General features: G+C 60.1%; 111 protein-coding genes and 1 pseudogene (2 of these 112 cut by a window edge). 50 read left to right on the top strand and 62 right to left on the bottom strand.

Translation table 11 applies throughout. From position 1 onward, the window contains the following. The 3 genes in view from ftsX to ftsY are tightly spaced (each overlapping or abutting the next) and all read right to left on the bottom strand, a layout consistent with a single transcriptional unit that may run on beyond the window. Nucleotides 1–696 carry the 5' portion of a permease-like cell division protein FtsX gene (gene ftsX, locus J3P95_RS01905; protein ID WP_434578949.1) on the bottom strand. Its footprint begins 327 nt before the window's first position, so the window shows 696 of its 1023 coding nt (coding positions 1–696); its start codon is at nt 694–696; its stop codon lies off the left edge, out of view. After that, on the bottom strand, nt 693–1364 hold the full coding sequence (gene ftsE, locus J3P95_RS01900; RefSeq protein WP_024778908.1) for a cell division ATP-binding protein FtsE: 672 nt from the start codon (nt 1362–1364) through the stop codon (nt 693–695). The genes ftsX and ftsE overlap by 4 nt, the downstream gene beginning before the upstream one ends. Next, nucleotides 1361–2773: a signal recognition particle-docking protein FtsY gene (gene ftsY, locus J3P95_RS01895; protein ID WP_434578951.1), complete on the bottom strand. Its 1413-nt coding sequence runs from the start codon at nt 2771–2773 to the stop codon at nt 1361–1363. Before ftsY ends, ftsE begins: the two co-directional genes overlap by 4 nt. 343 nt (nt 2774–3116) lie before the next feature. Here ftsY and J3P95_RS01890 point away from each other — a divergent pair, with 343 nt between their 5' ends. The 6 genes from J3P95_RS01890 to J3P95_RS01865 all read left to right on the top strand — a co-directional run bounded on the left by J3P95_RS01890 (nt 3117) and on the right by J3P95_RS01865 (nt 10590). Then, nucleotides 3117–4472, top strand: coding sequence for a M16 family metallopeptidase (locus J3P95_RS01890; RefSeq protein WP_434578953.1), 1356 nt, complete (start codon nt 3117–3119; stop codon nt 4470–4472). After that, nucleotides 4465–5958, top strand: coding sequence for a M16 family metallopeptidase (locus J3P95_RS01885; protein ID WP_434578954.1), 1494 nt, complete (start codon nt 4465–4467; stop codon nt 5956–5958). Before J3P95_RS01890 ends, J3P95_RS01885 begins: the two co-directional genes overlap by 8 nt. Continuing rightward, nucleotides 5958–6575, top strand: coding sequence for a 16S rRNA (guanine(966)-N(2))-methyltransferase RsmD (gene rsmD, locus J3P95_RS01880; protein WP_434560252.1), 618 nt, complete (start codon nt 5958–5960; stop codon nt 6573–6575). The genes J3P95_RS01885 and rsmD overlap by 1 nt, the downstream gene beginning before the upstream one ends. Before the next feature lie 107 nt (nt 6576–6682). Next, nucleotides 6683–8020 (top strand): M16 family metallopeptidase, encoded by a 1338-nt coding sequence (locus tag J3P95_RS01875; RefSeq protein ID WP_434578955.1) that lies wholly within the window; start codon nt 6683–6685, stop codon nt 8018–8020. Continuing rightward, nucleotides 8013–9479, top strand: a complete 1467-nt coding sequence (locus J3P95_RS01870; RefSeq protein ID WP_434578957.1) for a M16 family metallopeptidase — start codon at nt 8013–8015, stop codon at nt 9477–9479. Before J3P95_RS01875 ends, J3P95_RS01870 begins: the two co-directional genes overlap by 8 nt. A gap of 79 nt (nt 9480–9558) precedes the next feature. After that, entirely contained in the window at nt 9559–10590 is a 1032-nt protein-coding gene (locus tag J3P95_RS01865) for a hydrolase (RefSeq protein WP_434560246.1), read from the top strand. On the opposite strand, the gene J3P95_RS01860 is transcribed toward J3P95_RS01865, so the two are convergent. After that, nucleotides 10553–11407, bottom strand: a complete 855-nt coding sequence (locus J3P95_RS01860; RefSeq protein ID WP_434578959.1) for a sulfurtransferase — start codon at nt 11405–11407, stop codon at nt 10553–10555. The genes J3P95_RS01865 and J3P95_RS01860 overlap by 38 nt on opposite strands. Nucleotides 11408–11443: 36 nt before the next feature. Next, complete coding sequence (locus J3P95_RS01855; protein WP_186634454.1) at nt 11444–12115, bottom strand: TetR/AcrR family transcriptional regulator; 672 nt, start codon at nt 12113–12115, stop codon at nt 11444–11446. 148 nt (nt 12116–12263) lie between these two features. On the opposite strand from J3P95_RS01855, the gene J3P95_RS01850 reads away from it, so the two are divergent. The 4 genes and pseudogenes from J3P95_RS01850 (at nt 12264) to J3P95_RS01835 (ending at nt 14921) form a co-directional block, all read left to right on the top strand. Then, nucleotides 12264–13694 (top strand): coniferyl aldehyde dehydrogenase, encoded by a 1431-nt coding sequence (locus tag J3P95_RS01850; RefSeq protein ID WP_434578961.1) that lies wholly within the window; start codon nt 12264–12266, stop codon nt 13692–13694. Nucleotides 13695–13839: 145 nt separating this feature from the next. After that, nucleotides 13840–13929 (top strand): annotated as a pseudogene (locus J3P95_RS01845) (hypothetical protein); the annotation flags it as partial. Nucleotides 13930–14044: 115 nt separating this feature from the next. After that, on the top strand, nt 14045–14524 hold the full coding sequence (gene coaD, locus J3P95_RS01840; protein ID WP_007897855.1) for a pantetheine-phosphate adenylyltransferase: 480 nt from the start codon (nt 14045–14047) through the stop codon (nt 14522–14524). A 145-nt stretch (nt 14525–14669) separates the two neighbouring features. Beyond that, nucleotides 14670–14921, top strand: a complete 252-nt coding sequence (locus tag J3P95_RS01835) for a YfhL family 4Fe-4S dicluster ferredoxin (protein WP_003206534.1) — start codon at nt 14670–14672, stop codon at nt 14919–14921. Nucleotides 14922–14944: 23 nt separating this feature from the next. Here the strand turns inward: J3P95_RS01835 and J3P95_RS01830 are convergent, their stop codons facing one another. The 3 genes from J3P95_RS01830 to J3P95_RS01820 are packed head-to-tail and all read right to left on the bottom strand — an operon-like array spanning nt 14945 to nt 16980. Next, on the bottom strand, nt 14945–15265 hold the full coding sequence (locus tag J3P95_RS01830) for a multidrug transporter (RefSeq protein ID WP_434560240.1): 321 nt from the start codon (nt 15263–15265) through the stop codon (nt 14945–14947). Nucleotides 15266–15321: 56 nt separating this feature from the next. Then, complete coding sequence (mutM, locus tag J3P95_RS01825) at nt 15322–16134, bottom strand: bifunctional DNA-formamidopyrimidine glycosylase/DNA-(apurinic or apyrimidinic site) lyase (RefSeq protein ID WP_434560238.1); 813 nt, start codon at nt 16132–16134, stop codon at nt 15322–15324. Nucleotides 16135–16164: 30 nt separating this feature from the next. Next, nucleotides 16165–16980: an HDOD domain-containing protein gene (locus tag J3P95_RS01820; RefSeq protein ID WP_434626623.1), complete on the bottom strand. Its 816-nt coding sequence runs from the start codon at nt 16978–16980 to the stop codon at nt 16165–16167. Nucleotides 16981–17171: 191 nt separating this feature from the next. Here J3P95_RS01820 and J3P95_RS01815 point away from each other — a divergent pair, with 191 nt between their 5' ends. From J3P95_RS01815 to ilvD, 3 genes are all read left to right on the top strand, one after another. Next, nucleotides 17172–18368, top strand: a complete 1197-nt coding sequence (locus J3P95_RS01815) for a class I SAM-dependent rRNA methyltransferase (protein ID WP_003206543.1) — start codon at nt 17172–17174, stop codon at nt 18366–18368. A 207-nt stretch (nt 18369–18575) separates the two neighbouring features. Beyond that, nucleotides 18576–19781: an MFS transporter gene (locus J3P95_RS01810; protein ID WP_434578963.1), complete on the top strand. Its 1206-nt coding sequence runs from the start codon at nt 18576–18578 to the stop codon at nt 19779–19781. Nucleotides 19782–20049: 268 nt separating this feature from the next. Then, nucleotides 20050–21885 (top strand): dihydroxy-acid dehydratase, encoded by a 1836-nt coding sequence (ilvD, locus tag J3P95_RS01805; protein ID WP_434560234.1) that lies wholly within the window; start codon nt 20050–20052, stop codon nt 21883–21885. 109 nt (nt 21886–21994) lie between these two features. Here the strand turns inward: ilvD and J3P95_RS01800 are convergent, their stop codons facing one another. Continuing rightward, the gene (locus J3P95_RS01800) at nt 21995–23050 is read right to left on the bottom strand and encodes a haloacid dehalogenase-like hydrolase (protein WP_434560232.1); all 1056 of its coding nucleotides are present in this window, start codon (nt 23048–23050) and stop codon (nt 21995–21997) included. 242 nt (nt 23051–23292) lie between these two features. On the opposite strand from J3P95_RS01800, the gene J3P95_RS01795 reads away from it, so the two are divergent. Next, nucleotides 23293–24684, top strand: coding sequence for an L-cystine transporter (locus J3P95_RS01795; RefSeq protein WP_434578965.1), 1392 nt, complete (start codon nt 23293–23295; stop codon nt 24682–24684). Between the two features lie 66 nt (nt 24685–24750). Here J3P95_RS01795 and J3P95_RS01790 read toward each other — a convergent pair whose 3' ends face one another. Next, complete coding sequence (locus J3P95_RS01790) at nt 24751–25263, bottom strand: dihydrofolate reductase (RefSeq protein WP_434578967.1); 513 nt, start codon at nt 25261–25263, stop codon at nt 24751–24753. A 77-nt stretch (nt 25264–25340) separates the two neighbouring features. Between J3P95_RS01790 and J3P95_RS01785 the strand changes: the two genes are divergently transcribed. Together J3P95_RS01785 and J3P95_RS01780 are read left to right on the top strand one after the other, a co-directional pair. After that, complete coding sequence (locus J3P95_RS01785; RefSeq protein WP_434578969.1) at nt 25341–26708, top strand: DUF2868 domain-containing protein; 1368 nt, start codon at nt 25341–25343, stop codon at nt 26706–26708. Beyond that, entirely contained in the window at nt 26701–28074 is a 1374-nt protein-coding gene (locus J3P95_RS01780) for a GTPase/DUF3482 domain-containing protein (protein WP_434578971.1), read from the top strand. The genes J3P95_RS01785 and J3P95_RS01780 overlap by 8 nt, the downstream gene beginning before the upstream one ends. A gap of 155 nt (nt 28075–28229) precedes the next feature. Here J3P95_RS01780 and J3P95_RS01775 read toward each other — a convergent pair whose 3' ends face one another. Then, a complete protein-coding gene (locus J3P95_RS01775; RefSeq protein WP_434578973.1) occupies nt 28230–28721 on the bottom strand; it encodes a DUF523 domain-containing protein in 492 nt (163 codons plus the stop codon). A 2-nt stretch (nt 28722–28723) separates the two neighbouring features. Continuing rightward, entirely contained in the window at nt 28724–29356 is a 633-nt protein-coding gene (locus J3P95_RS01770; RefSeq protein ID WP_434560220.1) for a 2OG-Fe(II) oxygenase, read from the bottom strand. A 140-nt stretch (nt 29357–29496) separates the two neighbouring features. Here J3P95_RS01770 and J3P95_RS01765 point away from each other — a divergent pair, with 140 nt between their 5' ends. After that, nucleotides 29497–30240, top strand: a complete 744-nt coding sequence (locus J3P95_RS01765; protein WP_434560218.1) for a DUF2059 domain-containing protein — start codon at nt 29497–29499, stop codon at nt 30238–30240. A 4-nt stretch (nt 30241–30244) separates the two neighbouring features. Here the strand turns inward: J3P95_RS01765 and J3P95_RS01760 are convergent, their stop codons facing one another. Further along, nucleotides 30245–31195, bottom strand: a complete 951-nt coding sequence (locus tag J3P95_RS01760; protein ID WP_434578975.1) for an alpha/beta hydrolase — start codon at nt 31193–31195, stop codon at nt 30245–30247. A gap of 107 nt (nt 31196–31302) precedes the next feature. Here J3P95_RS01760 and J3P95_RS01755 point away from each other — a divergent pair, with 107 nt between their 5' ends. The 14 genes from J3P95_RS01755 (at nt 31303) to J3P95_RS01690 (ending at nt 40897) form a co-directional block, all read left to right on the top strand. Beyond that, entirely contained in the window at nt 31303–31878 is a 576-nt protein-coding gene (locus J3P95_RS01755) for a DUF6436 domain-containing protein (protein WP_434578977.1), read from the top strand. A gap of 410 nt (nt 31879–32288) precedes the next feature. Continuing rightward, nucleotides 32289–33212: a sigma 54-interacting transcriptional regulator gene (locus J3P95_RS01750; protein WP_434560212.1), complete on the top strand. Its 924-nt coding sequence runs from the start codon at nt 32289–32291 to the stop codon at nt 33210–33212. Further along, nucleotides 33188–33514 (top strand): hypothetical protein, encoded by a 327-nt coding sequence (locus J3P95_RS01745; protein ID WP_434626284.1) that lies wholly within the window; start codon nt 33188–33190, stop codon nt 33512–33514. Before J3P95_RS01750 ends, J3P95_RS01745 begins: the two co-directional genes overlap by 25 nt. Nucleotides 33515–33572: 58 nt before the next feature. After that, nucleotides 33573–34502, top strand: coding sequence for a type III secretion protein (locus J3P95_RS01740; RefSeq protein ID WP_434560210.1), 930 nt, complete (start codon nt 33573–33575; stop codon nt 34500–34502). A 28-nt stretch (nt 34503–34530) separates the two neighbouring features. Then, on the top strand, nt 34531–34905 hold the full coding sequence (gene sctI / locus J3P95_RS01735; protein ID WP_434560208.1) for a type III secretion system inner rod subunit SctI: 375 nt from the start codon (nt 34531–34533) through the stop codon (nt 34903–34905). A gap of 13 nt (nt 34906–34918) precedes the next feature. Further along, nucleotides 34919–35794 carry a type III secretion system inner membrane ring lipoprotein SctJ gene (gene sctJ, locus J3P95_RS01730; protein WP_434560206.1) on the top strand — a complete coding sequence of 292 codons (876 nt, stop codon included), beginning with the start codon at nt 34919–34921 and terminating at the stop codon, nt 35792–35794. Continuing rightward, the gene (locus tag J3P95_RS01725; protein WP_434560204.1) at nt 35791–36381 is read left to right on the top strand and encodes a hypothetical protein; all 591 of its coding nucleotides are present in this window, start codon (nt 35791–35793) and stop codon (nt 36379–36381) included. The genes sctJ and J3P95_RS01725 overlap by 4 nt, the downstream gene beginning before the upstream one ends. Next, nucleotides 36359–36940, top strand: a complete 582-nt coding sequence (gene sctL / locus J3P95_RS01720) for a type III secretion system stator protein SctL (RefSeq protein ID WP_434560202.1) — start codon at nt 36359–36361, stop codon at nt 36938–36940. The genes J3P95_RS01725 and sctL overlap by 23 nt, the downstream gene beginning before the upstream one ends. Nucleotides 36941–37078: 138 nt before the next feature. Further along, complete coding sequence (locus J3P95_RS01715) at nt 37079–37303, top strand: serine kinase (RefSeq protein ID WP_434560200.1); 225 nt, start codon at nt 37079–37081, stop codon at nt 37301–37303. Further along, nucleotides 37290–37715: a type III secretion system chaperone gene (locus J3P95_RS01710; protein ID WP_434560198.1), complete on the top strand. Its 426-nt coding sequence runs from the start codon at nt 37290–37292 to the stop codon at nt 37713–37715. Before J3P95_RS01715 ends, J3P95_RS01710 begins: the two co-directional genes overlap by 14 nt. Beyond that, a complete protein-coding gene (gene sctC / locus J3P95_RS01705; RefSeq protein ID WP_434578980.1) occupies nt 37708–39846 on the top strand; it encodes a type III secretion system outer membrane ring subunit SctC in 2139 nt (712 codons plus the stop codon). The genes J3P95_RS01710 and sctC overlap by 8 nt, the downstream gene beginning before the upstream one ends. Before the next feature lie 11 nt (nt 39847–39857). Further along, nucleotides 39858–40052, top strand: a complete 195-nt coding sequence (gene hrpT, locus J3P95_RS01700; RefSeq protein ID WP_434560194.1) for an HrpT family type III secretion system protein — start codon at nt 39858–39860, stop codon at nt 40050–40052. A gap of 5 nt (nt 40053–40057) precedes the next feature. After that, nucleotides 40058–40435 carry a hypothetical protein gene (locus J3P95_RS01695; protein ID WP_434560192.1) on the top strand — a complete coding sequence of 126 codons (378 nt, stop codon included), beginning with the start codon at nt 40058–40060 and terminating at the stop codon, nt 40433–40435. Nucleotides 40436–40447: 12 nt separating this feature from the next. After that, nucleotides 40448–40897: a type III secretion system chaperone gene (locus J3P95_RS01690; protein WP_434560190.1), complete on the top strand. Its 450-nt coding sequence runs from the start codon at nt 40448–40450 to the stop codon at nt 40895–40897. Nucleotides 40898–41030: 133 nt separating this feature from the next. Here the strand turns inward: J3P95_RS01690 and J3P95_RS01685 are convergent, their stop codons facing one another. The 12 genes from J3P95_RS01685 to J3P95_RS01630 form a co-directional block, all read right to left on the bottom strand. After that, nucleotides 41031–41246 carry a hypothetical protein gene (locus J3P95_RS01685; RefSeq protein ID WP_434560188.1) on the bottom strand — a complete coding sequence of 72 codons (216 nt, stop codon included), beginning with the start codon at nt 41244–41246 and terminating at the stop codon, nt 41031–41033. Nucleotides 41247–41663: 417 nt separating this feature from the next. Continuing rightward, complete coding sequence (sctU, locus tag J3P95_RS01680) at nt 41664–42764, bottom strand: type III secretion system export apparatus subunit SctU (RefSeq protein ID WP_434560186.1); 1101 nt, start codon at nt 42762–42764, stop codon at nt 41664–41666. 15 nt (nt 42765–42779) lie between these two features. Further along, entirely contained in the window at nt 42780–43577 is a 798-nt protein-coding gene (gene sctT / locus J3P95_RS01675) for a type III secretion system export apparatus subunit SctT (RefSeq protein ID WP_434560184.1), read from the bottom strand. Further along, complete coding sequence (gene sctS / locus J3P95_RS01670; RefSeq protein ID WP_434560182.1) at nt 43577–43831, bottom strand: type III secretion system export apparatus subunit SctS; 255 nt, start codon at nt 43829–43831, stop codon at nt 43577–43579. Before sctS ends, sctT begins: the two co-directional genes overlap by 1 nt. A 10-nt stretch (nt 43832–43841) precedes the next feature. Beyond that, on the bottom strand, nt 43842–44495 hold the full coding sequence (gene sctR, locus J3P95_RS01665; protein ID WP_039590376.1) for a type III secretion system export apparatus subunit SctR: 654 nt from the start codon (nt 44493–44495) through the stop codon (nt 43842–43844). Next, nucleotides 44492–45589, bottom strand: coding sequence for a FliM/FliN family flagellar motor switch protein (locus J3P95_RS01660; RefSeq protein WP_434578984.1), 1098 nt, complete (start codon nt 45587–45589; stop codon nt 44492–44494). Before J3P95_RS01660 ends, sctR begins: the two co-directional genes overlap by 4 nt. Next, on the bottom strand, nt 45586–46149 hold the full coding sequence (locus tag J3P95_RS01655; protein WP_434578985.1) for a type III secretion protein: 564 nt from the start codon (nt 46147–46149) through the stop codon (nt 45586–45588). The genes J3P95_RS01660 and J3P95_RS01655 overlap by 4 nt, the downstream gene beginning before the upstream one ends. Next, the gene (locus tag J3P95_RS01650; RefSeq protein WP_434578986.1) at nt 46142–46561 is read right to left on the bottom strand and encodes a hypothetical protein; all 420 of its coding nucleotides are present in this window, start codon (nt 46559–46561) and stop codon (nt 46142–46144) included. Before J3P95_RS01650 ends, J3P95_RS01655 begins: the two co-directional genes overlap by 8 nt. Beyond that, on the bottom strand, nt 46548–47906 hold the full coding sequence (locus tag J3P95_RS01645; RefSeq protein WP_434578988.1) for a FliI/YscN family ATPase: 1359 nt from the start codon (nt 47904–47906) through the stop codon (nt 46548–46550). The genes J3P95_RS01650 and J3P95_RS01645 overlap by 14 nt, the downstream gene beginning before the upstream one ends. Next, entirely contained in the window at nt 47903–48796 is an 894-nt protein-coding gene (locus J3P95_RS01640) for an FHA domain-containing protein (protein WP_434578990.1), read from the bottom strand. The genes J3P95_RS01645 and J3P95_RS01640 overlap by 4 nt, the downstream gene beginning before the upstream one ends. Nucleotides 48797–48955: 159 nt before the next feature. Beyond that, nucleotides 48956–51043, bottom strand: coding sequence for a type III secretion system export apparatus subunit SctV (gene sctV, locus J3P95_RS01635; RefSeq protein ID WP_434560170.1), 2088 nt, complete (start codon nt 51041–51043; stop codon nt 48956–48958). Beyond that, a complete protein-coding gene (locus J3P95_RS01630; RefSeq protein ID WP_434560168.1) occupies nt 51040–52035 on the bottom strand; it encodes a TyeA family type III secretion system gatekeeper subunit in 996 nt (331 codons plus the stop codon). Before J3P95_RS01630 ends, sctV begins: the two co-directional genes overlap by 4 nt. Between J3P95_RS01630 and J3P95_RS01625 the strand changes: the two genes are divergently transcribed. The 3 genes from J3P95_RS01625 to J3P95_RS01615 all read left to right on the top strand — a co-directional run bounded on the left by J3P95_RS01625 (nt 52021) and on the right by J3P95_RS01615 (nt 53629). Next, entirely contained in the window at nt 52021–52401 is a 381-nt protein-coding gene (locus J3P95_RS01625; protein WP_434560166.1) for a hypothetical protein, read from the top strand. The genes J3P95_RS01630 and J3P95_RS01625 overlap by 15 nt on opposite strands. 83 nt (nt 52402–52484) lie before the next feature. Then, nucleotides 52485–53036, top strand: coding sequence for an RNA polymerase sigma factor (locus J3P95_RS01620; protein ID WP_434560164.1), 552 nt, complete (start codon nt 52485–52487; stop codon nt 53034–53036). Further along, nucleotides 53033–53629: a GNAT family N-acetyltransferase gene (locus tag J3P95_RS01615; protein WP_434560162.1), complete on the top strand. Its 597-nt coding sequence runs from the start codon at nt 53033–53035 to the stop codon at nt 53627–53629. Before J3P95_RS01620 ends, J3P95_RS01615 begins: the two co-directional genes overlap by 4 nt. A 90-nt stretch (nt 53630–53719) precedes the next feature. Here J3P95_RS01615 and J3P95_RS01610 read toward each other — a convergent pair whose 3' ends face one another. After that, nucleotides 53720–54934: a cytochrome P450 family protein gene (locus J3P95_RS01610; protein WP_434560160.1), complete on the bottom strand. Its 1215-nt coding sequence runs from the start codon at nt 54932–54934 to the stop codon at nt 53720–53722. Between the two features lie 141 nt (nt 54935–55075). Here J3P95_RS01610 and J3P95_RS01605 point away from each other — a divergent pair, with 141 nt between their 5' ends. Continuing rightward, nucleotides 55076–56233 (top strand): serine hydrolase domain-containing protein, encoded by a 1158-nt coding sequence (locus J3P95_RS01605; protein ID WP_434578994.1) that lies wholly within the window; start codon nt 55076–55078, stop codon nt 56231–56233. Nucleotides 56234–56391: 158 nt separating this feature from the next. Here the strand turns inward: J3P95_RS01605 and J3P95_RS01600 are convergent, their stop codons facing one another. Beyond that, nucleotides 56392–57459: a transglycosylase SLT domain-containing protein gene (locus tag J3P95_RS01600; RefSeq protein ID WP_434578996.1), complete on the bottom strand. Its 1068-nt coding sequence runs from the start codon at nt 57457–57459 to the stop codon at nt 56392–56394. Nucleotides 57460–57667: 208 nt separating this feature from the next. Between J3P95_RS01600 and J3P95_RS01595 the strand changes: the two genes are divergently transcribed. Further along, nucleotides 57668–58156 (top strand): CesT family type III secretion system chaperone, encoded by a 489-nt coding sequence (locus J3P95_RS01595; RefSeq protein WP_434560154.1) that lies wholly within the window; start codon nt 57668–57670, stop codon nt 58154–58156. Between the two features lie 15 nt (nt 58157–58171). Continuing rightward, nucleotides 58172–60295, top strand: a complete 2124-nt coding sequence (locus tag J3P95_RS01590) for a type III effector (RefSeq protein ID WP_434578998.1) — start codon at nt 58172–58174, stop codon at nt 60293–60295. 323 nt (nt 60296–60618) lie between these two features. Here the strand turns inward: J3P95_RS01590 and serS are convergent, their stop codons facing one another. From serS to J3P95_RS01550, 8 genes are all read right to left on the bottom strand, one after another. Then, nucleotides 60619–61923 (bottom strand): serine--tRNA ligase, encoded by a 1305-nt coding sequence (serS, locus tag J3P95_RS01585; RefSeq protein ID WP_434579000.1) that lies wholly within the window; start codon nt 61921–61923, stop codon nt 60619–60621. 55 nt (nt 61924–61978) lie between these two features. After that, complete coding sequence (locus J3P95_RS01580) at nt 61979–63235, bottom strand: M20 family metallopeptidase (protein ID WP_434579002.1); 1257 nt, start codon at nt 63233–63235, stop codon at nt 61979–61981. Nucleotides 63236–63262: 27 nt separating this feature from the next. Next, the gene (locus J3P95_RS01575; protein WP_434626620.1) at nt 63263–64159 is read right to left on the bottom strand and encodes an NAD(P)-dependent oxidoreductase; all 897 of its coding nucleotides are present in this window, start codon (nt 64157–64159) and stop codon (nt 63263–63265) included. Beyond that, entirely contained in the window at nt 64146–65312 is a 1167-nt protein-coding gene (locus J3P95_RS01570) for a Gfo/Idh/MocA family protein (protein WP_434626279.1), read from the bottom strand. The genes J3P95_RS01575 and J3P95_RS01570 overlap by 14 nt, the downstream gene beginning before the upstream one ends. 92 nt (nt 65313–65404) lie before the next feature. Then, nucleotides 65405–66433: an NAD-dependent epimerase/dehydratase family protein gene (locus J3P95_RS01565; RefSeq protein WP_434579008.1), complete on the bottom strand. Its 1029-nt coding sequence runs from the start codon at nt 66431–66433 to the stop codon at nt 65405–65407. 11 nt (nt 66434–66444) lie between these two features. Next, a complete protein-coding gene (locus J3P95_RS01560; protein ID WP_434579009.1) occupies nt 66445–67716 on the bottom strand; it encodes a nucleotide sugar dehydrogenase in 1272 nt (423 codons plus the stop codon). Nucleotides 67717–67800: 84 nt separating this feature from the next. Beyond that, nucleotides 67801–69351, bottom strand: a complete 1551-nt coding sequence (locus J3P95_RS01555) for a phenylalanine aminomutase (D-beta-phenylalanine forming) (protein ID WP_434579011.1) — start codon at nt 69349–69351, stop codon at nt 67801–67803. Nucleotides 69352–69355: 4 nt separating this feature from the next. Beyond that, nucleotides 69356–70582: an ATP-grasp domain-containing protein gene (locus J3P95_RS01550; protein ID WP_434579013.1), complete on the bottom strand. Its 1227-nt coding sequence runs from the start codon at nt 70580–70582 to the stop codon at nt 69356–69358. 311 nt (nt 70583–70893) lie between these two features. Between J3P95_RS01550 and J3P95_RS01545 the strand changes: the two genes are divergently transcribed. After that, nucleotides 70894–73299: a penicillin acylase family protein gene (locus J3P95_RS01545; RefSeq protein WP_434579014.1), complete on the top strand. Its 2406-nt coding sequence runs from the start codon at nt 70894–70896 to the stop codon at nt 73297–73299. Between the two features lie 96 nt (nt 73300–73395). On the opposite strand, the gene J3P95_RS01540 is transcribed toward J3P95_RS01545, so the two are convergent. The 8 genes from J3P95_RS01540 to J3P95_RS01505 form a co-directional block, all read right to left on the bottom strand. Then, nucleotides 73396–74283, bottom strand: a complete 888-nt coding sequence (locus J3P95_RS01540) for an ABC transporter permease subunit (protein ID WP_434560148.1) — start codon at nt 74281–74283, stop codon at nt 73396–73398. Beyond that, a complete protein-coding gene (locus J3P95_RS01535; protein ID WP_434560146.1) occupies nt 74280–75200 on the bottom strand; it encodes an ABC transporter permease subunit in 921 nt (306 codons plus the stop codon). Before J3P95_RS01535 ends, J3P95_RS01540 begins: the two co-directional genes overlap by 4 nt. Next, nucleotides 75197–76339: an ABC transporter ATP-binding protein gene (locus J3P95_RS01530; protein WP_434560144.1), complete on the bottom strand. Its 1143-nt coding sequence runs from the start codon at nt 76337–76339 to the stop codon at nt 75197–75199. Before J3P95_RS01530 ends, J3P95_RS01535 begins: the two co-directional genes overlap by 4 nt. Nucleotides 76340–76398: 59 nt before the next feature. Then, on the bottom strand, nt 76399–77496 hold the full coding sequence (locus J3P95_RS01525) for a polyamine ABC transporter substrate-binding protein (protein ID WP_434560142.1): 1098 nt from the start codon (nt 77494–77496) through the stop codon (nt 76399–76401). A 184-nt stretch (nt 77497–77680) separates the two neighbouring features. Next, nucleotides 77681–78778 carry a polyamine ABC transporter substrate-binding protein gene (locus J3P95_RS01520; RefSeq protein ID WP_434581311.1) on the bottom strand — a complete coding sequence of 366 codons (1098 nt, stop codon included), beginning with the start codon at nt 78776–78778 and terminating at the stop codon, nt 77681–77683. A 178-nt stretch (nt 78779–78956) separates the two neighbouring features. Next, a complete protein-coding gene (locus J3P95_RS01515) occupies nt 78957–80321 on the bottom strand; it encodes an aspartate aminotransferase family protein (protein ID WP_434560140.1) in 1365 nt (454 codons plus the stop codon). 57 nt (nt 80322–80378) lie between these two features. Continuing rightward, nucleotides 80379–81737 (bottom strand): glutamine synthetase family protein, encoded by a 1359-nt coding sequence (locus J3P95_RS01510; protein WP_434560138.1) that lies wholly within the window; start codon nt 81735–81737, stop codon nt 80379–80381. A gap of 40 nt (nt 81738–81777) precedes the next feature. Next, on the bottom strand, nt 81778–82554 hold the full coding sequence (locus tag J3P95_RS01505; RefSeq protein WP_434579017.1) for a gamma-glutamyl-gamma-aminobutyrate hydrolase family protein: 777 nt from the start codon (nt 82552–82554) through the stop codon (nt 81778–81780). A 278-nt stretch (nt 82555–82832) separates the two neighbouring features. Between J3P95_RS01505 and J3P95_RS01500 the strand changes: the two genes are divergently transcribed. Together J3P95_RS01500 and J3P95_RS01495 are read left to right on the top strand one after the other, a co-directional pair. Further along, on the top strand, nt 82833–84209 hold the full coding sequence (locus tag J3P95_RS01500; protein WP_434560134.1) for a glutamine synthetase family protein: 1377 nt from the start codon (nt 82833–82835) through the stop codon (nt 84207–84209). A gap of 242 nt (nt 84210–84451) precedes the next feature. Then, nucleotides 84452–85084 (top strand): TetR/AcrR family transcriptional regulator, encoded by a 633-nt coding sequence (locus tag J3P95_RS01495; RefSeq protein WP_434560132.1) that lies wholly within the window; start codon nt 84452–84454, stop codon nt 85082–85084. Between the two features lie 75 nt (nt 85085–85159). Here J3P95_RS01495 and J3P95_RS01490 read toward each other — a convergent pair whose 3' ends face one another. The 7 genes from J3P95_RS01490 to J3P95_RS01460 all read right to left on the bottom strand — a co-directional run bounded on the left by J3P95_RS01490 (nt 85160) and on the right by J3P95_RS01460 (nt 90775). Beyond that, complete coding sequence (locus J3P95_RS01490) at nt 85160–85375, bottom strand: TOBE domain-containing protein (protein ID WP_003177394.1); 216 nt, start codon at nt 85373–85375, stop codon at nt 85160–85162. A gap of 106 nt (nt 85376–85481) precedes the next feature. Next, nucleotides 85482–86288 carry an aliphatic sulfonates ABC transporter ATP-binding protein gene (ssuB, locus tag J3P95_RS01485; protein WP_434579020.1) on the bottom strand — a complete coding sequence of 269 codons (807 nt, stop codon included), beginning with the start codon at nt 86286–86288 and terminating at the stop codon, nt 85482–85484. Continuing rightward, nucleotides 86285–87067: an aliphatic sulfonate ABC transporter permease SsuC gene (ssuC, locus tag J3P95_RS01480; protein WP_434579021.1), complete on the bottom strand. Its 783-nt coding sequence runs from the start codon at nt 87065–87067 to the stop codon at nt 86285–86287. Before ssuC ends, ssuB begins: the two co-directional genes overlap by 4 nt. Nucleotides 87068–87074: 7 nt before the next feature. Next, complete coding sequence (gene ssuD, locus J3P95_RS01475) at nt 87075–88223, bottom strand: FMNH2-dependent alkanesulfonate monooxygenase (protein ID WP_434579023.1); 1149 nt, start codon at nt 88221–88223, stop codon at nt 87075–87077. Between the two features lie 24 nt (nt 88224–88247). Then, nucleotides 88248–89213 carry a sulfonate ABC transporter substrate-binding protein gene (locus J3P95_RS01470; RefSeq protein ID WP_434579025.1) on the bottom strand — a complete coding sequence of 322 codons (966 nt, stop codon included), beginning with the start codon at nt 89211–89213 and terminating at the stop codon, nt 88248–88250. A gap of 91 nt (nt 89214–89304) precedes the next feature. Continuing rightward, entirely contained in the window at nt 89305–89898 is a 594-nt protein-coding gene (gene ssuE / locus J3P95_RS01465) for an NADPH-dependent FMN reductase (protein WP_434579026.1), read from the bottom strand. A 238-nt stretch (nt 89899–90136) separates the two neighbouring features. After that, entirely contained in the window at nt 90137–90775 is a 639-nt protein-coding gene (locus J3P95_RS01460) for a peroxiredoxin (RefSeq protein ID WP_434579028.1), read from the bottom strand. Nucleotides 90776–91106: 331 nt separating this feature from the next. Between J3P95_RS01460 and mntA the strand changes: the two genes are divergently transcribed. Together mntA and hepT are read left to right on the top strand one after the other, a co-directional pair. After that, entirely contained in the window at nt 91107–91502 is a 396-nt protein-coding gene (mntA, locus tag J3P95_RS01455; RefSeq protein WP_434560118.1) for a type VII toxin-antitoxin system MntA family adenylyltransferase antitoxin, read from the top strand. Further along, nucleotides 91492–91920, top strand: coding sequence for a type VII toxin-antitoxin system HepT family RNase toxin (hepT, locus tag J3P95_RS01450; protein WP_434579030.1), 429 nt, complete (start codon nt 91492–91494; stop codon nt 91918–91920). Before mntA ends, hepT begins: the two co-directional genes overlap by 11 nt. Before the next feature lie 83 nt (nt 91921–92003). Here hepT and J3P95_RS01445 read toward each other — a convergent pair whose 3' ends face one another. From J3P95_RS01445 to argE, 3 genes are all read right to left on the bottom strand, one after another. Further along, nucleotides 92004–93338 carry an OprD family outer membrane porin gene (locus tag J3P95_RS01445; RefSeq protein ID WP_434579032.1) on the bottom strand — a complete coding sequence of 445 codons (1335 nt, stop codon included), beginning with the start codon at nt 93336–93338 and terminating at the stop codon, nt 92004–92006. Between the two features lie 471 nt (nt 93339–93809). Further along, nucleotides 93810–95108, bottom strand: a complete 1299-nt coding sequence (gene argA, locus J3P95_RS01440; RefSeq protein WP_420765091.1) for an amino-acid N-acetyltransferase — start codon at nt 95106–95108, stop codon at nt 93810–93812. A gap of 138 nt (nt 95109–95246) precedes the next feature. Next, a complete protein-coding gene (gene argE / locus J3P95_RS01435; protein ID WP_434579034.1) occupies nt 95247–96404 on the bottom strand; it encodes an acetylornithine deacetylase in 1158 nt (385 codons plus the stop codon). A 160-nt stretch (nt 96405–96564) separates the two neighbouring features. On the opposite strand from argE, the gene J3P95_RS01430 reads away from it, so the two are divergent. After that, nucleotides 96565–97932, top strand: a complete 1368-nt coding sequence (locus tag J3P95_RS01430) for an inorganic triphosphatase (RefSeq protein ID WP_434579035.1) — start codon at nt 96565–96567, stop codon at nt 97930–97932. 53 nt (nt 97933–97985) lie between these two features. Here the strand turns inward: J3P95_RS01430 and J3P95_RS01425 are convergent, their stop codons facing one another. Further along, nucleotides 97986–98456: an Lrp/AsnC family transcriptional regulator gene (locus tag J3P95_RS01425; protein WP_186612129.1), complete on the bottom strand. Its 471-nt coding sequence runs from the start codon at nt 98454–98456 to the stop codon at nt 97986–97988. 125 nt (nt 98457–98581) lie between these two features. Here J3P95_RS01425 and J3P95_RS01420 point away from each other — a divergent pair, with 125 nt between their 5' ends. The 5 genes from J3P95_RS01420 to J3P95_RS01400 all read left to right on the top strand — a co-directional run bounded on the left by J3P95_RS01420 (nt 98582) and on the right by J3P95_RS01400 (nt 102744). Further along, complete coding sequence (locus J3P95_RS01420; protein ID WP_434579037.1) at nt 98582–98920, top strand: hypothetical protein; 339 nt, start codon at nt 98582–98584, stop codon at nt 98918–98920. A 149-nt stretch (nt 98921–99069) separates the two neighbouring features. Continuing rightward, entirely contained in the window at nt 99070–100854 is a 1785-nt protein-coding gene (locus J3P95_RS01415) for a GspE/PulE family protein (RefSeq protein ID WP_434560102.1), read from the top strand. 124 nt (nt 100855–100978) lie between these two features. Further along, nucleotides 100979–101899: an SPFH domain-containing protein gene (locus J3P95_RS01410; protein WP_434560100.1), complete on the top strand. Its 921-nt coding sequence runs from the start codon at nt 100979–100981 to the stop codon at nt 101897–101899. A 9-nt stretch (nt 101900–101908) separates the two neighbouring features. Beyond that, nucleotides 101909–102358 carry an NfeD family protein gene (locus J3P95_RS01405; RefSeq protein ID WP_186633892.1) on the top strand — a complete coding sequence of 150 codons (450 nt, stop codon included), beginning with the start codon at nt 101909–101911 and terminating at the stop codon, nt 102356–102358. 68 nt (nt 102359–102426) lie between these two features. Next, the gene (locus tag J3P95_RS01400) at nt 102427–102744 is read left to right on the top strand and encodes a DUF2388 domain-containing protein (protein WP_434560098.1); all 318 of its coding nucleotides are present in this window, start codon (nt 102427–102429) and stop codon (nt 102742–102744) included. A gap of 86 nt (nt 102745–102830) precedes the next feature. Here the strand turns inward: J3P95_RS01400 and gcvH are convergent, their stop codons facing one another. The 8 genes from gcvH to J3P95_RS01360 all read right to left on the bottom strand — a co-directional run bounded on the left by gcvH (nt 102831) and on the right by J3P95_RS01360 (nt 111736). Then, on the bottom strand, nt 102831–103214 hold the full coding sequence (gcvH, locus tag J3P95_RS01395) for a glycine cleavage system protein GcvH (protein ID WP_434579038.1): 384 nt from the start codon (nt 103212–103214) through the stop codon (nt 102831–102833). A 51-nt stretch (nt 103215–103265) separates the two neighbouring features. Next, nucleotides 103266–104348, bottom strand: coding sequence for a glycine cleavage system aminomethyltransferase GcvT (gene gcvT / locus J3P95_RS01390; protein WP_434560094.1), 1083 nt, complete (start codon nt 104346–104348; stop codon nt 103266–103268). 170 nt (nt 104349–104518) lie between these two features. Continuing rightward, entirely contained in the window at nt 104519–106141 is a 1623-nt protein-coding gene (locus J3P95_RS01385) for an ABC transporter permease (RefSeq protein ID WP_434560092.1), read from the bottom strand. 97 nt (nt 106142–106238) lie between these two features. After that, nucleotides 106239–107243, bottom strand: a complete 1005-nt coding sequence (locus J3P95_RS01380; protein WP_434560090.1) for an extracellular solute-binding protein — start codon at nt 107241–107243, stop codon at nt 106239–106241. Between the two features lie 113 nt (nt 107244–107356). Beyond that, entirely contained in the window at nt 107357–108574 is a 1218-nt protein-coding gene (locus J3P95_RS01375) for a 2-octaprenyl-3-methyl-6-methoxy-1,4-benzoquinol hydroxylase (RefSeq protein ID WP_434563662.1), read from the bottom strand. A gap of 61 nt (nt 108575–108635) precedes the next feature. After that, complete coding sequence (ubiH, locus tag J3P95_RS01370) at nt 108636–109823, bottom strand: 2-octaprenyl-6-methoxyphenyl hydroxylase (RefSeq protein WP_434560088.1); 1188 nt, start codon at nt 109821–109823, stop codon at nt 108636–108638. Beyond that, nucleotides 109820–111154 (bottom strand): Xaa-Pro aminopeptidase, encoded by a 1335-nt coding sequence (gene pepP / locus J3P95_RS01365; RefSeq protein ID WP_434560086.1) that lies wholly within the window; start codon nt 111152–111154, stop codon nt 109820–109822. Before pepP ends, ubiH begins: the two co-directional genes overlap by 4 nt. A gap of 27 nt (nt 111155–111181) precedes the next feature. Then, complete coding sequence (locus J3P95_RS01360) at nt 111182–111736, bottom strand: YecA family protein (RefSeq protein ID WP_072342955.1); 555 nt, start codon at nt 111734–111736, stop codon at nt 111182–111184. A gap of 129 nt (nt 111737–111865) precedes the next feature. On the opposite strand from J3P95_RS01360, the gene J3P95_RS01355 reads away from it, so the two are divergent. Together J3P95_RS01355 and J3P95_RS01350 are read left to right on the top strand one after the other, a co-directional pair. Then, on the top strand, nt 111866–112075 hold the full coding sequence (locus tag J3P95_RS01355; RefSeq protein WP_003177365.1) for a TIGR02449 family protein: 210 nt from the start codon (nt 111866–111868) through the stop codon (nt 112073–112075). Then, nucleotides 112072–112260: the 5' portion of a cell division protein ZapA gene (locus tag J3P95_RS01350; RefSeq protein ID WP_039590276.1), read on the top strand. Its footprint extends 129 nt past the window's final position; the window shows 189 of its 318 coding nt (coding positions 1–189); it begins with the start codon at nt 112072–112074; the stop codon falls past the right edge of the window. The genes J3P95_RS01355 and J3P95_RS01350 overlap by 4 nt, the downstream gene beginning before the upstream one ends.

Here is a 112260-nt window from a genome sequence, read left to right as displayed (position 1 = left end):
AATGGTATTGCCTATCACCAAAAGTAATGCAGACACCAGAAGCACCGTCAGGCCGAAGACAAACCGGTCGCCGAGCTTGAGTATCGCCGCCAGACGCTCGACCCAGACTAGATCAAGTTGCGCCTGTTGTACCTTCGGCAACTCGGAAAGTCTTTGTCTTAATGCTTCAAGAGTGGGCTTGTCGACCTCGTTCGGCGTCACCAGCACCACACCCGGCAGAGGGTTTTCCGGCAGTTCCTTGAGGGCTTCGCCCAGGCCGGACTGCTGCTGGAACTCTTCAAGCGCCTGCTCGCGCCCCACATATTCGGCATCGGCGACGCCCGGCATGGCCTTGATCTGCTCGCGCAGCGCCTGGCCTTCGCCCGGTGTCGCGTCCAGTTGCAAATAAAGGGAAATCTGCGCCGCACGCTGCCAGGAACCACCCAGGCGCTCAACGTTGCTCAGCAGAAGTGACAGGCCCATCGGCAAGCTCAATGCCACCGCCATGACCATGCACGTAAAGAAGCTGCCGATGGGCTGCTTGCCCAGGCGCCGCAAGCTGTCGAGCAGGCTGGCGCGATGGCTTTCTATCCATGCGCGCAACAGCGTGGCGAAATCCGGACCGTCGTCATCGTCGCGCTTTTTCTTCTGCGGCTGCGGATCGGTGCCCTTGGGGGCCACGCGTTCGGCCACTTTCGGGCTGCGAGTCGCACTCATACGCCGGCCTCCCCATCACCGATCAATCGACCGCGCTGCAAAGTGAGCATGCGGTGACGCATACGTGCGATCAATGCCAGGTCGTGACTGGCGATCAGCACACTGGTGCCCAAGCGGTTGATGTCTTCGAATACGCCCATGATTTCCGCCGCCAATCGCGGGTCGAGGTTACCGGTGGGTTCATCCGCCAACAGCAAGGCCGGGCGGTGGACAATGGCGCGAGCGATGCCGACGCGTTGTTGCTGGCCGGTGGACAGATCGCCCGGGTACAGGTCGGTCTTGTCCGACAGGGCCACGCGCTCCAGGGCTGAATCCACGCGTTTGTTGATCTCGGCCTTGGACAGGCCAAGGATCTGCAACGGCAACGCCACGTTGTTGAACACCGTGCGATCGAACAGCAACTGGTGATTCTGGAACACCACGCCGATCTGGCGCCGCAGGTAGGGAATCTGCGCATTGCTGATGGTGCTCAGGTCCTGCCCGGCCAGCAGCAGTTTGCCGGTGGTGGGCCGCTCCATCGCCAGCAGCAGGCGCAGCAAGGTACTTTTACCGGCGCCGGAATGGCCGGTGACAAACAGAAACTCGCCCCGACGGACCCGAAAGCTCAGCTCATGCAAGCCGACGTGACCGTTCGGATAGCGCTTACCGACCTGTTCGAAACGAATCATGAATGCTCCCGCTCGGCAAACAGCGCCTGGACAAAGGGCTCGGCTTCGAAGGTGCGCAAGTCATCGATGCCCTCGCCCACGCCAATGTATCGAATAGGCAGGCCAAACTGCTTGGCCAGGGCAAAAATCACCCCGCCCTTGGCGGTGCCGTCGAGCTTGGTGAGGGCCAGCCCGGTCAGTTCGACGGTCTGGTTGAACTGCTTGGCCTGGTTGATGGCGTTCTGGCCAGTACCGGCGTCCAGCACCAGCAGGACTTCGTGAGGCGCGTCGGCGTCAAGCTTGCCGATCACCCGGCGGACCTTCTTCAGTTCTTCCATCAAATTGTCTTTGGTGTGCAAGCGACCGGCCGTGTCGGCGATCAGCACGTCGATGCCGCGAGCCTTGGCCGCCTGCACGGCGTCGAAGATCACCGAAGCGGAATCCGCGCCAGTGTGCTGGGCGATCACCGGGATCTTGTTGCGCTCGCCCCACACTTGCAGCTGTTCGACCGCCGCGGCGCGGAAGGTGTCGCCCGCGGCGAGCATGACTTTCTTGCCATCGAGCTGCAGCTTCTTCGCCAACTTGCCAATGGTGGTGGTCTTGCCGGCGCCGTTGACGCCGACGACCAGAATCACGAACGGTTTGTTCTGGGAGGCAATCACCAGTGGTTTTTCCACCGGCTTGAGCAGACTGGTGAGTTCGCCTTGCAGGGATTTGTACAGCGCGTCAGCGTCAGTCAGCTGTTTACGCGCAACCTTCTGGGTCAGGCTCTGGATGATCACCGAAGTGGCCTCGACGCCAACATCGGCGGTCAGCAGGCGGGTTTCGATGTCTTCCAGCAATTCGTCATCGATGACTTTCTTGCCCAGGAACAGACTGGCCATGCCTTCGCCAATGCTGGCGCTGGTCTTGGACAGGCCCTGCTTGAGACGGGCGAAGAAGCCGACCTTGCTTTCTTCGGCGGTGCGCGGGGACTCGTCCGGTGCGGGGACCTCGGCTGGGACAGGCTCTGGCTCAGGAATCGGTTGGACAGCGGCAGGCGCGATGTCGACAGCCGGCGCCTCGGCAACCAGCGTCTCGACCGGTTGCGTCGGGGCCGGAATCGGTGGAGTGACCTGCGCGGCCTTGGGATCCTCGACCAGCGCGACGGGCTCCTCCGCTACCGGCAAGACCGGCCAGAGTGTCTGTCCGGCGGGCGGGGTCAACGGTTGCTCGGCCACCGGTTCGGATTCAGGCTGGGTCGGTTGCAGCACCGGCTCGGCGATCGGCAGGACAATGGGCGCAGCCTCTTCGACCACCGACTCGTCGGCGGGCTCAGGTTGCGGCTGTTCGACAACGGCTTCCTGCGGTTTCTTGCGCAGCCATCCGAACAGGCTTTTTTTCTCGCCAGCCTCAGCTGGGGTCTTCTTGTCGTCGTTGGAACCAAACATGGAGGACGGCTATCTCACGGTAGCGACGCGCCTGGAGGGCGCCTCGGTGATAAATATTCGATGCTGAACAGACTGCGTTTCATCCAGCTTGTTCACGCGCAACAGATTGTCGAAATGTCGCCAGGACACTTCAGCCTCGATTTTTCGAAGGACTGGCAAGACATCATCGGCGAAAACGCGGGCATCCACGAACAAACCCAACGCTTTTGCACGGAACTCAAACAACCCTGGGCCGATAAAAGACCCGATAGGCGTGGCCGCCAGTAAAACGGACCGTTATCCTAGCACCTCCTCGCCTGCTGAGGCTAAGACCCGGCAGGCAGCCCAACAGGTTTAAACACGAATGAATGCTCTTGCCCGCTGCGCCGCAGGCCTGCTGCTCTGCACGGTTTGTCTGCCCTTTTCAGCCTTGGCTGCCGATCCACAACCCACCCACGAATTTACCCTCGACAACGGCCTCAAGGTCGTGGTGCGTGAAGACCATCGCGCGCCGGTGGTCGTTTCCCAGGTCTGGTACAAGGTCGGATCCAGCTACGAAACGCCGGGCCAGACCGGTTTGTCCCATGCGCTGGAACACATGATGTTCAAGGGCAGCGACAAGATCGGCCCCGGCGAGGCATCGCTGATCCTGCGTGACCTCGGCGCGGAGGAAAACGCCTTCACCAGCGACGACTTCACGGCTTATTACCAAGTGCTGGCCCGGGATCGCCTGGCCGTGGCCTTCGAACTAGAAGCCGACCGCATGGCGAGCCTGCGCCTGCCACCGGAGGAGTTCAGCCGCGAGATCGAAGTGATCAAGGAAGAGCGCCGCATGCGCACCGACGACAAGCCCATGTCCAAGGCCTATGAGCGCTTCAAGGCCATGGCTTATCCGGCCAGCGGCTACCACACGCCCACCATCGGCTGGATGGCCGACCTGGAGCGGATGAAGGTCGAGGAACTGCGCCACTGGTACGAATCCTGGTACGTCCCGAACAACGCCACCCTGGTGGTTGTCGGCGACGTGACGCCGGACGAGGTCAAGACCCTGGCCCAGCGCTACTTCGGCCCGATTGCCCGGCGCGCCGTGCCGTCGGCGAAAATCCCGCTGGAGCTGGCCGAGCCTGGCGAGCGCAAGATCACCCTGCATGTGCAGACCCAACTGCCGAGCGTCATGCTCGCCTTCAATGTGCCAAGCATCGCCACCGCCACGGACAAGGCTTCGGTCAACGCGTTGCGGCTGATCTCGGCCCTGTTGGACGGCGGCTACAGCGGACGGATTCCGGCACAGCTGGAGCGTGGCGAAGAGTTGATCTCCGGCGGCTCGTCGAATTACGACGCCTTCACCCGTGGCGATACGCTGTTCACCTTGTCGGCAACGCCCAACACCCAAAAGAACAAGACCCTGGCCCAGGCCGAAGCCGGTTTGTGGCGCTTGCTCGAACAATTGAAAACCACCGCCCCGACTGCCGCGGAACTGGAGCGCGTGCGCGCCCAGGTCATCGCCGGCCTGGTGTACGAGCGCGATTCAATCACCAGCCAGGCCACTGCCATCGGCCAGCTGGAAACAGTCGGTTTGTCCTGGAAGCTGATGGACACCGAACTCGCCGAACTGCAAAGCGTGACCCCGCAGGATATCCAGAAGGCAGCCCAGCTGTATTTCACCCGCTCGCGCCTGAGCGTCGCGCACGTCCTGCCCGAGGAGAAAGCTCATGAGTGAGCGCATTTTATCGCGCCGGGGGCCACTGATTGCCCTGGCATTCATCGCGGTGGCTGGAGCGCTGGCGTTCTATTTGCTGCCGGCCACTGACGTCACCGCCAGCCAGGCCTTGGACAACGCCAAGTCCGGTAAAAAGCTGCAATCACTGGCCGAGCTGGACGGCAAGGCACCCAGCCGTCGCCAGCTCAACGTACAAACCTGGAAAACCGCTGACGGCGCCAAGGTGCTGTTTGTCGAGGCCCGCGAGTTGCCGATGTTCGACCTGCGCCTGACCTTCGCCGCCGGCAGCAGCCAGGACGGCAACGCTCCCGGGCTGGCGCAGTTGACCAACGCCATGCTCAACGAAGGTGTGGCTGGCAAGGACGTCAGCGCCATCGCCGAAGGGTTCGAAAGCCTTGGCGCGGATTTTGGCAACGGTGCCTTTCGGGACATGGCCGTGGCCTCGCTGCGCAGCCTCAGCGCGGCGGACAAGCGTGAGCCGGCGTTGAAACTGTTTGCCGAAGTGGTCGGCAAGCCGACTTTCCCCGCCGATTCCTTCGCGCGTATCAAGAACCAGATGCTCGCCGGCTTCGAGTACCAGAAGCAGAACCCTGGCAAACTGGCGGGCCTGGAATTGATGAAGCGCTTGTATGGCGGTCATCCTTACGCCCATTCCAGCGACGGCACCGCGCAAAGCGTTCCGCCGATCACCCTGGCCCAGGCCCAGGCTTTCCACGCCAAGGCCTACGCGGCTGGCAATGCCGTGATCGCGCTGGTGGGGGACCTGTCCCGTGCCGAGGCCGAAGCCATTGCCAACCAGGTGTCCGGCGCGCTGCCCAAGGGCCCCGCCCTGGCGAAAACACCGCCACCGGTGGAGCCGAAAGCGAGCGTCCACCACATCGAGTTCCCATCCAAGCAGACCAACCTGATGCTGGCGCAACTGGGCATCGATCGGGACGATCCAGACTATGCAGCCGTGTCCCTGGGCAACCAGATCCTCGGTGGCGGTGGTTTCGGTACGCGGTTGATGACCGAAGTCCGTGAAAAACGCGGCCTGACCTATGGCATCTATTCCGGCTTCACCGCCATGCAGGCCCGCGGCCCGTTCATGATCAATCTGCAAACCCGTGCGCAGATGAGCGAAGGCACGCTCAAGCTGGTGCAGGATGTATTCGCCGATTACCTCAAGAACGGCCCGACCCAAAAGGAACTCGACGATGCCAAGCGCGAGCTGGCCGGGAGCTTTCCGTTATCCACCGCCAGTAACGCCGACATCGTTGGCCAGCTCGGCGCCATGGGTTTCTACGATTTGCCGCTGAGCTACCTGGAAGATTTCATGCGCCAGTCACAGGAGCTGACGGTCGAGCAAGTCAAGGCAGCACTGAACAAACATTTGAGCACGGACAAGATGGTCATCGTCACCGCTGGCCCGACCGTGCCGCAAGAGCCGTTGCCGGCCCCCACTGACAAACCTGCCGAGCAGCCGCTCGGGGTCCCGGAGCACTAATGGCCCGTCCATCCAATTCCAGCAAGAAACCCGTGCACAACGGTGTGAACCAACTGCGCATCATCGGCGGCGAATGGCGCAGCCGACGCTTGAGCTTCCCGGATGCCCCAGGCTTGCGCCCGACCCCGGACCGGGTTCGCGAAACCCTGTTCAACTGGCTCGCACCTTACGTGGCGGGGGCCAAGGTGCTCGACCCTTTCGCCGGCAGCGGTGCGCTGTTTCTCGAGGCGTTGTCCCGGGGCGCCGCCATGGGCCAGGCGCTGGACGCCAGCAGCCTGGCGGTGTCCAGCCTGAAGGAACACCTGGGCACCCTGCGCTGCACCGTCGGCCAAGTACAGACGGCCGATGCGTTGCGCTACCTGGACAGCCAACCGGCGACGCCTTTCGACCTCGTCTTTCTCGATCCACCGTTCAACCAGAATCTGCTGCCCGCCGTCTGTGCATTGCTTGAAGACCGACAATGGCTGGCGGACGATGCATGGGTCTACACCGAAAGCGAAACAGCGCCTTCAACACTCGGTATGCCGAGCAACTGGCGCCTGCATCGCGAGCAGAAATCCGGCCGGGTCTTCTACGCGCTCTGGCAACGCACCGCAGGAGCAGTCGCACCCGCGTGAACCGAAGAACGCTTGGAAGGTGCGGTACTTAGTTACCGCACGCCGCCATCCTAGAAACGCCACAGTGAGTGACACAATTTTGTGAACCACTGAGGACGATTTTACCCATGGACGTTTTTCGCAGCCGGATGCTGCTTTTCTTCTGGTTGGCACCGCTAGTGGCGGTCGCCGATTCTCCCCCCACCCACGAGTTCACCCTGGACAATGGCCTGAAAGTGGTCGTGCGCGAAGATCATCGTGCTCCACTGGTCAGCTCGCAACTCTGGTTCAAAGTTGGTTCGGCCGATGAAGCGCCGGGGCGTTCAGGACTGTCTCACGCGCTAGAACATATGGTTTACAAAGGTAGCCACAAGAGTTGTGCGGGCGAGGCCATGAAGACCCTGGATACCCTGGGCGCCGAATATAACGCCTTTACCGGAGAAGATTTCACCGTACATCATCAAACCCTTGAGCCTCGTCACTTGGGTGTCGCGTTCGAACTGATGGCCGACCTCATGTCGACCGCTCACCTGCGCGCCGACGACTGGTTGCCGGAAATTGCCGTGATCCAGGAAGAACGGCGCGAGAACCAGGACCACCCCGGAGAGCTGGCCCTGGAACGCTTTCTTAGCCTGGCCCATCTTTCAAGTGGCTACCGCACGCCCACCATCGGCTGGATGCACGACCTGCAGCGACTCGACATTGCTGATTTGCGCGACTGGTATCAAACCCGCTATGCGCCCGGCAATGCCGTGTTGGTCGTGGTTGGCGATGTCACGCTTGAGCAGGTCAAGCTGCTGGCACAAACTTACTTTGGGGCGGTAGCCGCCCGTCCTTTCACCGTGTCGCGGGCACCGCTGGAGCTGGACCGACCCGGCGAACGCAGGCTCATCCTTGGCGTACCCCACGCCACTAAGCAATTTCTCATGGCATTCAATGTCCCGGTGCTGGTGACTGCCGAGTCTCCTCGGACCGTGTACGCCTTGCGCTTGCTTCAAACGCTACTGGCAGGCTCAAGCAGCGCCCGACTGCAATCGCAGCTTCAATTCAAGACTCCGCTGTTCTCCGCCCTATCCTCCCGATACGACTGGCTGGGACGTGGCGACGGTCTTCTATTGATCGACGGCCGTATCTCCAATGCCTACACCGGCTCGTTCAATGAGGCCGAGGCGCGCGTGTGGCAAGAACTTGACAAGCTACGAACCGATCCCCCCGCGCCTGATGAACTGGAACGTGCCCGCACGCAACTGATCGCACAAAACATTTACGACCAGGACTCAATAGAGGGCCAGGGCCATTTCCTTGGCTCCTTGGTGAGCAACGGGCTGCCCTGGCGATTGATGAACGACGAAATTGCCGAGCTGAAAAAAGTAACCCCGGATGACATCCGACAAGCCGCCGCGACCTATCTGACCCGTGATCGCCTGACCATAGCGCACATCCAAGGGGAGCAAACCCATGAATAAATCAGCTCACGTTGGCTGTCTTGCGATGCTGGGCATCGCACTGTTGGGTTGCTGCGCGCAAGCCTTGGCCGATACCGTTTCGAATGGCTCCACTGTGCGCCTGCAATCGCTGCTTGAGCCCGACATCGTCGCACCAAAGCCGCGTCCCCTGGCCGTCAAGGGCTGGAAGACAACGGCAGGCAGCAAGGTCTTGTTCATCCGTACGACGGCATCGCCGATGTTCGATGTCCATGTCAGCTTCGAGGCGGGAAGCGCCCGGAGCCCTGTCCCTGGCCTCGCCGGCGTAACCTACAGCATGCTCAACGAAGGCGTGCCAGGCATGGCAAGCTATCAAGCGATCATCGACACCTTTCAGAGCCTGGGGGCAAGGCTCGGCATGGGTATAGATCCGCAACGCAGCGCATTTTCCTTGCGCAGCTTGAGCGAAATGGAAAAGCGCACCCCTGCCCTGCGGTTGTTTTCGCAAATATTGGGCAACCCATCGCTCAGTGACGAAGCATTGGCAAGGGTGAAAAACGAGGCGAAAGACATACTTCTGCGTGACCGACAGAACCCGACGGACATTGCGCTACAACACCTCAAGGAACAACTGGCCCCCGAGCCCCCCTACACCCAACCGATGTTCGGCACGAACGAGGCGCTGGACGCTCTGACACGCCAAGCGGTACAGGACTTCCATCGGCACGCCTACTCGGCTGTGACGGCGCAGATTACCTTGGTCGGCGACCTCACGCTCGAACAGGCCCAACTGATCAGCCAACAGATCAGCAGCGCCTTGCCCGGCACCAGCCAGGCCGCTAGCCCCAACGCCCCCTCATCGGTTGGCACGCCAACGAACAGCCATCTGGAACGGGCGCAGCAACAAACCCAACTTCTGCTCGCGCAGCCCAGCGTGCCGCGCAAGCATGCCGACTATCTTGCGCTGGATGCGGCGAACGTGATTTTCAAGAACCGGTTAATGACGGAGCTGAGGGAAAAGCGCGGCCTGGTGTATGGCACCGAGATCCTGCACTGGGACTGGGCCGATGGCGCCCTGGCGATCATCTCACTTCGGACCAGTCCACACTTCAACCAAGGCACTCAGGCGTTGGTGCGTTCAATGTTCACCGACTATCTGCGCGACGGACCAACGCAACAGGAAGTTGACCAACTGAAAGGCCGGAAGCGCAGTTCGATTGCTCATGACAGCGCCAACAATGCACAAATTCTCGATCAATTGGTCAGAATAAATCGAGATGACCTGCCGCTGGACCTGGACTACACCGTCCAACAGATACAGAAACTGACCCCCAGGCAAATAAAGGACACACTGAACCGCCATTTCGAAGCCGACGCCTGGCACATTGTGACGGTGGGTCCCACCGTCGAGCAGCAACCCTTGCCAGCGCCAGTGCCACCGTCGACCGATCCCCTTCCACAGGACAGATGTCGCGCCGCGCAAGCCTTTATGGCAATTTAGAGCTGCTGCGCCAGGCGCACCTCCACGCCTGGCGCCTATGCTTGAAATGACGAGATCCGACGTGCCTGTAGACTCCTCTATGTCCAGCCAAAGATTTACACCGGCCTTCGGCCTGGCTAATCCACACCTGCAGACGCTATGGGGGCCGCTTTGGCGCAAGACTGTCCACATCGCACGCGAGCGCGAACGGCTCTGGCTTGAAGACGGTGACTTCCTCGACCTCGACTGGCACGGCCCTCACAGCGCCGATGCGCCATTGGTCCTGGTGCTTCATGGGCTGACCGGCTCCTCGAACTCGCCTTATGTGGCGGGGTTGCAGCAAGCACTCGGCAACCGGGGCTGGGCCAGCGTCGCGTTGAATTGGCGTGGGTGCTCGGGGGAGCCGAACCTGTTGCCCCGCAGCTATCACTCGGGCGCCAGCGAAGACCTTGCCGCCACCCTCGCGCACCTGCGTGCCCGGCGGCCATTGGCGCCATTGTTTGCGGTGGGTTATTCGCTCGGCGGTAATGTATTGCTCAAGCATTTGGGAGAAACCGGCAGCGCCAGCCAATTGCAGGGAGCGGTGGCGGTTTCGGTGCCATTCCGCCTGGATCAGTGCGCTGACCGCATCGGACAGGGGTTTTCCAAGTTCTATCAAGCGCACTTCATGCGCGAGATGGTGGCCTACCTGCGCAACAAACAGCGTCAGTTCCAGCATGACGGGCGCCATGAAGGGCTTGCGGCCCTGGCCGCGCTTGGGTCGCTGGACAACATGCGCACCTTCTGGGATTTCGATGGCCGGGTGACCGCGCCGCTGCACGGCTACTCGGATGCGGCTGATTATTATCGCCGAGCTTCCAGCCGCTACTTCCTGGCCGGGATAACAACGCCGACCCTGCTTATCCAGGCCGCAGACGATCCTTTCGTATTTCCCCACAGCTTGCCCGAGCCCGATGAGCTGTCCGGCTCGACCCGGCTCGAACTGCATGCCCAAGGTGGACATGTCGGCTTCGTCGACGGAACGCTGCGGCGTCCGGGCTATTACCTCGAACGACGCATACCCGAATGGCTGGCCGGCTTGGCCTCGCATGGCATTACTCGCCCTTCGCCACCCCGCGCTGCGGATCATTGATCCACTCGCTCCAGGACCCCGCATACAACTTGCCCAACGGATACCCAGCCAGGCACAGGGCAAACAGATTGTGGCAGGCCGTCACGCCGGAGCCGCAATAGGCCACCAGTTCGGTCGGCGAGCGATCGCCCAGCGTTGTAGCGAAGCGCTGCTTGAGCTGATCGACCGGAAGAAATCGTCCATCCGCGCCGAGGTTGTCGGTGAAGGCCGCGCATTGCGCACCTGGAATGTGCCCGGCGACCGGATCGATCGGCTCGACTTCGCCCTTGAAACGGGGCAGTGCCCGGGCGTCCAGCAGCGTCATCTGCGGTCGGCCAAGGCGTTGTTGCAGGGCCTCGACATCAAGCAGCAAATCGGCGTCCGATGATCCATTGAAAGTACCCGGCTGGACGGCAGGCGGGTCGAGACTCAAGGGCAAGCCGGCCGCATGCCAGGCCTTGAGCCCGCCGTCGAGAATGTAGACGCCGTCGCGCTTGCCCAACCATGCCAGCAACCACCAGGCCCGGGCGGCATAGGCACCGGGGCCGTCGTCATACAGCACGACATCGCTGTCATTGTTGACGCCCCAGGCCTGGAGACGCGCGATCAAGGCTTGCGGTTCGGGCAACGGATGGCGCCCGGTCACACCCTTGATCACCGGCCCGCTCAGATCCCGCTCAAGGTCCGCGAACGACGCTCCGGCAATATGGCCTTCAGCGTAGCTGCGTTGGCCGTAGTCCGGATCCTCCAAGGCAAAACGACAATCAAGAATCACCAGCCCGGGATCTGTTCGCCTCTGTTCAAGGCCTTGGGGACTGATGAGTTGAGCGATGGGCATGGTGAGCTCCTGTAACGGGTTCAGGGGGTCCCGATCCTACTGCCCTTCCTCCAGGGTCTGGGCCAGGGGGACATAATATTCTTTGAACAATGCATTCACCGCTTCGCGGGCTTGATCGGTCACAAAACCCGCCTCCAGCACGAGCACCTGGTACACACCACGCTTGATGGCCTGTTCGCTCAGATGGCTGGAGTTTTCCCGGGTAGTGCAGAGAAACCGTACCCAGGAGGTCAGGATGATCCAGGCGTTGAGCGTCAGCGACTCGATCTGCACACGGTCCATCTCCAGGATGCCGGCGGCGACAAAGCCCTCGTAGATAGCGGTGCCATGGATCAGGCAGCGCTGGGAAAACCGTCGGTAGCGAGCCGCAAGTTCCGGGTCACTGTCGAGCAGATGTTCCAGGTCTCGATGCAGGAAACGGTAGCGCCACATTGCCGATAGCAGTTCCTGCAGATAGAAACGCTTGTCGTCCACCGTGGCTGGCCGCCCCTGGGGCGGGCGCAGGAAGCTGTCCACCAGGTTTTCGTATTCACTGAACAGCACGGCGATAATCGCCTGCTTGTTGGGGAAGTGGTAATAGAGATTCCCTGGGGACATGTCCATGTGGGCGGCGATGTGATTGGTGCTGATGCTGCGCTCTCCCTGCCGGTTGAACAACTCCAGGCTGTTCTGCACGATGCGCTCGCTGGTTTTTATTCGTGGGGCCATGGCTTGGGCTTTAATGAAAAAGTAATTGAAGGGCATCTTACGACCTATCGGTCACAGGATAAAACCCAAGCCATTTACCGCCGCTCATTTGACTTTTTAGAGCATAAGCTCTAGAAAGCACCGACGATAACAATTATCCGGTGCCGCCATGCCTGCCGACGTTGCTTATTTGCACGAGTCTCAACAGCACCTGGACCAACTCCAAGCACTCTTTGCCGCCCAGCGCCAAGCCTACGCCGCTCACCCGATGCCGCCGGCCGAACAACGCCGGCAATGGCTCAAGGCATTGCGTGAACTGTTGAGCAACGAACGACAGGCGCTGATCGATGCCGTCAGCGAGGATTTCAGCCACCGCAGCGCAGACGAAACATTGCTGGCCGAGCTGATGCCGAGCCTGCACGGCATTCATTACGCCAGCCGACACCTCAAGGGCTGGATGAAGCCTTCCCGGCGCAAGGTCGGCCTCGCCTTCCAGCCGGCATCGGCCAAAGTGGTCTATCAGCCGCTGGGCGTGGTCGGGGTCATCGTGCCGTGGAACTATCCGCTTTTCCTGGCCATCGGCCCCTTGGTGGGGGCGTTGTCGGCGGGTAACCGGGTGATGCTCAAACTCAGCGAATCGACCCCCGCCACTGGTTTGTTGCTCCAGCAATTGCTGGCGCGGATCTTTCCTCAGGACCTGGTGTGCGTCGTGCTTGGCGAGGCGGATGTCGGCGTCGCGTTCTCCAGGTTGCCGTTCGACCACCTGCTGTTCACCGGCGCCACCAGCATCGGCAAGCACGTGATGCGTGCCGCCGCTGAAAACCTGACCCCCGTCACCCTTGAGCTCGGCGGCAAATCTCCCGCCATCGTTTCCGACGACGTACCCCTCAAGGACGCCGCCGAGCGCATCGCCTTCGGCAAGACCCTCAATGCCGGGCAAACCTGTGTGGCGCCGGATTACGTGTTGGTGCCCCAGCATCGGGTCGGGGCGTTCGTCGAGGCATATCGCGAGGCCGTTCGCGGGTTCTATCCGACGCTGAGCGACAACCCGGACTACACCGCGATTATCAATGAACGACAACTGGCGCGACTCAACGGCTATATCAGCGATGCCACCAGCAAGGGCGCGCTGTTGATCGAGTTGTTCGACCAGGGCCAGGGCCGACGCATGGCCCACAGCCTTTTGCTCAACGTCACCGATGACATGACCGTCATGCAGGACGAAATCTTCGGGCCGCTGCTACCCATCGTGCCTTACCAGCACCTCGACCAGGCGCTTGCCTACATTAACCAGCGGCCACGTCCGCTGGCGCTCTACTACTTTGGCTACAACAAGGCCGAACAGAATCGCGTGCTCGAACAAACCCATTCCGGCGGCGTATGCCTGAACGACACCCTGCTGCACGTGGCCCAGGACGACATGCCGTTCGGCGGCATTGGCGCCTCGGGGATGGGGCACTATCACGGCCACGAAGGTTTCCTGACCTTCAGCAAGGCCAAGAGCGTGTTGACCAAACAACGATTCAACGCCGCGAAGCTGATTTATCCGCCCTATGGCAAGCCGCTGCAGAAGCTGATCCAGAAGCTGTTTATCCGCTAACGATGGTCTCCCGGGTAATAACAATAATGAACCCAAGCCAGCCACGCCCCTCCTGAAAATGCCCCATCGCAACCCATGACAATAAGAGAGCCCGAGCATGCCCGTACTCGACCCGTGCCGCGAAGGCCTCGCCCGTGGCTGGACCACCAGCATCGGCGCCAATCCGCAGTTGTCGGTCTATGGATTGACCGCGCAACTGGCGATTGCCCTGGCCGAACGTCTGGAAAAAACATGAAAATATCGGATATTCGCAACGTCTATAGTGCGTTCTTACCCAACAGCCGACTTGGCCGACCGAGAAGGCTGCGATACCATCCGACTCCCCAACGGACTCCCGCCAGGACGACGCGATGAACCGAGTGTTGTACCCAGGTACCTTCGACCCTATTACCAAGGGCCATGGCGATCTGGTCGAACGCGCCTCGCGCCTGTTCGACCACGTGATCATTGCCGTCGCCGCCAGCCCGAAGAAAAACCCGCTGTTCCCGCTGGAACAACGTGTGGAGCTGGCTCGTGAGGTCACCAAGCATCTGCCCAACGTGGAAGTGGTTGGCTTTTCGACGCTGCTGGCGCATTTCGCCAAGGAAAAGAACGCGAACGTGTTCCTGCGGGGCCTGCGCGCGGTATCGGACTTCGAATATGAATTCCAACTGGCCAACATGAACCGACAGTTGGCGCCGGACGTCGAGAGCCTGTTCCTGACGCCGTCGGAGCGTTACTCCTTCATTTCTTCGACCCTGGTGCGTGAAATCGCGGCCTTGGGCGGCGACATCACCAAGTTCGTGCACCCAGCCGTGGCCGATGCGCTGACCCTGCGCTTCAAGAAATAGCCCTCTCTGGTCGCGACTCACTTCGCGGCCAGACCGCCGAGCAGGCGCAGTCCATCGCGCCAGCGTGCACTGCGCTCTTGATTGCGGCACAATTGCGCCTATTCGTTTTCAACTGCCCGGGCCCAACGCCCCGGCCGGAGTCTGCATGTCCCTGATCATCACCGACGACTGCATCAATTGCGACGTCTGCGAACCCGAGTGCCCGAACGAAGCCATTTCCCAGGGCGAAGAAATCTACGTCATCGACCCGAACCTGTGCACCCAGTGCGTCGGCCATTACGACGAGCCCCAGTGCCAGCAGGTCTGTCCGGTGGATTGCATCCCGCTGGACGAGGCTCATCCGGAGACTGAAGAACAGTTGATGGCGAAATACCGCAAGATCACGGGCAAGGCTTGAGTTTTCGGACGAGCCTACAGGCCTCACTCCTGCCGCTCAAACCCTTCTCCAATACACCCCAGGCAGCGCACGAAGGTGGCTTTCGCCGGGTCAACCACCAACGCCTTCCCCGCGTCGCCAACACCGCCACCCAACGCGGTGAACGGCAACGATACGACGAACGCCCCGGCACCGATCACAGTGGCCGCGAGTAGCAAAGGACGGGCAATCAGCAAGTCGCCGATCATGGCGAAAGCGGGCGGATTCTGGATGGTATAGCGCGGGTCACCGCTCTCGGTGTTTGCCAGGACAGGCAAACCGACACTCAGCGAGAGTGCCAGAACGAAAGGTCGAAGCAGATTCATTGGGGGAAATCCTTCGGCTAGGCAGTATGACTACTGACTATAGACCGTAGGACGACTCAGCTCTGGCAGCGTGGACACCAGACGCTCGCACGCTGGCCCAGGCGGATTTCCCGCAGGCCCGTGCCACAGATCTTGCAAGGCTGCCCGCCCCGCCCGTAGACGAACAATTCCTGCTGGAAATAACCGGGCTGGCCATCGCCGCCAATGAAGTCCCGCAACGTGGTCCCGCCACGTTCGATGGCATGGGCGAGGATGCGTTTGATCTCGATCGCCAGCTTCAGGTAACGCGCCCGGGAGATGCCGCCCGCCTCGCGACGTGGATCGATCCCGGCGGCAAACAGCGCTTCTGTCGCATAGATGTTGCCGACGCCAACCACCACCGCGTTGTCCATGATGAACGGCTTAACCGCCATCGAACGCCCACGGGAGAGTTGGAACAATCGTTCGCCGTCAAAAAGATCGGTCAGCGGCTCCGGCCCCAGGCGAATCAGCAATTGGTGGTTGAGCGGATCGAGGCTCCAGAGCATCGCTCCAAAGCGCCGAGGGTCGGTGTAGCGCAAGGCCAGGCCGGACTCCAACTCTATGTCGACATGCTCATGCTTGGCGGCGGGCATGCCGATTTCAACCAGCCGAAGGTTGCCGGACATGCCCAGATGACTGATCAGCGTGCCGACCTCGGCATTGATCAACAGGTACTTCGCGCGCCGCTCCACCTGAACGATGCGCTGCCCCGAAAGCCGCACGTCGAGATCTTCCGGAATAGGCCAGCGCAAGCGGCCGTCGCGCACCAGCACGCGGCTGACCCGCTGCCCTTCAAGGTGCGGCGCAATTCCGCGACGAGTGGTTTCGACTTCCGGCAGTTCTGGCATGGGGGTCTCGAATCAGGCGACGATTGGCACTCAACGAGTGGCCAGGTCGCGAATTTCCTGTTTCTGGGTCTGGAAGTCGTACTCCGACAACCCTATGTAATCGAGCACCAGCGGACCGACGCACAGCCACTCGCGGTCTTCGGCCTGATTGCCCAATACCCGATGGGACGCGCAGATGTTTTCGGACATCTTCAGGATCGCCAAGAGGTTCTTCAGCGGGCTGTTATTGCGCGAAGAGTCGTCGCTGAAAATCGCCAGCGCATTGTGATGGTTGGCGATGGCCTGGCTGACGTGATCCGGCAGGCGCCAGGACTTGGAGGTGTAATAGCCGACCACTGCATGGTTGGTGTTGAACACGCGGTTTTCGGTATCCACCACGCGGCATTCGGCGCTGGCGTTGGCATAGGCCTCCTCCAGCACGCTCATGTACGTGGGGAACTGCTTGAGCATCAGTGGCACGCCGCAATCATGGAACAACCCCAGCGCGTAGGCTTCGTCACCGTTGTGCAGACCGACGCGCTTGGCGAGGGTCAGGCAGGTCATAGCCACGTCCTGGGCGGTGTCCCAAAAGCGATTCAGGACCACGATCGCATCATCGTGCAACGCGCCCTTGATCGATTGCGCGTTGATCAGGTTGATGATCGAGCGGCTGCCCAGCAGGTTCACGGCGCGCTGGATCGAGGTGATCTTGTTGCTCAAGCCGTAATAGGGCGAATTGACGATCTTGAGCAAGGCACCCGAGAGTCCCGGGTCCTGGGAAATCAGCTTGGCGATGGTCTCCAGGTCCGGATCGGGCATGTACTGCTCCATCTGCAAATCCACCATGATTTGCGGCTGGGGCGGCACACTGATGCCTTGAAGGGACTGTTGGATCTGTTCGGCGGTAAGCTCTTTGGACATGGGTACACACTCTGGGCCAGGCAGGGATTCTAACCCTTAAAGATGGATCCGATACACCGCCAGGCCACCGATCGTCCTCCAAGCCCGCCAATCCCTGCAACACGGTATACTCCCGCTCTTTTTTCCGGAGCGACGTCATGTCCCTGCCTAGCCTGCGCCTCAAAGCCAACGCCGACCGTCGCCTGCGCGCCGGCCACCTGTGGGTCTACAGTAACGAAATCGACGTGGCCGCCACCCCGCTGCACGGCTTCAAGGCCGGCGACCAGGCAATCCTCGAGGCCGCAGGCGGCAAGCCGCTGGGCATCGTTGCGATGAGCCCCAACAACCTGATCTGCGCGCGCCTGCTGTCACGCGACGTGAAGCTGCCACTGGACAAGTCGCTGCTGGTGCATCGTCTCAACGTCGCGTTGTCCCTGCGCGAGCGGCTGTTCGACAAGCCATTCTATCGCCTCGTCTATGGTGATTCCGACCTGCTGCCGGGCCTGGTGGTCGACCGTTTCGGCGACATCCTGGTCGTGCAGATCGCCTCCGCGACCATGGAGGCCCATAAGGACGACGTGATCGCCGCCCTCACCCAGGTACTGAAACCCAGCGGCATCCTGTTCAAGAACGACTCCGCCGCCCGTGACGCCGAAGGCCTGAACCGCTATGTCGAGACCGTCTTCGGCCTCGTGCCGGAGTGGGTGGCGCTGGAAGAGAACGGGGTGAAGTTCGAAGCACCGGTCATGGAAGGCCAGAAAACCGGCTGGTTCTACGATCACCGCATGAACCGCGCACGCCTGGCACCCTATGCCAAGGGCAAGCGCGTATTGGATCTGTTCAGCTACATCGGCGGCTGGGGCGTGCAAGCCGCCGCGTTCGGCGCCAGTGAAGTGTTCTGCGTCGATGCCTCGGCCTTCGCCCTCGACGGTGTAGAGCGCAACGCCGCATTGAACGGCTTCGCCGAGAAGCTGACCTGCATCGAAGGCGACGTGTTCGAAGCCTTGAAAGAGCTCAAGGCCAGCGAAGAGCGCTTCGACGTGATCGTCGCCGACCCTCCGGCCTTCATCAAGCGCAAGAAAGACTTGAAGAACGGCGAAGGCGCCTACCGCCGCCTCAACGAGCAAGCCATGCGCTTGCTCAGCAAGGACGGCATCCTGGTCAGCGCGTCGTGCTCCATGCACCTGCCCGAAGACGATCTGCAGAACATCCTGCTGACCAGCGCCCGTCACCTGGACCGCAACATCCAACTGCTCGAACGCGGCGGCCAGGGGCCCGACCACCCGGTACACCCGGCCATCGCCGAAACCCGCTACATCAAAAGCATCACCTGCCGGTTGTTGCCCAACAGCTGAGGCCGGGAGGGGCCAGTGCCGTAGCGCTGTGCCCCCCGACTGGCAACCAGATCGCAGCCTTGGCTGCGATTTTTTTTGCGCGCCTGAATAAGTCTGTAGGAGCCCACCCACGCAATTACCAGAACCGTCCTACTCAATCTCCCCGTGACTGGCGGCCATGACGCATTAGGATTGAAAGCGACCCTCAGGTAAGCCTTGGAACGCCTCATGACTGATCCGCAAAACCGCCTGGCGGCCCGCAAACCAGCCACCGTCGGCTTGTTGCTGACGCTGACACTGCTTGGTGTCTTTCCAATCGATGTCGTGCTGCCCTCGTTCCCCGCCCTGTCCGGGCATTTTGAACGTCCATCGTCGGACATTGCCCTGTCCGTCAGCCTGTTCGCGGTGGGTATCGCCCTTTCGCAACTGCTGGTCGGTCCGCTTTCCGACGTCATGGGGCGAAAAAACCTGCTGCTGATCGGGATTACCGTTTCAGCCGTTGGCGCAACAGGTTGCGTGCTTGCCGAGGGCTACTGGTCTTTTTTGCTGTCCCGTATCGTCCAGGCCTTGGGGTGTGGCTGTTTCGTGCTGTCCCAAGCGCTGATCCAGGACCTGTTCACCGGCCAGGAACAGCAGCGACTGCGAATCTTTCTGGTCACCTGCGGGGGGATTTTCATTTCCGTTTCGCCACTGGCCGGCACCGGGCTGCAAAGCTGGATGGGCTGGCGTGGCAGTTTCCTGGCCTTCATCGCCCTGGCAATCGGTGCATTCATCGGCACCAGTCGTCTACTTCAACGCTGCGCGGCGGGCAGCCCACCCAGGCGCCTGGATTTCATCGCCGCCTATCGAAAAGTCTGCGGCGACTTCAATTTCATGGCCTATTGGCTGACCTCGGCACTGGCGTTTTCCTGCCATTTTTCGTTTATCGTCATTTCACCGCTGGTGCTGATCGACCAACTGCACTTGTCAGCCGAAGCTTTTTCCCTGGCGCTGCTAGGCTACGGGCTGGCCTATATCGGTGGCGGAGCCGTCGCGACCGTGCTGAGCAACCGAATCGATCCACAGGCGCAAATCATCACGGGCCTGGGCCTGATTCTCGGCGCAGGCCTGCTGATGCTGGGGCTCGCCAATCTCCTGGGCTTGTCAGTCACCACCCTGTTGCTGCCCATGATCGTGTGCACCACCGGAACGACCATCGCCCGCGCCGCCGCCCACACCCAAGCCATGAATAGATTTCCCGGGCAGGCCGGCACATCCGCTTCGGCCGGTAGCGTGCTGATCTTCATCGTCGGCGGGCTGACCAGCGCCTCGATCAGCCTCACCCCACTGGACTTGCAGCTCACCCTGGCCCTCGGCTTGGTCCTGCTCAGCCTGCTGGGGCTGGCCCTCAATGCCCTGGTCCGGCAGCATGGCAGAGGGTTGTTGGCGGGTTGAACCCTGCCAGTCGTCATCCCATGCACGACATTGGCGCCCGATCAGCGCTTTGCGTCATTTCATCCTGGCGCCAGCGGTGTAGAATCGTGGCATTCATCGCCATTCATCCCCGGCGGGTTTATGAGCTCATGCTGAGGCGCGCAGCGATCCTGCACAGTCATCGGCCACTTCCGGACACACCGCCAATCCCGAGTGTTCCGGACGTCAACAGAAGCTCACTTCCCCATTGATACCTGATAAGTACCTGATTAGCCGCCCGGAGTGCTCCATGCCTGATTATCGTTCCAAGACATCCACCCATGGCCGCAACATGGCCGGCGCCCGCGCATTGTGGCGCGCCACGGGGATGAAGGATGACGACTTCAAGAAGCCGATCATTGCCATTGCCAACTCCTTCACCCAGTTTGTACCGGGCCACGTGCATCTCAAGGATCTGGGACAACTGGTCGCCCGTGAAATCGAACGCGCCGGCGGCGTCGCCAAGGAATTCAACACCATCGCCGTGGACGACGGCATCGCCATGGGCCACGACGGCATGCTGTATTCGCTGCCCAGCCGCGAAATCATCGCCGACTCGGTCGAATACATGGTCAACGCCCATTGCGCCGACGCCATTGTCTGCATCTCCAACTGCGACAAGATCACCCCAGGCATGCTCATGGCCGCCCTGCGCCTGAACATCCCGGTCATCTTCGTTTCCGGTGGTCCGATGGAAGCCGGCAAGACCAAGCTCGCCAGCCACGGCTTGGACCTGGTCGACGCCATGGTAATCGCCGCCGACGCCAGCGCCTCTGACGAGAAGGTTGCCGAGTACGAACGCAGCGCCTGCCCGACCTGCGGCTCTTGCTCCGGCATGTTCACCGCCAACTCGATGAACTGCCTGACCGAGGCCCTGGGCCTGGCGTTGCCGGGCAACGGCTCGACGCTGGCCACCCACAGCGATCGCGAACAGTTGTTCCTGCAGGCTGGCCGGACCATCGTCGAACTGTGCAAGCGCTACTACGGCGAGAACGACGAGTCGGTATTGCCGCGCAATGTCGCCAACTTCAAGGCGTTTGAAAACGCCATGACCCTGGACATCGCCATGGGCGGTTCCACCAACACTATCCTGCACCTGCTGGCCGCCGCCCAGGAAGCCGAGATCGATTTCGACCTGCGCGACATCGATCGCTTGTCTCGCAGCGTGCCGCAATTGTGCAAGGTCGCGCCGAACATCCAGAAGTACCACATGGAAGACGTGCACCGCGCCGGCGGGATCTTCAGCATCCTCGGGTCGCTGGCCCGTGGCGGCTTGTTGCATACAGACCTGCCGACGGTACACAGCAAGACCATGGCCGACGCCATCGCCAAGTGGGACATCACCCAGACCACCGACGAAGCCGTGCATCATTTCTTCAAGGCCGGCCCGGCGGGCATTCCGACGCAAACCGCGTTCAGTCAGTCGACTCGCTGGGAAACCTTGGACGACGACCGTGAGAACGGCTGCATCCGCAGTGTCGAACACGCCTACTCCCAGGAAGGCGGCCTCGCCGTGCTGTATGGCAACATCGCCCTGGATGGCTGCGTGGTGAAGACCGCCGGCGTCGACGAATCGATCCATGTGTTCGAAGGCAACGCCAAGATCTTTGAAAGCCAGGACAGCGCCGTGCGCGGCATCCTCGCCGATGAAGTGAAGGCTGGCGATATCGTGATCATTCGCTACGAAGGCCCGAAGGGCGGCCCGGGCATGCAGGAAATGCTCTACCCGACCTCCTACCTGAAATCCAAGGGCCTGGGCAAAGACTGCGCATTGCTCACCGACGGCCGCTTTTCCGGTGGCACCTCGGGCCTGTCCATCGGCCACGCCTCGCCGGAAGCCGCTGCGGGCGGCGCCATTGGCCTGGTGCGCGATGGCGACAAGGTGCTGATCGATATTCCGAACCGTTCGATCAACCTGTTGATCAGCGATGAAGAACTGGCCGAACGCCGGGCCGAACAGGACAAGAAAGGCTGGAAACCGGTGGAAGTGCGTCCGCGCAAAGTCACCACCGCCCTCAAGGCCTACGCCCTGCTCGCCACCAGCGCCGACAAAGGCGCGGTGCGTAACAAGGCGATGTTGGGATAGAAGCAGTTGCAAGCTGCAAGCCACGAGCTGCAAGCACATCGCATCGGCTTGTAGCTTGTAGCTTGTAGCTTGTAGCTTGTAGCTTGCAGCTTGCAGCTTGCAGCTGCTCCTACTGGATATCTTCAGGCTTGACGATCACCCAGTTCTTGTCCGCCGTCACCGGCAACCCTTCCTTGGCCTGGGCCGCCGCGTGCTTGGCCATCATGCCGTTTATCTGCGTCATGTATTTATCCTTGCGATTGACCCACAAGTGGATGCCGCCCTTGGCCACGTCTACATCATGGAACAGCATGTAGCCGTCGCTGCTCGGTGTGTCGCCAGCCACCAGCACGGGCTTTTTCCATTCATCGATGTAGGTCAGGATCGCCGCGTGCTTGCCGGCCATCCACGTTGCCGGGGTCCACAGGTAAGGCGTGTATTCCAGGCCAAGATTGGCCTTCTCATCATATTTGCCCGCGGTGATCTGCTTGCGCGCGGTGGTCAGCTCGCCGGTCTTGCGATCCTTGAGCAGTGTGGTCACGCCGATCACGTTCTGCGGCTTGAGGTTGTAGCCATATTTAGGATCCGAGGCGACCATGCGCACCAGTTCCTCGGAAGCGGCGGTCATGACATAGACCTCGATGCCGTTTTCCATCAGCTTGTTGTACAGCTCGGCCTGGCCGGTGAAGATTTTCGGCGGGTTGACGTTGTACTGGACCACCTTGTCGCCCTCGTAATAGGTGGTCGGCACCGGCTTGCCGGACGCCATCAGCTCATCGACATAGCCCTTGAGTTCCTTGAGCGTGAAGCCCGAGAACACCTGGGCCACCCACGGATAGCAGACCATGTCGTCCACTTCGCACAGGCGGTAGTAGTAACTGAACAGGCTTTCCTTGTGTTCGGCCGTGTCCTTGAACGGCATCAGCTTCAAGGATGGGTCCAAGGTCTCCCGGGTGATGAGGCCCTTGTTCTCCATGAACGGCAGCAACGATTCCTCAAGGTCGTAGCGGTAACTGGTGTTGTCCATGTCGAACACCGCGAAGTTACCCTTGTTGGCGTTGGCCGCGATCATCGCATCCAAGGCCTTGGCCTGCTCCGCCGGCCAGTGCTTGAGTTCGGTGGCGAGCACTTGGCCGGCGAGACCAAGACTCAAGGCGACAGCGAGAAAACGAGGTGCGAGCTTCATCGGCATTTCTCCCGGGTTCAAAGAGCTCGACGCTAACAAATGCGTATGACAGTCCTCGCCCAGCCGCGACCGCTTGCGTCCTGATAACGCCAGTGGCATACCCGCAAACGCCAAGTCCTTATTCCATAAACGACAATCAACATGCCTTTTTAGTATTAATTCATTAGATATCAGACTGTTAGGCTTCCCGGCTCACAGTCGCGGCTTCGGGCGACTGGCACGTCTTATCGGAGTCTGTTTTGATGAATCTGCCGCTGATCCTCAACCTGCTGGTGTTTCTCGCCTTACTGTTCGGCCTGGCACAAACCCGTCACCGCACTTGGAGCCTGGCCAAGAAAGTGTTTCTGGCGCTGGTATTGGGCGTGGTGTTCGGTATCGCTCTACATACGATCTATGGCGCCGGCAACCCGGTGCTCAAGGCTTCAATCGGCTGGTTCGACCTGGTGGGCAACGGGTACGTGCAATTGCTGCAAATGATCGTGATCCCGCTGGTCTTCGCCTCGATCCTCAGCGCCGTGGCCCGCCTGCATAACGCCTCGTCCCTGGGCAAGATCAGCTTCCTGACCATTGGCACGCTGCTGTTCACCACCGCCATCGCCGCGCTGATCGGCATCGGCCTGACCAACCTGTTCGGCCTCACCGCCGAAGGCCTGGTGGCCGGCACCCAGGAATTGGCGCGCCTGCAAGTGATCCAGAGCGACTACGCTGGCAAGGTCGCCGACCTGAATATCCCGCAACTGTTGCTTTCGTTCATCCCCCAGAACCCTTTTGCCGACCTGGCGCGGGCCAAGCCGACGTCGATCATCAGCGTGGTGATTTTCGCAGCGTTTCTCGGTGTCGCGGCGTTGCAACTGCTCAAGGATGACGCCGAGAGAGGCCAGAAAGTGATCAACGCCATCGACACCTTGCAGAGCTGGGTGACGCGCCTGGTGCGTCTGGTGATGAAGCTGACCCCGTACGGCGTGCTGGCACTGATGACTAAAGTGGTGGCCGGTTCCAACCTGCAGGACATCATTAAGCTTGGCAGCTTCGTTGTGGTCTCGTATCTGGGACTGGGGTTGATGTTCGTGGTCCATGGCTTGCTGGTGTCCGCTGCCGGGATCAACCCGTTGCGCTTCTTCCGCAAGATCTGGCCGGTGCTGACCTTCGCCTTCACCAGCCGCTCCAGCGCCGCCACCATCCCGTTGAGCATCGAAGCCCAGACCAGCCGCCTCGGCATCCCCCGGGCGATTGCCAGCTTCAGCGCCTCGTTCGGCGCCACCATCGGCCAGAACGGTTGCGCCGGGCTTTATCCGGCGATGCTGGCGGTGATGGTCGCGCCGACTGTAGGTATCAACCCACTGGACCCGGTGTGGATCGCGACGCTGGTGGCCATCGTGACCTTGAGTTCGGCCGGGGTGGCCGGCGTCGGTGGCGGCGCGACGTTCGCCGCGCTGATCGTGCTGCCGGCCATGGGCCTGCCGGTCGCGCTGGTGGCGCTGCTGATTTCGGTCGAGCCGCTGATCGATATGGGCCGCACGGCGTTGAACGTCAGCGGTTCGATCACCGCCGGGGCGATTACCAGCCAGGTGATGCAGCAGACCGATAAGGCACTGCTGGAAGCTGACGAACATGCAGAGCTGGTGCACGCTTGAGCGGCGGCACCGGAGATTGATCGTTCCCACGCAGAGCGTGGGAACGATCTAAGGTCTACGCCTGACTCAACGCTTCTCCCACACTTCAAAGCTATAGGCCGGCTTGTCCCCTTCAGCCGGGTTCGGCTGGTTCGAGACCAGTCTCCACTGGCTCGGATCGAACTCCGGAAACCATGCGTCCCCTTCCGGGCTCAGCGCCACGCGAGTCAGGTAAAGCCGATCCGCCTGTGCCAATGCCTGCCCGTAGAGTTGGGCACCGCCAATCAGCATCAGCTCATCGGCGCCCTGTTCCCGCGCCCAGGCTTCGGCCCGCGCCACCGCTGCCTCCAGCGTGGAAAACACTTCCGCCCCCTCGAGCATCAGGTCCGGCTGGCGGCTGACTACGATGTTCAAGCGCCCCGGCAACGGTCGGCCGAGGGAATCCCAGGTCTTGCGTCCCATGATGATCGGCTTGCCCAAGGTGGTGGCCTTGAAGTATTTAAAATCCCCCGGCAAGTGCCAGGGCATGCTGTTGTCGATGCCGATCACCCGGTTTTCACCGAGGGCTGCGATCAGGCTTAAGGGAAGAGTTTTTTTCATGATGGCGAGAATACCAGAGGCCCGGACAGGCGCCACAGCGGTTATGCTGATTCCTCATTCGAGCAACGGAAGCCCTCGTGACTGAACTGCAAAACCTCTGGTTGACCGAGACGGTACGCCTGCGTGAAGAACACGCCGGCCCGCTTGAGGACCAGGAAGCCAATCGCCTGGCCCGCGCGGCGGGAGGCGATCTGTCCACCCGTATCCGCCACCGCGCCCGCTCGCTGGCCGAACGCGATGGCCTCACCCAAGCCATGCGCCACTGGCTGCAAGGCGCGCGCCTGGCGCTAGTGGTGCTGGCGGTGCTCGCCACGCTCAGCGGCGTCGGCCTGGGGTTCGCAGCCCTTGGCGATGGACGCGCGCCGGTCAACGTATTCTGGGCCCTCGGCAGTCTGCTGGGGCTGAACCTGCTGCTGCTCATCGGCTGGGTGCTGGGCCTGATCTTCGCCGGCGAGCAAGGCGCCACGCTGGGACGCCTGTGGCTGTGGCTCAGCGAAAAACTCGCCCGCGACGCCAAGGCTGCCCAACTGGCACCGGCCCTCCTGCTGTTGCTGCAACGGCACAAGCTCAATCGCTGGGTCCTCGGTGTATTGGTCAACGGTTTGTGGTTGCTGGCCATGCTCAGCGCAATGGTAATCGTCTTGATGTTGATGGCGACCCGGCGTTATGGCTTCGTCTGGGAAACCACCCTTCTCGGTGGCGAAACCTTCATCGTCCTGACCCAGTCCCTCGGAGCGCTGCCTGCCCTCCTGGGGTTCAGCGTGCCGACCGTCGAGATGATCCGCGCCAGTGGCGACGCCGCGTTGAACATCGAGAGCGCTCGCCAGGCCTGGGCTGCGTGGCTGGTCGGCGCACTGCTGGTCTACGGTGTGCTGCCGCGCCTGTGCCTGGCCCTGCTGTGCCTGTGGCGCTGGCGCCGTGGTCGCGCCGGGCTGCGCCTGGACCTGAACCTGCCGGGCTACGCTCAGTTGCGCGAGCGCCTGATGCCCAGCAGCGAACGCCTGGGGGTCAATGACGCCGCGCCCGCGCAGTTGCATCAGGTCGAGCGCACAGTCGATGCGATGGAGAGTAACGGCGCATTACTGGTGGCCATCGAGCTGGACGAACGCCCCTGGCCGCCGAAGCTGCCCGACTCGGTGAAGAACGCCGGCATTCTCGACAGCCGCGAGTCTCGCCACAAACTCCTCGAACAACTGTCACGCTTTCCACCCGCGCGCCTGGCGATTGCCTGCGATCCCCGGCGCTCGCCAGACCGTGGCAGCCTGGCGTTGATCGCCGAACTGGCGCGCAGCGCCAGCGCCACCCGCGTCTGGCTGTTGCAGGCGCCGACTGGCGAAGCGCTGGATGGCGAGCGCCTGGGTGACTGGCACAACGCGCTGCAACAATTGCAACTGCCGTTCGCCGACTGTGCGCCGTTGAACTGGTTGGAGACCGGCCATGACTGACTCCATCAAGCCATTGAAACTTGCCGTGGTCGGCCACACCAATGTCGGCAAGACTTCCCTGTTGCGCACCTTGACGCGAGACGTCGGCTTCGGCGAGGTCTCTCATCGGCCGAGCACGACCCGGCACGTCGAAGGGGCTCGCTTGTCAGTGGACGGCCAAGCGCTGTTGGAGTTGTACGACACGCCCGGGCTGGAAGACGCCATTGCCCTGCTCGATTATCTCGAACGCCTGGAGCGGCCGGGTGAACGCCTGGACGGTCCGGCACGCCTGGCGCGCTTCCTTGAGGGCAGCGAGGCGCGGCAGCGCTTCGAGCAGGAAGCCAAGGTGCTGCGGCAACTGCTCGCCAGCGATGCCGGGCTCTACGTAATCGATGCACGGGAGCCGGTGCTGGCCAAATACCGAGATGAATTGGAAGTGCTCGCCAGTTGCGGGAAACCGTTGCTGCCAGTGCTCAATTTCGTCAACAGCGCCCACCATCGCGAACCCGACTGGCGCGAAGCCCTGGCACGGTTGGGCCTGCATGCGCTGGTACGCTTCGACAGCGTCGCCCCGCCCGAGGACGGCGAACGCCGGCTCTATGAAAGCCTCGCGCTGCTGCTGGAAAGCGCTCGCGAACCCTTGGAGCGCCTGATCGTCGACCAACAGGCCCAGCGCCTGGCTCGCCAGCAGAGCGCAAAGCGATTGATCGCCGAACTGCTGATCGACTGCGCCGCCTGCCGACGCAGCGTCGCCAGCGAAGCCGACCTGGAGCGCGAGGCCATCGGTCAGTTGCGCAACGCCGTGCGTCAGCGGGAGCAGCGCTGCGTCGAGGCCTTGCTCAAGCTCTATGCCTTCCGCCCGCAAGATGCAGCCGCCAGCGATTTACCGCTGCTGGACGGCCGCTGGGGTGATGATCTATTCAATCCCGACACACTCAAGCAGTTGGGCGTACGGGTCGGTGGCGGGATCGCGGCGGGCGCGGCGGCGGGCGCTGGCGTGGACTTGCTGGTGGGCGGCCTGACCCTTGGCGCCGCCGCCCTGGCCGGGGCCATTGCCGGCGGCGCGCTGCAAACGGCCCGCAGCTATGGCAACCGGTTGATGGGCAAGCTCAAGGGCCAGCGGGAGTTGACGGTGGATGACAACGTACTGCGACTATTAGCCCTGCGTCAGCGGCAACTGCTGCAAGCGATCAATCAACGCGGCCACGCGGCGATGGACAGCATCCGCATCGACGCGCCCCAGGACAAGACCTGGCGCGAAGGCAAGCTGCCCGAAGCGCTGGGCAAGGCGCGGGCGTACCCGCAGTGGTCGTCGCTCAACCCCCAGCCAAAATTGAGCCAGGCTGAACGGCAGGAGCAGATCGAGCTCCTAGTCGAGCAGTTATAGACAACACAACCCCCGTGGCGAGGGAGCTTGCTCCCGCTGGGCTGCGCAGCAGCCCCAAACCAGACACGGCGGTGGGTCAGGCTAAAATGCTGGGGGCCACTGGGTGGCCCAGCGGGAGCAAGCTCCCTCGCCACGAAGAGCGGTCGTGTGCGCCTTTACGCTTTGCTCAACGCATCGAGCGCCAACGCCGCTTCAGCCAGCTCCAACTCGCTGAACACCCGGATGCCATGGCGCTTGAGCAGCGCCGCCGTCACGCCTTCCCCACGCACCTTCACACCGCTGAACGTCCCGTCATAGGTCAGCAGATTTCCGCAGGATGGGCTGTTGGCTTTAAGCACCGCGATTTGTATGTCGTGTTCGCGCACAAGGTCCAACGCCTGATACGCGCCCGACAGGAACTGCTCGCGCACGTCCTCGCCCGCCGTGGTGATCACCGCCGCATCGCCATCAAGCACCTGCGCGCCCTGTCCGCCAGGAATCTCCGCCGCCGCCCGAGGCGTGGGCAAGCCGCCGGCGACTTCCGGGCACAGCGGCACGACCCGGCCTTCGTCGAGCCATTGCTGGAGCCGGTCGAACGGACCACTGGCGCCACCGTCGTAGCGCACGCGGTGGCCGAGCAGGCAGCGGCTGACGAGAATCTTTTCCATGTTCAGAACAACTCGTTGCCGCGGCGTCGGAACCAACCGGTCAAGGACAGCCGATCCCGTGTGGCCGGCAGCACTTCATGGGGAATCTCCCCCGATAGAAACACCACCAGGCATCCGCCCGTGGGCACCACATCGTGGGCCGCGCCTTCGTCCAGGTACATGCGCAACTGGCCGCCATGCTCCGGCAGCCAGGCGTCGTTCAGGTAGAGCACCGCCGAGACCATGCGCCGATCGTCATCACGAAAGCGGTCGACATGCTTGAGATAGAAAGCGCCGGGCGGATACAGGGCGAAGTGGCTTTCAAAATCCTCCAGGCCCAGGAACAGCCCACGGTTCAAGGCCTCGCGCAGGCTGTCCATCAGCGCCAGGTAACGATCGCAGGCTTGCACCTGGCCGGGCTCGATCCATTGGATGCGATCACCCCGAATGCCTTCACGGATCTGCGAAAACGGCCCGCGCCCAACGGCGGCTGGAGCCAGTTCGCCCTCGGCGGCGCGCTGGCGGCACTCGGTCGCCAGGGCGCGCGTCAGCGCATCGGGCAGGAAGATATTCTGCTGCGACCAACCGCGCTCGGCCAGGTCGTCGACGATACGTAACAGCAACGGATGATCAGAAGGTATTTGCATGGTGCGCATAGTATTCCGGCGCCTGAAAAACCGACAGCGCCGCGCAGCAGGTCGGCCGGCCAAAGTAGCACCGCCGTACGAACTTGATACGAATTCTCGACAAGTTCCCGCCCCCCACGGAGAATAGTCGGCTGCTGACAGGAGTCCCTATGCGCCGTTTGCTTTTCTCACTGTTGATGTTCTGCGTGTTGCCCGCCTGGGCAGACAGCTACGACCAGTTGTACAAGGTCGCCGGCTGGCCGGAACAACGGGCGCATTTCAATGACGCCTTGAGTGCCACCCAGCAGCGCTACCAGAGCAGCCTGCCGCCGGCGGTATTCCAGGCGCTGGTCAATAACAGCAACCAGCGTTTTGCGCCCCAGGCCATGGACCAGCGCGCCGAAGCGCAATTGCGCAAGAATCTCGCCGACCCGACACCCGCCTTGACCTTCTTTCAATCGCCGCTGGGCCGTAAAATCATCGCAGCCGAGCTACTGGCCACCCGCCGCGACCAATTGGCGAAGAACGCCAAGGGCCTGCCGAAGATGCAAGCCAGCGACAACCGCCTGTTGATCATCGGTCACCTGGCCCAGGCCCTGCCCGCCCGCGAAGCCGGCGCCGAGGTCAGCCTGGCGATCGCCGGCGTGGCGGCCGACAGCCTGAGTTCGATGATCCCCGGTCTGTTAGGCGGCGGCCAGGCCCAAGGCATGCTGAACGGCCAGCGTCAGCGCCTGATGGATCAGATCGGTACGGACCTGAACAACACGCTGTTGTACGTCTACCGCGACCTGACGGATACCGAGCTGGAAGAGTTCGCCACTTTCGCCGAATCGGCCGAGGGCCAGGCTTATTACAAAGCCGCCCTGGAGGCGATTCGGGCGGGCTTGGCGGTGGGGCAAAGCCTGGGGCAGTAGAACTTCAGCTTCGCCGGATCCCACTCATCCGCTGGGTCAAAAACCCGAACATCTCTTCGCGCATCGCCAGCGTTTCATTTGCCAGGTGATGCCGCCCTTCAGGCAACATCAAGACCTGCGGCCGGTCGAATTTGCCGCGCAGCACTTGCAGGTTATGTCGCCAATCCACCGTCATGTCCGCCTGCCCTTGCACGATCAAGGGCTGACGCGGGCTGCTCGGCGCCACCTCGATACGCTTGATCCATTGCGCCAGCGCCCCGACCCACGCGGTAGGCAGGCGCAGCGGTTGCAGCGGGTCCGCTTGCAGGAACGGCAGGAAATCCGGGTCGGTGGAATTTTCGCTGAAGCGCCGGGCGATGCCGCTCACGAACGGTTTAAGTAGAAAATAACTGAGGCGCGACCATCCCCAGGCTCGAGGCCGAACCAGCGGCGACAGCAGAATGACCTGGCCCTGGGCCGGGCTGTCCGCGCCATGATTGAGCACATGATCCACTACAATCGCGCCGCCGGTGCTTTGTCCGCACAGGTGCCACGGCTGCGGTAACTCCAACGTCCCGGCTTCGGCCAGCAGGCCCTGCATCGTCGCCTGGTAATCGGCAAAGTCACCTATGCTGGCGCGTTCACCGCTGGACAAGCCATGGCCCGGCAGGTCGCAGGCAATAACCGCGAATTGTTGCTCCAGCGCCCATTCGATCAGGTGCCGGTACAGCCCCATGTGATCGTAGTAGCCATGGAAGATGAACATTGTCGCCACGGCTCTTTCCGGCTTCCAGATTTGGCCGACCAGTTCATATCCTGCAATTTCGAAACGGCCCAGGCCCTTGCGCAACGTGCGTGTCGGGAAATCGAGTGCATAGAATTGCTGGTAGGCCTGCGCTTGCGCAGACAGCGGCTGCCACTGCGCCAGTGGTTGCAGGCTGGCGCGCAGGTCATCGGGGTCGAAAGAGGCAGGCATTAATATTCCAGGCAAAGGCGCATCGCGCGAAACAGGCTTTATGAGCCTGCGATATTCATCTGTCGCGCCAGGCATGGCAAGCTACGCCGCTTCAGAGGATCGACTCCATGCGTTCGTCCCACCGCAAGACCTTGCTTGCCTGCCTCCTCGCACTCGGGTGCGCCGTCACGCTGTGGTTCGCCTACGACTGGTTCCAGGGTCGTTTCCTACGCACATTCAGCCAACACACGGCGGTGTTTTCCGGAGACCTCCTGCGCCTGCCCGCCGACCTGGCCGGCCCGGGCGCGATCCGCTTGGTGCACTTCTGGGATCCGGCTTGTCCGTGCAATGTCGGCAACCAGCAGCACCTTTCCGAACTGGTCGATAAATATGCACCGCAAGGTGTCGAGTTCTATGCGGTGCAAAAACCCGGCAGCCAAGGCCAATTGCCCGCCACCCTGAACAATCTCAAAACCCTGACGGCGTTGCCAGGTTCGGCACAGATCCCCGCCAGCCCCGCCGTGGCGATCTGGGACCGCAGCGGCAAGCTGGCGTATTTCGGTCCTTACAGCGAAGGCCTGACTTGCAACTCGAGCAACAGCTTTATCGAACCGATTCTCGAAGCACTAAGTGTTGACCGGGAAGTTAATGCGACCCATACGCTGGCGGTGGGCTGTTATTGTTCATGGCCGACAGTTAATTGATCTAACCAACTACGATACGTATTTTGAAAGCCTGCCCCTCCTCCGCGCAAGAAGTTGGAGTAGATGCTCTCTTCTAGAGTTCTTGCTCAAAGCAGGGGCCCTCGCTGAACCGTTTGTCGGATCCAATTTTTCAAAAGCTGACCGACGCGTCCCGTTTTCGCCGTCAACCCTCAAGCCAGCCGGGTCGCGCAGAGGTTTTCGAGGCGTTCTGGCCCGGGAGCTGAATCGTTTAATAAGCGCCGCCGCAACGTGAACTTTTCTTTAAACGCTTCTCTAAACCTCGTACAGCACATGTTCTTTTCCAATGCGGTTGCGCGGCGGCGCTATATATAGCGAGGAAGTTGTACACGCCTTTTCATCGTTTTACTTGTCGACCCTCCTAAACCAAACAAAAAATGGAATCGTCAGTGATGCAAAAGTTGCTATGCGCTGCACTTTCCACCCCCAATAAAGAGGATGCTCTCAACCTTGAGGCGTTTGCCCAGTGCGTGGCCCCGCTCGGGGTCGATGTGCTGTTGCGCGGCGAGACCGGCACCGGCAAGGATACGCTGGCGGAAAAGATCCACCGCATGTCCGGCCGTCCCGGAAAATTCGTTGCCATCAATTGCGCCGCCATCCCCGAATCCCTGGCGGAGAGCCAGCTATTCGGCGCCAATACCGGGGCGTTTACCGGCGCCAGCCAGAACCGCGCTGGGTTCGTCGAGGCTGCGCACAACGGCACGCTGTACCTGGATGAAATCGACAGCATGCCGTTGGGGCTGCAAGCCAAGCTGCTGCGTGTCCTGGAGTCACGCACCGTCCAGCGGCTGGGTTCGACCCAGAACATTCGGGTCGACATGCGGGTCATCGCCTCGGCCCAAAGCCCGTTGGCGGAAATGGTCGAGCGTGGCGAGTTTCGCCGGGACCTCTATTTTCGCTTGAACATTATCAGCCTCAAATTGCCGCCGTTGCGCAGCCGCAAGGAACGCATCGTGCCGCTGTTCCAGTCCCTGGTGCGCCGTGAGGCCCTGGCACTTGACCGGCCCTATGTCGCACCGTCGCCGGCGCTTTTGCGCCAGCTGCTCGGCTACGCCTGGCCTGGAAACATCCGCGAGCTGCAATCGGCCGCCAAGCGCTACGTGCTCGGCTTGCCGGCGTTGCCCCGTGCCGAGCAACTGGAACACAGCAGCTCGACGCTCAAGCTCAAAGAACATCTGCAGCAGTTCGAAAAGATCCTCATCGAGGACTGCATGCGCCGTCACCATCACTGCATCGATAAAGTCATCGCCGAGCTGGGTATCGCCCGTCGCACGCTGTATTACCGGATGAAGTGCCTGCATATATCGACAAGCTGAGTGGATCGGTGGAACCGTTTTCGCAGCGGTCGCCACTCAATCGGCGAGACGTTCACGATCGTCTCGCCAATCCACAATCCGGAGATACGACTATGAGTTTTGGTGGAGCTTCTCTCGCCGCCTCCATGGCTGCCATGCAGCAGATGGACGCCACGTCGGCGGCGATGACGACCATGAAATCCCAATTCGACCAGAAAAAACTGGTCGCCGACACCATGAATGCAATCTCGGCGGAGTCGATGGACAGCGCGACCAAGGCCATCACCGCCATGGGGGAGGCGTCGAAAAACATACGATTCTGACCCTCTCGCTCCAGCCCCGCTCCGGCGGGGAACCTGAGGTGCGATGAGAGGAGGCCCTATGCAAATCCATTCGCCAGATAATCCTCATATTCCCAGGGACCGGCCCAGCGACGACTCGACGCTGCGCCCCGCCTCGAACTCGGTCGGCCTGGCGAACCTGGTCGCTGAGCACCTGACGCTGCATGGCGCGAGCAACCGGCTGCGCGAGTCGCTCGTGCAATGGGCGAGTGAACAGGGGCCAGCGGGCGGACACTCCAGACCGGGCTTGCCGAGCCCACAGGACAGACTGACGGCAGAGACCGAAGCCCCTCTGCACCTGGTACTCGAAGACATTCTTGAAGAGATCAACGGCGGTACCGGCTCCACGCTCGACGTGGATATCGATGATGCCTATTCCAACGAAGACCTGTTCAACGACCTGGCCCAGATGCTCGCCCATCGCCGACAATCCCTCGGTGATAACGACGTCGATAGCCAGAGCGACTTCGGTAACGCCAACAACCCGTTTTGCGGCGCACTGTTTGGCGCCTGGGAAATTGAAAGCGACCGGGCCAGGCAACGGGGTCGTCAGGACACGAGCCTGCCGCTGTTGCTCAAGATCATCGCGGTCCTGGGGCGCAGGAAGCTACTGACACTGCTGGACATCGACGAAGACGAAGGCCAGGCGCGTTATGAGCAAGACGACCTGGACCTGTTGTTCGAGGTCGCAGGCTTCATGGATCAACACCCGGCGCGATATCCCCCACCGACGAGCCTCGATGCACAAACATGGACATGGACCGAACGTATTGCCTGTGGCGCATGGCTTGACGCTCGCGAGACGCGGCTGTTCCAACTCGCCCTGGAAGAACTGGACCTCGCCCTGGCTCGCCTGGCCGGCCAGCATGCCCCGATGCTGCGTCGTGGTCGACGCAGCCGGGAAGAAATCGAGTTTCACCTGAGCGTCACCGGTAGCGCTCGCAACGTCTTGAAACTGATGTACGCCTGAAGTCCACCCTGAGAATTGGAGAAAATCCATGACCGTCCAAGCCATCGACACCACCAGCGTTGCTTCCACCGCCACCAAGCCCAGCGCGCGGCCGCAAGCGGGCGCAGAGACCAGCGATGTCAGCTGGTTCAACGCGCAAATGCATGAAAAACCCCCAGTCCCCAACAGCGAAAACAACGTCGCGGCGAGGATCATTGATTCGCTGTCCAGCCGCTCCGGCGAGTTGCAGCGCCTGGACGATCGCGCCAACCGCGACATGCTCAAGGCCATCCGCACCGCCGATCCGCAAGACATGTTGCAGTCGAACCGGTCGCTGTCGTCCTTCCACCTGGAGAGCCTGATGACCGCGAAGATCGTCAGCAAGGGCTCCCAGGCCATCGAGAAACTCACCAATCTCCAGTAAAGGGAAGCCGGTCATGTTCATGCGCGCATTCTCACCTTTAGTGTTGTGCCTGCTGCTCGCCGGATGCGACGAGAGAACGGCGTTGCACAGCCATCTTTCCGAACAGGATGCCAATGAAGTGATCGCGGAACTGGCGGACAAGAACGTTGAGGCCAGCAAGCAGGTCGACAAGGACGGACTGACCGTGCTGGTCGAGCCGGCCGACATGAACAGCGCCGTGCAAGTGCTGGAAGCGGCCGGACTGCCGCGGCGATCACGTTCCAGCCTGGGAGAGATTTTCCGCAAGGAAGGGGTGATCTCCACACCCATGGAAGAGCGCGCCCGCTACATCTACGCGCTGTCTCAGGAACTCGAATCGACGCTGTCACAAGTCGATGGCGTGGTGCTCGCCAGGGTTCATGTGGTCCTGCCGGAACGGGTCGCACCCGGTGAGCCGGTCCAACCCGCCTCGGCCTCGGTATTCATCAAGCACACCAGCGCTCTTGATCCCGACAGCATCACGCCACGGGTACGCAACCTGGTCGCCAGCGGGATTCCGGGCATGGCCGACGCGGCGCAGAACGCCGCCAAGTTATCGGTGGTATTCGTTCCCGCCGCCGCGTATCAGGAACGACGCAAGATGGCCTACTTCGGACCCTTCCTCATGCAGGCCGACGAGATCGGCTACTGGCGGGGGGTGACCGTGGCGGCCGGCATCACCTTGCTCGCCCTGCTGATGGGCGTCTTGTATGGCCTGTACAGGTTATGGCGCAACGGCGTGTTGGTGCTGCCGCGATTTCTCGACCGCAAGACTGCAGCCGCCGCTTCACCCCAGGGCACTACCTCGCCGTCACTGTTCGCAGTCAACAGTCCCGGCTCCAAGCCTGACCGCAGCGGGACCGCCGCATGACCGTTGCGCTTGATTGGGTTCGCTGGTGGAGCCATGCCTGGAGAGAAGCCGACCGTGACTGGTATCCACCGGCGCTCGGCCTGCTGACCGCGCAACACATCGACGCCCTGGCCCGCGGGCAGCATGCCGCGCTCGCGCGCGGCTTCGGCATAACGCCTTGCACTGCGCCACAACCCAGGTCGGCGGTGCAATCGCTGCTCTGCGGCACGCCTCGGCCCTTGGCCCTTGCCTGCCAACTGGTGGCAAACACATGCTCACCGGTAACGGCAACGGGTGCGCTTTCGGCGCAGGACCGCGCGTGGTGCGAGCGCACCGCTAAAGCGTTGCGTCCCGGCCACTGGCTCGAGCAAGGCCAGGATCCGCTTGCGCTGTTGCGCGCCTGGCTGGACGAACGAACCTGGGAGCGGGCGCGCCTGGTTTTTCCACGCGAAAGAATCCTTGCCCTCGAATCGCTGCCCGCGCCACAACCACCCGCCGCCAAACTCGACACGCTCTGGCAATCCGCGTGCTGGAAAGCCGAGCAAAGCCTGGCGGCACCGCTGACCACCCAAACGGAGACGCACGATGTTCGCTCGGCGTTCGCTTGAACTGCGCCCCGATGGCCAAGGCCTTCTGCAGCCCTATATCGCTCAAGAAACCCTGGTCGACTGCGGCCGTGCGCAAACCGCTCTCGAACGGGCCCAGGCACAAGCCGCGCAACTGCTTGAGCAGGCCGCCGAAGAAGCGGACGCCGCAGTGCTCCAGGCTCAAGCACAGTTCTGGGAGAAAGCCGAAACCGTGCTCGCGGCCTGGGAAGCCCAGCGCCTGGCCATGTGGGCGCGGATCGAAAGCAGCGCGGCACTGTTGGTCAACGAAGCCCTGGAGATGTTGTTGGAGGATGTGCCGGAGCAGGCGCGCATCGATGCGCTCGTGCGTCAGCTTGCCTCGTGTCAGGATGATGCGGTCGCCGCGACCCTTCGCTGTCATCCCGATGATTTGGCGAAACTGACCCAAAGCCTGGGTTCATCGGGCGAGCGTCCCTGGACGACGGTTGCAGACGCCCGCATGGAGGCGCACCAGCTGAAGTTGGAAACGCCGGGCGGCACGTTCCTGGTCGATTGGGCCACGGCTGTCGAGGCATTGCGCCTGCCTGAACCGCAGCGGTGAGCCAACAACGCAGAACCCGTGGCGTGCCTGAGGATTCAACCGTCACCGCGACTGGCTTTTTTCCTTTCTTTTACGCGGAACCGCCGCCGGCGTAATCACCACTCATCCGGTGAATACGCCCACTCGGAGGAACCGACCATGTCTTCTATCGATGCCTTGCAGCGCCGTCTCGACACTTATTTCCAGCGCGCGACCGATAACGTCAACAACGCGGCGATCAACGCCGCGGAAAGCCAATCGCTCGACGATATGCATTCATTCTTCACCAGCATGAACGGCATGTCGGTCGCGGTGAACGCGACCACTCAACAAACCAGCGCCCACCACAACCTCGCCAAGGCGATCATCGATGCAATGCCATGAGCTGCGCACACAGCTTGCCCGCTGGAGCGCCAGCGCCGACGGCCCGGAGCACTTCGCGGTTGTCGTCGACGATGGCGAAGCAGTTTTCAACAAGCTCGACGGCGGCCTGCTGGTGTCGGTCGAACTGATGGCAGCACAAGCGAAAGAAGCATCCTTGGAAAACGTGCTTCGGCTGGCGCACCCAAGCCTCTCGCGATTTCCTGGAGCACTGGCCCGCTCGGCGCAGGACGGCCGGTTATGGCTGTTGGCGCAATTGGCGCCGGATGCACACGTCGACGACCTGTTCGACGTGCTGGAAGCACTGCTCAATCAGCGCGACACCTGGCAATCGATGTTCAACAAAGACCCACGTGCCGGGGCTCGACGCCCGGCGCATTTTCATCCGCTCGGAACAGGAATCCGTCATGCCTAACAGGTGGCTTGCACCCTACCGCTCGATGCCCGCGGGCAGCTCTTCGGTCGCGCGGCGCTGGACGAAGTCTTCGTTGCTCGCGCTGGTATTGGCCGGCGCACTTGGTGCGGGCATGCCGGTGGAGGCTGCGGTGCCGACCGACTGGAAGAACACGCCTTACGCCTACGACGCCCAGAATACTGCCCTGCCCAAGGTGCTTGGCGACTTTGCCAACACATTCGGCGTGCAACTGGTACTCGACGGGACCGTGAAAGGCACCGTCGACGGTCGGATGCGGGCTGAAAGTCCCCAGGCGTTCCTCGATCGGCTCGGCCTGGAAAATCGCTTCCAGTGGTTCATGTATGGCAACTCCTTGTACGTCAGTCCGTTGCAGAACCAGGACTCCAAGCGCCTGGAAGTGTCCGCCGACGCGGCACCGGACATGAAGCAAGCCTTGATCGACATCGGCCTGCTGGACCCGCGTTTCGGTTGGGGTGAGCTGCCCGACGAAGGCGTCGTACTGGTGTCCGGCCCGGAACGCTACGTGCGCCTGGTGGCGCAGTTTGCCGAAGCACGCAAGACACCTGAAGAGAAGCAGGAAGTGATCAGTTTCCCGCTGCGCTACGCCACCGCCGCCGACCGCAGCGTCAAATACCGGGGCGATACGCTGGTGATTCCCGGGGTCGCGACCATCCTCAAAGGCCTGCTGGAAAGCCGCAGCGCTGTTTCCGGAGGGATGCAGGCGACCTCCCCCCAAGCGGCGTTCCAGAACATGCAGGCCCATCAGTCCATGAGCATGGGCAACATCGAGCAGTTGGCGTTGAACGGCATGGGCCGCCCGAACACCCACCGCGTGCAGCCCGGCGGCAACACAAGTTCCGGCGGCCGCGGCAGGATCCGGGTCGAGGCCGACGTGCGCAATAACGCGGTGCTCATCTACGACTCACCCAAGCGGCGGGAGATCTATACACCGCTGATTCGAGATGTGGACGTGCCGCGCAAACTGGTGGAGATCGATGCAATCATCCTCGACATCGACCGCACCCAACTGGCCGAACTGGCCTCGAACTGGAACGTCGAAAGCGGCGACCTGATCGGCGGCGCCTCGATGATTCGACCCGGCGCCAGCTCGACCGTGTTCATTCAAGACTACGGCGATTTTTCCGCGCAATTGCGCGCCCTGGAAGGTCGCGGCCTGGCCTCGGTGGTGGCGAACCCATCGGTATTGACCCTGGAAAACCAACCGGCAGTCATTGATTTCAGCCGGACCGAGTACATCTCCGCCATTGGCGAGCGTGTGGCCACTGTCGAGCCCATTACGGCGGGCACCAGCTTGCAGGTCGTGCCCCATGCCATCGAGACCGGCGGCCGCAACCAGATCCAGATGTTCCTCGACATCGAAGACGGCCGCATCGAACCCTCGGAGGTTGGCCAACAAACGCCGAGCGTGCGGCGAGGGGTTGTCAGCACGCAGGCGGTGATGGGGGAAAGCCGCTCGTTGGTGGTGGGCGGCTTTCATACCGAGGAAACCGGCGACAATCTTGAGCGGGTGCCATGGTTGGGGCGTATCCCACTGGTCGGGCCGCTGCTGTTTTCCTCGACCACGCGCGAAACCAGCCGCCGTGAACGGGTGTTCATTCTGACGCCCCGCCTGATCGGCGACCAGGTCGACCCGGCCCGCTACATCTCTGCCCTTGACCGAGAGCAAGTGGACGGCGCCATGGCGCGCCTGGAGGAACGTCGCAACGGCACTCGGCCCGTCGGTCGAATCGAAGTCAGCGATGTGCTTGCGCAACTTGCCGACGGCAACATTCCGGCGACGTTCAAACAAGCCGCCTCGATTCCTTACTCGCCCGATACCTTGTGTGCGTTGCAGCCCGGTTTATCGCTGGACGCTTCACGGGCGCAGTGGTTCGCCGGTCCCGACTACGGCATTGCCGTGGGCGTGGTGCGCAACGATGGCCAGGATCGACTGCGCTTCGACGAGGCGAGCTGCAGCAGCCGCTGGACCATGGCGGCCTCCGCCTGGCCAAAAGTGTGGCTTGAGCCCGGCGAGGAAACGGAAGTGTTCGTGGTCATGAAACAACCCAAGCGCACGCCAGGCGGTGGGCGCTCTTCTCTCTTGCAAACCAGTGCGAGGATCACACCATGAGGCGCACGCTGATGCTGCTCGTCTTACTGCTGAGTCTGCCGGTGTTCGCTGGCTGCGCAAGCCGCTGGGGTTGCCAGGGCGATGCCTGTAGCCGCGCCGAACCGGACAACGGCCGACTGGTGATCTGGTGGTCGCCGGGCATGCGCGGCGGCCTGGGCTCCCCCGAACACCCGCTCGACCATTCGGTCGTTCCATTGGAGAACTGAACGGTATGTCTTTTTCGGTACACAGCGTAAGCACGCGCCAGGCTTTTCAGAAAAACATCATCGCCGGCATCGCAACGTATTGGGAAATTGCCCCTGGTATTGAGTTCTGTCTGCGCCGGGAACCTCACAGCGTGGGGCTCGCCTTGCAGATACAAAGCCACGTGATAGGCGTGAATCAGGTCCAACGGGCCCTTGAACGACGCTTCGCCCACCCGAGCGACTACGCGCAGCTGTTCCTGTTTCTGGATCCGCAGCGGGCGCTGGTGGTTTGGCAGGCGTTGCCAGAATCATCGATATCACCGCAACTGCTCGATGAAATCCAGTCCCGGCAGTTGTCGCTGTTGGGCCTGGAAGACCTTGATGAATATTCGGCAACTTATTGAGGGAGGTTTCCCATGTCCGTCACACCGTTCGCCCAGCGTCTGATCCATGCCCTCGCGCAACACCTGAATGCAGACTTGCAACTGGAAGGTGGCGTATGCGCACTGTATGACGCGAGCAACCGGGAAGCCGCGATCATCGAGCTGCCCGATCCCGGCGACGTCGCCATTCTCCATTGTTCGATCGACGTACCTGCCCATGCGCCTGGCCTGCACAAACGCTTGCTGGAGCTCAACTTTCGATTGGATCTGCTCGGCGGCAGCTGGCTGGCCCTGGACGACAAGGGCAGCGTTCGTTTATGCGCCCACTGTCCGTTGTCGCTGCTCGATGAGGCGAAGTTCTGCCATTGGATCGTAGGTTTCATCGCCCAGGTCGGCGAAGTTCGTGGACGCCTGGCGGTGCCTGCCACACCGAGCGCCCCTCGTCCGGCCTCGCTCAACACAAGCCGCACCCGACTGGGCTAGACAGCGAAAAAACGTGGCGAGGGAGCTTGCTCCCGCTTGAGGGCGAAGCCCTCACAAAAAAGGTCTGCTGCGCAGCCCAGCGGGAGCAAGCTCCCTCGCCACGGGTCCATCGTTTTCCAAGTCATTGCGAGCCTTACCGAAGCTTCATCGCTTCACCTCCTTCCTGCATGACTTTCCTTGCGCTGTCCATGAAGCCCTTGGTGACCTCCGTCACCGTATCGCTCATCAGCTTGGTCATGTCGGCGGAGCTTTTGACGAGCACCATGGCGCTCTGGCGCTCTTCCATCTGCATCTGCATATCGAACTGCCTTTGCATAAGGTCTTTTTGACGGCTTTCCATCTCGCTCATGAACGAATCGGGAGTGCGAGGTGCCGGAGCGGAATCGGACCTTTGCCTGTCGTTCAGCGGTCGATCGTCAGGTGGTGCGGCCGTGCGGTTCGTGCCCCTTGTACGAGTCCGGCCGCGTTGGTGCACCGCAGGGGGCGCGGAGGACGAGCGCCCTCGATCATGCAGGCTTTGAGTGCCGGTGCGCTGCTGCGCATCGCGAGGCTGCTGGCTCAACGAGGGTGAACGCGATGGGTGCAAGCCTTCGGTGCCATGCAGGGCACCCGTGCCTCTTATGGCGCTGGATAACGCATTGGGTTCAGGCATGAGAATCTCCACGAGTCTATGTTTGCGGTGGATACTGTCGGCAAGCCGGCATCGCCCAGGCGAGCCCGGCTCACTACCTGAGTGGCATACCCGTGCGCACCGGTTCCATCGGCCTCAGCGCAGGTTCAGTTCCGGAATTTCGATCACGTCATCCTTGGCCTCGTCGTCCAGCTCGCGCAATACCCGGTAGATGTGCGCAACCGCCTGGAGCGTTTCCCGGGGGATATAGCCGCCAACGTCTTCCCGGTAAATCGTCCGCGCCAGCCAGATGCATTGGATGACCGGGACGCGCGCCGCCTTGGCCCGCTCGATCAACGCACGGGCATCGGCATCGACACCTTTGGTAATCAGCTGCGGCAACGGTGTCTCCTCAGGTCGATAGAACAGCGCGACAGCAAAGTGCGTCGGATTGACCACCAGCATGTCGGCCTCCTCCACCGGTTTGGTTTCCTTGCCGGCGGGCTGGTCGATCAACTGTCGGGCCAGGCTGCGGCGATGCATCTTGACGTGAGGGTCGCCCTCCATCTCCTTGAACTCTTTACGCACCTCTTCCTCGCTCATGCGCAGGCGCTTGGCGAAGAAGTATTTCTGCAAGCCGAAATCGAGAATCGCCAGCACCAGCAACACGCCCAGGCAGATGTGCATGATGTGCCGGAACAAGCTCGCCAACCCGCGCCAATACGTGTTCAGGTCGCCATTGACCAGGCTGATCAACGACCCGAGGGCGGGCATGGTCACCAGATACAGCACGCTGGCAATGAACACGGCCTTGACCAGCCCCATGAACAATTGGATCAGCGCCTGGGCGGAGAACATCTGTTGGGCCTGGTTCAATGGGTTCAAGCGGTTCGGATCGGGTTGCAGGGCCTCGGGCGCGAACAGGAAGCCGAACTGCACCCAACCGGCAATCAGGCGCGTGGCGATCGCCAGCCCCACGGTCATCAGGGTGAAATTGAGCAGCACGCCGCCGGCATGGGCGAGGGTTTCTTCGAAGGCTCGCACGAAGTCGACATCCAACCGGTGCAGCGGGAACGCGACCATGTCACCCAGCGCCTGCATGCTGCTGTCGGCCTGGCTCAAGGCCACTTCGGTGATTGCCGTGAGCACCAGCAGGCTGCTCAGGTCCTGGCTTTGGCCGACCTGACCCTTTTTGCGCGCGTCGCGGATTTTCTTCGGTGTCGCCTGCTTGGTCTTTTCGCCACTGTCTTCGCTCATGAACGAGCCCCTCCTTCAGGGCGACGGCACTAACAGATGCAGCAGATGGCGGATTTCTCCGTATCGGCTGAGACGCCCGGTCATCGCGTCCCACAGGGTGGGCAGGTAGAACAGCAGGAAGCCCAGGCCGACCAGGCTCTTGGCCGGCATGGCGAGGACAAAGACCTGCAATTGCGGGCTATACAGGCTGAGCAAGGCCAAGGCGAACTCCACCAGCAACAGCAAGCCGATAAAAGGCGCGGCGTAGAGGATCATGTGCATGAACATTTCGGCGAGCAGCCCGAGGAACACGCCGAAGCCATCCGCGCCGGGCAGCGGAAACCAGACCGTGGGCGACCACACCAGATAGCTGTCCCAGATCACCTGCGTCAGCGTGCCGATGCCCAGGGTGGCGACCAACAGTAAAATGGTCATCTCCTTGAACAAATGGCCCAAGGGCGTCGTGTCCGTGCCAAGGGCAGGGTTCAACTGGCCACCGATGAGCGCACCGCGCTGGTTGTCGAGCAACGCGCCCACCGACTCGTACAACCAGAACGGCATCGCCAGCAACACGCCAAGCAGCAGGCCCAGCACGACCTCCTTGAACATCAAGCCGCCCAACGTCAGCCAGTTGACCTGCGCGTCGATCAAGGCCTGGCGGATGCCCGGCGCCGGCAGCATGCCCAGGGCGAACACCACGGCATGGCGCGGCAAGCCTCGCAGATGCTGGAAACAGAACACCGGAACCAGATAGGCCACAGGATAGATGCGCGCCATGCCGAGGGCGATCGACAGCAGCAGGTCGAAATACGGGACGAACGCCTGGGCCGTCATCAGGTATTGGCCATCATTTCAAAGGCCCGGCGCAACAGCCCCAGCAACTCGCCTCCGATCCACCGGCCGGTGACCAGCAAGGTTAGCCCGACCGCCACCAGCTTGATGCCGAAGGGCAAGGTCTGGTCCTGGATCTGCATCAAGGCCTGCACCAGGGAAGTCAACACGCCAACGACCACCGCCACGATCAAGGGCGGCGCGGAGAGCAATACCACCAGCAGCATGCCTTCCTTGAACAACGTCAGCGCGTCCATCGCATGCCCCTCAGAGATAGGAATAGAAAAGGCTGTCGAGCAATTGCGTCCAACCCTGCACGAGGACGAAGACCAGCAGCTTGAGCGGCAGCGAAATGGTCATGGGCGCGACCATCTGCATGCCAAGCGCGAGTAGCAGGTTGGACACGATCAGGTCGATGACGATGAACGGGATGTAGATCAGGAACCCCATCTGGAAGCCTGCTTCGAGTTCCGACAGCATGAAGGCCGGGATAAGCAGCATCAGGTCGTCGCGACTGGCTTGCTCGGCGCGCTCCTTGGGCCACATCCGCTGGGTGTTTTCCAGCAGATGCGCAAGGATGTCCGGGTTGGTATTGCGCGACATGAAGGCTTGCAGCGGCTTGACCGCGTTCAAGGCGGAACCCTGCAACGCCTCGGTATTGCTGAAATCCAGCGGCCGCTCTTTCAATTCTTCGGCAATGTCGTGGCCGACCGGCGCCATGATGAACAGCGTCGCGGCCAGCGCGATGGCATACAGCGCCATGTTGGGCGGTACCTGCTGGACGCCGATGGCGTTGCGGGTGATCGTCAGCACGATGGCGATCTTGAGGAAGGCGCTGCAAATGATCAGCAGCAAGGGGACCAATGAGATCCCGCCGATGAACAGCGCCAGCAGAAAGGGGTCGACCCCCTGGAAGCTCATCCAGCCACGTCCACGCGAGTGACTTGCAGGCCCAGCCGGCCGTCGATCTCCACCAGCTCGCCATGGGCCAAGGCCCGCTCGCCATGGAACAACGCCGCCACACCCGGCGCCACACCCTGGACCTCTAGCACCGCGCCGGGCGCCAGGTTGCGCAACTCGCCCAAGCTCAGGCTCAAGTGACCGCAGCGAATCGTCAGCGCCAGCGGCAGGTCGCTGAAGCGCTCGTTGCCGACGCCCCGCTCCTGCATCGGTGCCTCCGCGGTTTCAGTGTCCGCATCGTCAGGCACCGGGTAATCGGCCGAGTCGGGAGCCTGGGCATCCGGTTCGTAGCGGCTAGTATCGTCCCAGTCGGGCGTCAGGATATCGGTGTCGGCATGGGTGCTCATAGCGGTCTCCTCCAGAGCGGATACGGTCAGGCGCAACGGTGCGGCGCGACTGTGCACCCGCACCTGCAAACAGTGCCGGCCCAGGCGAACCTGCCCTTGGCCGGATGCGTCGAACAGAGCGGTTTGCGGCACCAGCACGTCACCGGGGCGCAGTACCGCCAGTAGCCCGGTATCCAGCGCCAGGTGCCCCAACAGCACCGGAACGTGCAGCACGAAATCTTCATTCCAAGGCGCTTTGCGTTGCTGCCACGGCGCGGCACCCAGCAGCCCGAGCAGGGTTGCGCCGGTCACTTCCACGTGACTTGCGACACAGGCAGCGCCCACCCTCACGTCGAGCCGACACGCGATGCCCCGGATCATCGGCCCGGCCAGGGGCTTGAGAAAGCCGAACGCCTGGCGCAAGGACTCGCTCAGGGTTTGCTGGAACAGCGCCCAGAACCAGGCGTCATCCGCGCAAGGCTCGGCGGGCAGGACCACCGGGCATTCGCCGAACAAGCTGAGTACCGGGCCGGGCTCGGCCAAGGCCAACCCGCCATGGGCGCACTCCAACAAGCAGGGCGCGCCTGCCGTGCGGCTGCTCGGCGTCAGTTCCAGCAAACCCGTTTCGCCTGCTACCTCGAAGGGCAAGCTGACGCCCGTTCCCAGCAACAAGCGGGCGGCGACGTCATCGCCGCACACCGATGGCAGCGTCAATGCACGTACGGTCATGTCATGTTCGCCTGTTCTTCGCGCATCACGCGCACCGTCACCGGCTGGCCCAGGCTCTGGGCCAGTGCTTCCTCAAGGCGACCGGAGCGACTCGACAGCCGCGCATGTGCTTGTTGGGTTTCGCCAGTCAGGCCGATATCCCAGCCAGACGCCCCGCCCAAACGCTGCGCAGAGACCCTGATCCGTCCCAAGTGCGGAAGGTGCAGCAGCAGGTCCAATTGCTGGTCGAGCGTGGCGCGCAGGCGTGGCGACAACTGATCGACGAAAGCCTCCACTTCGCCTCCCTCCGGGCCCGCCATCCCCGACAGGGAACCGGTACCTGCGGTGTCGTCCTCGCCATGGCCCCGGGTTGCGTCGACCCATTGGCGAAACCAGTAGCCGTCACTGCGCTCGGGCATCACTTCGGGGTCGCGCTCCGATGCAAGCGCGGGCTCGCGTGCTGCCAGACGACTTGCCCGGCTCGCCTGGGCAAGGGGTTGCTCGTAAGCGTGCGGCGCGTGACGGACGGGGACAGCGGGGCGATGCGGCGGCGTACCGCCATGCACGGTGCGTTCATTCATCACTGGAGGCCTCCACCAGGTAGTCCATCATGGCGCTGAGTTTTTCCAGGTCACGCCTGCGCCCTTGCAACCGTTGCTGGGCGGCTTCGGTGTTGCGCGCCTGTTGCGCCTGTTCCTCATCCAATGCCTGCAAGGCTTGGGTTTGCTTGGCCAGCTCACCGATCAAGCGTCGCTCCTCGGTGCTCCACGCGTTCAATTCGCAGACGCTCACCGCACGGCCGCGATGCTCGCCGTACAACGCTTCGCGCCGCGCTGCCTGCTGTTCAGACGCGGCCTGCCAGCGCGCCCGCGCGGCGGCGACCGCCGCTTCGCGTTCGCGCAACAAATCGCGTTGCTGACGCCAGGCCCGTTCGGCTTGCGCCTCGCGATGCCGGCGCACCGGCGCCAGGGCGTCCAGATCAGCCCGGGACATAAGCAGTCAGCTGCTGGAGGTGGGCGAGTGTCGAGGCAAACGCCTCCGGCTCGCGCAGGTCTTGGCGCAGGAAAGCGTCCAGGGCGCCACGAGACTCCACTGCCAGGTCGGTCAAGGGGTCGGCGCCGGCCTGATACTCGCCCAGGCGCAACATCAACTCGATCTGGTCGTAGGCCGATAGCAGGCGGCGCAGATTGATCCCCGCTCGCAGGTGATCGGCCTCGGCCACGTTGACCAAGGTGCGCGACAGGCTGGCCAACACGTCGATGGCCGGGTAGTGACCACGTTCGGCGAGCTTGCGCGACAGGACGATGTGGCCGTCGAGCAGTGAGCGCACTTCGTCCGCCACCGGATCGTTCATGGAGTCCTGTTCAATCAGTACGGTGTAAAGCGCGGTGATCGCGCCTTCGTTGCTCAGCCCGGCCCGCTCGACCAGGCGTGGCAACAGGCTGTAGACCGACGGCGGCAGGCCGCCGCGACCCAGCGGCTCGCCAGCCGCCAGGCCGATTTCCCGTTGGGCTCGGGCGAAGCGGGTCAGCGAATCGATGAGCAGCAGGACCCGCTGGCCCCGGGCACGAAAGCCCTCGGCCAATGCCGTGGCGGTGAATGCCGCGCGGGCACGCTCCATGCTGGAGCGATCGGAGGTGGCACACACCAGGACCGCACGGGACCGCAGCTCATCGTCCAGCTCATGGTCGAGAAATTCGCGCAGCTCACGCCCACGTTCGCCGATCAGGCCGAACACGATGACATCGCAATCGACGTTGCGAGCGATCTCCGCCAACAGCGTGGTCTTGCCGCAACCGGCACCCGCAAACAATCCGACCCGCTGGCCTTCGCCGAGCGTCAGTGGGCCGTCGATGGCACGCACGCCTGTCATCAAGGACCGTTGAATGCGCGGCCGTGCGGTGGGTGCGGGCGCCTCGCCAATCACTTGCGAGGCATGCAACACCCGCGGCCCGGCAAATGCACCCACGCCCCCTTCCAGCAAGGGCCGGCCGAAGCCGTCCAACACCTGGCCCAGCAACTGCGGCCCGACGACCACCCGATGCGGCATGCCCAGCGGCTCCACCGCCGCGCCGACCCGGACACCTTCCAGCCCGCCCAGGGCGCTGAGCAAGGCGTCGTGCTGGTCGAAGCCGACGATCTCGGCGAGCAATGGCTCGCGGGCCTCGCGCTCGACCTGGCAGAGGTCGCCGATCTGCGCCCCCGGCAGCCGGCATTGCAACAGGATCCCGCTAACCCGCTGCACCCGACCACGCACCATGACCGGCGCGAATCGCCGCAGATGCGCGCGCTGCCCGGCCTCCCAGGTTTCCATTCGGGCGATGGCGGCTTGCATCACCAGGTCACCTCGTAGCGTTGCTCGCCCTCGAAAGTGACTTTGCCGCTGTCGATCGCGGTCAGGCGCAGGCCGTCGATCTGGTCGCCGAGGAACAACCGGCGACCGTCGGAAGTGACGACGTGGCCACGTTTGCCGCCGACGATCTGGGCGATCTGGAACGGCAGTTGCGTCAACCGCTCGTTGACGTTGGCCGTGATCCCGACCGACGTATCGTAGCGAGCATGGAAGCGCTCGATCAGGCGCTCGACCACCGCCAGGCGTTGACGCGGCAGCTCCCCCACCAAGGCCAGCCGCTCGCCCTGGACCTCGACCCGTACAGCCGCATCCAAGTCACGCTCTTGAAGCATGCGATCGAGCTCCAGGCGGACCGCCTCGACAGAGCCCAACGCCGCCTTGGACGGTTTGAGCTGTTGTGCCGCGCCGGGCGCCACGGTCGGTGCCGGTTGGCTGGTGAAGGCCCACGCGCTGGAGGCGACGGTGATCACCGCTGCGGCAATCCCCAGGCGCTTGGGCCACGATGGCCGTGTCGCAGACTTGCCGGTCTCGCGCTCCGCCGTCAGCTGCGCCGCCTCATCCAGCGCCGCCTCTTCGGGCCAGGGCTGATCGGCCGGGGCCAGGCACAGCCAGACGCCAGCAATGGAAAACGGCGCGTTGCCTTGCAACGGCTCGGTCGATGCCCAAGGCTGGCCTTGCCCATTGCAAACGGTGCCTTCCAGCGTATCCAGCAGCCATTGGCCCTGGACCTGCTTGAGGACCACGTGACGTGCGCAAACGCCTGGGTCGTACAATGCCAGGTCGGCGTCTTCCGCCGCCCCGACCACCCATTGCTCCCCCACCAGCGGCAATGCCGCACCTCGGTGCAGACCACTCAATACTCGCAGTTCGAACATGGTCGATTCCTCAAGGCGCGACAAACGTGCGCCCACGATCAGGTTGAACGACGGGGCGCGGACGGCCCTCGTCTACTGTCACAGCCAGGCCATCGAACGCACCTGGATTTACGTCACAACGCTTGGCATCGCCGCTGGCGCGCCAAACGAAAAAAACCGTCATGCGGCATCCTCGACCCGAAGTGTTTCCTGCTCGAGATCAAAGCGCCCCAGCACGTTGACCTGGGCATTGCTATGCAACTCGCTGAAGGCGAGCACGGGCACGTGGTTGAACTCGTCACGCAGCAAGTCACGCAGCGGCGCGCGCAGGTCCTGGGCCACCAACAGCACGGCCACGCGTTTGGCCCGCAGCGGAAACCCTTCGCGCAACTGCAAGACCAGGGCGCGGGTGTGCACGCTTTCCAGGGCAAAAAAGGTTTCCGTCTGGGTCTGGCGCAGCGCGTCTCGCAGCAAACCTTCGGTCTCCGGCGTCAACAGCCAGACGTGCAGGCCGTCTTCGTCGCGGTACTGGTGATAGATCTGCGACTTCAGAGCGATGCGCGCGTAATCAGTCAGCGCTCCCACGTCGCGCTCGTGCTGGCCATGCTCGATCAACGACTCGGCGATCAACCGTACCGCCCGCAGCGGCACGCCTTCCCCGGCCAGGCGTTGCAGCACTGCGGCGAAACGGGCCAAAGGCATGGTTCGTTGCAGCTCCTGCACCAGCTCTGGCTGCCCTGCTTCGAGCCAGCTGAGAATCGACTTGCTTTCCTGCAAGCCGAGGAATTGCGGCCCGGTGGCAAACATCGCGCGGCTCATGCGCTCGACCAGCAACTCACCCGCCGGCACCGCCTCCACGCGCTCGTCCGCAAGCAACGGATCGTCCGGCGCCAGCCATAGCCACTGATGCTCGTCACGCACTTCACTGCCGACCTGCGCGTCCCGCGGTTCGAACGGCAGTGGCCCGCGCGCTACCGCCACGCGGTTACCGAAGGTCGCCCTCAGCATCGGCACCTCGTGCACACAAAAGCGGAACTCGTCGTCCTCCAGGAGCGTGCTGTATTCGATTTCAAACGGTGGCAAGGTCAGGCCAAAGCCGGCCACCAACGCGTTGCGCTTTTTGCGGATCGCTTGGATGACTTCTTCGGCGGCTGGCTTGCCTTCCATCAACTTGGAAAACTGCAAGAGATAGGCACGGGTTGGATCAAAGCTGCGCAGGTCTTCGGCGCCATTCTGTTCGGGCGTCACCACCGCTTCAGGCTGGTCACCCTCACGGGCCCGGCGTGCACGGGCATACAACTGGAGAATGCCCGCGGTGCCTGTGATCAGGGCGATGACGATGAACACCAGGGTTGGCATGCCGGGCAACGCGGCGAAGCCAAGCATGCCCACCGAAGCGATCACCCAGGCCTTGGGTTCGGCAGTCAATTGCTGGCCGATTTCCTTGCCGACACTGCTACCCGCCGGCTGCCCTTCCGGTGACACGCGAGTGATGATCATGCCGGCGGTGAGGGAAATCAGCAGTGCAGGAATCTGCGCGATCAGGCCGTCGCCGATGGTCAATACGGCATACAAGTGCATCGAGTCAGACGCGCTCATATCATGCTGGACCATGCCGACCGAGAAGCCGCCGATGAGGTTGATCACCACGATCACCAAGCCTGCGATGGCGTCGCCCTTGACGAACTTCATCGCCCCGTCCATCGCCCCGAACAGCTGGCTTTCCTTGTTCAGTTCCTCACGGCGGCGCCGGGCTTCGCTGACATCGATCAGGTTGGCGCGCAAGTCGCTGTCGATGGACATCTGCTTGCCTGGCAACGCATCCAGCGTGAACCGCGCCGCCACCTCGGCGACCCGCTCGGAGCCCTTGGTGATCACCAGGAAATTGACCACCGTCAGGATCAGGAAAATGACCAACCCGACCGCAAGGTTTCCCCCCACCACGAAATTGCCGAACGCCTGGACGATGTGGCCGGCGTCGCCCTGGAGCAGGATCAGCCGCGTGGTTGCCACCGACAGCGCCAGCCGAAACAAAGTCGTCAGCAGCAGTACTGCCGGAAACGAAGAAAACGCCAACGGCCGTGGCAAGTACAGCGAGAGCACGATCAGCAGGCAGGAAATGCAAATGTTGATCGCGATCAGCGCATCGACTACCGAAGTCGGCAAGGGCAGGATCAGCATGAACACGATGCCGAGCACCACGAACGCCCCGGCCACTTCGATACGGCGCACCGCCGCGTTGGCGACTTTGTTCAGTATCGCGATCATGGCCGCGCTCCAATGACCGGTTCGGCGGTCTGTCCGCGGGTCTCGCCACGGGAGCGCTCATCGAGCAGCACCAACAGGTTTTTCAGGGCGTTCTGGCGGCTTTTGGCATCACGCCAGAGCGCCAGCGGCAACCGCTTGAGCAACGGGTACAAGCCGTTCAGGGAGACGAGTTGATCTCGCTCCTGGTCTCCACCCAGTTCACGGCCGATACGACGGACCTCCGCCGAAGACAGGCCGCTGCTGACAAACCCCAGCATGCGCTGTAGCAGCAGCACGGCCGTGAGCTGGCTGGCTGGGCAGCTGTAGGCCAGTCGCTCGAGCAAACCGCGACAGCTTTGCAGCACGCTGCTCAATTGCGTCGAGGCAGCCAGGCCGATCAACAGCGTGCGCAGCAACGCGGTGGGCCGTGAAGGCGTATGGGCGGCGATGTCATCGGCCAGCGCGCGGCGCATCATGTCCAGCCCCGACACGAACGCCGCTTCGCCGAACAGGCCAAGCAACGCTTGCATCATGGTCGGCAACGACTGCTTGAGCACCACGGTGTCGTAATAGAGCCGCCGTACCGCCTGACGCAGTTCAGGATCGCCGCCCGAAGCGAGCAGTGCCTCAGCGATGTTCATGCCTGCTTGGATCTGCGCGCCATAACGTTCACGCAATAGCTGCAGATAGTCCCGGGCACGCTTGGCTTCGACGAGGCGACCTTGCGCCTCGGCGTCCAGCAACGCTTGTTGCAAGATCAGGTCGGTGCGGGCCGGATCACCGCCAGTGGACTGGACCACCTCTTCGAGTATCGGTTGGCCATTGAGCAGCACACCGGCCTGGGCGGCCATGGCCCCCAGGCTCTGCTTGCCCGGATGGCCGAGTTGGTCGTACCACTCCTCCAACTGCTCCCGGGTTTCAACTCGCGTGCGGCCCACCTCACTGCGGGCGCTGCGGATGCGTCGCTGGCTCAGCGCCTTGGTATTGCGCTCCACGTGATGACTGAAGGTCATGCCGACCTCCTCCATCGAACTGGGCTGCGCGGCCTGCGACGATTCGACAGGCCTGCCAATGCCCGCCACAGCCGAAGCGGCCTGGGCGAGATTGACGGCGGTGTGCGCGTTGGTCGGGGCTTCTACTTTCATGATGGCCGGGAGCGTGGTTTCGGACGCTCAGTGGGTGGCGCCGATCCCGCATTCGGTTCCATCGCCGGACAGGCCTTTTTCGATCCTTTCGGCGGCATCGTTCCCACGCCATTTTCGGGGGACCAGCCGGTGCAATTTCATGCATTGAGTTCCGTGAAAGCCGTGCATGCCCTTGCACAAATAGAGCAAAAGCACCAGCTAAAACCACTTCAATATCAGTTAGTTAAAGGATAGGTCGGGATTGGCACAGGTCCTGCTGAAGGGGTAACGCCGACATACGGGTCGGCGCTATGGAACCTATTCAGAGGGATTTATTGATGAACAGTCTGAATCTCATGCTTGCCCCGCAAGCCTCACCGACACGCCCCAGCGCGCCAAGCGCCTGCTTCGGCGACGAGCGCAAGCTGCGTCTGTTTGTGCAAAAGCGTGTGCTCAACCAAGACGACGCCGACGACATCATCCAACTCACCTATCTGGAAGCCTGGCGCAACCAGGAGAAGTTCAAGGGCCTGGCCAAGCCGGACACCTGGCTGTGCGGCATCGCCCTGAACCTGATCCGCAACCACTTCCGTCGCTTCTATGCACAACCACCGCTGAGTACGTTCGACGAAAGCGATTTCATCCCATCCAGCGAAGACATCGACCTGAGCGAGCTGTGCGACAACCGGCGGCTGTTGGACCGTACGCTGTCAGCCATGGACGCGCTGCCCAAGGACATGCGCGAAACCCTGTGGACTGCCGTGGACACCGAGAGCAGCTACCGCGATGCCGCCGAACGGCTGGGCGTGCCCATTGGCACTGTGCGCTCACGGTTGTTTCGCGCCCGTGAACAACTCAAGCGAAGCGTCTACGGAGAAGCCCGACCATGATCAGTAATCGTTTGAACAGCCGACCCGACCTGCCACGTGGCGTGCGCCGCTATACGCCCGACGACTTGCCGGTGATGACCGATATCTTCAACGAAAGCGCTCTGGGGGGGACCAGCTCTCCGGTGCTCAGAGCGTTTTCCCTGAAGGAAATGACATTCTTCGTCGATTGTTTCGTCAAGGAAGGTGATCCGATCTACGTACTCGAACGCGCCGGCGAAGTGGTCGCCTGGTTGATCGTCAACCGCTTTTGTTGGGGCGCCCAGGCCTGCCGATTGACCGGCGAAGTGTCGATCTACGTGCGCAACGATCACATCGGCAGCGGCGTCGGCATTCGCCTGGGCCAGGCCGCGGTGGTATTGGCCAGGCAGTATGGTTTCGAGACGCTGGTGGCCTGGATCATCGAGCACAACGAGGCGAGCAAACGTGGCGTGCAGGGACTGGGCGCAGCGCAATGGGGACGTTTCCCGGGTATCGCCCGATTCGCTGACAAACGTGCGGACGTCGTGCTCTACGGGCTGGACCTGATGCCAATCGACACGCCATCCGCCACTGTTTCAGCGCCTGTGCAGACACTGGAGGCCAGCCTGGCGTAAGTTCACGGCTCGTCCGGCCGGCGTGTCGGACGAGCCGTATCGTTCATCTGGCATGGGCATTCGGCCCATGCCAATTTTTGCACAACCCAATCAATCGACCGACCAGCACACCGGCAACGCATCCGGTCCCCTGAAGTTGGGCACATAGCGCCAGCGCACAGCGCCGGGGTCAACCGCCAATTGCAGACCCGGACAACGTCGCAGCAAGGTGTCCAAGGCAATTTCCAGTTCATGCCGGGCCAACGATGCGCCCAGGCAATAATGCGTGCCCTTGCCGAACGACATATGTGGGCAGGCCGGGCGAGTGATATCCAGCCGTTCAGGATTGGCACACATCGCCTCGTCGCGATTGGCCGATCCCACCACCGCCACCAGCATCTGCCCACGCTGCAAACGCTGCCCGGCCAACTCCGTGTCTCGGGTGACGAAGCGGACCATCGCCCGCTCCACCGACGAGTCGTAACGCAACAGTTCTTCGACCGCGTCGGGCATCAGCGCCGGCTCATCACGCAATCGGGCCAGCGCATCAGGATGCTGCACAAGCGTGTACACGGCATTGCCAATCATCGACGCCGACGTTTCGTGACCGGCAATGATCAGCAGGGCAATCATGCTGCACAGCTCACTTCGGCTGAGCATGCTGCCCTCTTCCTCGACCTGGGCCAGCGCCGACACCAAGTCATCCGCCGGATGGGCCCGACGCTGATCGATCAAGGCGAGCATGTAGCTGGCGAATTCGTGGTAGCAGCGCTGCAGTTCACTCAGGTCATGGCCCACTTCCCGGACGATCGTGTGGGACCAACGTCGAAAATCCTCACGGTCTTGAGCGGGGACACCGAGCAGTTCGGCGATGACGGTGATCGACAAAGGAAAGGCATACTGGCTCACCACATCCATTCGCCCGCTCGGCTGTACGGAGCCCAGCAACGTCTCGGCGATCTGTTCGATGCGCGGCCGCATGGCGTTTACCGCCTTCAAGGTGAAGGCCTTGTTGACCAGGCGACGCAAGCGGCGATGACTCTCCCCGTCGCGGTTGAGCATGTGATCGTTGAGAAAAGCGATGGACTGCTCGCCACCCAGCATTGCGGCAAATTGCGGATCGATCCGTGACGGGTCACGGGCGAAGCGCTCGTTGTCCAGCAGCACTTCCTCGACTTCCCGAGCGCCGGTGACGTACCACATCGGCGACTGCCCTTCGGGCTGGCTGAGGAACACCGGAGACTCCTGGCGCAGCGCCGCATAATGCCGATAAGCCGCGCCGCGAAACGCGTCGCTATTCAAATCAAGGGTACGCTCGTAAGCCATGAAACTCTCCAAGGGCGGGGATCGTTGCTCCTGAGTGGCTCGGCTCGCCTGAAAAGATCCCACAGGAGTTCTTGAAACTTGATGAACCGTTTGCCCGCCCGCCGTCACTCAAGGGGAACCCCTACCCCGCGCGGAGCTGACATGACGCATGCACTTGCTTTCGATGGCCACTGTGACCCTCGCTTCGAACCCGTCAGAGAAGCTTTTATCGGGCTGATGCAAAGCCCTTTCGAACGCGGTGCCGCCCTTTGCATCCAGGTTGATGGCGAAACGGTGGTCGACCTGTGGGCCGGAACTGCCGGGCCGGAGCCGGACAGGCATTGGCAGCGCGACACCCTGCTCAACCTGTTTTCTTGCACCAAGCCCTTCACGGCGGTGGCGATCATGCAGTTGGTCGGCGAGGGACGCCTGGACCTGGACGTGCCGGTCTGCCGCTACTGGCCTGAATTCGCCAATGCGGGCAAAGCGTCCATTACCGTTCGCCAGGTGCTTTGCCATCGCGCCGGGCTGCCCGCGCTGCGCACGCCCCTGGCGCCGGAAACGCTTTACGACTGGGACGCCATGACCGACCTGATCGCCGAGGAGCAGCCGTGGGCCGAGGCTGGAACAGCGCAGACCTACTCGCCGTTGCTGTTCGGCTGGATCCTGGGTGAGCTGCTGCGCCGGGTGGATGGCTTGAGCCCGGCGCAAAGTATCCACCAGCGGGTGGCGGTGCCACTTGGCCTCGACTTCCATATGGGTCTGGACGACGCGACCATCGCTCGATGCGCCTACATGGCGCGCACCAAGGATGAGGTCGACGATGAGGCCTTTGGCCGAGTGCTGCGGTACGTGCTCACCGAGCCGACGGCCATGAGTACATTGGCCTTCGCCAACCCACCGATGGCGCTGGGGCGCAGTAACGAGCCGGGCTGGAAGCGCATGGCCCAGCCGGCGGCCAACGGCCACGGCAACGCGCGCAGCCTGGCGCAGTTTTACGCCGGCCTGCTCGACGGACGGATACTGGAATCGCCCCTGCTCAACGAAATGCTGCGCGAACACAGCGCCGAATACGACCCGACCATCCAGACCCCCACCCGTTTTGGCCTGGGCATCATGCTCAACCAGTCGAACGTGGCGAACGGCAGTTATGGCATGGGCGCCGAGACCTTCGGCCACATGGGCGCCGGTGGCACCATCGGCTTTGCCGACCCCGAGCGCGGCGTGGCGTTCGGTTTTGCCTGCAACACCATTGGCTCCTATGTCTTGATGGACCCTCGCGCACGCGGCCTGGCGAATGTCGCGATGGATTGTTTGTAGAACCCGAATTCGGCGATGGTCAATCCGTGGCGAGGGAGCTTGCTCCCGCTGGATTGCGCAGCAATCCCATTGTTGATGGGCGCTACGCACCCAAGCGGGAGCAAGCTCCCTCGCCACGGGTTAAATATCGGCAAGCGAATCGTATTGCACCCGTGCACTCACACCCCAGGTGGCGCAGCCACCTCCGCCACCTGTGCCTCGACCGTGCCGGAGTCGGGAGCAGCGACCACCTGTCCTTCATCACCGCCGACGCGAGGCAGCGCCGCCTTGGCGATCATGTCCGGTTGCGCCAGCAGCCTGCGCGACGCTTCCACGGGCATCAGCAATCGTCCTCTGGCCCGCCCCCGCCCGGCAGGGTTGAGCATGCGCAACTCCCGTTCATGAACGCCCGACAACTGCGCCAACTGCGCGAGATCCACGGGTTGCGTCAGCGCGACCATCTGGAAATACGGCTGGTCGGCGATCGGCGCCAGGCTCACGCCAAAGTCCGCAGGCCTGTTCACCAGTTGCGATAACGCCAGCAAGCGCGGCACGTAGTTCTGGGTTTCGCCCGGCAGTGACAGGTTCCAATAGTTGGTCGCCAAGCCCCGCGCGCGATTACGCGTGATGGCGTCGCGCACCCGCCCCTCCCCGGCGTTGTAAGCGGCCAGCGCCAACAGCCAGTCACCGTCGAAGTAATCGTGCAGGTAGGACAGATAATCCAAGGCGGCCCGGGTGGACGATGGAATGTCCCTGCGCTCGTCGTAGTCACCGCGCTGCTGCAATTGGTAACGGCGTCCGGTGGCTGGAATGAACTGCCAGAGCCCCAAGGCCTGGGCAGGGGATTTTGCGTTCGGATTGAACCCACTCTCAATGGCCGGGAGCAGCGCCAGCTCCAAGGGCATGTTGCGCTTGCTCAATTCGCCCACGATGAAATGCAAGTAACGGCTGCCCGCGCGTCCGGTCTGGGTGAGAAAGGCCGGGCGTTCCATCAGCCAGCGACGTTGCTCGTCAATACGTGCCACCCCTTGGGTTCTTGCCTGCAAGGAAAAGCCCTGGCGCATGCGCGCCCACAGGCTGCCACCGCTTTGCGGGGATGACTCGCCAATCTCGATGATCGTGTCCGTGGGTGCCGGTTCAAGCCAGCGCAGTTGGGCACGGTAAGGCTCGTTGGCGAAACGATCATCAATGGTCAGCTGCGGTTCGAGGTGCTGGCATCCGCACAGCAAGGTCCCCATGGCCAGCATGGACAATCCTTTGGGGACGAATCGAAGGGCTGGCAAAGGTGCGAGTGATCGGAGCATGGGCGGTCAACCTTGAGTGAGGTGGCGCCATTGGGTGGCAGATCAGCTGTCGGCGGTTCCACGCCATGCGGTGGAACCGAAATGACGCTGCGGTCACTCATCAGGGGCAGCAGGCACTCGTCGGTGCCTGGATGACAATGCGAGGTCAATCATGGCGTCACCCACCTATTGCAAGCTGATCGATCAGCTGTGCGAACTCACGATGATTCCTGTCCCGTCGGCGTTCTACGAAGAGGCGAACCTGTCGGTCAAGGATGTGGATTTTTCCCTCAAGCACACGCCTGGCGTGGGCGAGGGAGATGTTTTCATCTACTGCGGCTTCGGACCGTTGCCCGTGGCGAATCGCGAAGCGGTCCTGCAACGGCTGCTGGAAACCAACCTGTATTTGCTGAGCGGGGCGTTCTGCCCATCGCTGTCGTACAACCACGACAGCAAACAGGTCGTCCTGATCGGCCACGTCCCCCTGGACGGCCTCACGGCCGAGCGCCTGCTCGGGCTGATGGGCGGTGCCGCCGACATGGCACTGATCTGGCGCGATGGCTACTTCTTCGACGGTACTCGCCCAAACGAAGCCGCCAAGCCCACCCAGCACAAACCCACCCCGCGTAGCACAGGGCTCAACAACGCCCTGTCGATCTAGGAAGGAGAACACGACATGCCAGCAGCATCAGTAGGCGGAACCTCGGGTTCGGCGCCATTACACCCGCAACAGGACGATCGGATCTTGCCGGTGAGAACCAGCCTGTCCGAGCAGGTTCGCCCCTCCACCACGTCGTTGGTGCCCTACCATTTCGCCGGCGACGCCAGCGAGGCGACGGCGAAAAAATTCACTTCCATGCAGAGCCGCCTGACTGCGGATATCAAAAATCTCGGCAAAATGAACCCCGAGAGCGACCCTATCGGCTTCGCGCGGGCGCACATGGCGCTGGAAGGCAAGGCATTGGAATACGCGCCAGGCACCAGCTACCAAGAGGTGCGCAAGCATCTGGCCGGCCTGGGCGGCGCGACCCACCCGATGCTCTCGGGACAGGAAGAAACCGAGGCATTCGCCAAGGACTTCAATCAGTACCTGGGCATGAGCAAGGCCGCCAGGAACGAAAGCGGTGGTTTCGCAGCCGTCTGGGACAAACATTGCGGGCGCGTGGGTAACACCCTCGGCGCCTACCACTCGTTGTGTCAGGAGGTCATCGACAGCACCCCGGAGGGAGATGGCCTGAAGTCATTGCAAAGCAGTCACGCCGCCTTCCGCAATTATGCCAAAGGCGTCATGCAAGCCATGGCACAAGACATGCCCCAGCGCTTGGATGACTTCCTCGCAAGCCGGATCGAGCATGCCCAACAAGCCGCGAGCAACCAGGACCTTTCCGAGGCCGAACGCACTCAGGCGAGCGCCGAACTGACCCAGTTGAACAAGGTCAAGGAAGAGCTTGGCGAGTTCGTGGAAAAGGAGGACGACAACCCTAGCGCACTGGCCACGGCGACGAAGAAGAACGAGGTGCTGGACACCGCGCTGAAGAACGTCGCACGCCAGGATTATGTGGCCGAACTCAAGACCCACAGTGGTTTCGTGACGGGCCTGGCCGTATTCGCCGATGCGGGAATCCCCCAGGGTTTCGCCTCTGCCGGACACTTCGGTGCAAGCACTGCGGCGATCGATGAGAAGATGGCGGATCGGCCTTTTGGCGAACATGTGGCGGCAACTTCAGCGGTCCTTGGCGGCGCACATAAGGTGATCAGCGACGGCCTTCGCCCGTTCGTCCAGATCCTCGTCGACAAGACCATCGGCAGGGGGTTGGAAAAAGTCGATCCGCTGGCGGTGTACCCCAAGGCCCTGCAAGACATCACGGTGAACGGCCGCCGAGTCGCCAACCCACAGTTCGAAACCCTCGACGCGACACAAAGCGAAAAGCGCGCCGATTTCAAACTCAAACAGAACGCCAACAACTTCGGGACCATGAGTGGCGACTTCACCGGCTACCTGGCCTTCGGTGCCGCCCACGCGGTACGCGACACGCTGGACCTGTTCACCTCCATCAACGCGTCAGGGATCGCTGCCCGCAGCGCCGCTTCGGCGGTGGGCGGCACCTTCATGGCGGGCGGCCAGGCAGTGGCCAAATATGCCCAGACCCATGGCGATGAGCAGATCCCCACCTATCGCGTCACCAAGGAGAACCGCGAGTGGAAGGAGCTCCTGCCCAAGGCATTCTCCGAAGCGACAGGCAAACTCAACCCGTTCAACCTGGCCAACATCAGCGATGTTGCCGCCCGGATCATTGGCGCGGGCGAAGGGATAGCCATGCGCACAGCGGTGGGAGACGCGGCCGCGGTGGGTGAAGATCCGGAGGTGAGGGAGAAAATGGAACAGATCATCGCAACCTTCTTCTCTTCCGGCCTGACGCTGATGCCATTCTTTCCCAACAGCGTGACGGCACCGCTCGAAGGCAAGGCATTGGGCGACGGCAAGGATGACCTGACCAAGCGAGGCAACGTAGCACTCCAGAACACCTTCCATCCAAATCGGGAAACACTGCCGCACACCCAGTCCGAAGGCGCGCGGCTCGCCATCGAGAACGCCTATCACGTGTCCCGAGGCTTCAGCCAGATCATCCCGCAAACGTCTGTCACAGCACTTAACCTGAGCGCCGATTGGGTTAAAAGCGTAGCCACGAGGCCTAAAAATGCTCCCGCTGGCGACAACATAGAACTGGCCGAACGCGGCGAAGCGCCACCCCTGGGCGGACCGTCCAACGAACAAACGCCCACCCCCCGACCAACCTGAGAAAGCCGCCGGAGCATCATCGATGGTCCGGCATCCCTCCCTCCACGCTGGCCGCAGGAAGTTCCTGCGCCAGCCCTTGCGACACGCTCCGACACACTTCACTTGGCAGCTCGACCGCGACCCGTGGCGAGGAGAGTTTGCCCCCGCTGGGCTGCGCAGCAGCCCCAAAAGCCAGGCACCATGGTTATTCAGTGATACCGCATTGGCCGGTTTACGACTGCTGCGCAGCCGAGCGCGGCGTGCCGCATATCCGCGCCGAGAACGAAACTGACCTGTACAGTTGAGAGCGGCTAAACCCACCTAAATTACTAGATGGCCCTAATTCAGGCTTGTATTTTACGTGCGCTGGTAATCTGGGCAATTTGATCAAAATCAAGATAACGCTTTAGTGCTTCAGGCACTCTCACCGAGCCATCACTGCACTGATAATTCTCTAATATAGCGATCATCGTCCTACCCAACGCAGACGCAGTACCATTAAGAGTATGAACATACCGATTATTTTTTGAGGCCGAATCTCTATACCTTATATCAAGTCGCCGGGCCTGATAGTCCGTACAATTACTAGCGGAGGTAATTTCACCATACTCCCCCGCCTTGCCTTTCCCTGGCATCCAAGCTTCAATATCATACTTTTTATATGCCGGCGCTCCTAAATCCCCAGTGCAGTTTATTACAACCTTATAGGGAACGCCTAACTCACTATAGATTTCCTCTTGCAACGCAAGAATTTTGTCATGATATTTAACACTGTCCTCCGGCTTACATATGACAAACAGCTCCAATTTCTCAAACTGATGGACTCTATAAAGCCCTTTACTGGATCTCCCGGAAGCGCCAGCTTCACGCCTAAAACAATGACTTTCAGCGATGTAGAGCAGAGGCAATCTAGATTCGTCAATAATCTCCCCAGCATGCATCCCGGCAACGCAAATCTCAGCAGTAGCAATAAGACTTTTATCCAGACCTTCAAGACCATAAGTATTACTTTCGTCACCTTTTGGAGCGAAGCCAACACCTTCCAAAATATGATTGAAAGAGACATCAGGAGTTTGCAATGGTGTGAATCCGGCACCCAATGCTTTGTTAAAAATGAAACTCTTAAGGGCGTGCTGGAGAAATACAGCCTGATTTTTCAAAAAATAAAACTTTGAACCAGCTACTTTCGTACCCGAATCAAAATCGATTAGATCTAATTCCTGACCTAACTGAACATGATCCTTATGAGAAAAATCGAATTTTGGAATCTGCCCTTCAAATTTCACGGTGAAATTGTCCTCATCTCCTTTTCCCACGGGCACTTCGGGGGAGGTCCAGTTGGGCAGCTGGCGTGCAAGCAAATTAAATTCGTCAAAGAGCAAGTTATAAGCCTCCTTCGCACGTAGAATATCTCCCTTCAGCACTGACGCTTCAGAGACTACTAACTGAGAACCACCCTTCATTGGATCTTTTTTTATAGATGAAGATATTGAATTTAGCTTACGCTGCATTTGTTCCAAATTTTGCTTATGCAGCTTCACTTCATTATATAAAGAAAGTAACCGATCCAAATCGAAGCTCAGGCCCCTCGCGAATAAGTTAGCCTTCATTCCTCCAACGTCCTCGATAATCTCTTTGATATTTATCATCTGAGCTCCACCACCATCACTGACTATGCCACCGAAAAATCAATAAAAAGGTTACCTACATACATTGAGCATTAGGCCCCATCAAAAAAAGCGATAACGCTTTAATCCCAATGCGCATCTGATCTATCTCTATCCGCTCGTGAGATGAATGCGCATCTCCCAACGATCCCGCACCAAAGATAGCTGTTGGTACGTTAGCCTCGTGCGCATAATGGCGAGCGTCACAGCTCGCCCTCCACGCATAAATTGGAGCCCCACGAGCTATACGGCGGGAAATGGATATCGACTCACCCAAATGTCGCAACAACGAATTATCCTCTGATTCGAGGTAGGCTTTATTTCGCAAACCAGCGTGGAAGTTTAAATCAATTCTTACCCCGAGAAAAACCTGCTCAAGAGATCTAACCAGATCTTCTAATATTGTTTCGATTTCGATCATTGAATTTTTTGGTAAGAACCCAACATTGAATACTAGATTACATCTCTCGGGAACAGTACCCGGCCATTCCCCCCCCAAGATCTTCCCTATATTAATCTGTAGCGGACGTTTCCATATAGAAAACGCAGGATCCCCTTTCGCGTCAGCAAGCATTTCGTGCTCTAATTTTTTTAACTCCTCCATTAATCGCACCGCCACATTTATCGCGGACAAGCCTTCCGAGTCACTTCCCATATGAACCGACTTCCCAATGATAGTCGCCTCACATGTCAAACAACCTCGGTGGCCTCGATGTACCGCTAGGTCCGTCGGTTCAAAAACAATAACCAGGTCCGCCAAAACACCATGGAGAATAGTGGACAGCGTTCCATTTCCTCCGACCTCCTCCTCCGAAACCAAGTCCAAGCGGACCTTATATTGATGAGATATCTTTTTGTACTTTAAAAAGGCTAAAGCCCCGAGTAGCAAAAAAAGATTACCTTTTGTATCGCATGCCCCTCTACCATAAATGTACCCTTCCTCGAGCCAAGGCGTAAGTAGCTTTGCACCTTCACCTTCCACAGGCACAACATCTATATGAGAATTAAACAATATAACCTCATCGCTGAGCGACTCCGCCTCATATTTAGCCCTTAAATTTATTTTTCCGGAGAATGCATCAGAACTTGTTCGAGCGCTGTGAGTACAGAGCTCTGAATGATAGTTTTCTACGCAGCAATTAAACCCATACCGCTCCAACAAACCCGTCAAAAAAGGAATAGCATCGCTTTCGTTACCACAGCTTGTATCAATAGATAAATACGCAATAAGTTCCGGTAGCATTTCCGCTTGGTAGGATCTGAACCAGCTATCAAACTCATTATCGAAAAACATTCGCCACACTCCTTATGCCTATTCGAATCAATTATCCAATAGTCCTCCTAAGGTTCTATCACTTTGGCCGCGTAAAACGCTGGCAAAATAGACCTCTCTTGCAGCAGCAAACATCTGGTAATCTTCCGGTGTATCCAGAATGTCGAAACAGTAGTCCAGATCCTTTGAAGCGCTGCCGATCGTAAACTGAAGTGGGTCCTCACCCTTCTCAATTGCAAATTTCAAAAATGCTTGAGTTAACGAATTGTTCACTCCGCCTCGCTCGATTAAAAGCTTTAGATAATTAGGCTCGATCCCTATCGATCGAGCAGCACCTACCATATCAGCCGCCAGTGCAACGACCCCCATAGACAGTGCATTATTAAGCAGTTTTATCTTCTGCCCCTCACCAACCGCTCCGACATGAAGTATATATCCGCAAAACCGGCTTAAAACTGTGCAGGCATCCGCCAAAGAGTCATCTGACGAACCGAGTATTGCATTAAGCTCCCCCCGCCGAGCCTCAATAGGACCTCTGGTGAGAGGCGCATCGACGTAGCGAATGTTTTGTAGCGCCAGCCTGTCGGCGATTTTCTTAGTTCGTAAAGGGTGCCCCGTAGTAGTGTCAACAATCAACAAGCCATCATGAACTATTGAAGATATACCCGCCTCCCCGAAACAAACCTCTTCAACCTCATCCGTAGATGGAAGTGATAGGACTATGGTGTCGCATAACTTTGCAACCGCGCCAGGGCTCGCTACCTCTACTCCTCCCAGCTTAAGAAACTCGGTCATACCCCTTCGTGAATTATTCGCGCAGCTAACCATGCGCTCCCGATTCCGAATAAGGCTCACAGCGATTCCTATCCCCATTCGCCCTAGACCTATTAGGCCGACCCTTTTATGCTGTAAGGATATTTCCCTATATGAATTAATATTGATCATTCCAGTCATTACGCATCTCCTCTGAAGCACCAGACTTCATTAGCACAGCCAACTCTTTCAAACGGATAAGGCCATCACTGCGCGGAACAGGTGCTTCATCTGAAAACATCTTCCGACTAACTGTGTGACCATCCTCCAGCCTCCGAACAATATCTTGAACCAACAAGGCTTGTGATTTATTTGGAAGGCCGGGCGACCCTGCGCCTTTAATACTACTAATCACGTCCTCCAAAAACCGACAAATTTTATCTATTTGTCGTCTCGGTCTATTTTTATTTGGAGGAGTGACATGGGAAAGCATCAAATCAAGGGGACTTGCACCTGAGACTGTACTAAACACGGTTAGATAATCATCATCCCACTTAGGACTATCCAAGCGGAGCACTGCAATTTCGGTAACGTTAGAAGTAGCATCAGATAGAACAAACTCCATTGTTCTACAACGCTCGCTTCGAATATAACTACTGATACCGGTCAGAACCATACCGTCCGCAAAGTCAACACAAGCCAGCATCGTTTCCGGCCGTTGCATTCCGCCTTGAACAAAGTCGCTTTCGCAAATAATAGAGGAAGTGCTTCTTAGCGTAGCAGCGGTACTAACACCTGCGATATAACATGCGAGATCCACAGGATGAGTAATTTCAGAAGTCACCCCCACGGTTGGACGGGCATCCTTAACTCGATATTTCGACCACACGAAGCTGACGCTTGACACACTGCGACGCTTTTCTAAAATAAACTTCTTAAGCTCCGAGACAGCTAAACTGTACCGCTCCACAAAACTTACGTATATCTGATCATCACCGAACGAGCGCTCAACAAACTTACTTTGCTCAGCATCGACAACAATAGGCTTTTCGCATATTATTTTTTTGAATGAAATGCTATTTTCTTTTATATATTTCAGCACCTCATAATGAGCATCGTCAGTTGTTGAAATGATTATTATGTCACAGCTAACTTTTCGCAGAAGCTTTCTAAAATCATTCTCTAAGGGAACTCCCCCCCCGATCAAAGCTGTAAGCTTCGACTCATCCGTGTCCGCGACGCCCACGATATCTATTTTCCCGATTGCGGGGTCAATAAAATGTGATGCTTTAATGAAACGGGAACCGGAATTTCCAACTCCAATGATAACCGCTCGGACAATCATGTTACCCCTCTCACCAATTACCTAATTTATCAACTGGAAAGCGACATTAGCGCCACACGAACCTACGGACAACCTTAGGGTGAGCCAAATATCTAAGTATTGAGATTTTTAATATACCAATTTACGGTACTTTGCAGGCCAGTATCAACAGACACCCTAGGTATAAAGTTAAGCTCGCTTTTTATACGCTCTATATCCGCCAACGAATGTCGAATGTCGCCCTCTCGAAACGCTATTTTCGTTGGAATAAGATCGTAGCTCACCCCATAAAAACCAAGATGCGCCTTTATTATCAGGTAAAGCTCATTCAAAGAAGTCCGAGCATTCATGGCAACATTAAATATACGACTCTTTACAAATTCATTACTTATTGAAGCAAGGATATTGGCCTGTACTACATTCTCCACATAGCAGAAATCCCGACTCGTTTCGCCGTCGCCATGAATCACTATATTTTTCCTAGACATCATCAAACTGATCCATCTTGGTATCACTGCCGAATATTCTCCTTCTGTACTTTGCCGGGGACCAAATACATTAAAATACCTCAAACCAATAATTTTATGCTTACACTGTGACGAAAGCGCCTCTGCATATAACTCGTTTGCGCGCTTCGTAACTGCATAGGGTGAGAGTTGATTGCCTACTATCGACTCATATTTCTCAGCTCCTTCAGCGTCCCCATAAACCGAACTGGACGATGCATAGATAAAGCTTTTTACATCAGTGTCTTTCGAAGCGAGTAGAACATTCAAAAACCCTGTGACATTGACCTCATGGGTTTCCAATGGTTTTTTTAAGGATCTGGGAACTGAGCCCAATGCTGCATGGTGCAGTACGTGATCGACACCTTCCAAACTTTTACAGCAATCTTCGAAACACCTTATGTCCCCCTTGATCAAATTAAAATTCATCCATTGATGCTCAGCTATATTGCTCTTTACATCGTCAAGATTGGATTGTTGCCCTGTCGAAAAATTGTCTAACCCTACTACTCGCTGACCTGTGACGAGTAGACGCTCCAGCAAGTTAGAACCAATAAACCCTGCAACTCCCGTTATCAACCACGTCCTCTGCCTCACCTTTAATATGGAGTCCAACTCATCATTATAAAAACGCATGAAAACTCCGCTTAAAGGCGCAAATCGCTACATGATTTAGGAAGTATATATTTCAAGTCATAGATAATGCATGATGACTTGCCCCAAGAACGAATAGTACACTCATCAAAACGTCGAAACTCATCATGAGCGACGGCGATTAGCACTGCGTCATAAACTGCAATCACCGGGTACGAGATAAGCGTGACATCATACAAACTTAGCATCTCATCTTTGTCTGCACGGGGATCATATACATCAACCTCTATCTCACTGTCCTCCAATTTTCGAATAATATTGATTACTTTTGTATTACGAAGATCTGGACAATTTTCTTTAAAGGTAGCACCTAGGATCAATACTCGTGCCTTATGAAGCGTCTGCTGCCGGTAGAGCATCTGTCTAATCAGTTCGCCAACAACGTGATCAGCCATGCTTTCATTGACGCGCCGACTAGAAAGAGTTACCTGCGGATGATGGCCAACTTCCTGCGCCTTATATGCAAGGTAATATGAGTCCACTCCGATGCAGTGTCCACCGACCAAACCCGGCCTATAAGATACAAAATTCCATTTTGTCTCAGCCGCCTTTAATACTTCTTCAGTATCAATCCCAAGACGACTGAAGATCATACTAAACTCATTGATCAGCGCTACATTCACGTCTCTCTGAACGTTCTCAACAAGCTTTGCTGCCTCCGCAATTCGAATACTACTTACAGCATGAACGCCAGCAGGAATTATACTGGAATAGAGTTCAGCGATGAATTTACCCGCAGCAACAGTTGACCCGGAGACAAGCTTCGTTACTTTGGGAAGACCACGATCCTTATCCCCCGGATTTATTCTTTCCGGACTGTACCCCACAACAAACCCAGAGTTGAGTTTTAATCCTGAGACATACTCTACAATAGGAATGCATTCTTCTTCAGTAACTCCGGGATATACGGTCGATTCAAAGATAATTACATCCCCTTGCTTTACGACCTTTCCAAGCAGCTCACATGCTGTGGTCAACGGCTTTAAATTTGGCTTGCCCTCCTCAGCTGGGGTTGGAACCGCAACAACATATACATTATAGTTTCGCAGCTCTTCTACATCTGATGAGATCATCAAATTGTATGACTCATGCAGGCGCATCGCGGGAACCTCAAGGTTAGAATCTTCCCCCTCCAAGAGCTGCTCCACTCTCCGGCTATTTATATCGAACCCAAGCGTCGGATATAGACGTCCAAACTCAACTGCGAGTGGAAGCCCTACATATCCCAGCCCAATTACCGCTATTCGAGAACCATTTATGTCCATAAGCCACTCCGCTATGTTAGATATACTGGCGCAACACCGACATGATCAAGATTTAGCACATAGTCTCGACAGAACAGCGACAGCCTATGATGATTGCTCACAGCCTATTAACTCTTTGCTCAACCGTTCTAGATACTCTGTAAGAACCACATCTTCTTCTAGGAAAGGAATTATTCCCCTTACCTTATCGAACAATACTGATGTAGGTTCAGACAGCCCACGCGCCCCTCGTATCTCCACGGCTTGGCAAGCACATACAAGTTCAAAAGCGACTACGTATTTAGTATTCTCGAAAATTTCTCTCGCGCGCCTTGCGGCAACTAAACCAAACGAAACGATGTCCTGAAAGTCAGCTGTAGTAGAAAGCGACTGAATAGAGAGCGGTGTGCACAATGATCTGTTCTCAGCTGTTATGGAGGCAGACATGAACTGTCCTCCCATTAAGCCAAGTCTTAGCCCTGGGTTTTTACTACACAGGAAAGGCGGCAAGCCGTTGCTATGGGTGGTATCAAGGAACCTATCAATACGTCTATTTGCCAGGTTGGATAACGTGGTGAGTCCGATAGCTAAAAAGTCCATAGCCATCGCTACATATTGACCATGAAAATGTCCGTTGTGAAACACCTCATCAGACTCGGGGACAATCAATGGATTGTCATTAGAGGAGTTGAGCTCATTGTGCAGCACGTCATTTATGTATTTTAACGCATCAACAACCGGCCCAAGTATCTGAGGCGTGCACCTTATTGAATAAGCGTCTTCAATTTGGTTATCAGACGGCTTTATCGAGCCATCTTGCTCTGATTGTATCTTTCTCTGCGCATCTGATTCCTGAAGGATCAGTTCAGATGATTGCAGATAATCAAATATCTTTTCCGCTACTAGCATCTGCCCAGGGTGCGGCTTTAGCCGATGCACCTCCGGATCAAAGGGTTTTTTTATTGCGCGGAGCCCCTCGAAACTAAGAGCACTTATCAAACAATACTGGTCCAATAGGTTCTGCGTTTCCCTGACTAAACAGCAGGCAACACCCGTCATTCCCGACGTTCCGTTGATAAGAGCAAGGCCTTCCTTATAGCCCAAGCATGCGGCTTTCAGCCCCGCAAGCGTCAGAGCATCTCTTGCTGGCATAATTGTGCCTTCATACTTAGCCTTCCACTCACCTGTGCAGACTAAAGCTATACACGCTAGAGGTCCTAAGTCCCCGCTTGTCCCAAGCGACCCCTTCTCTGGTATACATGGTAGAATTTCGCTGTTATATAGGGAGACCAATAACTCTAGAACTTCTAGCGTTATTGCCGAATTTCCTCGGCACAATGAGTTAATTCGGGAAAGCATAATCGCCCTGGTTGTGACATCATCCAAGTACTCCCCTACATTTGTCGCAACTGACCTAATCAAATTCATTTGAAGTGTATTGGCATTCTCTACGGGCACATGCCAATTAACAAACCCGCCCATGCTTGTATTTACGCCATAAATTATTCTCCCCTCGCTTACGAACTGTTCGAGCTTGCGTCGGGATAGACTTACACGGGCCCGAACATTATCGCCCAGGCAAATTTTTGTTCCCAACCTTGCTATCTCAGCAAGATGAATTGGGGAAAGTTCTTCATCAACTCCAAAAACGAACATACATTTACCTCGGCTGAGTGCATATATTGATACGTCGTTCAATATTATCTGCGTGGGTCAGTGCCTCATCTCTCGTAGCACCTTGGGCAATAAAATACGCCACGCCACCACAGCCGTACTGGCTAGGAAAAACTTGGTCGCCCACCTTTAGCTCGCGGCCCCACCATTTAAATGAGTAGAAACCCTCGCACTCGTTCAAGCAGCCAAGATTAGCGATACTGTTAACTATTCCCGGCTTTGGAAATACAGATCTATTCACCATACCTCTTGAAAATTTTGGAATCAGCAAACTTGGGTCGATTTTTTCTCCCAACGCCTGCTGTATAGCAGCTTTCAAAATGTTAGTTCCGTTACTCAACGGGACCATTTCTGTCCCGAAGCGGGGACCACCTAAACGCGCAGCAATTTCTAGAATGTGCAGTCCTTTTTCAGCGTTATAAATTAGGTCCGCCTTGACCACGCCGTCACTTATTCCAAGCGACAAAGCTGCTTTTTCTACTAAGTTATGCATATCGTGCTTTATTTCTATCGATAGAACGGTAGGCATGATATCCCCTACCTCTACAAAATATGGGTCATGAGCTTCGTAGGAAAACACTCTATCCGATATGGCGGTCATATTGAATTCACCACCAACCATGAGACCTTCAGCGCTATGTTCACTGCCCACCACGTACTCATTCAGCATAATGTGCTTGTCAGTAGAGAATTTTTTACAATATATGTAGGCCTGTGAAAGACCATCCATATCGTAAACTTTGATTACCCCCTTAGAAGATGACTGATTAACAGGCTTTAAGATCACGGGAAACTTAAAATCGTTAACCTTCTTAAAAAGCTCGTCATGGGAGTTTATGACTGCAAAGGCTGGGGCCCGAATGCCATACTCTTTAAACGCTTCTGATCTTTTGTCTTTTAGCGTGGACTTTAAAGCCGAGTCTAATGAGACCGAGAACAACCCTAACTTCGTTGCTATCGTGGCGACTGAAATGGCGGCATCCCAACACAGGCTTATTACGCCGTCAATTTTAACTCCTTCCTCAATGAGTTTTTCCGCCGCCTTTAGTGCTGCTTCCGGCTCCTTCGAATTGGCCTCGATATAAAAGTCAGCCTCGGATGTCCCTATATCATCGGGGAATTCTGATATCAGGGCTACGTTGTAACCCCAACCTTTGATTGCGCCAATCACTTCCCCGCTCATGCCATTGCCGCACAACAAAATCGTTTTCATTGAGAACCACCACTAAAGGAATCCACTCGTAGGAAATTTACTACAGCCCTTTCGACTAAATATCCAAGTTCTGCGCCGCCCCAAATCGCCGACCAGAATGCATTGAAAAACCATTCATCTTTTATAGATTAGATATGAAAGCACCAGCAACATTATTCTTGTAGTGCAATTCCGATAGACATGCGGGATGCTTCCTAAGACAAGTTTTATTCTTGTAGGAAACAAGTCGCATAGCTGACTATTGTTTGTTTGTGGTCAATGATTTACGTTGTTTATCGATAACCTTCGGCAATTAGGAAATGGAATTTTTCATGAAACGCACCCTCATCGCCTTCCTGTCACTGGTCGTCACCGCCGTCATCGTCGCGGGCGGCTACCTCTACAGCAAGCAGCCCACCCGCCAGGGCACGGTGCAAGTGCAAGGGCTACAGGGCTCGGTGACGGTGCGCTACGACGAACGCGGCGTGCCGCACATCCGCGCCGAGAACGAAACTGATCTGTATCGCGCCCTCGGTTATGTCCATGCCCAGGACCGGCTGTTCCAGATGGAGATCATGCGCCGGCTCGCCCGCGGTGAACTGGCGGAAATCCTCGGGCCGAAGCTGCTCGACACCGACAAGCTGATGCGCAGCCTGCGCATTCGTGAGCGCGCCGCCAGCTACGTTGCCGAGCAGGATCGCCAGTCCCCGGCCTGGATCGCCACACAGGCGTACCTGGACGGCATCAACACTTATCAGCAAACCCATGCCCGGCCGCTGGAGTTCGATGTACTGGGCATTCCCAAGCGTCCGTTCACCGCTGAAGATACCGCCAGCATCGTCGGCTATATGGCGTACAGTTTTGCCGCCGCCTTTCGCACCGAACCCTTGCTGACCTATGTGCGCGACGAGCTTGGTGCCGATTACCTGAGCATCTTCGACCTCGACTGGCAGTCCCAGGGCGTTTTGCCGCAGAGTCCCGCAAGCGCTCCGTCACTGACCGCCACCGATTGGAAAGGCCTCAATGCCCTGGCGCGGCTGAGCGAGCAAGCCTTGGCCGATAACGGCCTGCCGCAGTTCGAGGGGAGCAACGCCTGGGCGGTTTCCGGCAGTCGCACCCACAGCGGCAAACCCCTGCTGGCGGGTGACCCGCACATTCGCTTTTCCGCGCCGTCGGTGTGGTACGAGGCGCACTTGTCGGCGCCAGGTTTCGAGCTCTACGGCCAATACCAGGCGCTGGTGCCCTTTGCAACGCTGGGCATGAACAAGGATTTCGGCTGGAGCATCACCATGTTCCAGAACGACGACCTGGACTTGATCGCCGAGAAGACCAACCCGGACAACCCTGAACAAGTCTGGTACCGCGACAAATGGGTGGACATGACCCGTAGCGAACAGCAGGTCGCGGTCAAGGGCCAGGCCCCCGTAACCCTGGTGCTGCGCCAGTCGCCCCATGGGCCGATCGTCAACGACGCCCTCGGCGCCAACGCCGGCAAGACCCCGGTCGCCATGTGGTGGGGGTTCCTGGAGAGTCGCAACCCGATCCTCGAAGCTTTCTACCAGCTCAACCGCGCCGACACCCTCGCCAAGGCCCGCGGCGCATCGGCCAAGATCCATGCCCCGGGGCTGAATGTGGTCTGGGCCAACGCCAAGGGCGATATCGGCTGGTGGGCCGCGGCGCAATTGCCTAAGCGGCCGGACGGCGTGAAGCCCGGTTTCATCCTCGACGGCAGCGCTGCTGAAGCGGAAAAAGAAGGTTTCTATCCTTTCAGCAGCAACCCCCAGGAAGAAAATCCGGCCCGGGGCTACGTTCTCTCGGCGAATTTCCAGCCGGTGCCGGCCAGCGGGATCGAGATTCCCGGCTACTACAATCTTCCCGACCGTGGCCAGCAGCTTGACCAGCAGTTGAGCGATAAGCAGGCCAAGTGGGACCTCCAGACCACCCAGAAGCTGCAATTGGGCACCACCACCGCTTATGGCCCGCGCCTGCTTGCGCCCTTGTTGCCGATACTGCGCGAAGCGGTCAGCGACCCGCAGGAGCGCAAATGGGTCGAGCAACTGGCCCAGTGGAAGGGTGACTATCCACTGGATTCGGTCAGCGCCACGCTGTTCAACCAAATGCTGTTCGACCTGGCCGACACCGCCCTGCGCGATGAACTGGGGGATGGCTTTTTCGAGACGGCGCTGTCGACCCGCGTGATTGACGCCGCGCTTCCACGCCTGGCCGCCGCCAAGGACTCGCCATGGTGGGATGATCGCTCGACACTGGGCACCGAAACCCGTGCGGATACGGTGATCAGAGCCTGGAACAAAACCGTGGTGCACTTGAAAGCCACCCTGGGCCAGGATGCCAGCCAATGGCAGTGGGGCAAGGCCCACACCCTGACCCACGGACATCCATTGGGCCAGCAAAGACCGCTGGACCGGATCTTCAATGTCGGCCCGTTCGCGGCGCCCGGCACCCATGAAGTACCCAACAATCTCTCGGCGAAGATTGGCCCAGCGCCCTGGCCAGTGACCTACGGCCCCTCCACCCGACGCATCATCGACTTCGGCGACCCGACCCACAGCCTCACCATCAACCCTGTCGGCCAGAGCGGCGTGCCGTTCGACAAACACTACGAGGACCAGGCCGAAGCCTACATCGAGGGCTTGTATCACCAGGCGCACCTGGCCGAGGAAGAAGTCACGGCCAATAGCCGCAGCACCTTGAAACTGCTACCCGCCAGGGCGGAGTGAATCTTTTGGCCATCAACCGCCCATGATGCGCTGAAGAAGTGAACGAACAGACCACTGCGGGAGCAAGCCTGCTCCCACAGTGGGTCGTGCGTCAGGTTAGACCGAAGCGGTCTCGGGCCGGCGTACCTGCGGTTGTTTCCAGGAATCGGCGGCACTTTCCTCGATGGCTTGCTGGATCGCCCGCTTGCGGTTTTCTTCGGCGCGACGGCTGAAGTACCAAACCAGGAAGGTCACCAGGGACACTGCCAACAGGATCAGGCTCGCCACGGCGTTGATCTCCGGCTTGACCCCCAGGCGTACCGCCGAAAACACTTCCATCGGCAAGGTCGTCGAGCCAGGGCCGGAAACGAAGCTTGCCAGCACCAGGTCGTCGAGGGACAAGGCGAACGACATCATGCCGCCCGCCGCCAGCGACGGCGCGATCATCGGGATGGTGATCACGAAGAACACCTTCCACGGCCGCGCCCCGAGGTCCATCGCCGCTTCTTCGATGGACAGGTCCAACTCACGCAAGCGCGCCGAGACCACCACCGCCACATACGCCGCGCAGAAGGTCGTGTGGGCGATCCAGATCGTGACGATGCCACGTTCCTGGGGCCAGCCGATCATTTGCGCCATCGCCACGAACAGCAGCAACAGCGAGAGGCCGGTGATCACTTCCGGCATTACCAGCGGCGCGGTGACCAGGCCACCGAACAGCGTGCGCCCCTTGAAGTGGGTGATGCGGGTCAGCACGAAGGCCGCCAGCGTACCGAGGGCTACCGCGGCAATCGCCGTGTAGCAGGCGATTTCCAGCGAGCGCATCACCGAGCCCATCAGCTGGCTGTTGTCCAGCAGGCCGACGTACCACTTGACCGACCAGCCGCCCCACACCGTCACCAGTTTCGAGGCGTTGAACGAGTAGATCACCAGGATCAGCATCGGCGCGTAGATGAACAGCAAACCCAGCACCAGCATCAGGCTTGAAAAACGGAAGCGCTTCATTCCTTGCCCTCCATTTCTTTGGCCTGGCTACGGTTGAACAAGATGATCGGCACGATCAGGATCGCCAGCATCACCACCGCCAGGGCGGATGCCACCGGCCAGTCACGGTTGTTGAAGAATTCCTGCCACAGCACTTTACCGATCATCAGGGTTTCCGGGCCGCCCAGCAGTTCCGGGATCACGAACTCGCCCACCACGGGGATGAACACCAGCATACAGCCTGCGACGATGCCGTTCTTGGACAGCGGCACGGTGATTTTCCAGAAGCTGTTGAAGGTGCTCGAGCCCAGGTCGGAGGCGGCCTCCAGCAGACTTTGGTCGTGTTTGACCAGGTTGGCGTACAGCGGCAGGATCATGAATGGCAAGTAGGAATAGACGACGCCTATGTACACCGCCAGGTTGGTGTTGAGGATTTGCAGCGGTTCGCTGATCCAGCCCATGCTCATCAAAAAGCCATTGAGCAAACCGTTGTTGCTGAGGATGCCCATCCACGCGTAGACGCGGATCAGGATCGCGGTCCAGGTCGGCATCATGATCAGCAACACCAACACCGTCTGCATCTCTTTACGGGCGTTGGCGATGGCGTAGGCCATCGGGTAGCCGATCAACAGGCACAGCACCGTGCTGATCAGGGCCATTTTCAGCGAGCCGAGGTAGGCAGCGATGTACAGCTCGTCCTCGCTGAGCATCACGTAATTGCCGAGGTTGAGCAGCACTTGCAGCTTCTGGTCGATGTAGCTATAGATCTCGGTGTACGGCGGGATGGCGACATCGGCTTCGGCGAAACTGATCTTCAATACGATGAAGAACGGCAACATGAAGAACAGGAACAGCCAGATGAAGGGCACCCCGATGACCAATTGACGGCCACCGGGCGTTATTCGGGCGAGTCGGCGTTTGAGTTTGCGCATGTTCATGAGCGAAGCACCACGCCGCTGTCGTCTTCCCACCAGACGAACACCTGGTCGCCCCAGGTCGGACGCTGGCCGCGACGCTCGGCGTTGGCCACGAATGACTGCACCAGCTTGCCGCTTGGCAATTCAACGTAGAACACCGAGTGGCCGCCCAGGTAGGCAATGTCATGGACCTTGCCGCTGGACCAATTGTGCTCACAGGTCGGCTGCTCGGAGGTAACGAGCAGTTTCTCCGGGCGAATGGCATAGGTCACGGCCTTGTCCTGCACCGAGGTGCTGATGCCGTGGCCGACGTAGATGTTGCGGTCCAGGTCCTTGCAGGCCAGCACCGCGTGGCCCTCGGCGTCTTCCACCACTTCGGTCTCGAAGATGTTGACGTTGCCGATGAACTCGCAGACCAGCCGGCTGGTCGGGGTCTCGTAGATGTCGATCGGGCTGCCGATCTGGGCGATCCAGCCCAGGTGCATGATCGCGATGCGCTCGGCCATGGTCATGGCTTCTTCCTGGTCGTGGGTCACCATGACGCAGGTCACGCCCACGCGCTCGATGATCTCCACCAGCTCAAGCTGCATTTGCGAGCGCAGCTTCTTGTCCAGGGCGCCCATCGGCTCGTCGAGCAGTAGAAGTTTCGGTCGTTTGGCCAAGGAACGGGCCAGGGCCACGCGCTGGCGTTGGCCACCGGAGAGCTGGTGCGGCTTGCGCTTGGCGTACTGGCTCATCTGCACCAGCTTGAGCATTTCGGCCACGCGGGCGTCGATCTCGGATTTCGAGATCTTGTCCTGTTGCAAACCGAAGGCGATGTTCTGCGCCACCGTCATGTGGGGAAACAAGGCGTAGGACTGGAACATCATGTTGATCGGCCGCTCATAGGGCGGCATGTCGGTGATGTCCACGCCATCGAGGAAAATCCGCCCCTCCGTGGGCCGTTCGAAACCTGCCAGCATGCGCAGCAAGGTGGATTTGCCCGATCCCGAACCGCCGAGCAAGGCGAAAATTTCGCCTTTCTTGATTTCCAGGGACACGTCGTCCACGGCAATCGTCTCGTCGAACTTTTTCGTGACCCGGTCGATCTTGACCAACACCTGCTTGGGTGTCTGGTCGCCCTCGAGGGCTTTCTTATAGGCGCCGGAGGCAACTGCCATTTACGAAACTCCCACAAAATTTGCAGCTCGCCCCACGCGGACGAACAAGAATGTTGACGTTATTTACCCGACTTGACCTTGGTCCAGCTGCGGGTCATGAGTCGTTGGATCTTGGGCGGCAACTCGGAGTTGACGTAGAGCTTGTCGACGACCGCTTGCGGTGGATAGACCGCCTCGTCGGTGCGTACTTCCTGGTCCATCAGTTCGCCGGCCTTGGGGTTCGGGTTGGCGTAACCGACGTAGTCGCTGACCTGGGCGATAACCTCGGGCTTGAGCAGGTAGTTGATGAACGCGTGGGCCTCCTTGACGTTGCTGGCATCGCGCGGGATTGCCAGCATGTCGAACCAGAGGTTGCCGCCTTCCTTGGGAATCACGTAGGCGATATCGACGCCCTTGCCGGCCTCGCTGGCCCGTTCGCGGGCCTGGAAAATATCGCCGGAGAAGCCTGCGGCCACGCAGATCTCGCCGTTGGCCAGATCGGAGATGTACTTGGAAGAGTTGAAATAGGTCACGTAAGGGCGAATCTTGAGCAGCTGGGCCTCGGCCTTCTTGTAGTCATCAGGGTTCTGGCTGTTGGGATCCAGGCCCAGGTAGTTGAGCATCGCCGGGATCATCTCATCAGCCGAATCAAGGAACGAAACGCCGCAGCTGGACAGTTTCTTGATGTTTTCCGGCTCGAACAGCATGGCCCACGAATCGATTTTATCGACGCCCAGGACTGCCTTGATCTTCTCGACGTTATAGCCGATGCCGTTGGTGCCCCACAGGTAAGGAACGGCGTACTGGTTGCCCGGGTCGTTCTTGTCCAGGCGCTTGAGCAGCGCAGGGTCGAGGTTGGCATAGTTGGGCAACTGCGCCTTGTCGAGCTTCTGGAACGCCCCGGCCTTGATCTGCTTGCCGAGGAAGTGGTTGGACGGCACCACCACGTCGTAACCGGTACGACCGGCCAGCAACTTGCCTTCCAGGGTTTCGTTGGAATCGAACACGTCGTAGACCGGCTTGATCCCTGAGGCTTTCTCGAAGTCCGCCAGGGTGGATTCGCCGATGTAGTCCGACCAGTTATAAATATGCACGGTGGAAGCGGCCTGGACACTGACGGCGAGCGTCAGGCCGGCACTGACCAGCAAGGCGTTGCGTAACAAAGAAAAAACAGGCACGTGGAGGTCCTCTTAAATAGTTGGGCCCAAGTTGCCCGCGTTACCGGGCAACGATGTGCCCTGCAACAAAACCGGCGCGCAACTTACCCTCGATAAACCGATCCAGCAAAACTTTTAGTTATTTAATTGCGCCTGTTGCCGCCGTCGCGGTGACCGCGGCAACAGGAGACTGCTTCAAGCCGGCTTATTTACCGGATTTGATTTTGGTCCAGCTGCGGGTCAGGAGCCGCTGGGTCGCAGCCGGCAGATCGCTGATGGCGTACAGCTTGGCCTTCACCTCGTCCGATGGATAAATGCTTGGGTCACCGGAGATTTCCTTGTCCACCAACGCGGTGGCGGCCTTGTTGCCGTTGGGGAAACGCACGTTATCGGTGATCTCCGCCATGATTTCCGGCTGCATGATGAAGTTCATCCACTTATAAGCGGCCTCGACGTTTTCGGCATCCTTGGGAATGGCGACCATGTCGTAGAACGAACCGGCACCTTCCTTGGGAATGGTGTAGGCCACTTTCACCTTGCCACCCGCTTCGGCAGCACGGCTCTTGGATTGTTCGATATCACCCGAATAGCCCACGGCTACGCAGATGTTGCCGTTGGCCAGGTCCGAAATGTACTTGGAGGAGTGGAAGTAACCGATCGATGGACGCAGCTTGAGGAACAGCGCTTCGGCCTCGGCCAGTTGCTTCTTGTCCTGGCTGTCGGTCGGGTAGCCCAGGTAATGCAGCGCCACCGGAATCATTTCGGTCGGCGAATCGAGGAAACTCACGCCGCAGCTCTTGAGCTTGGCGATGTTCTCGGGCTTGAGCAGGGTGTCCCAGGAGTCGATCTTGTCGACGCCCAATGCAGCCTTGACCTTCTCCGGGTTGTAACCGATGCCGATGGTGCCCCACATGTAGGGGAAGGCATGCTTGTTGCCTTGGTCGCTGGCATCGCCAACGGCCTTGAGCAGGTCGGTGTCCAGGTTCTTCCAGTTGGGCAGCTTGGACTTGTCCAGCTCCTGGTAGACGCCGGCCTTGATCTGCTTGGCAAGAAAGTTGTTCGACGGCACCACGACGTCATAGCCGGACTTGCCCGCCAGCAGCTTGGCCTCAAGCGTCTCGTTGCTGTCGAAGACGTCGTAGACGACCTTGATCCCCGTCTCCTTCTCGAACTTGGCAACCGTGTCCGGTGCGATGTAGTCCGACCAGTTATAGACGTGCAGCACTTTGTCGTCCGCCTGGACGGCGCCCGCCATCATGCCCGCCAGGGACATGGCGAGGAGGGTCTTGCCAGCTATCTTCATACCTAATGCCTTCATGGATTGATGCTCCAGTTATTCTTCTTAGCCACAGTTCAGTAGCCGGCTCGGGCAACTTGAACAATCGGTAGTCTGGCAAGTTACAGGCCAGGCTTTCAACAAAAGCCCTGCCTTTTATTCACCGGGCGAGGCCCATGCCGGCACCTCGCTCACAGCCTAGCATTTAGCTCTGCAACGCACTGAGCGTCAGGTCCAGGCATTGCCGTGCCTTGGCCACCAGCTCATCGATCTCGGCCTTGCTGATCACCAGCGGCGGAGCAATGATCATGGTGTCACCCACCGCGCGCATGATCAGCCCATTATCGAAGCAGAACTGCCGGCAGATCATGCCCACGCCCTTGCCTTCGTAGCGTTTGCGCGTGGCCTTGTCCTGGACCAGTTCGATCGCCCCCAGCAAACCGACACCGCGCACTTCACCCACCAGCGGATGATCGTTCAGTTCCCGCAGGCGTTGCTGCAAATAGGGTGCCGTTTCGCCGTGGACACGCTCGATGATCTTCTCGTCGCGCAAAATGCGGATGTTTTCCAGGGCCACTGCGGCGGCTACCGGGTGACCGGAGTAGGTAAACCCGTGGTTGAAGTCACCGCCTTCGTTGAGCACCGCGACCACATCGTCGCGCACGATCAGGCCGCCCATGGGGATATAGCCAGAGGTCAGGCCCTTGGCAATGGTCATCATGTGCGGTTTCAACCCGTAATAGTCGGTACCGAACCACTCACCCGTGCGGCCAAAACCGCAGATGACCTCATCGGCGACGAACAGGATGTCGTACTTGGCGAGGATTTCTTTCATGCGCGGCCAGTAGCTATCCGGCGGCACGATCACACCGCCTGCGCCCTGGATCGGCTCGGCAATAAAGGCGCCGACGTTGTCGACGCCGATTTCGAGGATTTTTTCTTCCAGTTGATTGGCCGCCCAGAGACCGAACTCTTCGGGGCTCATGTCGCCGCCTTCGCCGAACCAGTAGGGTTGGGCAATGTGGACGATGCCCGGGATCGGCAAGTCGCCCTGCTCGTGCATATAGGTCATGCCGCCCAGGCTCGCGCCGGCCACGGTCGAGCCGTGATAGCCATTCTTGCGGCTGATGATGACTTTCTTGTTCGGCTGGCCCTTGATCGCCCAGTAGTGGCGGACCATGCGCAACATGGTGTCGTTGCCTTCGGAGCCGGAACCGGTGAAGAACACGTGGTTCATGCCTTCCGGGGCGATGTCGGCGATGGCCTTGGACAGTTCCAGCACCGGCGGGTGGGCGGTCTGGAAGAACAGGTTGTAGTACGGCAGCTCGCGCATCTGCTGGCTGGCGGCGTCGGCCAGCTCATCGCGACCGTAGCCGACGGCCACGCACCAGAGCCCGGCCATGCCGTCGAGAATCTTGTTGCCTTCACTGTCCCAGAGGTACACGCCCTTGGCGTGAGTAATGATGCGCGGGCCTTTCTCTTTGAGCTGCTTGAAGTCGCTGAAGGGTGCCAGGTGGTGATCGCTGCTCAGGGCCTGCCATTCACGGGTTTGCGGATTGTTGCGGGTCATGCGAATTCTCCTTTTATTCCATTGGGGGCGGGGCCCATGGCAGCCCCGCCCGGCGCATCAGACGGCAAAGAGCAGGAATTCCCGCTCCCACGAACTGATGACGCGCTTGAAGTTTTCATGCTCGGCCCGCTTGACCGCGACGTAGCCCGTGATGAATTTCTTGCCTAGGTACTTCTCGATGGTGGAGCTGTTTTCCATGCGCTCCAAGGCATCTTCGATGGTCAGCGGCAAACGCAGGTTCCGGCGTTCATAGCCACGGCCGATTACCGGCGCACTCGGATCGATGCCCTCGACCATGCCGATGTAGCCGCACAGCAGGCTCGCGGCAATCGCCAGGTACGGATTGGCGTCGGCGCCCGGCAAGCGGTTTTCCACCCGGCGGTTCTGCGGGCCGGCATCCGGCACGCGCAGGCCCACGGTGCGGTTTTCTTCGCCCCATTCGACGTTCACTGGCGCCGAGGTGTCGGGCAGGAAACGGCGGAACGAGTTGACGTTGGGTGCGAACAGCGGCAGCAGCTCGGGGATGAATTTCTGCAGGCCACCGATGTGGTGCAGGAACAATTCACTCATGGTCCCGTCTTCGTTGGAGAAGACGTTCTTGCCGGTTTCCTTGTCGATGATGCTCTGGTGCAAGTGCATCGCACTGCCCGGCTCGCCGGTCATGGGCTTGGCCATGAAGGTGGCGGCCACGTCGTGCTTGAGCGCCGCCTCGCGCATGGTGCGCTTGAACACCAGGATCTGGTCGGCCAAGGACAGGGCGTCGCCGTGACGGAAGTTGATTTCCATCTGCGCGGTGCCGTCCTCATGGATCAGCGTATCGAGGTCCAGTTCCTGCAATTCGCACCAGTCATAGACGTCTTCGAACAGTGGGTCGAATTCGTTGGCGGCTTCGATGGAGAACGACTGGCGACCCGTTTCCGGCCGGCCGGAGCGGCCAATGGGCGGCTGCAGAGGAAAGTCGGGGTCGTCGCTGCGCTTGGTCAGGTAGAACTCCATTTCCGGCGCGACAATCGGCTGCCAACCCTTGTCGGCGTAAAGCTTGAGCACCTTCTTGAGCACGTTGCGCGGCGACAGCTCGATGGGGTTGCCTTGCTTGTCATAGGAGTCGTGGATGACCTGGGCAGTGGGCTCGATGGCCCAGGGCACAAGGAACACGGCGTTCTCATCCGGGCGACAGATCATGTCGATATCGGCCGGGTCGAGCAGTTCGTAATAGATGTCGTCTTCGACATAGTCGCCCGTCACGGTCTGGAGCAGAACGCTCTCGGGCAGGCGCATGCCTTTCTCGGCGATGAACTTGTTGGTCGGCGAGATCTTGCCCCGGGTAATGCCGGTCAGGTCGCCAATCATGCATTCGACTTCTGTGATCTTGTGGTCTTTCAACCAATCGGTGAGCTGGTCGAGGTTGTTACTCATAAATGCCTCTAGGCGTGAGTTTCCTGGCTGCTATTAGTAGTCAGGCGTTGTTTGACGCATCGGCGTCGCGTTGTGTTGCCCTTGCTCGGCAGGCATCGCCAAATGCCTGGAAAATCGCAAGGTAGTACGCATTAGAGCCTACCGCCCATTCAGGATGCCATTGCACACCCAAAGCAAAAGTCTTGCCTTGTGCAACCGAGAGCGCCTCGATCAGGCCATCCGGCGCCAGTGCTTCGGCCCGCAGCCCCGGTGCCAGACGCTCGATGCCCTGGCTATGGATCGAGTTGACGTCGATCATCGGCGGCAAGCCCAGGCCCGCGAGAACGCCGCCGGGCTGGATGTGCACAGCATGGGCCGGACCATACTGGACCTCCACCGGCTGGGTGTCGTCTTCACGATGATCGATAAAGGTTCCGACTTCATGAACTTTCTGATGCAGGCTGCCGCCAAAGGCAACGTTCATTTCCTGGAAACCGCGGCAGATGCCGAGCACCGGAACGCCCGCATCGACAGCGGCACGGATCAGCGGCAAGGTGATGGCATCCCGTGCAGGATCATGAGCAGTGCCTGGCGCGCTGGCCGGGCCCTGATAGTGAAAAGGTTCTACATTGGAAGGGGAGCCGGTAAAAAGAATACCGTCCAGGGCGTCCAGAATCTCGGACGGTGAAAACAGGTCTGCCATCGAGGGGATCAGCACGGGCAGGCCCTTGGCAGCTGTTGCCACGGCCCGGGCATATTTGTCGCCAGTGGTGTGATACGCATGCAAACCAATCTGCTTGGAACAGGTGGTGACGCCGATTAACGGCAGGCGAGACATGAAGCACCCCGGTATTACTGCTGTTATGGGTTTGAATCGAGCTTAGCCTTGTTCATTTTTTTACACAACACCCCCGTAAAAAATACAACACGGCACGCTCAAGCCTGCGGGCGGCAAGCCCGTTGCGGGGCAAAAAACGCCCCAAATTGCCCCAAAAAAGCCCTGCAGGTGCTTTTTTAGGGCAAAAAAGCCCCCGCTTGACTTCGGCATGCCGTTCGGGTTGACTGGGTTTCAAAGCAATCAATGATTGATATTTTTAACAACAAAGGTGTTGCATCATGTCGGTACCCCCGCGTGCCGTTCAGCTTAACGAAGCGAACGCGTTCCTTAAGGAACATCCTGAGGTTCTGTACGTTGACCTTCTGATTGCGGATATGAATGGTGTGGTGCGCGGTAAGCGCATCGAACGCACCAGCCTCCACAAGGTTTACGAGAAAGGCATCAACCTGCCGGCCTCTTTATTTGCCCTGGATATCAATGGCTCTACGGTGGAAAGCACCGGCCTGGGCCTGGACATCGGCGATGCCGACCGGATCTGTTATCCAATCCCTGACACCCTGTGTAACGAGCCTTGGCAGAAGCGCCCGACGGCGCAACTGTTGATGACCATGCACGAACTCGAAGGCGAACCTTTCTTCGCCGACCCGCGTGAAGTGCTGCGCCAAGTCGTGACCAAGTTCGATGAGATGGGCCTGACCATCTGCGCGGCGTTCGAGCTGGAGTTCTACCTGATCGACCAGGAGAACGTGAATGGCCGCCCGCAACCGCCTCGCTCGCCGATCTCCGGCAAACGCCCGCATTCGACCCAGGTCTACCTGATCGACGATCTCGACGAATACGTGGATTGCCTCCAGGACATCCTCGAAGGTGCCAAGGAGCAAGGCATTCCCGCCGACGCCATCGTCAAGGAAAGTGCCCCGGCGCAGTTCGAAGTGAACCTGCACCACGTCGCCGACCCGATCAAGGCCTGCGACTATGCGGTCCTGCTCAAACGCCTGATCAAGAACATCGCCTACGACCATGAAATGGACACCACCTTCATGGCCAAGCCGTATCCGGGCCAGGCGGGCAATGGTCTGCACGTTCACATCTCGATCCTGGACAAAGAGGGCAACAATATCTTTGCCAGCGAGGATCCCGAGCAGAACGCCGCGCTGCGTCACGCGATCGGCGGTGTGCTCGAGACCCTGCCCGCGCAGATGGCTTTCCTCTGCCCGAACGTCAACTCCTACCGTCGTTTCGGTGCTCAGTTCTATGTGCCGAACTCGCCGACCTGGGGCCTGGACAACCGCACCGTGGCCCTGCGCGTACCCACCGGTTCCTCCGATGCCGTGCGCCTGGAACACCGTGTCGCCGGCGCCGACGCCAACCCTTATCTGCTGATGGCGGCGGTATTGGCGGGCGTGCACCATGGCCTGGTCAACAAGATCGAGCCCGGCGCGCCGGTGGAAGGCAACAGCTACGAGCAGAACGAGCAAAGCCTGCCGAACAACTTGCGCGATGCCCTGCGTGAGCTGGACGACAGCGAAGTCATGGCCAAGTACATCGATCCGAAATACATCGATATCTTCGTGGCCTGCAAGGAAAGCGAGCTGGAGGAATTCGAACACTCCATCTCCGACCTTGAGTACAACTGGTACCTGCATACCGTGTAAATGGTTGCAGTAAAAAAGAAAACGCCGCAGGCCTCCAGGGCCGCGGCGTTTTTTTTTCGCCGTTCCCGTGGTGAGGGAGCTTGCTCCCGCTGGGCTGCGCAGCGGCCCCGGCTTTTTGCGATTGCTGCGCAATCGAGCGGGAGCAAGCTCCCTCGCCACGGGAAATCCCATCCGACATGAAGCAGTTATGGACCCCGCGTTCGCTCTGCGTACAATGCCCGGCAGCCCCGCAGGAGACCTCCATGACGCGCATCGCCACCCCACGCAAACCTCGCGCCCGCAGCCAGGCCCGGATCGACTCGATTCTCGACGCCGCCCGTACGCTGCTCGCCGCCGAAGGCGTGGCCAGCCTGTCGATCTACAGCGTCGCCGAGCGCGCCGGGATCCCGCCCTCCTCCGTGTATCACTTTTTCGCCAGCGTCCCGGCCTTGCTCGAAGCCCTGACCGCCGATGTACACGCGGCCTTCCGCGCCTGCCTGCAAGCGCCAATCGACCATGCCGCGCTGAACCACTGGCACGACCTGTCGCGGCTGGTGGAGCAGCGGATGCTGATGATCTACAGCGACGACGCCGCCGCGCGGCAGTTGATCCTGGCCCAGCATGGCCTGGCCGAAATCACCCAGGCTGACCGTCAGCACGACCTCGAGCTGAGCGACTTGATGCATAAGCTTTTCGACCGCCACTTCGCATTGCCGGCCCTGCCCGGCGACGTCGATGTGTTTGCCCTGGCGATGGAACTGGGCGACCGCGTCTACGCCCGCTCGGTGCAGCAACACGGGCAGATCACCCCACGCATGGCAGAGGAAGGCATGCGCGTGTTCGATGCGTACCTGGGGCTGTATCTGCCACCGTATTTGCCCAAGCGTTCGAATTGATCGTTCCCACGCTCGCGTGGAAACGAAAAAGCCCCGAAGGGCTCACGCCGTCCGGGGCTGTGGGTGAGGCATCGCTTACAACTTGGCGATAGACACCTCGGTGGATTTCACAAACGCAATCACTTCGCTGCCAATCGCCAGTTCCAACTCCTTGACCGAGCGGGTGGTGATGACTGAGGTCACGATGCCGGAAGCGGTCTGCACGTCGATTTCCGACAACACGTCGCCTTCGACGATTTCCTTGATGGTGCCTTTGAACTGGTTGCGTACGTTGATGGCCTTGATAGTCATGGTCTTTCTCCTAGGGTCGAAATGAGCTGCAAGCTTCGAGCTACAAGCTGCAAGTAAGAGCACTGCGCTTCTTCTTGCAGCTTGTAGCTTGCCGCTTGAAGCTGCTTCATTGCGCCCACCGTAACTGCGTGGGCAAGGGTGAAATGGGTTCGGGTTCCGGCGGTTGGCCGGGCAAGGACAACACGCGATTGAGCACTTCGGTTTCCAGGCTCGCCAGCCGATGGGAGCCGCGAGCACGTGGACGTGGCAGGTCGATGGCCAAGTCGAGGCCGATCTGGCCGTCTTCGATCAGGATCACCCGGTCGGCAATTGCCACCGCTTCACTGACGTCATGGGTCACCAGCAGTACGGTGAAACCGTGTTGCTGCCACAGGCGTTCGATCAATTGCCGCATCTCGATCCGTGTCAGCGCATCGAGCGCGCCCAAGGGCTCATCGAGCAACAACAGGCGCGGTTGATGGATCAGCGCGCGGGCCAAGGCCACTCGCTGTTTCTGCCCGCCGGACAACGCCGCCGGCCACTCATGGGCGCGATCAGCCAACCCTACGGCCTCCAGCGCCTGCAAGGCTTGCGGCCGCCAATTGCTTTTGAGCCCAAGGTCAACGTTATCGATGATCTTTTTCCACGGCAGCAGACGCGCCTCCTGGAACATCAGTCGCGTGTCCTCCCGTGCAGCATCCAGCGACGCCGAACCGGACAACAGCTGGCCGCCCGTGGGTTGATCGAGGCCTGCCAGCAATCGCAACAACGTACTCTTGCCGCAGCCGCTGCGACCGACCACCGCGACGAACTGCCCAGCCGGAACGTGCAAATCAATGTCACGCAGCACTTGGCGCGAGCCAAAAGACTTTTGCAGATTGCGCACCGCCAGCGCAATGCCCCGCAGCAGGCGCGGCGGTTGTTGGGCGGTCATGCGACACCTCCCTTGTTCACTTGGTACGCCGGGTGCCAGCGCAGCCAGACCCGTTCGAGGCCACGGGCGGCAAGGTCGGCCAATTTGCCGAGTACGGCGTACAGGAGAATCGCCAGCACCACCACATCGGTTTGCAGGAATTCCCGGGCATTCATCGCCAGGTAGCCAATGCCGGAACTCGCCGAGATGGTTTCCGCCACGATCAGCGTCAGCCACATGAAACCCAGGGCAAACCGCACGCCCACCAGGATCGAAGGCAAGGCGCCCGGCAGGATCACTTGGCGAAACAGACTGAAGCCGGACAAGCCGTAGCTGCGCGACATCTCCACCAGTGCCGGATCGACGTTACGGATGCCGTGGTAGGTGTTGAGGTAGATAGGGAACAGCGTGCCCAGCGCGACCAGGAAAATCTTCGCTGACTCATCGATGCCGAACCACAGGATCACCAGTGGAATCAGCGCCAGGTGCGGCACGTTCCGGACCATCTGCACGGAGCTGTCCAACAGTCGCTCGCCCCATTTCGACAGGCCGGTGATAAAACCCAGCGCCAAGCCGATGCCGCCGCCAATCAAAAAGCCGACTGCGGCGCGCCAGCCGCTGATCGCCAGGTGCGTCCAGATTTCGCCGCTGCGCACCAGGCTCACTCCGGCCTCGATCACCGCTGACGGCGCCGGCAGAATTCGCGTGGATAACCAGCCCGCCGATACCGACAATTGCCACACCGCCACCAACAATAGCGGCACCGCCCAGGGCGCGAGGTTGTGGATGATTTTCTTCATGGCTGCCTCAGCTCTGGGACGCGGCTTTGGGCAGGATGTCGTTGGCGACCATTTCACCGAACGGGCTCACGTAGCCTTGGCTCTTTGGCAGCTCGGGACGCTCGACGTCCAGGTGCGGGAACAGCAGCTCCGCGACCCGATAGGATTCTTCCAGATGTGGATAACCGGAGAAGATGAAGGTGTCGATGCCAAGGTCGGCGTATTCCTTGACCCGCGCGGCCACGGTCGGGCCATCGCCCACCAGCGCCGTACCGGCGCCGCCCCGGACCAGGCCGACGCCGGCCCACAGGTTGGGGCTGACTTCCAATTTATCGCGCCGGCCACCGTGCAGCGCGGCCATGCGCTGCTGGCCCACCGAGTCGAAGCGCGCCAGCGACGCCTGGGCCCGGGCGATGGTCTCGTCGTCCAGATGAGAGATCAACCGATCCGCCGCTTGCCAGGCTTCGGCGTTGGTTTCACGCACAATCACGTGCAGGCGGATGCCGAAGCGCACGGTGCGCCCCAGCTTCGAGGCCTTGGCTCGCACCTGGGCAATTTTTTCCGCGACAGCGGCCGGCGGCTCGCCCCACGTCAGGACCATTTCCACTTGCTCGGCGGCCAGGTCCTGGGCGGCTTCGGACGAGCCGCCAAAATACAGCGGCGGACGCGGTTGCTGGATCGGCGGATAGAGCAATTTGGCGCCCTTCACACTGATGTGCTCACCGTCGTAGTCCACGGTCTCGCCTTCGAGCACCCGGCGCCAGATGCGGGTGAATTCCACGGACGCCTGATAGCGTTGTTCATGATCAAGGAACAGCCCATCGCCGGCCAGCTCGTCCGGGTCGCCACCGGTGACCAGGTTGAACAGCGCCCGCCCGCCGGACAACCGGTCGAGGGTCGCGGCCTGCCGCGCCGCTACCGTCGGGGAGATGATCCCGGGGCGCAGGGCAACGAGGAGCTTCAGGCGCTGGGTCACGGGAATCAACGAAGCGGCCACCAGCCAGGAGTCTTCGCAGGAACGACCGGTGGGGATCAATACCCCGCCGAAACCCAGCCGATCCGCCGCTTGGGCGATTTGTTGCAGATAACCGTGATCAACAGCGCGAGCGCCTTCAGCGGTGCCAAGGTAATGGCCATCGCCGTGGGTGGGCAGGAACCAGAAGATATTGAGGCTCATGGAGTGGTCTCCTAAGGGATCGAATTACTGCGCGTTCGCAACGGCCGCCGGCGGCGTCCAGATCACGTCCTTGATGCTCAAGGGCTTGGGAATCAATTTGAGCTGGTGGAAGCTGTCGGCGATTTTCTGTTGCGCCGCCACCACCTCCGGGGTGAGAAACAGCGCCCCGTAGCCTTGGCGCTTGACGGAAGTGAGCGTGATGTCGGCAGGCAGGCCGAGCAGCGGCGAGACTTGCTGGGTCACGTCTTCAGGATTGGCCTTGGACCACTCCCCCACCGCGCGCACCTCTTCCACCAGCGTCGTGATCACTTGGGGATTTTTTTGCGCATAGGGTTTGGTGGCCAGGTAGAACTGGTGGTTGTCGACGATGCCCTTGCCGTCGCGCAGGGTGCGCGCTTGCAACTGTTGTTCGGCGGCAGCCTGGTACGGATCCCAGATGACCCAGGCGTCCACGCTGCCGCGTTCGAACGCGGCACGGGCGTCGGCCGGCGGCAGGAAAACGGTCTGGATATCGGTGTACTTGAGGCCGGCATCTTCGAGGGCACGAACCAGCAGGTAATGCACGTTGGAGCCTTTGTTCAGCGCGACTTTCTTGCCTTTGAGGTCTTGCACCGACTGGATGGGCGACCCCTTGGGCACCAGAATCGCCTCGCTGTTTGGCGCCGGGGGCTCGTAAGCGACATAGAGCAGGTCGGCGCCCGCGGCCTGGGCGAACACCGGCGGGGTTTCGCCGGTCACGCCAAAATCGATGGAGCCGACGTTCAAGCCTTCAAGCAGCTGCGGGCCGCCGGGGAACTCGGTCCATTGCACGTCCACGCCAAGGGCTGCGAGGCGTTTTTCCAAGGTGCCCTTGGCCTTGAGCAGCACCAGCGTGCCGTACTTCTGATAACCGATCCGCAAGGTTTCGGCTTGAGCCTGGGTGATGGCGCCGAAGGACACAGCCGCAGCAAACAGAGCGACCAGCCCGCGACGCAAAATGACAGTGCGCATGGCGCCTCTCCTTTTTGCTGTGGGGTTTTGGTTGCACCTGCTTGGCCGTTGACGGCTGAGTAAGGTGAGTTGAATCGGTGGTGTTTCGGATTTAAATGCTCCAGCGAGCACTCAGCAAACGTTCGTTCAATACATGCGGGTCCAACGGCCTGGGCCGACGGGCCATGGCGCTGAAAAACTGTTCCAGTGCCTCATCCAGGCGCTGTTGCAGGGCCGGCGCCAATTGCGCCTGGGCACTGCCTTCGCCGTAGGCGATCTGGCTGTCTTCGGCAAAGATCCCGTGAAGCATTTCCTGGGCCTTGAGCGCTGACAATACCGGCTTGAGGGCGTAATCCACCGCCAGCATGTGGGCGATGCTGCCGCCGGTTGCCATGGGTAGCACAACCTTATGGGCCAGTGCGCGCTCCGGCAGAAGGTCCAGCACAGTCTTCAATGCGCCGGAAAAAGATGCCTTGTAAACCGGCGTTGCGATCAACAGCCCATCGGCGTTTTCGATCTGGGCGAGCAGGTCTATCACCTTGAGGCTGTCGAAGCGGGCATGGAGCAAATCTTCGGCCGGAAAATCCCGCACCTGATAGCTCACCACTTCCACACCCTGCTGTTGCAACCAACGCTGCGAGCGCTCCAACAGCACGCCTGAACGGGAGCGCTGGCTGGGACTGCCACCGAGTGAGACGACCAACATGCCTACCCTTCCTTAACTGTCACGTGCGATTCGCGGTGGGCGATCTCGCTGTATGGAGCAAACCATAACAGCGGATTTATATATCTTTAAATCATATTTATTCATTTGGTTATTCGATAAAGAGATATAGAAATACTTTATTCGAGGCGTAAAAAAAGGCCGTCGGAACGGCCAAAAACCCTTGGTGCACAGGTGTAGATCGTCCCCACGCCCTGCGGGGGAACGATCTCTTCGATGACTACTTGTTGGGCTGCGGTGTCAGGCGCAGGTAGGGTTTCACGGCGCGATAGCCCTTCGGGAAGCGCTGCTTGAGTTCTGCTTCATCCTTGAGCGACGGCACGATTACCACTTCGTCGCCGTCCTGCCAGTTGGCCGGCGTGGCAACCTTGTAGTTGTCAGTCAGTTGCAAGGAGTCGATCACCCGCAGGATTTCATTGAAGTTGCGGCCGGTGCTGGCCGGGTAGGTGATGGTCAGCCGAATTTTCTTGTTCGGGTCGATCACGAACAGCGAGCGCACGGTCAACGTGTCACTGGCGTTGGGGTGGATCAGGTCGTACAGGTCCGACACTTTGCGGTCGGCATCGGCCAGGATGGGGAAGTTGACCACGGCATTCTGGGTTTCGTTGATGTCCTCGATCCACTTGTGGTGCGAGTCCACCGGGTCTACCGAGAGGGCAATGGCCCTGACCCCACGCTTGGCGAACTCGTCCTTGAGCTTGGCGGTCAGGCCCAGCTCGGTGGTGCACACCGGAGTGAAATCCGCCGGATGGGAGAACAACACGCCCCAGCTGTCGCCGAGCCATTCGTGGAAGCGAATCGTGCCGACGCTGGAATCCTGTTCGAAATCGGGGGCGATATCGCCAAGTCTGAGGCTCATGGTTCGGCTCCTGGTTGGTTTTGTGAGCCCAACTGTGCACCGGTTTTGATTACTTGAAAAAGAATGAATATCCATTTATTTATACTCATAGCGAATATAAAAAACTGTTCACTGGCGCCAGTGAACATAGCAACCGAAGATCACCCCCGAGGTTCGAGAAGGCCTCGAGTTGCTGAAAGAGGAGAAGGTTCGGGAAAGGCTACAGGGGTGGGCCTGACCCGAAACGCAAAAGCCCCGCCCGGCGTGCTGCCGGGCGGGGCTTTTTTTGTTTTGTAGCCATAGTACGGAAATTGTTGACGTGGTTTCAGGGCGAGCGGCTAGGATAGGCGGCATGAACACTCAAGCCTTGTTAACCCATTTGCAAAACCACTTGCCCGGCTTACTGGCTGTCTACCTGTTCGGCAGTCATGCCCATGGGACCGCCGGTCCTGAGAGTGATGTGGATTTGGCTGTGCTCTTGGCCGGCGAAATCGACCCTGTGTCGTTATGGCAGCTTTCAGGGGATCTGGCGGATATTGCTGGCAGTCCGGTTGATCTGATTGATCTAAGGGCTGCGTCGACCGTGATGCAATACCAGATTGTGACCCGAGGTCAGAGACTTTGGGCTCACGATGTGCAGGCTGGGTTGTTCGAAAGCTTTATCCTCAGCGAAAAAACCGCCTTCGACGAGGCTCGGGCAGGTTTGCTCAAGGATATTCAGGAAGAAGGCAGCGTGTATGGCCGATGACGTACTGATCAACAAAGCAGCGAGCATCGAGCGTTGCGTCGCCAGAGTGCGGGAAGAATACGAGAAAGATCCCGCCACCTTCGCCACCGATTTCACCCGCCAGGACTCGGCGGTCCTGAACATCCAGCGTGCATGTGAAGCGGCATTGGACATGGGGCAACATTTGATTCGCCGTGAGCGACTGGGTGTCCCACAAAGTGCCAGGGATGTGTTCGAAGTGCTTTTCCAAGGTGGCTGGATAGAGGAAGGCCTGGTGAAAAACCTGAAGAACATGGTGGGATTCAGAAACATCGCGGTGCATGACTACCAAGCCCTGCAACTGCCCATCATGGTCGCGATCATTACCGGGCACTTGGACGATTTCCTGGGGTTCAGCGCGTTCATCTTGCGCAAGGACGCAACGGAGCCCAAGGAATAAGGCGATATCCGGCTCGCTGAGCCAAAAACGCAAAAGCCCCGCCCGGCGTGCTGCCGGGCGGGGCTTTTTTACTTCGCTACGTCTTACATGAAGCTGTAAGTGTAGTTGAAGATCAGACGGGTCTGGTCACGGTCAGCGCCGGAACCGCTACCGGTACCGCGATAAGAGCCGTGACGCAGGGTAGTGCCGAAACCTTTCAGAGCACCTTGCTGGACTACGTAGTCCAAGCGCATGTCGCGTTCCCACTCGGACGAGTCGCTGCCACCTGCGGTCGCGGACTTAATGTTTTCACCATGCAAGTAGGCCACGGCGGCTTTCAGGCCAGGAACGCCCAGACCGGTGAAGTCGTACGAGTATTGACCGAAGGTGGTGTTTTCACCAGCACGGACAAACCCGTTGATCATGCTGTCGGTGAACAGGTAGAAGCTCGAGCCACCGGCACCTTCGTTCCGACCGTTGCCATCAAGCACGTTACCTTGGTTCAGGTAGACGAAACCGCCGTCATCGCCCACTTGCTGATGACCCAACATGAAGGCGCTGCCACCCAGAGAGTAGGTGAACATGGCGCTCCAGGTCTTGTTGTCGACCACGCCCTGCTCTTTGGCATAGCCTTGGTTGTTATCGAACTGATAGCCCGCATCGCCGTTCCGGCCATCCGAGCTGCTGTCGAAGTAACGCAGGTCAGTCTTGAACGATTGGCCTTCGGTGATCGGGAAAACATGTACAGCACCCAGGAAGTGCTGTTTGTAGTAATCCTGCAGGTTGGCGTAGTAGTACTGCAAGGTCAGGTCTTTAGTGACCTTCCAATCGGCACCGGCGTAGCGGAACTGATTGCTTTCCTCGGTACCGCCAGAAACTGCCAAGCCGGTACGGTTGCTCGACGCACGGCCAACAGCGTGTTCCAGCTGACCGGCATTGAAGGTCACATTGTCCAGGTCTTTAGAGGTGATCGTGCCACCTTCGAAGGTTTGCGGCAGCAGACGACCATCACTGGCAACCAGGATCGGCAGATTAGGCTGCAGTGCACCACCCAGGTGAGCCTCGGTCTTGGAAAAGAGCGCTTTCACATTGGCCGACGCACGGCTCCAGCTGTGCTCCGCGGACCCGTCGGAGTCGCTTGGCGAGAAGGTGTTATTGGCGTCTGGACGCTGACCTTTACCACCATCAAGGTGAAGACCAACCAAAGCCTGAGCATCGATACCAAAACCAACGACACCTTGAGTGAAGCCGGACTTGTAGTCGAACTTCAGGCCGGTCGCCGCCTCACGCTGATCTTCGGCGCCTTCACGGTTATCGTTGTCAAAATACAGCGTACGAGAACTAACAGACGCCTTGCTGTCTTCGATAAAACCGGCGGCGCCTGCTTGCTGCGCCAATACCCCAACGGCCACTGCCATGGCCAAGGTGGACTTCTTCATGTTTCGCTCCTCTCGTTTTCTAATTCTTGTGTGTCGTTGGTTCCGGATCGAACGCCCGGAATCCGCGGATGCGCGATTAGCGCCAGACCGTGACTGGCAAGTCAACCGTAACCCTTTCGGACTACGACCATGGTCTAACCCCGCGACACCGGCCCGAAGAATAATGGATTCTGTATGAATCCAAAAAGAATTGTTTCACCAGTTTTCAGCTCGTTTCGACATATGGTTGCCATCAAAGCGTCATCAAGCCGTGACATGGCTTATCGGCGACGTCGAGGATTACTGAATAGTGTTTTATCGGGCATTTGCGAGGGTCCGCGAATCCTGGCGGCGAGATGGGCTCCGACGCCTCAATGGCATCGATCAGAATCACGACGGCTCGGCATGCCGCGATCTTGACGTGTTCCAGACTAGCTGCTCATTGTCTGAAATCAAGAAGATCGCGGCCGCGGGAAAGTTTAGGACGATCGGCTACAGGGTTTTTTCGAAGATTTTCGAGTTGCGCTGGTAGTTGTAAAGCGACGCTCGCGCCGCTGGCAGGCGCTCGACGCTGCTGGGTTCAAAGCCCCGCTCACGGAACCAGTGGGCGGTTCGGGTCGTGAGTACGAACAGGGTCTTGAGCCCCTGGGCACGGGCCCGGGTTTCGATCCGCTCCAGCAATTCATCGCCCCGGCCGCCATGGCGATACTCCGGATTCACCGCCAGGCAGGCCAACTCCCCGGCGTCCGAATCGGCGATCTGGTACAGCGCCGCGCAGGCGATGATCATGCCTTCGCGCTCGACCACGCTGAACTGTTCGATTTCCCGCTCCAGCACCTCGCGGGAGCGACGCACCAGGATTCCTTGCTCTTCCAGCGGGCTGATCAGGTCCAACAAGCCGCCAACGTCCTCGATGGCCGCTTCGCGTACCACCTCGAATTGCTCTTGGGCGACCAGCGTGCCGCTGCCGTCCCGGGTGAACAACTCAGCCAGCAACGCGCCATTTTCGGCATAGCTGACGATATGACTGCGCGCGACACCGCCACGGCATGCCTGGGCGGCGGCATCCAGCAGTTCGGCCTGATAGTCGCTGCCCAGACGCTGCATGTGGGCCGGGACCTGCTGCGGGCGTAACTCGCGAACCAGTCGCCCATCTTCGCCGATCAATCCCTGTTCAGCACCGAACAGCAGCAGCTTGTCGGCCGCCAGATCGATGGCCGCCCGGGTGGCGACGTCTTCGCAGGCCAGATTGAAGATTTCGCCGGTCGGCGAGTAGCCCAACGGCGACAGCAGCACGATGGAGCGCTCGTCCAACAGCCGGTTGATGCCCTTGCGATCGACCCGACGCACCTCGCCAGTGTGGTGATAATCGACGCCTTCTAGCACGCCGATCGGTCGCGCGGTGACTAGGTTGCCGCTGGCGACCCGCAGCCGCGAACCTTGCATAGGCGAGGAGGCCATGTCCATGGACAGGCGCGCCTCGATGGCGATGCGCAACTGGCCGACTGCATCGATCACGCATTCCAGGGTCGCGGCATCAGTGATACGCATGCCGTGGTGATAGTGGGGCGTGAGGCCCCGCGCAGCGAGGCGGGTTTCGATCTGCGGGCGCGAACCATGGACCAGCACCAGGCGCACACCGAGGCTGTGCAGCAGCACCAGGTCATGGACAATGTTGCCGAAGTTGGGATGCTCCACCCCGTCGCCGGGCAGCATGACGATGAAGGTGCAATCGCGGTGGGCATTGATATAAGGCGAAGCGTGACGAAGCCAATTGACGTATTCGGGCATGAACCTGGGCCTGTAATAAATAACAGCCGAAAAAAGACGAAGCAGAACGCACAGCGGGCTGGTGGTTATCGTCGGAACAGGCTTGGCGACACGCGCGCTCTCCTCATGAGATGAAATACGGGCCCGCAGGGGCGCAATTTAATTGGCGGTGGCCGGCGTCAGGCAGTAATGCCCGATCAACTGGCGCAACAATTGTACGGTAGGTTGCAAACGTGACATTTCAAGGTATTCGCCGGGCTGGTGGGCACAGGCAATATCGCCAGGGCCCAACACCAGGGTTTCGCAGCCAAGGTGCTGAAGATAAGGCGCTTCGGTGCCGAACGCCACTGCTTCGGCGCGATAACCGGTGAGCCGTTCGGCCACCCGGACCAATTCGGCATCCTCGGCTTGTTCGAACGGCGGTACTTCGGGAAACAGCGGCGCATAGTCGATCCTGACCTTGTGACGCTCGGCAATCGGATCGAGCTTCTGCTGGATCGCCGCCCGCAACACCTGCGGGTCCATGCCCGGCAGGGGCCGCAAGTCAAACTCCATGGAGCACTGGCCGCAGATCCGATTGGGGTTGTCACCGCCGTGGATACAGCCGAAATTCAGGGTCGGTTGTGGCACGGTGAACTGAGGGTTACGGAACTCCCGCTGCCATTGCAGGCGCAAGCCACGCAGCTCGCCCATGGCATCGTGCATCGCCTCCAGGGCGCTATGGCCCAGGCTTGGATCGGAAGAGTGACCGCTGCGCCCGAGGATGTCGATGCGCTCCATCATGATCCCCTTGTGCATGCGGATCGGTCTCAAGCCCGTCGGCTCGCCGATCACCGCCGCGCGCCCCAGCGGACGTCCTGCATCGGCCAGGGCACGGGCGCCGGCCATGGAGCTTTCTTCGTCGCAAGTGGCAAGGATCAGCAACGGTTGCTTGAACGGTTGATCCAGCAAGGGCCTGACCGCTTCGATGGCCAAGGCAAAGAAGCCCTTCATGTCGCAACTGCCCAGGCCCACCCAACGCCCATCGATCTCGGTGAGCTTCAAGGGATCGGTCCTCCACAGCGCGCCATCGAACGGCACCGTGTCGCTGTGGCCGGCCAACACCAGCCCGCCGGGGCCGGTGCCGAAACTGGCCAAGAGATTGAATTTGCCAGGGCTGACCTGCTGGATATCGCAGGAAAATCCAAGCTCGTTAAGCCAGCCCGCCAACAGTTCGATCACGGCAGCATTGGACTGGTCCAGCGCTGGCTGGGTGCAGCTGACCGAAGGCGCGGCGATCAGGGCAGCGAACTGATCTTTCATGGATGGCAAAGGCATCGCTGGCTCCGGGACATACAAATTTGACGCCCATCATAGAACCATCGGGAGTCAGGAAGGAACCGTCGCGGCGCGTAGGATGGACGAGTCCTGTACACTGCACGACCTTGGCAGCCACACCTTCCCCCGGCTGCGCACCTGATCCCTGGATTTTCCGGCCATGCAGAAAGAAACCGAAATCAAACTCCGCGTCAGCCGCGAGACCCTGGCAGCCCTGCGCGAGCATCCGCTGCTGAAAAAGCGCAACAAGAGTGGCTGGGAACGCCACGAACTGATGAACCAGTACTTCGACACGCCGGAGCGTGACCTGGCCCGGGCCAAAGTCGCCCTGCGCCTGCGTCGCGACGGCGAAGAGGTGATCCAGACCCTCAAGACTCGCGGCCAGAGCGTCGCCGGCCTGTCCGAGCGTAACGAATACGACTGGCACCTGGCCAAGGCCAAGCTCGACATCAAGAAACTGGAAGGCGAATGCTGGCCAGAGGCGCTGGCCGAACTGGACAAGAAGACCCTCAAGGCAATCTTCACCACGGATTTCGTCCGCGAACGCGCCGAGATCGCCTGGGGCCGTGGCAAAAGCAAAGTCGTCATCGAAGCCGCGCTGGACCTGGGTCACGTCGTAGTCGGCAAGCAAAAGGAAGAAATCTGCGAGCTGGAGCTGGAATTGCGCGAAGGCGAGCCGGCTGCCCTGCTGGAACTGGCCGCCGAGCTGGCCGCAACCCTGCCCTTGATGCCTTGCGACATCAGCAAGGCCGAACGTGGCTATCGTCTGCATGACGCCAGCAGTTACGCCCTGAGCCTGCCTGCCCCGCAACTGGCCGGCGAGACACCGCTGGACGACGCCTTCGCCGCGTTGAGCTGGCATTTGCTCGGCAGCAGCCAGCGCCTGGCCGAGCAATATCGCTTCAACGGGCACTGGCGGCTGTTGCAGGACTGGGTGGAGAACCTCGCCGAACTGCGCGCCTTGCTCAGCAGCCTTGGCCAGGCCGCGCCGCGCCAATCGACTCACGACTTGCGCGTCGCCCTGGATGCGCTGTTGGAAGATTGGCGTCCGCTCGTCCAGGCTGGGCTGGATGACGAAGACGTGCGCAAGGCAGCGCCGGAGCAGTTCCTCGAAGAACTGCAAGACCCACGTTGGGGCCTCTTTTCGCTGAACGCTTCACGCTGGCTGCTGGCCCGTAGCTGGACCACCGGCCGCAACACCCGTGGCGATCGCCAGGGCGCGGCGCAACTGGCCAGCTGGCTGCCACGCCTGCTGGGCGAGGAGGCCTCGTCGCTGCAACTGCAACGTTACCAGCAGCAACCGGAAGACCTCGCGGAGCAATTGCCGCGCATCGAGCGCATCCAGGCCTGGCTTCACCATGCCCGCCAAGTGTTGGAAATCCCGGAGATGGACCGCCTCTATGGCGAACTGAACAAACTGGCGCAACTGGCCAACGAGCCGATCACCGACGAAACCCTGGATGCGCGCAAGCAGCAGGCTATCGCGGTGTATCAGAATCGGGCCTGGAAGACTTTGCTGCGCCTGTGATGCGCTGAAACTGTGGCGAGGGAGCGTGCTTGCCTCGCCACAAAAACGGCCGGTCAGCGCACAACCGGCAAGCTCGTCGTCGATTTGATCTCCGACAGCGCCACGATCGAATTCACTTCCTGAATCCCCGGCACCATCGACAGTTTCTCGAAAAAGAATCGCTCATAGGCCTCGATATCCGCCGTGACAATTCTCAGCAGGAAATCCACCGATCCCATCAGCACGTAGCATTCCAGCACCTCGGGAAAGCCACGGATCGCCTCGGTGAACTCGGTGAAATTCGAGCGGCCATGGGCGTTGAGCTTGATCTCGGCGAAAATCTGCGTGTTCAGGCCAATTTTCTTGCGATCCAGAAGCGTCACTTGCCCACGTATGACCCCCTCCTCCTTCATCCGCTGAATCCGCCGCCAACAAGGTGATTGGGACAAACCTACCTGCTCGGCGATCTGTGCGCTGGAAAGCGACGCATCCTCTTGCAGCAGCGCCAATATCCTGCGGTCGTAGGCGTCCAGCTCAATTTGCATAGATAAACCCGTAATTATCCAATCATGGACTTGGCCAATTCGTAATCTTAGGAATTTTACGTATCTTAGATAAGAAATACCCCGCCGCGCATGTAACATTTCTTCCGCACTTCAGGAGATTGCACATGCCCTCATTCGAAACCGTGGCAACAGCCCCGACCCGCGCCGATGTCTGGCACACCGCCAACGCGCATTGCCGCGTTCAATTCCAGCTGCTGGGCGAAGCCGAACCGGACTTGCCGTGCCGGGTGCTAAACCTGTTTGCCTTGCAGGGCCTGACGCTTGAGGCTGCGCAGATCCAGCGTCACGACGACTTGCTGTCCATGGAAGTTCTTCTGGGCGGCCTGAGCTGGCACCGTGCCCAAGTGCTGGCTGAAAAATTGCGTAACTTAATCAGCATCTGTTCGGTGGACGTACAAGACGCCGAGATTGCGCGGGGCGGACCGGTTCAAGCGGTCGGTTGAGGGGTTTCGGGCAAGAATTGGAAACGCATTGGTCGGGTAGTGGCCCAACGGTTCATAGGGTCGGGACTATTCTTTTGCAGAACAAGCCGAATGCCGAAGCGTCTGCATCGCGGCTTTGCTGCAACTGTCCAATAGGAACTCGAACGCTCATGTCCACCAAACATGCCACTCAGGATCGCTGGCTGGACCTCAACGATCTGCTGCGCCAGCTGGTCGCCCAGGGCATCATCAGCCAGGATTCAGCCGAAACGGCGCTTAACGCCCGTCGACGTCATAACGCCAACAGCCAGTTGCACCCGCTGGAATTCATCGCCAACCAGCACCTCGACGACCTTAGTCGTCCCGGTAAGCGCCTGGACCTGGAAAACCTGACCCTGTGGCTGGCCCAGCAGGCCGACCAGCCCTACCTGCGCATCGATCCGTTGAAAATCAACGTGGCGGCCGTTACGCCGCTGATGTCCTACGCTTTTGCGCAACGTCACAAGATCCTCGCCGTGGCGGTCGATCGTGACGCCGTCACCGTCGCCAGTGCCCAGCCCTATGTCAACAGTTGGGAATCGGACCTGACCCACGTGCTCAAGCTACCGGTCAAGCGGGTGGTCGCCAACCCGGTGGATATCCAGCGCCTGAGCGTGGAGTTCTATCGCCTGGCGAAGTCGGTCAGCGGCGCCACCACGGTCGACCAGCAACCGAGCAACCTGACCAATTTCGAACAATTGCTCAACCTGGGCGCCAGCGATCAGGAGCCGGACGCCAACGACGCGCATATCGTCAACATCGTCGACTGGCTGTTCCAGTACGCCTTCCAGCAACGCGCCAGCGATATCCACATCGAACCACGCCGCGAGCAAGGCACCGTGCGCTTCCGCATCGACGGGGTGCTGCACACTGTCTACCAGTTCCCGCCACAAGTGACGATGGCCATCATCAGCCGACTCAAGAGCCTGGGCCGAATGAACGTCGCTGAAAAACGCAAGCCGCAGGACGGCCGCGTCAAGACCAAGACCCCGGACGGCGGTGAAGTGGAGTTGCGGCTGTCGACCCTGCCGACAGCGTTCGGCGAGAAAATGGTCATGCGGATTTTCGATCCGGAAGTGCTGCTCAAGGATTTCGACCAACTGGGCTTTTCCGCCGACGACCTGCGGCGCTGGCAGGACATGACCCGCCAGCCCAACGGCATCATCCTGGTAACGGGCCCCACCGGGTCCGGCAAGACCACCACGCTCTACACCACGCTGAAGAAACTGGCGACGCCTGAGGTGAACCTCTGCACCATCGAAGATCCGATTGAAATGGTCGAGTCGTCCTTCAACCAGATGCAGGTGCAGCACAATATCGAGCTGTCCTTTGCCGCGGGCGTGCGCGCGCTGATGCGACAAGACCCGGACATCATCATGATCGGTGAGATTCGTGACCTCGAAACCGCGGAAATGGCGATCCAGGCAGCACTCACCGGGCACCTCGTGCTATCGACGTTGCACACCAACGATGCGCCGAGTGCCATAAGCCGCCTGCTAGAGCTCGGCGTGCCGCATTACCTGATCAAGGCCACGGTGCTCGGGGTCATGGCCCAGCGTCTGGTCCGCACCTTGTGCCCGCATTGCAAAGCGTCCTTGACCCTGGACGAAGACGACTGGCAAACCCTGACGCGTCCCTGGCAGGCTCCCCTGCCCACCAACGCCCATCAAGCCGTCGGTTGTTCGGAATGTCGCGACACCGGCTATCGCGGGCGCGCCGGGGTGTACGAAATCATGCAACTGACAGACAGCGTCAAAGGCTTGATCCACCCCGACACCGACCTACTGGCCGTGCGCCGCCAGGCATTCAAGGAAGGCATGCGCAGCCTGCGACTTTCAGGGGCGCAAAAGGTCGCGGCGGGCTTGACCACCGTCGAGGAAGTGCTGCGGGTAACGCCGCAGAGCGAGCAGAAGTAGGCAGCGTCCGGCGAAGGAACGGAAAGGTCCCACAAATAAACCGGAAACGACCATGGCAAAGATAATGGCCGTTTGCCCTACACTGGGGCTTCGCAGGTCCATTCAATTCGCACAGGGAACAGTCATGCAAATCGGTAGCGTACTTCTACTTTTTATCGGCCTCGTGGTCGCCATCCTGTTCATGGGGTTCAAGGTCGTGCCCCAAGGCTACCAATGGACCGTCGAGCGGTTCGGCCGCTACACCAACACGCTCAAGCCCGGCCTGAACATCATCATTCCCGTGATGGATCGCATCGGTCGCAAGATCAATGTCATGGAAAGCGTGCTGGACATCCCGCCTCAGGAAGTCATCACTGCCGACAACGCCACGGTACAGATCGACGCCGTGTGCTTCTTCCAAGTGGTCAACACGGCCCAGGCCGCCTACGAGGTCAATAACCTCGAACACGCCATCCGCAACCTGCTGCAAACCAATATCCGCACGGTGCTCGGATCCATGGAACTGGACGCCATGCTAAGCCAACGCGACGGCATCAATGAAAAACTGCTGCGCACCGTCGATGAAGCCACGGCGCCGTGGGGCATCAAGATCACGCGGATCGAGATCAAGGACATCAGCCCACCGGCCGACCTGATGGCCGCCATGTCCGGGCAGATGAAAGCCGAACGGATCAAGCGCGCCCAGATCCTCGAAGCCGAGGGCTTGCGAGCGGCGGCGATTCTGACCGCCGAAGGCAAGAAACAGGCGCAGATTCTCGAGGCAGAGGGCAGCCGTCAGGCTGCGTTCCTTGAGTCGGAAGCCCGCGAACGCCAGGCGCAAGCCGAAGCCCTGGCGACCCAAGTGGTTTCACAGGCTATTGCCGACGGCAACGTCCAGGCCGTGAACTACTTCGTCGCGCAAAAATACATCGACGCCTTGGGCCGCCTGGCCTCGGCCAACAACAGCAAGGTGATCCTGATGCCATTGGAGGCCAGTCAGGTCATCGGCGCAGTGGGCGGCATCGGCGAAATCGTCAAGGCCACTTTCGACAGCAAGAAAGCCTGAGGCGCGCGTATGTGGGTATTCCTGCAGCAAATGTCGTACTGGGATTGGCTGGCGCTGGGCGTCATCCTGCTGATCCTGGAAGTGTTTGGCGCCGGCGGGTACCTGCTGTGGATCGGCATGGCAGCTGCCGCCGTCGGCGTGCTCACGTTCGTCCTGCCGCAGCTGCCCTGGGAGATGCAGTTCCTGCTGTTCGGCCTGTTCGCCATCGCGACAGCCTTGTACTGGTGGCGACGCCAGCGCAGCGCTGTTCGCCAAAGCGATCAGCCGCACCTGAACCTGCGTGGCCAGGAGCTCATCGGCAAGGCCTTCCTGGTGCATGAAGCGATTGTCGACGGCCGTGGCAAGATCAAGGTGGCCGACGGCGTCTGGCTGGCCAAGGGGCCCGATTCGCCCGTTGGCGCCCGGGTCAAGGTAATTGCCCAGGAAGGCGCGATATTGACAGTCGAACGGACGGACTGACATGTCACGGAACTGAATCAGTGCGTGGGTAATCCAACGTCATAGTTAACCCTGTGGAGTCACCTATCATGCGTCTCAAACTTGCTGTCGCGACCCTGGCCTTGCTTTCTCTTCCCGTTGGCTCGGCAATGGCCGACACGTTTTGGCGTAACGTCATCTCGTCCGGTGCGACCACCGGTTCCACCTACCTGACCTTCAAGGATAACAAGCTGATCGTTGCCGCCCAGGACGACGCCGGCAGCTTCGTCGCCAGCGACGGCGGTATTCGTGGCCCTTATCTGGAAGCCGCGATGCAGAAAGTCCGTACCGACAACCCAGGCCTGCAGGCCACCGACATGGAACTGGCCAACGCGATCCTGGCGAAAAACGCCATCGCCCAGGAGTGATTCCAGGTCTATGAAAAATGCCGCTCGATCGAGCGGCATTTTTTTGCCTGAAGATATTCCAAGGCTGAGCTGAGTAACCTGTGTGGTTATTCGCCGATAGCAGCCTTGTAGCCTGCTGCATCTAGCAAATTGTCCAGGTCAGCCTCGTCGCTTGGCTTGAGCTTGAAGATCCAGGCGCCGTAGGGATCGGAGTTCAGCAGTTCCGGCGAAGCACCCAAGTCTTCGTTGATCGCGATCACTTCGCCCGAAATCGGCGAGTAGATGTCGGAAGCGGCCTTTACCGACTCCACCACACCTGCCTGGTCACCCGCGGCAAACGTCTTACCGACTTCAGTCAGCTCGACAAATACCACATCACCCAAAGCTTCCTGCGCATGATCGCTGATGCCCACGGTGACAGTGCCGTCGGCTTCCAGGCGCGCCCACTCGTGGCTTTCGGCAAAACGCAGTTCGGCAGGGATATTGCTCATATTCTGTGTCCTCAAGAGAAGTGTCAGCGGCCAGGGGCCCGCCGCAAAAGGTTAGATCAGGGTTTTGCCATGGCGGACGAAGGTCGGCTTGACCACCCGTACCGGGTACCACTTGCCACGAATTTCCACCTCGGCACGGTCGGCGGTAGCCATCGGAACACGTGCCAGGGCAATCGACTTGCTAAGCGTAGGAGAAAAACTACCACTGGTGATCTCCCCTTCGCCAATATCAGCGATGCGGACCACTTGATGGGCGCGTAGGACGCCGCGCTCCTCAAGCACCAACCCGACCAGTTTGTGCTGCACGCCGGCGGCGAGTTCTGCTTCCAGGGCACTGCGGCCGATGAACTGGCGGCTTGCAGGTTCCCAGGCGATGCTCCAGGCCATGTTCGATGCCAAGGGTGAAACATCCTGGTGTATGTCCTGGCCGTAGAGGTTCATGCCAGCTTCCAGGCGCAAGGTATCCCGGGCGCCGAGACCGATGGGCGGAATGCCGGCGCCCACCAGATCGTTGAAAAAACTCGGGGCTTCATGGGCCGGCAAGACGATTTCCAAACCGTCTTCACCGGTGTAGCCGGTACGGGCGATGAACCACTCACCGTCGGCGCGGCCTTCGAAGGGTTTGAGCTGCTGGATCAACTGGCCTCGTGATTGGGTAACCAGTTCGGCAATCTTGTGCCGGGCTTGCGGCCCCTGAATGGCCAGCATCGCCAATTCAGGGCGCTCGTGCAGTTGCACGGCGTACTCGCCGAGTTGCGCCTGCATCCAGGCAAGGTCCTGATCGCGAGTGGAAGCATTGAACACCAGCCGGTAACCGTCCTCGACCCGGTAGATGATCATGTCGTCGACGATGCCGCCACGCTCGTTGAGCATAGTGCTGTACAACGCGCGGCCGGTGTCCTGCAAGCGATCGACATCATTGGCCAGCAAGCGCTGCAACCAGGCCTTTGCCTGGGGACCGGCAACGTCGATTACGGTCATGTGGGATACATCGAACACGCCGCAGTCACGACGCACCTGATGGTGCTCCTCAACCTGCGAGCCGTAGTGCAAGGGCATATCCCAACCGCCAAAATCGACCATCTTCGCGCCAAGGGCGAGATGAAGGTCATACAGAGGCGTACGCTGTCCCATGGGTTTCTCCTTCCGGGCTTGGCGAAGGTGCGGACGGGTACAGCCACGGCCCAAACGTCTGAAAAAGATTTTTCTGACGTTCTTGGCTACCCGATCCGACAGACGGACCGCACCGAATGCCGCGCATTGTATCCGCATGCTGTTGGACTGACACCTAGGCGTGCTCTCAATTAATTCAGAACGCGTCGGTGGGCCGAACGCCGTATCAATCCGATGACCGGCAACAGCCCCACCAGCACCAGGGTCAGCGCCGGCAATGCAGCCCGCGCCCATTCCCCTTCGCTGGTCATTTCAAAGATCCGTACCGCCAGCGTGTCCCAGCCGAACGGGCGCATCAGTAGCGTCGCGGGCATTTCCTTGAGTACATCGACGAACACCAGCAGTGCCGCGCTCAACGTGCCGGGCAGCAGTAACGGCAGATACACGTTGAAAAACAGTCGCGGCCCACTGACCCCGAGGCTACGTGCTGCTTCGGGCAATGACGGGCGAATACGCGCCAAGCTGCTTTCTAAAGGACCGTAGGCCACGGCCAGGAAACGCACCAGATACGCCAGCAACAGCGCCGACAGGCTGCCCAGCAGCAACGGTTTGCCAGCACCGCCGAGCAGGACCGACAGGGGAATGACCAGCTCACGGTCCAGATAGCTGAACGCAAGCATGATCGACACCGCCAGCACCGATCCGGGCAAGGCATAGCCCAGGTTCGCCAGGCCGACACCGGCGCGGATGGGCCGGCTTGGCGCCAGGCGCCGCGCGAAAGCCAGCAATAAGGCGACACAAACGGTGACCAGGGCCGCGAGGGCGCCCAGGTAGAGGGTGTGAATGATCAAACCGGCATAACGCTCGTCCAGGTCGAAACGACCGCGCTGCGAGAACCACACCACCAACTGCAGCACCGGAATGACAAACGCGCAGGCGAATACCAAAAGACACCAGCCGCTGGCCGCCACCGCCTTGAGCCCTCGCAAATGATAAAGCGCCTTGGTCCGGGGTCGCTCGTTGCCGGCCCGTTGGGCGCCCCGGGCGCGACGTTCGCCGTAAAGCACCACCATAACCGCCAGCAGCAGGAGGCTGGCCAGTTGGGCAGCGCTGGAGAGGCTGAAAAAGCCGTACCAGGTTTTGTAGATGGCCGTGGTAAAGGTGTCGAAATTGAACACCGACACCGCCCCGAAATCCGCCAGGGTCTCCATCAAGGCCAGGGCCACGCCGGCACCGATTGCCGGCCTGGCCATCGGCAGCGCCACTCGCCAGAACGCCTGCCATGGCGATTGACCGAGCACCCGAGCCGCTTCCATCAAGCCCTTGCCCTGGGCCAGGAAAGCACTGCGCGCGAGCAAGTAGACGTACGGGTAGAAAACCAGCACCAACACCAGGATCACCCCACCGGTCGAACGTACCCGGGGCAGGCGCAGGCCGCTGCCGAACCACTCACGCATCAACGTTTGTACCGGGCCTGCAAAATCCAACAGGCCGACGAAGACGAACGCCAGCACATAGGCAGGAATCGCGAACGGCAGCATCAGCGCCCAGTCCAGCCAACGGCGGCCGGGGAATTCGCACAGACTGGTGAGCCAGGCGAGGCTGACACCCAACAATGTCACGCCGATGCCGACGCCTACGATCAGCGTCAACGTGTTGCCCAACAGACGCGGCATTTGCGTATCCCACAGGTGGGACCATATCTGCTGGTCGACGCTCTGCCAGGAAAGCAGCAAGACACTCAAGGGCAACAGGACCAGCCCGGCAACGGCGAAGACCAGGGGATACCAACGGCGCTGGGCGGGGTGGGTCAAGGAGAGTTCTCGGTTGAAGGTCGTCGCTGACAAATGGCTTATGTGGCGAGGGAGCAGGCTCCCTCGCCATATCATCAACGAACTGAGCGGACTTGTATCAGTTCCAGCCAGCGCGATCCATCAGGCGAATGGCTTCGGCCTGGCGTTTGCCCGCCACTTCCACCGGCAGGGAGTCAGCCTTGAACTTGCCCCACGCCGCGACTTCCTTGGACGGCTCCACTTTCGGGTTAGCGGGGAATTCCTGGTTCACGTCGGCGAAGATATTCTGTGCTTCTGGCGTGGTCATCCATTCCACCAGTTTCTTCGCGGCTTCCGGATGCGGGGCGTGCTTGGTCAAGCCAATGCCCGAGAGGTTGATGTGCACGCCGCGATCGGCCTGGTTCGGCCAGAACAGTTTCACTTTCAGGTCCGGCTTCTGCTGGTGCAGGCGACCGTAGTAATAGGTATTGACGATGCCGACGTCGCATTGCCCGGCGTTGATCGCTTCGAGCAATGCGGTGTCGTCGGAGAAAACGTCAGTGGACAGGTTTTTGACCCAGCCCTTGATGATTTCCTCGGTTTTTTCCGCGCCATGGGTTTCGATCAGGGTGGCGGTCAACGACTGGTTGTAGACTTTTTTCGAGGTGCGCAGGCACAAGCGGCCTTCCCACTCTTTACCGGCAAGCGCCTCGTAGGTGGTCAATTCACCCGCTTTGACCCGGTCGGTCGAGTAGGCAATGGTTCGCGCCCGCAGGCTAAGGCCGGTCCAGGCGTGTGAGGACGCCCGATATTGAGAGGGAATGTTGGCATCGATTACCGGCGAGGTGAACGGCTGCAGGATGCCCATCTGCTCAGCCTGCCAGAGGTTACCGGCGTCGACGGTCAGCAGCAGGTCGGCGGTGGCGTTGGCGCCTTCAGCCTTGATCCGCTGCATCAATGGCGCTTCCTTGTCGGTGATGAACTTCACCGATACACCGGTCTTCTTGGTGTAGGCGTCAAAAACCGGTTTGATCAGTTCATCGATTCGCGAGGAATAGACCACCACCTCATCGGCGGCCTGAGCGACAGAAGTGCCGATCAGGGTCAGTGCGAGGGCGGACAGCAGGCGTCTGGTTGCCAACATGGTAGCGGTCTCTCGATTGTGAACGAGCGCAAATGATAAGGACTCACATTTAGCACCACAATCGAACAGTAGGCAGACACGTTTCCAAATGTTGCAATACTGGCTATCCGGACCTAAACCCTGGCGAGTTCCGGCAAGTCTCCAGTCAACCCCAGTGCCTCGCGCACGAACAAGGCCTTGGCCTCGGGCATGCGGTTTACCAGCTTCAGCCCGGTATTGCGCAGCCAGCGCACCGGCAATGGGTCGGCCTGGAACAGTCGCTCGAAGCCTTCCATTGCCGCCATCAATGCGAGGTTATGCGGCATGCGCCGCCGCTCGTAGCGACTCAGTACCTTGACGTCCGCCAGGCGCTCGCCGCGCCCGGATGCTTGCAACAGCACCTCGGCCAACACCGCGGCATCGAGGAAACCCAGGTTCACGCCCTGCCCGGCCAGCGGATGGATGGTGTGGGCTGCATCGCCAATCAGCGCCATCCCTTCGGCCACGTAACGCTTGGCATGACGTTGCCGCAGCGGTACGCACAGGCGCGGATCGGCATTCAACACAGTGCCTAGCTGGCCTTCGAAAGCCCGCTCCAGTTCGGCACTGAAACTGCCGTCATCAAGCGCCATCAAGCGCTGCGCTTGACCCGGTGTCGTCGACCAGACGATCGAGCACCAGTCGTGTTGACCGTCGCGTTCCAGGGGCAGGAATGCCAGCGGACCGTCGTCGGTAAAGCGTTGCCACGCGGTGTGACGATGAGGCCGGGCGCTGCGTACGCTGGTGACGATAGCGTGGTGCATGTAATCCCACTCACGCGTGGCGACCCCCGTCAGTCGACGCACGGCGGAGTTCGCCCCGTCGGCGGCAATCACCAGGGGCGCGCGCAAGGTGCGGCCATCGGCCAGGGTCAGCAGCCAATCATCACCGGAGCGACGCATCTGCTCCAGCCGGGCATTGGCCAGCAGGCCCAGATCGCAATCGTGCAATCGGTCCAGCAAGGCATCCTGCACGACGCGGTTTTCAACGATATGCCCCAGGACTTCGGCATGCAGGCTGGCGGCTGAAAAGTGAATCTGCCCAGTGCCGCTGCCGTCCCACACATGCATATCGGAGTATGGGCTCGCGCGCCGGGCGGTGATGCCGTCCCAGACGCCAAGACGCTCGAGGATCCGCTGGCTCGCCGCCGACAAGGCACTGACCCGGGGTTCGAACGCCGCCTGGGCATCAAAGGGCTTGACGCTCATCGGGCTGCCGTCGAGCAATAGCACCTGCAAGCCACTGTCCTGTAACGCCAGCGCCAGGGCGCTGCCGACCATACCGGCGCCGACAATCAGCAGATCTGCACGCATTTCCATGCTTTAAGCCTGTGTTGCTGGCGACATCAGTCGCCCGTGAAAAGAATGAGCCGTATCACGCATCAGGACGCGTCCCCAATCCCATGGCCTGGCGGGCGAACCAGCGCTTGGCCGGCGGCAGCAGGTCAAGGCCCAGCAGACCGAGGTTGCGCCCCAGGGACACCAGGGGCAGGTCGCTGCTGAACAGGCGGGTCACTTGATCGGAGAAGCCCACGGTGAGGGCCTGGTCCATGCGCTGACGTTCTCGATAGGCTTGCAACACGGCAAAGTCGCCTGGCGTTTCGTCGCTCTCGAGCAACGCATCGGCCAGGGCCTGCGCATCACGCAACGACAAATTGAACCCCTGCCCGGCAATCGGGTGCAGGCTGTGGGCGGCATTGCCGAGGATCGCCAGGTGCGGTCGGACTTGCTCCTCGGCCTCCACCAGCGCCAGCGGATACAGATGCCGCGCGCCCACTTGCTTCAACGTGCCCAGCCGGTAGCCGAACACATGCTGCAATTGCGCGAGGAAGCTGCGCTCGTCGAGGGCCGCCAGCCGTTGTGCGTCCATGCCTTGGCGCGTCCAGACCAATGCACAACGATTTTCCGGCAGCGGCAGCAAGGCCATCGGGCCATCGTCGGTGAAGCGCTCGAAGGCCACGCCGTTGTGGGCCTCACTCGGCGTGACGTTGGCAATCAAGGCGCTCTGGTCGTAGGGCCGATTTCGCACTCCGACGCCCAACTGCTCTCGCAATCCGGAGCGACCGCCATCGGCCAATACCGCCAGTTCGCATTCCACGGTGGTTTCGTCGTCGAGGGTCAGTCGATACCCAGCGATTTGCGGCTCCATTCGGGTGACTTGCGCCGGACAACGCCAACTGACAACGTCTTTATCCAGGCCTTGCCACAGGCACTGGCCGAGCCAAGCGTTTTCCACCACGTAGCCCAGGGCCGGCACGCCCTCCTCCATGGCGGACAACCGTGCCGTGGAAAACCGCCCGCGATCGGAGACGTGAATCTGCTTGATCGGCTCGGCGCGGCGGGAAATTTCTTGCCACAGGCCCAAGCGTTGATAAATTTGCCGCGCGCCGAATGAGAGCGCCGATGAACGCGCATCGTAGCTTGGCTGCCAGGCGTCACCGGGCGCAAAGGGCTCGATCAGCATGATCGTCCAGCCCCGGGCCTTGGCCCCGGCCTGCAAGGCCAGCGCCAGGCTTGCGCCAACCAGGCCGCCACCGATGATTGCGACATTGACCCGGCTCATGCCGCCTGGGTCCGTGCATCGGCCATCAGGGCCTCGATTTCGGCGACCGTTTTCGGCACGCCACGGGTCAGGATTTCACAACCGGTCTTGGTTACCACCACGTCATCCTCGATGCGCACGCCAATGCCGCGCCATTTTTTCGCGACGCGGCGGTCGTTCGGGCCAATGTAGATGCCCGGTTCCACCGTCAGGGTCATTCCGACCTCCAGCACTCGCCACTCGCCGCCGACCCGGTATTCGCCCACGTCATGCACGTCCATGCCCAGCCAATGACCGGCGCGGTGCATGTAGAACGCCCGGTACGCTTCACTGGCGATCAATTCATCCACCTCGCCCTCCAACAGCCCGAGGTGCACCAGACCTTCGGTAATGACCCTGACCGTTGCTTCGTGGGCCTGGTTCCAGTGTTTCTCCGGCGCGATTTCGGCGAACGCGGCTTCCTGGGCGGCCAGCACTATTTCGTAGATCGCCTTCTGCTCGGGCGAGAACTTGCCGCTGACCGGCCAGGTCCGGGTGATGTCGCTGGCGTAGCAGTCAATTTCACAACCGGCATCGATCAGCACCAGGTCACCGTCCTTGAGCAGCGCATCGTTCTGCTGGTAATGCAGCACGCAGCTGTTGCGCCCGGCCGCGACGATGGAGCCGTAGGCCGGCATCTTTGCGCCGCCCTTGCGAAACTCATAGTCTAGCTCCGCTTCCAGGCTGTATTCGTAAAGACCCGGACGCGCCGCTTGCATAGCGCGGATGTGCGCCTGGGCGGAAATCCGCGCTGCTTCGCGCATGACTTTTATTTCCGCCGCCGTTTTATACAGGCGCATGTCGTGCAGCAGATGATCCAGGGCAACGAATTCGTTCGGCGGCTGGGCGCCAAGGTGGGCCTTGGACCGGATCACGTTGATCCAATCCATCAGGTGCCGGTCGAACTCCGGGTTACTGCCCATGGCCGAGTACACCCGGTCGCGGCCTTCGATCAGGCCCGGCAGGATGTCGTCGATGTCGGTGATGGGGAATGCGTCGTCGGCGCCGTAGTCACGGATCGCGCCTTCCTGGCCGGCGCGCAGGCCATCCCATAATTCACGTTCGGCGTTACGCTCACGGCAGAAGAGGACGTATTCGCCATGGGCCCGACCCGGCATGAGCACGATGACCGCTTGCGGCTCGGGGAAGCCGCTGAGGTATTGAAAATCGCTGTCCTGGCGGTAGACGTGCTCGACGTCGCGGTTGCGGATCGCAACGGCGGCGGCGGGCAGGATTGCGATGCTGTTGGGTTCCATCTGCGCCATCAAGGCCTTGCGGCGACGGCTGTATTCCGATTTCGGGATATGAATCATGGGCAGGCGGAGTTTCCTTTCAAGCAATCAGTGCAAGGACGGCTTGGCGGCCGCTGCATCGGTTTTCTTGGTCTCGGTGAACAGCAGCAATGGCGCGACCCGCAGGTATTCCATCACTTCCATGTAGTCGCTTTCGCCGTCGTCGGATTCTTCGAGGGCATCCTGCACCTGAGAGATCGCCGCCAGGTCCTGCAACACTTCTTTTGCCTCCTCGCTCAACGCGTATTCGCGACGGGTCAGGCCGAAGCCCGCGAGGAAACCCTGGCACCACTGGCCCAGCGCAGCGGCGCGTTCGGCTAATGGCGCATCATCGGTGGGCAGCAGCAGAACCACGGTCATGTCGTCGCTGGTCAACTCGCCCTTGACCATTTCCTGCAGGCCGATAAGCGCGTTGCGCACGTTGTCCGCCGGCTCGCCTTCAAGCAGTTCGGCAGCGTCGGCCAACCAGCCGTCGGCATCGAAACCGGCGCCGGCACAGCTGCGGCCGAGCAGCAGGCCATGCAATTCGGCGGGCGAGACAGGATGACCGCTGGTGCTCAGCAGGGTGGCAAAGGCTTGATACGGGGAATTCTGAATGGGCATGGGCAGCTAGGCGCCAGACGGCGCTATGTCTAGAATGGAGGCCTTGTATCCTACATCGACAGACTCGCCAAGACCATTAAAGGCTGTGCGACCCTTATCCCCCATCAGACACAATCTTCAGTGGACACAATGGAAGACACCGACCTGCAAGCGCTGATGGCCAGACTCGAGTTGCTAATTGACCGGGTCGAGCAACTTAAGAGCCAAAACGGACTCCTATTAGCTCAGGAAAAAACCTGGCGCGAGGAACGCGCGCACCTCATTGAAAAAAACGAAATCGCCCGGCGTAAGGTCGAATCGATGATTTCGCGCCTCAAGGCCCTGGAGCAAGACTCATGAGTTCAAGCAATAGCGTTACCGTGCAGATCCTCGATAAAGAGTATTCGATCATCTGTCCCCAGGAAGAGCGCAGCAACCTAGTGAGCGCCGCCCGTTACCTGGACGGCAAGATGCGCGAGATCCGCAGCAGCGGCAAAGTCATCGGCGCTGATCGCATCGCCGTGATGGCCGCCTTGAACATCACC

The sequence above is a fragment of the Pseudomonas sp. Z5-35 genome (assembly GCF_051131945.1).
GTDB classification, from domain to species: Bacteria; Pseudomonadota; Gammaproteobacteria; order Pseudomonadales; family Pseudomonadaceae; genus Aquipseudomonas; species Aquipseudomonas marvdashtae.
Note: the sequence above shows the minus strand (reverse complement) of the source record. Positions and strands in the feature narration are given on the sequence as shown.

Excerpts from the sequence above, each read along its gene's own strand:
- ftsE (WP_024778908.1), bottom strand. The coding sequence starts at position 1,364 with ATGATTCGTTTCGAACAGGTCGGTAAGCGCTATCCGAACGGTCACGTC.
- ftsY (WP_434578951.1), bottom strand. The coding sequence starts at position 2,773 with ATGTTTGGTTCCAACGACGACAAGAAGACCCCAGCTGAGGCTGGCGAG.
- J3P95_RS01890 (WP_434578953.1), top strand. The coding sequence starts at position 3,117 with ATGAATGCTCTTGCCCGCTGCGCCGCAGGCCTGCTGCTCTGCACGGTT.
- J3P95_RS01885 (WP_434578954.1), top strand. The coding sequence starts at position 4,465 with ATGAGTGAGCGCATTTTATCGCGCCGGGGGCCACTGATTGCCCTGGCA.
- rsmD (WP_434560252.1), top strand. The coding sequence starts at position 5,958 with ATGGCCCGTCCATCCAATTCCAGCAAGAAACCCGTGCACAACGGTGTG.
- J3P95_RS01875 (WP_434578955.1), top strand. The coding sequence starts at position 6,683 with ATGGACGTTTTTCGCAGCCGGATGCTGCTTTTCTTCTGGTTGGCACCG.
- J3P95_RS01870 (WP_434578957.1), top strand. The coding sequence starts at position 8,013 with ATGAATAAATCAGCTCACGTTGGCTGTCTTGCGATGCTGGGCATCGCA.
- J3P95_RS01865 (WP_434560246.1), top strand. The coding sequence starts at position 9,559 with ATGTCCAGCCAAAGATTTACACCGGCCTTCGGCCTGGCTAATCCACAC.
- J3P95_RS01860 (WP_434578959.1), bottom strand. The coding sequence starts at position 11,407 with ATGCCCATCGCTCAACTCATCAGTCCCCAAGGCCTTGAACAGAGGCGA.
- J3P95_RS01855 (WP_186634454.1), bottom strand. The coding sequence starts at position 12,115 with ATGGCCCCACGAATAAAAACCAGCGAGCGCATCGTGCAGAACAGCCTG.
- J3P95_RS01850 (WP_434578961.1), top strand. The coding sequence starts at position 12,264 with ATGCCTGCCGACGTTGCTTATTTGCACGAGTCTCAACAGCACCTGGAC.
- coaD (WP_007897855.1), top strand. The coding sequence starts at position 14,045 with ATGAACCGAGTGTTGTACCCAGGTACCTTCGACCCTATTACCAAGGGC.
- J3P95_RS01835 (WP_003206534.1), top strand. The coding sequence starts at position 14,670 with ATGTCCCTGATCATCACCGACGACTGCATCAATTGCGACGTCTGCGAA.
- J3P95_RS01830 (WP_434560240.1), bottom strand. The coding sequence starts at position 15,265 with ATGAATCTGCTTCGACCTTTCGTTCTGGCACTCTCGCTGAGTGTCGGT.
- mutM (WP_434560238.1), bottom strand. The coding sequence starts at position 16,134 with ATGCCAGAACTGCCGGAAGTCGAAACCACTCGTCGCGGAATTGCGCCG.
- J3P95_RS01815 (WP_003206543.1), top strand. The coding sequence starts at position 17,172 with ATGTCCCTGCCTAGCCTGCGCCTCAAAGCCAACGCCGACCGTCGCCTG.
- J3P95_RS01810 (WP_434578963.1), top strand. The coding sequence starts at position 18,576 with ATGACTGATCCGCAAAACCGCCTGGCGGCCCGCAAACCAGCCACCGTC.
- ilvD (WP_434560234.1), top strand. The coding sequence starts at position 20,050 with ATGCCTGATTATCGTTCCAAGACATCCACCCATGGCCGCAACATGGCC.
- J3P95_RS01800 (WP_434560232.1), bottom strand. The coding sequence starts at position 23,050 with ATGAAGCTCGCACCTCGTTTTCTCGCTGTCGCCTTGAGTCTTGGTCTC.
- J3P95_RS01795 (WP_434578965.1), top strand. The coding sequence starts at position 23,293 with ATGAATCTGCCGCTGATCCTCAACCTGCTGGTGTTTCTCGCCTTACTG.
- J3P95_RS01790 (WP_434578967.1), bottom strand. The coding sequence starts at position 25,263 with ATGAAAAAAACTCTTCCCTTAAGCCTGATCGCAGCCCTCGGTGAAAAC.
- J3P95_RS01780 (WP_434578971.1), top strand. The coding sequence starts at position 26,701 with ATGACTGACTCCATCAAGCCATTGAAACTTGCCGTGGTCGGCCACACC.
- J3P95_RS01775 (WP_434578973.1), bottom strand. The coding sequence starts at position 28,721 with ATGGAAAAGATTCTCGTCAGCCGCTGCCTGCTCGGCCACCGCGTGCGC.
- J3P95_RS01770 (WP_434560220.1), bottom strand. The coding sequence starts at position 29,356 with ATGCGCACCATGCAAATACCTTCTGATCATCCGTTGCTGTTACGTATC.
- J3P95_RS01765 (WP_434560218.1), top strand. The coding sequence starts at position 29,497 with ATGCGCCGTTTGCTTTTCTCACTGTTGATGTTCTGCGTGTTGCCCGCC.
- J3P95_RS01760 (WP_434578975.1), bottom strand. The coding sequence starts at position 31,195 with ATGCCTGCCTCTTTCGACCCCGATGACCTGCGCGCCAGCCTGCAACCA.
- J3P95_RS01755 (WP_434578977.1), top strand. The coding sequence starts at position 31,303 with ATGCGTTCGTCCCACCGCAAGACCTTGCTTGCCTGCCTCCTCGCACTC.
- J3P95_RS01750 (WP_434560212.1), top strand. The coding sequence starts at position 32,289 with ATGCAAAAGTTGCTATGCGCTGCACTTTCCACCCCCAATAAAGAGGAT.
- J3P95_RS01740 (WP_434560210.1), top strand. The coding sequence starts at position 33,573 with ATGCAAATCCATTCGCCAGATAATCCTCATATTCCCAGGGACCGGCCC.
- sctI (WP_434560208.1), top strand. The coding sequence starts at position 34,531 with ATGACCGTCCAAGCCATCGACACCACCAGCGTTGCTTCCACCGCCACC.
- sctJ (WP_434560206.1), top strand. The coding sequence starts at position 34,919 with ATGTTCATGCGCGCATTCTCACCTTTAGTGTTGTGCCTGCTGCTCGCC.
- J3P95_RS01725 (WP_434560204.1), top strand. The coding sequence starts at position 35,791 with ATGACCGTTGCGCTTGATTGGGTTCGCTGGTGGAGCCATGCCTGGAGA.
- sctL (WP_434560202.1), top strand. The coding sequence starts at position 36,359 with ATGTTCGCTCGGCGTTCGCTTGAACTGCGCCCCGATGGCCAAGGCCTT.
- J3P95_RS01715 (WP_434560200.1), top strand. The coding sequence starts at position 37,079 with ATGTCTTCTATCGATGCCTTGCAGCGCCGTCTCGACACTTATTTCCAG.
- J3P95_RS01710 (WP_434560198.1), top strand. The coding sequence starts at position 37,290 with ATGCAATGCCATGAGCTGCGCACACAGCTTGCCCGCTGGAGCGCCAGC.
- sctC (WP_434578980.1), top strand. The coding sequence starts at position 37,708 with ATGCCTAACAGGTGGCTTGCACCCTACCGCTCGATGCCCGCGGGCAGC.
- hrpT (WP_434560194.1), top strand. The coding sequence starts at position 39,858 with ATGCTGCTCGTCTTACTGCTGAGTCTGCCGGTGTTCGCTGGCTGCGCA.
- J3P95_RS01695 (WP_434560192.1), top strand. The coding sequence starts at position 40,058 with ATGTCTTTTTCGGTACACAGCGTAAGCACGCGCCAGGCTTTTCAGAAA.
- J3P95_RS01690 (WP_434560190.1), top strand. The coding sequence starts at position 40,448 with ATGTCCGTCACACCGTTCGCCCAGCGTCTGATCCATGCCCTCGCGCAA.
- J3P95_RS01685 (WP_434560188.1), bottom strand. The coding sequence starts at position 41,246 with ATGAGCGAGATGGAAAGCCGTCAAAAAGACCTTATGCAAAGGCAGTTC.
- sctU (WP_434560186.1), bottom strand. The coding sequence starts at position 42,764 with ATGAGCGAAGACAGTGGCGAAAAGACCAAGCAGGCGACACCGAAGAAA.
- sctT (WP_434560184.1), bottom strand. The coding sequence starts at position 43,577 with ATGACGGCCCAGGCGTTCGTCCCGTATTTCGACCTGCTGCTGTCGATC.
- sctS (WP_434560182.1), bottom strand. The coding sequence starts at position 43,831 with ATGGACGCGCTGACGTTGTTCAAGGAAGGCATGCTGCTGGTGGTATTG.
- sctR (WP_039590376.1), bottom strand. The coding sequence starts at position 44,495 with ATGAGCTTCCAGGGGGTCGACCCCTTTCTGCTGGCGCTGTTCATCGGC.
- J3P95_RS01660 (WP_434578984.1), bottom strand. The coding sequence starts at position 45,589 with ATGACCGTACGTGCATTGACGCTGCCATCGGTGTGCGGCGATGACGTC.
- J3P95_RS01655 (WP_434578985.1), bottom strand. The coding sequence starts at position 46,149 with ATGAATGAACGCACCGTGCATGGCGGTACGCCGCCGCATCGCCCCGCT.
- J3P95_RS01650 (WP_434578986.1), bottom strand. The coding sequence starts at position 46,561 with ATGTCCCGGGCTGATCTGGACGCCCTGGCGCCGGTGCGCCGGCATCGC.
- J3P95_RS01640 (WP_434578990.1), bottom strand. The coding sequence starts at position 48,796 with ATGTTCGAACTGCGAGTATTGAGTGGTCTGCACCGAGGTGCGGCATTG.
- sctV (WP_434560170.1), bottom strand. The coding sequence starts at position 51,043 with ATGATCGCGATACTGAACAAAGTCGCCAACGCGGCGGTGCGCCGTATC.
- J3P95_RS01625 (WP_434560166.1), top strand. The coding sequence starts at position 52,021 with ATGACTGAAGGTCATGCCGACCTCCTCCATCGAACTGGGCTGCGCGGC.
- J3P95_RS01630 (WP_434560168.1), bottom strand. The coding sequence starts at position 52,035 with ATGACCTTCAGTCATCACGTGGAGCGCAATACCAAGGCGCTGAGCCAG.
- J3P95_RS01620 (WP_434560164.1), top strand. The coding sequence starts at position 52,485 with ATGAACAGTCTGAATCTCATGCTTGCCCCGCAAGCCTCACCGACACGC.
- J3P95_RS01615 (WP_434560162.1), top strand. The coding sequence starts at position 53,033 with ATGATCAGTAATCGTTTGAACAGCCGACCCGACCTGCCACGTGGCGTG.
- J3P95_RS01610 (WP_434560160.1), bottom strand. The coding sequence starts at position 54,934 with ATGGCTTACGAGCGTACCCTTGATTTGAATAGCGACGCGTTTCGCGGC.
- J3P95_RS01605 (WP_434578994.1), top strand. The coding sequence starts at position 55,076 with ATGACGCATGCACTTGCTTTCGATGGCCACTGTGACCCTCGCTTCGAA.
- J3P95_RS01600 (WP_434578996.1), bottom strand. The coding sequence starts at position 57,459 with ATGCTGGCCATGGGGACCTTGCTGTGCGGATGCCAGCACCTCGAACCG.
- J3P95_RS01595 (WP_434560154.1), top strand. The coding sequence starts at position 57,668 with ATGGCGTCACCCACCTATTGCAAGCTGATCGATCAGCTGTGCGAACTC.
- J3P95_RS01590 (WP_434578998.1), top strand. The coding sequence starts at position 58,172 with ATGCCAGCAGCATCAGTAGGCGGAACCTCGGGTTCGGCGCCATTACAC.
- serS (WP_434579000.1), bottom strand. The coding sequence starts at position 61,923 with ATGATAAATATCAAAGAGATTATCGAGGACGTTGGAGGAATGAAGGCT.
- J3P95_RS01580 (WP_434579002.1), bottom strand. The coding sequence starts at position 63,235 with ATGTTTTTCGATAATGAGTTTGATAGCTGGTTCAGATCCTACCAAGCG.
- J3P95_RS01575 (WP_434626620.1), bottom strand. The coding sequence starts at position 64,159 with ATGATCAATATTAATTCATATAGGGAAATATCCTTACAGCATAAAAGG.
- J3P95_RS01570 (WP_434626279.1), bottom strand. The coding sequence starts at position 65,312 with ATGATTGTCCGAGCGGTTATCATTGGAGTTGGAAATTCCGGTTCCCGT.
- J3P95_RS01565 (WP_434579008.1), bottom strand. The coding sequence starts at position 66,433 with ATGCGTTTTTATAATGATGAGTTGGACTCCATATTAAAGGTGAGGCAG.
- J3P95_RS01560 (WP_434579009.1), bottom strand. The coding sequence starts at position 67,716 with ATGGACATAAATGGTTCTCGAATAGCGGTAATTGGGCTGGGATATGTA.
- J3P95_RS01555 (WP_434579011.1), bottom strand. The coding sequence starts at position 69,351 with ATGTTCGTTTTTGGAGTTGATGAAGAACTTTCCCCAATTCATCTTGCT.
- J3P95_RS01550 (WP_434579013.1), bottom strand. The coding sequence starts at position 70,582 with ATGAAAACGATTTTGTTGTGCGGCAATGGCATGAGCGGGGAAGTGATT.
- J3P95_RS01545 (WP_434579014.1), top strand. The coding sequence starts at position 70,894 with ATGAAACGCACCCTCATCGCCTTCCTGTCACTGGTCGTCACCGCCGTC.
- J3P95_RS01540 (WP_434560148.1), bottom strand. The coding sequence starts at position 74,283 with ATGAAGCGCTTCCGTTTTTCAAGCCTGATGCTGGTGCTGGGTTTGCTG.
- J3P95_RS01535 (WP_434560146.1), bottom strand. The coding sequence starts at position 75,200 with ATGAACATGCGCAAACTCAAACGCCGACTCGCCCGAATAACGCCCGGT.
- J3P95_RS01530 (WP_434560144.1), bottom strand. The coding sequence starts at position 76,339 with ATGGCAGTTGCCTCCGGCGCCTATAAGAAAGCCCTCGAGGGCGACCAG.
- J3P95_RS01520 (WP_434581311.1), bottom strand. The coding sequence starts at position 78,778 with ATGAAGATAGCTGGCAAGACCCTCCTCGCCATGTCCCTGGCGGGCATG.
- J3P95_RS01515 (WP_434560140.1), bottom strand. The coding sequence starts at position 80,321 with ATGACCCGCAACAATCCGCAAACCCGTGAATGGCAGGCCCTGAGCAGC.
- J3P95_RS01510 (WP_434560138.1), bottom strand. The coding sequence starts at position 81,737 with ATGAGTAACAACCTCGACCAGCTCACCGATTGGTTGAAAGACCACAAG.
- J3P95_RS01505 (WP_434579017.1), bottom strand. The coding sequence starts at position 82,554 with ATGTCTCGCCTGCCGTTAATCGGCGTCACCACCTGTTCCAAGCAGATT.
- J3P95_RS01500 (WP_434560134.1), top strand. The coding sequence starts at position 82,833 with ATGTCGGTACCCCCGCGTGCCGTTCAGCTTAACGAAGCGAACGCGTTC.
- J3P95_RS01495 (WP_434560132.1), top strand. The coding sequence starts at position 84,452 with ATGACGCGCATCGCCACCCCACGCAAACCTCGCGCCCGCAGCCAGGCC.
- J3P95_RS01490 (WP_003177394.1), bottom strand. The coding sequence starts at position 85,375 with ATGACTATCAAGGCCATCAACGTACGCAACCAGTTCAAAGGCACCATC.
- ssuB (WP_434579020.1), bottom strand. The coding sequence starts at position 86,288 with ATGACCGCCCAACAACCGCCGCGCCTGCTGCGGGGCATTGCGCTGGCG.
- ssuC (WP_434579021.1), bottom strand. The coding sequence starts at position 87,067 with ATGAAGAAAATCATCCACAACCTCGCGCCCTGGGCGGTGCCGCTATTG.
- ssuD (WP_434579023.1), bottom strand. The coding sequence starts at position 88,223 with ATGAGCCTCAATATCTTCTGGTTCCTGCCCACCCACGGCGATGGCCAT.
- J3P95_RS01470 (WP_434579025.1), bottom strand. The coding sequence starts at position 89,213 with ATGCGCACTGTCATTTTGCGTCGCGGGCTGGTCGCTCTGTTTGCTGCG.
- ssuE (WP_434579026.1), bottom strand. The coding sequence starts at position 89,898 with ATGTTGGTCGTCTCACTCGGTGGCAGTCCCAGCCAGCGCTCCCGTTCA.
- J3P95_RS01460 (WP_434579028.1), bottom strand. The coding sequence starts at position 90,775 with ATGAGCCTCAGACTTGGCGATATCGCCCCCGATTTCGAACAGGATTCC.
- mntA (WP_434560118.1), top strand. The coding sequence starts at position 91,107 with ATGAACACTCAAGCCTTGTTAACCCATTTGCAAAACCACTTGCCCGGC.
- hepT (WP_434579030.1), top strand. The coding sequence starts at position 91,492 with ATGGCCGATGACGTACTGATCAACAAAGCAGCGAGCATCGAGCGTTGC.
- J3P95_RS01445 (WP_434579032.1), bottom strand. The coding sequence starts at position 93,338 with ATGAAGAAGTCCACCTTGGCCATGGCAGTGGCCGTTGGGGTATTGGCG.
- argA (WP_420765091.1), bottom strand. The coding sequence starts at position 95,108 with ATGCCCGAATACGTCAATTGGCTTCGTCACGCTTCGCCTTATATCAAT.
- argE (WP_434579034.1), bottom strand. The coding sequence starts at position 96,404 with ATGCCTTTGCCATCCATGAAAGATCAGTTCGCTGCCCTGATCGCCGCG.
- J3P95_RS01430 (WP_434579035.1), top strand. The coding sequence starts at position 96,565 with ATGCAGAAAGAAACCGAAATCAAACTCCGCGTCAGCCGCGAGACCCTG.
- J3P95_RS01425 (WP_186612129.1), bottom strand. The coding sequence starts at position 98,456 with ATGCAAATTGAGCTGGACGCCTACGACCGCAGGATATTGGCGCTGCTG.
- J3P95_RS01420 (WP_434579037.1), top strand. The coding sequence starts at position 98,582 with ATGCCCTCATTCGAAACCGTGGCAACAGCCCCGACCCGCGCCGATGTC.
- J3P95_RS01415 (WP_434560102.1), top strand. The coding sequence starts at position 99,070 with ATGTCCACCAAACATGCCACTCAGGATCGCTGGCTGGACCTCAACGAT.
- J3P95_RS01410 (WP_434560100.1), top strand. The coding sequence starts at position 100,979 with ATGCAAATCGGTAGCGTACTTCTACTTTTTATCGGCCTCGTGGTCGCC.
- J3P95_RS01405 (WP_186633892.1), top strand. The coding sequence starts at position 101,909 with ATGTGGGTATTCCTGCAGCAAATGTCGTACTGGGATTGGCTGGCGCTG.
- J3P95_RS01400 (WP_434560098.1), top strand. The coding sequence starts at position 102,427 with ATGCGTCTCAAACTTGCTGTCGCGACCCTGGCCTTGCTTTCTCTTCCC.
- gcvH (WP_434579038.1), bottom strand. The coding sequence starts at position 103,214 with ATGAGCAATATCCCTGCCGAACTGCGTTTTGCCGAAAGCCACGAGTGG.
- gcvT (WP_434560094.1), bottom strand. The coding sequence starts at position 104,348 with ATGGGACAGCGTACGCCTCTGTATGACCTTCATCTCGCCCTTGGCGCG.
- J3P95_RS01380 (WP_434560090.1), bottom strand. The coding sequence starts at position 107,243 with ATGTTGGCAACCAGACGCCTGCTGTCCGCCCTCGCACTGACCCTGATC.
- J3P95_RS01375 (WP_434563662.1), bottom strand. The coding sequence starts at position 108,574 with ATGCGTGCAGATCTGCTGATTGTCGGCGCCGGTATGGTCGGCAGCGCC.
- ubiH (WP_434560088.1), bottom strand. The coding sequence starts at position 109,823 with ATGAGCCGGGTCAATGTCGCAATCATCGGTGGCGGCCTGGTTGGCGCA.
- pepP (WP_434560086.1), bottom strand. The coding sequence starts at position 111,154 with ATGATTCATATCCCGAAATCGGAATACAGCCGTCGCCGCAAGGCCTTG.
- J3P95_RS01360 (WP_072342955.1), bottom strand. The coding sequence starts at position 111,736 with ATGCCCATTCAGAATTCCCCGTATCAAGCCTTTGCCACCCTGCTGAGC.
- J3P95_RS01355 (WP_003177365.1), top strand. The coding sequence starts at position 111,866 with ATGGAAGACACCGACCTGCAAGCGCTGATGGCCAGACTCGAGTTGCTA.